Origin of the sequence: Caulobacter sp. Root343, from assembly GCF_001425745.1 — a bacterium.
GTDB lineage: Bacteria > Pseudomonadota > Alphaproteobacteria > Caulobacterales > Caulobacteraceae > Caulobacter.
In genome coordinates this window covers 1-108,692 of record NZ_LMDF01000009.1, presented here as the reverse complement: position 1 = coordinate 108,692, position 108,692 = coordinate 1, and the positions used below count along the sequence as shown (strand labels likewise).

The following is a 108,692-nucleotide window of genomic DNA, read 5'->3' as shown; positions in this document are numbered from 1 at the left end:
ACGCACTATTTCGCGGTGCTGGTCGGCGTCGGCGCCACGGCGGTCAACGCCTACCTGGCCCAGGAAAGCTTCCAGGACCGCCTGGAGCGCGGCCTGGTCGGCGAGAAGTCGCTGCGCGACGTCTGCATCAACTTCAAGACGGCCATCGAGGGCGGCCTGCTGAAGATCATCTCCAAGATGGGCATCAGCGTCATCTCCTCGTACCGCGGCGGCTACAACTTCGAAGCCGTCGGCCTGTCGCGCGCCCTGGCCGCCGAGTTCTTCCCCGGCATGCCCTCGCGCATCTCGGGCATCGGCCTCGCCGGCATCGAGAGCAAGACGGTCGAGCTGCACCGCAAGGCCTGGGGCCCGGCCGCCGTCACCCTGCCGGTCGGCGGCCTGTACAAGGCCCGCCGATCGGGCGAGGCCCACGCCTTCGAGGCGCGGCTGATGCACACCCTGCAGACGGCCTGCGACACCGGCGACTACGAGCTGTATCGCCGCTGGTCCAACGGCCTGCGCACCCAGAAGCCGATCCAGCTGCGCGACCTGCTGGACTGGCGCTCGGACCGCAACCCGATCTCGACCGACGACGTCGAGAGCGTCAACGAGATCCGCAAGCGCTTCGTCACGCCCGGCATGAGCCTGGGGGCCCTCAGCCCCGAGGCCCACGGCGCGCTGAACATCGCCATGAACCGCATCGGCGCCCGCTCGGTCTCGGGCGAGGGCGGCGAGGACAGCGCGCGCTACAAGCCGCTGCCGAACGGCGACAACCCCAACAGCGCCATCAAGCAGGTGGCCTCGGGCCGGTTCGGCGTCACCGCCGAATATCTGAACCAGTGCGTCGAGCTGGAGATCAAGGTCGCTCAGGGCGCCAAGCCCGGCGAGGGCGGCCAGCTGCCCGGCTTCAAGGTCACCGAGATGATCGCCCGCCTGCGTCACTCGACGCCCGGCGTGATGCTGATCAGCCCGCCGCCGCACCACGACATCTATTCGATCGAGGATCTGGCCCAGCTCATCTACGACCTGAAGCAGATCAATCCGGTCGCCCGGGTCACGGTGAAGCTGGTCGCGGCCACGGGCATCGGCGCGATCGCGGCCGGCGTGGCCAAGGCCAAGGCCGACGTGATCCTGGTCGCCGGCGGCGTCGGCGGCACGGGCGCCTCGCCCCAGACCTCGGTCAAGTACGCCGGCGGTCCGTGGGAGATGGGCCTGTCGGAAGCCAACCAGGTGCTGACCCTGAACAACCTGCGCCACTCCGTGGTCCTGCGGGCCGACGGCGGCATGCGCACGGGTCGCGACATCGTCATCGCCGCCATGATGGGCGCCGAGGAGTTCGGCATCGGCACCGCCTCGCTGGTGGCGATGGGCTGCATCATGGTCCGCCAGTGCCACTCCAACACCTGTCCCGTGGGGGTCTGCACCCAGGACGAGGCCCTGCGCGCCAAGTTCACCGGCACGCCGGACAAGGTCATCAACCTGTTCACCTTCGTGGCCGAGGAAGTCCGCGAGATCCTGGCGGGCCTGGGCTTCAAGAGCCTGCAGGAAATCGTCGGCCGCACCGACCTGCTGGCCCAGGTGTCGCGCGGCGGCGAGCATCTCGACGACCTCGACCTGAACCCGCTGCTGGTCCGCGCCGACCCGGGCGCGAACAAGCCGTACAACACGGTCGTCGGCCGCAACGCGGTGCCGGACACCCTGGACGCCCAGATCGTCCGCGACGCCGCCCCGCTGCTGGAACGCGGCGAGAAGATGCAGCTGACCTACACGGTCCGCAGCACCGCCCGCACCATCGGCACCCGCACGTCCAGCCACATCGTCCGCAAGTTCGGCATGAAGGGCCTGCCCGCCGGCCACCTGACTGTCCAGCTCAAGGGCTCGGCCGGCCAGAGCCTGGGCGCGTTCGCGGTCCAGGGCCTGCGCATCGAGCTGACCGGCGAGGCCAACGACTATGTCGGCAAGGGCCTGTCGGGCGCGACGATCGTGATCAAGCCCGCCCGCGGTCTTGCGGCCCCGGAGACCAACACCCTGATCGGCAACACCGTGCTGTTCGGCGCCACCTCGGGCCGGCTGTTCGCGGCGGGCCAGGCGGGTGAACGCTTCGCGGTCCGCAACTCGGGCGCCACCACGGTGGTCGAGGGCTGCGGCGCCAACGGCTGCGAGTACATGACCGGCGGCCAGGTGGTGATCCTGGGCCCGACGGGCGGCAACTTCGGGGCCGGGATGACCGGCGGCATGGCCTTCGTGCTCGACCAGCACGACCGGTTCCAGGAGAACATCAACCCCGACAGCATCGTCGTGCAGCGCCTGGCCTCGCCCTATTGGGAAGGCGTGCTGCGCTCGTTGATCGCCGAGCACGCCCGCGAGACGGACTCGGTGTTCGCCGAGACCCTGCTGCGCGACTGGGACCGGGTCCGTGACCAGTTCTGGCAGGTCTGCCCGAAGGAAATGATCAACCGCCTGCCCCAGCCGCTCGCGGCCGAGGAAGCGGTGCACGAACGAGCCTGATCATCCGGTTTCCCTCTCCCCTTGCGGGAGAGGGTGGCAGCCGTAGGCGGTCGGGTGAGGGGTTGAAGACAGGATCCGCCGCGACCGGCTTGACCGCTGGTCGCGGCGTTTCTGTTCGTGCGACCCCTCATCCGTCGCCTGACGTCGCCACCTTCTCCCGCAAGGGGAGAAGGAAACTCATGCCGCCGCCTTGGCCTCCAGGACCTTGAACGTCGCTCGCGCCCGGGCCACGGCCACCCCGTCCGCGCGCACCGTCGCCTCGGCGAAGCAGATCGAGCGGCCCAGCTTGACGAAGTCGGTGTCGAACTCGAGCCATTGGCCCAGCTTGGCCGCGCCCAGATAGTCGAGCGTCAGGGACACGGTGACGAGGCCGCCAACCGGCTGGCGCGCGACCGCCAGGTTCACGCCCAGCGACAGGCCCATGGCGTTGTCGGCCAGGGCGGCCAGGAAGCCGCCGTGCGGCATGCCTCGCGAGTTGCAGTGCGCCTCCCGCACCCGCGCGCCCAGCACGAGGCGGTCCGCCGTCGGCTTGGCGTAGAGCGGCTCCCACGGATCGGTCAGCGGGCTCTTGCGGGTGTGCGGGCCGAAGCCCTCGGGGATCTCGTCCATGACCGCCTCGCATCGACTTCAAACAATTGTTTTAATCTAGCATCCTCACCCCTCTTGCGCGAGAGGGTCACGGCGGCTTGGTTAGGACGTCGGTTGAACGAACGGAGGCCGCTCGACATTCCATGTCCATGCGCGCCTTCGCTCACCTGCTGGATCGCCTGTCGCTGACGGCCTCGCGCAACGCCAAGCTGACCCTGATCGAGGACCACCTGCGCCAGACGCCGGACCCCGATCGCGGCTACGCCCTGGCGGCCCTGACCGGCGCCCTGTCGTTCAACGCCGCCAAGCCGGCCTTCATCCGCAAGGCGGTCGAGGCGCGGATGGACGCCCAGCTGTTCGCCTGGTCCTACGACTATGTCGGCGACCTGGCCGAGACCGTCGCCCTGGTCTGGCCCGCCAAGCCCGGGGCCAATCGCCCGCCGGAGCTGTCCGAGGTCGTCGACGCCCTGCACTCGGCTTCGCGGACCGAGGTCCAGCGGCTGATCGAAGGTTGGCTGGACGCCTTGGACCCGGACGGCCGCTGGGCGCTGCTGAAGCTGATGACCGGCGGCCTGCGGGTCGGCGTGTCCTCGCGCCTGGCCAAGCAGGCCTGCGCCAATTTCGGCGGGGTCGAGATCGGCGAGATCGAGGAGGTCTGGCACGCGATGGCGCCACCCTATGGCGACCTGTTCACCTGGCTGGAGGGACGGTCCGAACGCCCCTCGCCCGACGCGCCGGGGCGTTTCAGGCCCGTGATGCTGGCCCAGCCGATCGACGAGGTGGTCGACTTCGCCAAGCTGGATCCCGCCGACTATGTGGCCGAATGGAAGTGGGACGGCATCCGCGTCCAGGCGGTCAGCGAGCGCGGCGAGCGGCGGCTCTACACCCGCACCGGCGACGACATCTCGGCCAGCTTCCCCGACGTGGTCGAGGCGCTGGACTTCGAGGGCGCGATCGACGGCGAGCTGTTGGTCCTGCGCGACGGCGCCCTGGCTCCGTTCGGCGACCTGCAGCAGCGGCTGAACCGCAAGACCGTCGACGCCAAGCAGCTGGCGAGCTTCCCGGCCGGAATCCGCGCCTACGACCTGATGCTGGACGGCGAGGAGGACCTGCGCGGCCTGCCCTTCGTCGAGCGCCGCGCGCGGCTGGAGGCGTTCGTGGCGCGGCTGAAGACCACGCGCATCGACCTGTCGCCGCTGCAGCCCTTCTCAAGCTGGGAAGACCTGGCCGCTCTGCGCCTGGACCCGCCCGAGGGCGATGCGCGCCTCTCCGAAGGCCTGATGCTGAAGCGCCGTGACAGCGTCTACGAGCCGGGGCGGCCGAAGGGTCCGTGGTTCAAGTGGAAGCGCGACCCGCACCTGATCGACGCGGTGCTGATGTACGCCCAGCGCGGTCACGGCAAGCGCTCCAGCTTCTATTCTGACTACACCTTCGGCGTCTGGCGCGAGGACGAGGAGGGCCGACGCGGCCTGACCCCCGTCGGCAAGGCCTATTTCGGCTTCACCGACGAGGAGCTGAAGCTGATCGACAAGTTCGTCCGCGACCACACGATCGAGCGCTTCGGCCCGGTGCGATCGGTGCGGGCCGACCAGGAGTTCGGCCTGGTGTTCGAAGTGGCATTTGAGGGCCTACAGCGCTCGACCCGCCACAAGTCCGGCGTGGCCATGCGCTTTCCGCGCATCAACCGCATCCGCTGGGACAAGCCCTCGCGCGAAGCCGACGAGCTGGCGACGCTGGAGGCGATGCTGGACTAGTGCGCCGCCGCCGGGGCGGGCGAGACCGCACCCGTCTGGAACAGCTTGCCCTTCTCGGTGGCCAGCACCATCAGCAGGCCCGCCAAACCGAAACCGGTGAAGCCCAAGGTCAGCGGCACGGTGGTGCCGTCGAACAGCTGGCCGATGACGAAGCCGCACAGGGCCCCGCCGATCGTGGTGATGAAACCCTGGATCGAGGCGGCCGCGCCCGCGACATGGCCCAGCGGCTCCATGGCGATGGCCCCGAAGTTCGACATGACCAGGCCGAAGCAGAACATCATGGCGGCCTGCATCAGGGCGAAGGTCCACAGGGTCTCGTGACCGGTCATCGCCACCACCGCATGGGCGGCCGCGACGCCGATGAAGCCGATCAGCGCCCAGTGCGAGACCTTGCGCATGCCGAGCCGTTCCACGATCCGCGAGTTCAGCAGCGACGAGACGGCCATGGCGCCGGCGATGCCGGCGAAGATCAGCGGAAAGATGTCGCCCGCGCCCAGCACGTCGACGAACACCTGCTGGGCCGAGTTGAGAAAGCCGAACAAGCCGCTCAGGACCAGGGCCGCGGCCAGGGTGTAGCCCATGGCGATACGGTCGGTGAGCGCGATCTTGAAGGCCGAGGTGACGCCCGCCACCGAGATCGGGATGCGATCCTCCGGGTGCTGGGTCTCGGGCAGCTTGATCGCCGCCCAGGCGATGACGATCAAGCCGAAGATCGACAGCACGCCGAAGATCCACCGCCACGAGGCGAACAGCATGATCGCCTGGCCCAGCGACGGCGCGATCACCGGGGTGGCCAGGAAGACGATGAAGGCCAGCGACATCACCCGCGCCATCTGGCGGCCGGCATAGCAGTCGCGGACGATCGACACCGCCAGCACCCGGGTCGAGGCCGCGCCAAGGCCGGTCAGGAACCGCGCGATCAGCAGCATCTCGAACGAGGTCGAGAAGGCGCAGAGGGCGGCGAACAGGGTGTAGAGCGTCAGCCCGACCATCAGCACCGGCTTGCGGCCATAGCGGTCGGCCAGCGAGCCATAGACCAGCTGGGCGACGCCGAAGCCGAGCAGGTAGGAGGTGATCACCCACTGGCGGGCGTTCGGATCATGGATCCCCAGCGCCTCGCCGATATGCGGCAGGGCCGGCAGCATGGAGTCGATGGCCAGGGCGTTGGTGGCCATCATCGCCGCGATCAGGGCGACGAACTGGCCAAAGCCCATGCCGGGGTGCGGCGAGGGAGCGGTGTCGGACATGGATTTTCTCGCCTGGGCTGACGCCCCAGCCACGAGACGCATACGCGCGGCATATAGGGCCTGGGGCGCGCGACGCCAGACCTAACGGTGCGATCAGCCGTTGTAGGCCCGGATCGCGTCGATGATCTTTGTCTGATCGGCCTCGCCCAGATACGGATGCATCGGCAGGGCCAGCACGGTCCGCGCCTTGGCCTCGGTGACCGGCAGGCCGCCGGCGCCGCGCGGGAAGTGGGCGTACGGCGCCTGCACATGCATGGGCACGGGATAGTAGACGGCAGTCGGGATCCCTTGAGTCTTCAGGTGCGCGGCCAGGCCGTCGCGGTCCGCATGCTCGATCACATATTGCGCCCAGACCGAAACCCCGCCGTCGATCACCGTCGGGGTCGACAGCACCGCGCCCCGCAGGCCCTCGGCGTAGCGGTCGGCCACGACCTGACGCAGCGCGATCTCCTCGGCGAACAGGGCCAGCTTCTCGATCAGGATCGCCGCCTGGATGGTGTCGAGGCGCGAGTTCATGCCGATGCGGGTGTTCAGGTACTTGGGGTCGTGGTCGAAGGTTTTGCCCTCGAGGTCCGGACCGACCGCCTTGCCGTGGACGCGATAGCTGTCCATCAGGTCCCACAGGGTGGTGTCGTTGGTCAGCACCGCGCCGCCGTCGCCGTAGCAGCCCAGCGGCTTGGCCGGGAAGAAGCTGGTCGTGGCGACGTCGGCCCAGTGCAGCGGGTGCTTGCCCTCGAGCGTGCAGCCGAAGCCCTGGGCGCTGTCGGCGATCAGCTTCAGACCTTCGCGGTCGCAGATGGCCTTGATGGCTGGATAGTCGGCCGGCTGGCCGAACAGGTCGACGGCGATCACCACCTTCGGCGTCAGGCGGCCCTCGGCCTTCACCGCGGCGATGGCGGCGTCCAGCCTGGCCGGATCGAGATTGTAGGTGTCGGGCAGCACGTCGACGAACACCGGCGTGGCGTCGACCCACGGCACGACCTCGGGCGTCGCGGCGAAGGTGAAGGACGGGCAGAACACCGCGTCGCCCCGGCCCACGCCCCAGGCCATCAGCGGCAGGGCGATGGCGTCGGTGCCATTGGCGCAGGAGAGGGCCAGCTTGGCCTGGCCGAAGTCCGCCAGCTTGGCCTCGAACTCACGGACCTGCGGACCCATCACATAGGCGCCGCTGTCCAGCACCTTGGCGATGGCGGCGTCGATCTTGTCGCGGATCCTGCGCTGCTGCGCGGCGAGGTCGATGAAGGACATGCTCATGGGCGCTCGCTCTAGTGTCGGTTGATGACGATTTCGAGCCAATTGATGTAACCGACTGTTTCCCGCCTCGAAATGCGCGGAGCGGAACGGTTGGTTCGCCTTGTCGTTGACCGATGGGCGTGGGGGCGCCTATCGAGAACTCCATGCAGACCAAGCCCAGTATCATCCCGGCGGACGCGTCCCTGCCGTCGCTCGCGAACGTGAAGGCCGACGAGACCATGTTCAGTCATTTCCTGGACTGGCTGGGCAGGCTGGCGGTGAACCTGGTGGTCGCCGCCCTGATCCTGGCGGTGACCTTCTGGGTCGCCGGTTGGATGTCCCGCGTGGTGCGCCGGGCCTTGAACAAGGTGCACCGCAACGCGCCCGACGCAACGCTGGAAAGCTTCAGCGCCTCCCTGACCCGCTACGCGATCATCGCCGTGGGCCTGGTGGCCGTGCTGCAGCAGCTGGGCGTGCAGACCACCTCGATCATCGCCGTCCTGGGCGCGGCCTCCCTGGCCATCGGCCTGGCCCTGCAAGGGGCGTTGTCCAACGTGGCGGCCGGGGTGATGATCCTGCTGATCCGCCCCTATAAGGTCGGCGACCTGATCGAGAGCTCCACCCGCCAGGGCACCGTCAAGGCCCTGGACCTGCTGTTCACCGAGATCGCCACGCCGGACAACGTCAAGGTGATGATCCCCAACAGCAAGGTGTTCGGCGACGTGATCCTGAACTATTCGGCCCACCGCAACCGGCGGGTCGACGTGCTGTTCAAGGTGCCGCTGAAGACCGATCTGGTGCCGGTCCTGAAGCGGCTGCGCGAACGGGCCGAAAGCGATCCGCGGATCCGCAAGGACCCCGCGCCGATGATCGAAGTCACCGACCTGTCGGAAGCCTTCGCCCAGGCCGCGATCCGCGTCTGGGTGGCGGCCGCCGATTTCGGACCGGTCAAGACCGACCTGATGCTGGCGGCCCACCTGCTGGCCGACGACCCGGCGCGCGCGGACCTGCCGCCGCCGCGCCCGTCCAAGGCGATCGACCCTTCGCCGGTCATGCCGGGCGAGGGCGAGCACCATCATCTGCTCAGCCTGATAAAGCCGCGTCGAGGTCGGAAATCAGATCCCGGCAAGACTCGATCCCCACAGAAAGCCGGATGAGGCCGTCCGAGATTCCCAGCGCCGCCCGCTGATCGGCGGGTATGGAGGCGTGGGTCATGATCGCCGGATGTTCGATCAGGCTCTCGACCCCGCCCAGGCTTTCGGCGAGCGTGAACAGGCGGGTGCGCTCCAGCATTTTCCGGGCCGGTGCGAGACCGCCCCGCACGTCGGCCGAGATGATCCCGCCGAAACCGCCGGTCATCTGGCGCTTGGCCAGGTCGTGCTGCGGGTGGCTTTCCAGGCCCGGATAGATGACCCGCTCGATCGCCGGGTGCTGCTCGAGCCAGCGGGCGATCTCCAGGGCGCTGTCGCAGGCCCGCTGCATGCGCAAGGCCAGGGTCTTGACCCCACGCAACGCCAGGAAGCTGTCGAACGGCCCCAGCACGGCGCCCACGGCGTTCTGCAGGAACTTCATCTGGTCGGCCAGAGCGGCGTTGTCGCCGACCACCGCCACGCCCGCCACCACGTCGGAGTGGCCGTTCAGGTACTTGGTCGCCGAATGCATGACCACGTCGAAGCCCAGCTCCAGCGGCCGCTGGATGTAGGGGCTGGCGAAGGTGTTATCGGCGACCGTGACCAGGCCGCGCCTTTTCGCAATCACCGCGATCCCGGCGAGGTCGGCCAGGCGCAGCATCGGATTGGTCGGGGTCTCCACCCAGATCATCCGCGTCGCCGGCGTGATCGCCGCCTCGACCGCCGCCAGGTCCCCCATGTCGACGAAGCTGAAGGTCAGGCCCGCCGAGCGCTTGCGCACCTTGTCGAACAGCCGGAACGAGCCGCCGTAGAGGTCGTCGCTGGCGATCACGTGCGCGCCGCTGTCCAGGGTTTCCAGGATCGTCGAGGCCGCCGCCAGGCCGGAGGCGAAGGCGAAGCCGGCGGTCCCGCTCTCCAGGTCGGCGATGCAACGCTCGAAGGCGAACCGGGTCGGGTTGTGGCTGCGGCTGTACTCGAAGCCCTTGTGCTCGCCCGGGCTGGACTGGACATAGGTCGAAGTCGCGTAGATCGGCACCATCACCGCCCCGGTGGTCGGGTCGGGATACTGGCCGCCGTGGATGGTCCGCGTGGCGAAGTCCAGGCGGTTCTTGCCGGGGATGTCGGTCATGAAGGGTCTTTCGCTTCAGCTTCCGCGGTGAGGGAGATTTTTCAGTATGCTTTGGAGATCCCGCGATCCGTGAAGAATGCGCAGGATGACTGGCGGTCTGCGGGCGGCGTCGTAGACCACGATATGAGGAAAGCCAGGCAGAGCCACGAACCTGTAGGGCGGCGAGGCGAGATCAAGACGTTCAATCCCGATGTCCGGAAAATCGCCAATCCGCTGCGCCAACGCCACCACTGTCCGAGGCAAGCGACGCGCGGCGGAGACATTGTCTCGCGCGATGATGCGAGCCGCATTCAGCACATCGCGTCGCGCGCCGGGCGCTAGGATCGCCGCCGGCATCTACTCGGCTGCGGCCGTTTTCTCTGCCTCGACGGCGTCGATGAACGCGTCGAGTTCGGCCATCACCTGCTCCGCGGTGAAATAGCCGTCACGCTCCGCTTCGGCCTCGGCCTCGTGCAGCATCGCCATGAACGCTTCCTTGCGCGCGTCCTGGTCGCGCAGTAGGCGCAGGCCGAAACTGACCGCTTCGCTGGTGTTCGCAAAACGGCCTGCGGCCACGGATTGCTCGACGAACCGCTCAAGGTCCGGCGAGAGCTCGACCTTTAAGGTCATGCGATCCTCGTCTCGGTGCACGAAGGCAAGATGGCGCGAAGAGAACATTTCCGCAACATCTAAGCGCTCATCCGCAAGTGGTTGATCAGGTCGACCCGGGTAATGACGCCCAGGAACTCCTCGCCGTCGACGACCAGGGCGACCTCGTCGCGGTCGAACACCTCGGGCAGGGCGTCGACCGACTGGTGGGCCTGCAGGGTGCGCACCTCACGGGTCATGGCGTCGCCGACCGGCGTCTTGAAGCGCGCGCCGCGATGGTCGTCCGTCCCTTCGACCGCCGCCAGGATGTCGCTCTCGTCGAGGATGCCGACCAGCCGGCCGTGGTCGACGACCGGCAGCTGGCTGATGTCGGACGAGCGCATGCGGTTGTAGGCGGTCATCAAGGTGTCGTCGGGCCCGATGGCGATCACCCCACCCTCGGCGTAGCGCTTGGCGATCAGGTCGCGCAGATCGCCGTGTATCTCGCGCCCGTCAAAGCCGTGAGCGGCCAGCCACAGGTCGTTGAACATCTTGGTCAGGTATTTCGAGCCGGTGTCGCAGACGAGGGTCACCACCCGCTTTGGTTCGGTCTGCTCGCGGCAGTATTTCAGCGCCGCGGCCAGCAGGCAGCCCGAGGACGACCCGGCCAGGATCCCTTCCTTGCGCAGCAGCTCGCGGGCGGTCTCGACGCTCTCGCGGTCGCTGATCGAATAGGCCTTGGACACCAGGTCCATCTGGGCGTTGGCTGGAATGAAGTCCTCGCCGATGCCCTCGACGATCCACGACCCGGCCTCGCCGAACGTCCCGGTCTCGACATAGTCGCGCAGGATCGAGCCGACGGGATCGGCCAGCACCATCTTCGTCTTCGGCGAGTGAGCCTTCATGTAGCGGCCGACGCCGGTCAGGGTGCCGCCCGAGCCGACCCCGACGACGATCGCGTCGATGTCGCCGTCCATCTGGGCCAGAAGTTCCGGGGCGGTCGTCGTTTCGTGAGCGAGCGGGTTGGCCGGGTTCTCGAATTGATTGGCGTACAGGGCGCCGGGGATCGACTGGGCCAGGGTCTGGGCCATGTCCTGGTAGTATTCCGGATGACCCTTGCCGACGTCGCTGCGAGTCAGGCGGACGTCCACGCCCATGGCTCGCAGGTGCAGGATCTTCTCCCGCGCCATCTTGTCGGGGACGATCAGGATCAGCTTGTAACCCTTCAAGGTCGCCACCTGGGCCAGGCCAAGACCGGTGTTGCCGGCGGTGGCTTCGATGATCGTGCCGCCAGGCTTGAGCCGGCCGTCGGTCTCGGCCGCCTCGATCATCGAGCGGGCGACCCGGTCCTTGATCGAGCCGCCGGGGTTCTGGTTTTCGAGCTTGAGGAAGAGACGGCAAAGGCCGGTGTCGAGATGCTTGACCTCGACCATCGGCGTGCGGCCGATCAAGTCCAGGGCAGAGCCGGCGATCGAAAGATAACCGGATTTGGGGTCGTTCATGGCGCAGCTCCGCTGCAGGGTGAAACGATTTCCCCTAGCTAGGCGCGGTTCTTGGAATAAGGGAAGCCCCCAGGAGTATGACCTCGGACATACTCCAAGCCTGGGACGCTGGAGCGCGTCGGCGCGCTCTAGGCCGCCCCAGCGGTTCCGCGCTGGTTGAGCCACTCGCTGGCGAACTTGCGGCTGAGGCCGATGTCCTCGAACACGACCTTGCGCAGCTGGCCCAGCAGCTCGGGCGTGTCGTGGACGATCACGAACGGAAAGCCGTTGGACGACAGGAATCCATGGAGGAATCGCGAGAAGCGATCGGCTTCTTCGGGACCGGTCAAACGGACTTCGGTCTCTGCGGGAGTCGGAACCATAAGTGTGGCCCTCTGTGAACGGACCACCTTTAACGCGCCAGAACGCATTTGCGAACCAGCTTCGCCATTGCGAAATAAACTGTGATCACTTGATCGCCTCCCGGGCGAGCGAAAACCCGCCCGGGAACGCGCAACCCCTTACATGACCGCCAAGTTACAGGATGGATTGGCCGGTCGAGGCCCAGTCCTTCAGGAACTGCTCCAGGCCTTTGTCGGTCAGCGGATGCTTGTAGAGTTCGGCGAACACGGCCGGCGGGATGGTGACGACGTCGGCGCCGATGATCGCCGCTTCCTTGACGTGGGCGGCGTGGCGCACCGAGGCGGCCAGGATCTCGGTCTCGTAGCCGTAGTTGTCGTAGATCGCGCGGATGTCGCGGATCAGGTCCATGCCGTCAAAGCCGTAGTCGTCCAGGCGGCCGATGAACGGCGAGATGTAGGTCGCGCCGACCTTGGCGGCCAGCAGGGCCTGGGTCGCCGAGAAGCACAGGGTGACGTTGGTCTTGATCTCTTCGTCGGCGAAGGCGGCGCAGGCGATCAGGCCGTCACGGGTCAGCGGGATCTTGACGACCACGTTGGGGGCGATGGCGGCCAGCTTCTTGCCTTCGGCGATCATAGCGTCGGCCGTGGTGGCGGCCACCTCGGCGCTGATCGGGCCGGGGACGAGGTCGCAGATCTCGGCGATCACTTCCAGCATCGGGCGGCCCGACTTGGCGATCAGGGTCGGGTTGGTGGTCACGCCGTCGACCAGGCCGGTCGAGGCCAGATCGGCGATGACCTTGGTGTCGGTGCTGTCGAGGAAGATCTGCATGGGTCTCTTGCGCTGTTTTTTCTGGAAAAGTTGGCCCCGGTTTATCGCGAGCGCGCCAGCGGCGCCAGCGCCTAGGCCGGGAAACCGGCCGCGATCAGGCGATCGGCGATGCGTTCGACGGCCGTCCGCCAGGGCTCCGGCGCGAAACCGAACACGCTTTGAAGCTTGCCGGTATCGAGTGGCGACCGTGGCGGGCGCGGGGCCGGCTCGGCGAAGGCGGCCTGGGTGGTCGGCTCCAGGCGCGCCTTGCTCAGCGGATCGCGATCGATCGCGGCCTTGGCGAAGTCGAAGCGGCTGGTCTCGCCGGCGTTGGCGAAATGGAACAGGCCGAACGCTGGATCGGCGGCCGGCGCGGCAGCCCAGCGCGGCGCGCTGGCGATCAGGAAGTCGGCCAAGGCCTCGCCGTCGGTCGGCGTGCCGAGCTGGTCGGCCACCACCTTCAGCACCTCCCGCTCGCGGGCCAGGCGCAGCATGAAGCTGACATAACTTCGACCATACCTCGAAAACACCCAGGAGATCCGCAGCACCACCGCCTTGGGATGGGCCAGCACCGCCTGTTCGCCGGCCAACTTCGAGCGGCCGTAGACATTGATGGGTCGGGCTTCGTCGGTCTCGACATAGGCGCGGTCGGTCAGGCCGTCGAACACCGCGTCGGTGGAGAGATGCACGAACGGCAGGCCCCGCTCGGCGCAGGCGGCGGCCATGGCCCCCGGCGCCGTCGCATTGACCGCGAAGGCCTCGTCGGGCCGGACCTCGGCCGGATCCACGTGGGTGAAGGCTGCGGTGTTGAGGACGAGGTCGCAATCGGCGCCCAGCACCGCCGCACGCACCGCCTCCGGGTTTTCCAGGTCGCAGTCGGCGCGGGACAGGGCGACGATCTCGGCCTTGCCTAGCGCTGCGGCCTGGACGGCGGTGGCGACCTGGCCGGTCTTGCCGAACTGCAGGATCCTCATGTCAGCCCGTCTCACTTGAGCATCGGGACCCGGTCGCCGAGCACCTCGCCGACGAAGGTCCTGAGGTTTCCGCCCTTGAACAGGTAGCCAGCCATGCCCGCCCGATTGCCGGCCTCCACGTCGATGTGGCGATCGCCGATGATCACCGCCTCGTCCGGCGTCAGCCCCCAGTCGGCCAGGCCGCGCAGGATCATGCCCGGGTTCGGCTTGCGGTCGGGATGATCGGCGACCCGATAGGCCTCTATGACCGCCGTTTCGTGAAAGGGAGAGTGATAGAAGGCGTCGATCCGCCCGCCCAGTTCGGCCAGTTGGTCCTGCATGGCCGCATGGAAGCGGTTCATCGCCGCCTCGTCGAAATAGCCTCTGCCAATGCCCGACTGGTTGGTGACGACCAGCACCTTCAGTCCCGCCGCGGTCATCGCCGCCACCGCCTCGCGGGCGCCGTCGATCCAGTCCAGCCTGGCCGGATCGAAGACATAGCCGTGGTCGATGTTCAGCACGCCGTCCCGATCCAGGAACACGGCCTTCAGCGGCGGAGGAGCAAGGACGCTGGTCATGACCCGAGCACTACCCCGACCGGCGCCAAATCGCCAAGCCGCCGTCTTGGCCTGGACACGCGATGCGCTCTAGAAAGGCTCACCTCTGGGAGCCCTCGATGACCAACGCCTTCGCCGACGCCAGCCGCCTGCGCGACCGCCTCAAGACCTGGGCCGTCGAGGCGGCCTATCCGCTGTGGTGGAAGACGGGGGCCGATCCGGCCGGCGGCTTCTTCGAGAAGCTCGGCCAGGATGGCAAACCGGTCCAGGGACCGCGTCGCGGCCGCGTCCTGCCGCGCCAGATCTATTCGTATTCGGTGGCCAGCGACCTCGGCTGGACCGGTGCTTGGCGCGAAGCCGTCGAGCATGGCCTGTCCTTCTATCTGGAGGCCTATCGCCGGCCCGACGGCCTGTTCCGCGCCCTGGTCGGACCTGACGGCGCCAGCCTGGACGACACCGCGGCCCTCTACGACCAGGCCTTCTCGATGTTCGCCGCCGCCGCCGTGGCCCGGATCGCGCCGGAACGGGCCGACGAGATGCGTCGCCTGGCGACCGAGGTGCGGACCAAGCTGATCGCCACGCGCAAGCATCCGCTAGGCGGCTTCTACCTGACCGATCCGCCCAGCGCCCCGCAGGGCTCCAACGAGCACATGCACCTGCTGGAAGCGTGCCTGGCCTGGTCCGAGATCGACAGCGATCCGGTCTGGCGCGCCCTGGCCGACGAAATCGCCGAGCTGACCCTGTCGCGCTTTATCCAGGCCGAGAGCGGCATGCTGCGCGAGTTCTTCGACCTGGATTGGAACCCGGCCCCAGGGCGCGAGGGCCGCATCTGCGAGCCGGGCCATCAATTCGAATGGGGCTGGCTGCTGCTGCGCTGGGGCAAGCTCACCGGCCGCGCCGACGCGACGGCCGCCGCCTTGCGGATGATCGAGGCCGGCGAGACCCACGGGATCAACGAAGACAACGGCGTGGCGATCAACGCCCTGCTCGACGACTTTTCGATCGACGATCCCAACGCCCGCCTGTGGCCGCAGACCGAGCGGATCAAGGCCGGCGCCCTGGCGGCCGAGATCACCGGCGAGCCGCGCTGGTGGGCCATGGCCGCAGCCGGCGCGGAGGGCCTGATGGCCTATCTGCGCACGCCCGTCCCCGGCCTGTGGCGCGACAAGCTCTCGCCGGGCGGCGACTTCGTCGACGAGCCGGCTCCGGCCAGCTCGTTCTACCACATCCTCTGCGCCATCGTGGAACTGGACAGAGCCGTTAACGCGGCCTCGTGACCAGCAGCGTCGCCGCGCCGATCGCTCGCGCCATGACCTCAACGTCCAGCGGGATGATCGCGCCGGCGGCGTAGACGTCGCCGTCCATCTCCAGCGCGCCTTCCAGCAGCTGCACGGTCGAGACCGGCAGGGCGAAGGCCTCGCCGGCCGGGGCGCGGCGCAGCTCGACGTCGAAGCCGTCGGTGGTGACCAGGGTCTCGATCCCGTTCGGCGCGGCGCTCTTGCGCGAGGCGATCGAGCGGCCCTTGGCCTTCAGGCTGTCGACCAGGGTCTTCACCGCCTGGCTGTCCTTGCGGTGGCAAACCAGGACGGCGTCCGGCTCGACCACCACCACGATGTCGCTGACGCCGATCACGCCGACATAGGGGCCGGTCGTGCGCACCAGGACGTTCGAGGCGCCGTGCAGGTCGACGTCGCCGTCCTGGGCGTTGCCCTCGCCGTCACGGACCGAGGCCTCCCAGATCGCGTCCCAGGCGCCCAGGTCCGACCAGGCGAAGGCGGCCGGCACGACGGCGGCCTTCGTGGTCCGCTCCATCACGGCGTAGTCCAGCGAGATCTTGGCCGCGCCGGCGAAGGCCGCGCGGTCCAGGCGGCCGAGACCGGCCTCAAGTTCCAGGATGGCGATGCAGGCCTTGGCGGCGGCGGCGACCGACGGCTCGAAGGCCTCGAACTCGCCCATCAGGGTCGAGGCCTTGAAGGCGAAGTTGCCGCTGTTCCAGAGATAGCCTTCCAGCAGGTAGCGTTCGGCGGTCTCCTGGTCGGGTTTCTCGACGAAGGCGGCGACCTCGCGCACCGAGCCGTCCAGCAGCGGCGCGCCCGGCCGGATATAGCCGAAGCCGGTGGCCGGCACGGTCGGCTGCACGCCGAAGGTGACGATAAGGTCCTGCTCGGCGGCCTTGGCGGCGGCGACGGCCGCCTCGCCGAAGATTTCGGGCTGGGAAATGTGGTGGTCGGCGGCCAGCATCAGCACGACGCCGTCGGGATCCTGGCGCTCGACATAGGCGGCCGCGGCGGCCACGGCGGGGGCCGAGTCACGCGCCTCGGGTTCGACCAGGATGGTGACCCAGACGCCGATCTCGGCGGTCTGGGCGGCCACGAAGCCGATCATGGCCTCGCCGGTGACGATGACGATCTCGGCGACGCCGGGGATGTCCTTCACCCGCAGCACCGTTTCCTGGAACGAGGAGCGGTCGCCGACCAGCTTCAGGAATTGCTTGGGCTGGTCGCTTCGCGACGCGGGCCAAAGACGCGTGCCCGAGCCGCCGCACAGGATCACCGGATAGATCGCACTCAAGACTTGTCCCCACACACTTCAGTCTTCGGCCCTGATAGGGCGTGATTGCGAAGGGGGTTTAAAGGGGAAGTCCCAAGGAACGAAGAATTTTCGTCAGCTTGGCGTCCCCGCGTGCAGTTCGGCCAGCCAGGCGTCGGCGGTCGCGTCGGACGGCATGCGCCAGTCGCCGCGCGGAGACAGGGCCCCGCCCGACGAGATCTTGGGTCCGTTGGGTACGGCCGAGCGCTTGAACTGGTTGGCGAAGAACCGCTTCAAGAACAGCTCCAGCCACTTCTTGATCTCGGCCAGGTCATAGGCGCGGCGGGCGTTGTCAGGCAGGCCGACCGGCCAGGCGCCCTTGTCCGCGTCGCGCCAGGCGCTCCAGGCCAGGAAGGCGATCTTGGACGGGGCCATGCCGTAGCGGGTCATATAGTAGAGGTTGAAGTCCTGCAGGGCGTAAGGACCGACGAAGCTCTCGGTGGCCTGGACCTCTTCGCCCGGGATCAGCTCCGGCGAGATCTCGGTGGCCAGGATGTCCTCCAGCAAGGCCGTGGTCGCCGCGTCGACGTCGCCCGAATGGGCCACGAAGCGGATCAGGTGCTGGATCAGCGTCTTGGGCACCCCGCCATTGGGGTTGTAGTGGCTCATGTGGTCGCCGACGCCGTAGGTGCACCAGCCCAGGGCCAGCTCCGACAGGTCACCAGTCCCGACCACCATGCCCTTGTGGTGATTGGCCAGCCGGAACAGGTAGTCGGTGCGCAGGCCCGCCTGGACGTTCTCGAAGGTCACGTCGTAGACCGGCTCGCCCTTGGCGAACGGATGGCCCAGGCCCGCCAGCATCTGCTGGGCGGCCGGGCGGATGTCGATCTCCTCGGCGGTTACGCCCATGGCGTTCATCAGCGCCCAGGCGTTCGACTTGGTCCGGTCCGAGGTGGCGAAGCCCGGCAGGGTGTAGCCGCGGATGTCCGAGCGCGGCCGGCCCAGCTGGTCCATGGCCTTGGCGGCGACAATCAGGGCGTGGGTCGAGTCCAGACCGCCCGAAATGCCGATCACCAGACTCTTGGACCCCGTCGCCTCTACCCGCCGAGCCAGGCCCTGGACCTGGATGTTGTAGGCCTCGTAGCAGTTCTCGCGCAGCTTGGCGGGATCCGACGGGGTGAACGGGAAGCGCTCTATCGCGCGGGCCAGCGGCAGGTCGCCGGCGGGCGGCTCGAACGTGAACGGGATCACCCGGAACGGAACCTTCGGCGGCGCCAGGGCCATCGAGTCGCCGAAACTGCCAACCCGCATGCGCTCCTGGCGGATCCGGTCGACGTCGACGTCGGCATAGGTCCAGGCGGGGCCGGTCGAGAAGCGCGCGGTCTCCGCCAGCAGGTGGCCCATCTCGTGGATGTCGACATGGCCGTCCCAGGCCAGGTCGGTTGAACTCTCGCCGGCCCCGGCCGCGGAATAGACATAGGCGGCGATCGCCCGTTCCGACTGGCTGGCGCACAGCAGGCGGCGGGTCTCGGACTTGCCGATGGTGATGTTGCTGGCCGACAGGTTCAGCAGGATCTCGGCCCCCGCCAGCGCCTGGGCGGTGCTGGGCGGGTTGGGCGTCCAGACGTCCTCGCAGATCTCGATGCCGACCGTGAAGGGAGTCGGGCCGCCGGCCCGAAGCAGGACATCAGTCCCGAACGACACGGCCTGGCCGGCCAGGGTCAGGGTCTTGCCCGCCACCCCCGCGCCCGGCGTGAACCAGCGACGCTCGTAGAATTCGCGATAGTTGGGCAGGAAGCTCTTGGGGACGACGCCCAGTACCTGGCCGCCCTGGATCGCCACGGCGGTGTTGTAGAGCCGGCCGGCGTCGCGCAGCGGCGCGCCGACCACGATCAGCGGCGCCAGGTCGCGGCTCTCTTCGGCGAGCGTCGCGATCGCCGCCTCGACCGCGTCCAACAGCACGTTCTGGTGCAGCAGGTCATCGACCGTGTAGCCGGTCAGGCCCAGCTCCGGGAACACGATCACGGCCACGCCGGCCGCGTGCGCCTCGCGGGCCAAGGCCAGGACGCTCCGAGCGTTCACGGCCGGGTCGGCGAGCTTCACCTTGGGCACGGCGGTCGCCACGCGGACGAAGCCATGACGATAGGGCGAGAAGAACGAGGGACTACCCAAGCGATCGGCCTTTCCCAACGGGCTGACGAGTTATGCTAAAAGTGAGCATAAGCCATGCTCCAGCTATAGCGCCCTCGGACGATGTTGCATAGCGCCCACGACGGGCGTTCGGCTCCCGGCCTAAGCCTTTGACGCGGGTTGACCCCCACGGGTTCCCATGCGACTGCGCCCCTCGCGCAGCCCTGCAAAACAAAGACAAGACGGAACTTCCATGCCCGTTTCGCCCATCAAGATGGCCGACGCGATCCGCGTCCTTTCCATGGACGCCGTGCACAAGGCCAAGTCCGGACACCAAGGCATGCCGATGGGCATGGCCGACGTGGCGACGGTCCTGTGGGGCAAGTTCCTGAAGTTCGACGCCAGCAAGCCCGACTGGGCCGACCGCGACCGCTTCGTGCTGTCAGCCGGCCACGGCTCGATGCTGCTGTACAGCCTGCTTCACCTGACCGGCTACAAGGCCGTGACGATGAAGGAGATCGAGAACTTCCGTCAGTGGGGCTCGCTGACCCCCGGCCACCCGGAAGTCCACCACACCCCCGGCGTCGAGACCACCACCGGCCCGCTGGGCCAGGGCCTGGCCACGGCCGTCGGCATGGCGATGGCCGAGGCGCATCTGGCCGGCCGTTTCGGCTCTGAGCTAGTCGACCACCGCACCTGGGTGATCGCCGGCGACGGCTGCCTGATGGAAGGCGTCAGCCACGAGGCGATCAGCATCGCCGGCCGCCTGAAGCTGAACAAGCTGACGGTGCTGTTCGACGACAACAACACCACCATCGACGGCGAGGCCACGATCTCGGAGACCGGTGACCAGGTCGCCCGCTTCAAGGCCGCCGGCTGGGCGGTGAAGGCCGTCGACGGTCACGACCACGGCAAGATCGCCGCCGCCATGCGCTGGGCGACCAAGCAGGACCGCCCGACCATGATCGCGTGCAAGACGCTGATCTCGAAGGGGGCCGGTCCCAAGGAAGGCGACCCCCACAGCCACGGCTACACCCTGTTCGACGACCAGATCAAAGCCGCCCGCGAGGCGATGGGCTGGGACGCCGCGCCGTTCACCGTGCCGGGCGACATCGCGGCGGCCTGGAAGAGCGTCGGCCGTCGCGGCGCCAAGGTCCGCAAGACCTGGGAAGCCAAGCTGGCCGCCTCGACCCACGCGTCGGACTTCACCCGCGCCATGAAGGGCGAGCTGCCCGCCAGCGCCTTCGAGGCGCTCGACGCCCACATCGCCAAGGCGCTGGAGACCAAGCCGGTCAACGCCACCCGCGTCCACTCCGGCGCGGCCCTGGACCAGCTGATCCCGGCGATCCCCGAGATGATCGGCGGCTCGGCCGACCTGACCGGCTCGAACAACACCCTGGTCAAGGGCATGGGCGCGTTCGACGCGCCCGCCTATACCGGCCGCTACGTCCACTACGGCGTGCGCGAGTTCGGCATGGCCGCGGCGATGAACGGCATGGCCCTGCACGGCGGAATCATCCCGTATTCGGGCACCTTCCTGGCCTTCGCCGACTACAGCCGCGCGGCGATCCGTCTGGGCGCCCTGATGGAAGCCCGCGTCATCCACGTGATGACCCACGACTCCATCGGCCTGGGCGAGGACGGCCCGACCCACCAGCCGGTCGAGCAGGTGGCGTCCTTGCGCGCCATCCCCAACCTGCTGGTCTTCCGTCCGGCCGACGCGGTGGAAGCCGCCGAGTGCTGGAAGGTCGCCCTGCAAAGCCAGCGCACCCCGTCGGTCATGACCCTATCGCGCCAGAAGACCGCCCACGTGCGGACCTCGGGCGGCGACCTGTCGGCCAAGGGCGCCTACGAGCTGCTGGCGGCTGAAGGCGGCGAGGCCCAGGTCACGATCTTCGCCTCGGGCACCGAGGTCGGCGTGGCCGTGGCCGCGCGCGACATCCTGCAGGCCAAGGGCAAGCCGACCCGCGTCGTCTCGACCCCCTGCTGGGAGCTGTTCGACAAGCAGGACGCCGCCTACCGGGCCGCGGTCATCGGCAAGGCGCCGGTGCGCGTCGCCGTCGAGGCCGGCATCCGCATGGGCTGGGAACGCTTCATCGGCGAGAACGGCAAGTTCGTCGGCATGAAGAGCTTCGGCGCCTCGGCCCCGTTCGAGCGCCTCTACAAGGAATTCGGCATCACCGCCGAGGCCGTCGCCGAAGCGGCTCAGTAAAGGTTGTCATCCCGGACCGCGCTTGCGCGGTCCGGGATGACAGTTTCCATCGACTAGAATTCCACCGAGAACCGGACCGTCGCCACCAGGGCGTGGCCGACGTCGCTGTCGGCGCCCGGGTTCTTCACATACTGCACGTCGGGCTGGATCGTGATCCGGCCGATCTTGTCGGCATAGGTCAGCTCGATGGCGCTTTCCGCGCGCTCGAGCCGCTGGCCCGCGTCGAAGGCGTTGTCGCGATATTTTCCCGACAGGAACGCCTGGTTGACGCCGATCGAGAAAGCACTGTCGGGGCGGCTCTCGAACACGTGCTCGACCAGCACGCCGGCCTGCCAACCGCCCTTGAAGGCGGTCGTGTCGCCATCCGAGACGCCCAGGCGCGCGAAGGCCGTGGTCTTGCGGACCGTGTCCTCGCCGGCGCCGCTCAGGTGACGCTCCAGCAGCACATAAGCGCCCTTGGCGGTAGTGCGGACCGGACCGCCCGCCGGGGCCAACACGCGGATGTCGTCCTGCTTGTCGGTGTAGCGCCAGGTCCCGAAGGCCACCTTGCCCCGGCCCTGCCAGCCGGCCTCGGCGATCATCAGGACGCCGTTGTCGAACGAGGTCTTGATCCCGCCCGGATCGCCCAGCACCCCGGCATTGGCGTTGAGCGCGGCGACCTCGGCGTAGACGGCCTCGGTCGGCGTCCAGCGGGCGCGCACGGCCAGGGCGGTGGATGGGAAGATCGAGGGGCCGTTGGGTCCGGTGGCCGCCAGCTCCGACCCGATGCCGAACGCCGGGGCGATAAGCAGGCCGGCGCTGTCGTTGGCATAGAACTCGCTGTTGAGGTCGTAGAGGCCCGCGCGGACCGAACCCTTGTCGCCGAAGCCCTGCTCGACCCAGGCCTCGAACAGGCGCAGGCGCTGGCGAGTCACCTCGATATTGTCGACGCCCTGCAAGGTGCCGGCGTCGTCGTTAGGCATGGCCCCGCTGTTGTTGAGCACCTCGAAATGGCCGGTCGCGCCTTTCCAGCCGACAGCCTTGTCCAGATCGAGGTCGCCGAACAGCTGCAGGTCATCCAGCACCCGGCCGCGCTTGGCCAAGCCCCCGCTTACCGTCCCGACGACATCGGCCGTATAGCCGCCGCTGAGCTTGAAAGCCCCGTCCTCGGCGCTGGCTCTGTCGGCGGCCAGGCACCCGGTGGCGATCAGGAATGAAGCGGCCGCCATCCTATGGACGGCCTGATTGGTCTTGGTCTGGCGCATTCTGGCCCCGCTGCCCCGATGTTCGATCGGACGTCGGGGCGAACCTGCCGCGCGGCGCGGCGCCATTCGGTAAATCGCGGCTGTGGCGCGTGGTCGCAGTCGAGCCCCGCGCCAGGGATTCCGGGCCTGCGGCGAGATGACGCTGACGTGCGCGGCAAGGGCATGAACGTGCACGGCCAAGCTTAAAAAGCCCGGCGCGTTCAATCGTCTCTGTCGGAAAGGTCCTTGGTGGAGCCGAGGGGAATCGAACCCCTGACCTCCTCATTGCGAACGAGGCGCTCTACCATCTGAGCTACGGCCCCAAGGAGCGGCGGAGATACGGCGACAGAGCGCGCGCGTCAAGCGGGGTTCTCACCGCGCCTTGCCAGCAACCTCCAGGCGCGGCAAGAAGCTTCGGCGTCCGGACGGAAACCCATGGCTCCCATCATCAATCTCGTCTTCTTCATCCTCAACGCCCTGCTGGACCTGCTGTGGTGGGCCATCGTCATCTCGGCGATCCTCAGCTGGCTGTTCGCGTTCGACGTGATCAATCGCCGAAACCAGTTCGTCTACAATGTCGCCACCTTCCTGGACCGGGTCACCGACCCGATTCTGCGGCCCTTCCGTCGGATCATCCCCACGATCGGCGGCGTCGACATCAGCCCGATCATCGTTCTGCTGCTGCTGCGCGGCGTGCAGTTGTTCATTCTTCCGGCCCTGCAGAACACGCTCCTGAACCTGCTTGGCTGAGATCCTGGCCGTCCGCCTGACGCCGCGCGGCGGCCGTGACGCCGTCGACGGCTGGGCGCTGGACGCCGACGGGCGGCCTTATCTTAAGGTGCGGGTGGCCAGTCCGCCCGTCGACGGCGCGGCCAACGCCGCCCTGTTGGCCTTTCTGGCCAAGACCCTGAAGGTCCCGCGTTCGGCCGTGCGGCTGGCCGCCGGTGACACCGCGCGACTCAAACGGCTTGAGCTGGACGGCGTCACGGCCGCGGACCTGGCGCGGGCGTTCGGCCCTCGCCCCTAGCGGCGGCCGAGGGGCAAATCCTTCCCCTTCAAAGCTAGAAACGCCGCCATCGCGCACGATCCTGCCTGAACCCTATTTCGGGCCAACCTATTGACGTGACGGCGTTCTTTCACTTCCTTTTAGCCCCTCGCGACTAGCCTGGTCGCGAGAAGGGCCTGGGGGGCCCTCGGGGGTACGGGCGTCCATGATCGGGACCGCAGTGCACAGGGACGTGGCTCGCGCCGCCGCCTCGCGGCGCGCGAACACGTATCTGCGTATCGGCGCGTCGCTATCCATCGCCACGCTTCTGCAGGTCTATGTCCACGAACCGTGGTGCTGGCTCTGGGCAGGCCTCTACACCCTGGCCCATGTCTTCGAGCTTTGGGTGAGCCATCCCCTGGTCATCCATCCGAACGCCCCGATCGCCGCCTGGCGACGGCTGCTCGCGTTCGTCTCGCCCTTCGTCACCTCGACGGCGTTCGGCGCGGTGTCGATACCCCTGTTCGCCTCGCATATCCGTTTCGCCCCGACCCTCGCCGGGATGCTGCTGGCCGGCGCCCTGCTGAACGTGGTCGTCGTCAACGCCCGCAGCCGCTCGGCCACCGTGATGGCCGCCGCGCCGCACGCCCTCTACCTCCTGTTCGCGCCCTTCGTGGCCAAGACGGCCAATCCCGGGACCAACCTCGCCGACGCCCTGTGGTTCGGGGCGCTGCTGCTCATTGTCGCCGTCACCCTCGCCAGCCGCACCCTGCACGCGGCCCTGAAGGCCGAGGCGGACGCCAAGGCCGAGGCCGAGCGCCGGCGCCATGAGGCCGAGGAGGCCGTGGCCGCCAAGTCCGCCTTCGTCGCCATGATCAGCCACGAGCTGCGCACCCCGATCAGCGCCATCCTGGCCGGCGCCGCCCGCCTGCACAGCGAGGTCCCGGAGGCCAGCTCCAAGATCCACGCCCAGCTGATCGCCGACGCCGGCGGTCTGATGCGCACCCTGCTCAACGACCTCCTGGACTTCTCGCGCCTGGAGGCCGGCCGGATGTCGGTCGAGAAGACCCCCTTCAACCTGCGCCAGACGCTGTCGGACACCTTGCGCCTGTGGCGGCCCGAGATCGCCCGCAAGGGCCTGAAACTGCGGGTGAAGGGCGCCGCGACCCTGCCGCGCTGGGTCGCCGGCGACGCCATGCGCCTGAAGCAGGTGCTGAACAACCTGCTCAGCAACGCCATCAAGTTCACCGACCGCGGCGAGATCACGGTGGTCCTGCACGCCCAGCCGGCGCTGCTGTCGATCGAGGTGATCGATACCGGCCCGGGTATTCCCGAGACGGCCCTGCCGCGTCTGTTCACCCCGTTCGACCAGTTGAACGCCGCCGTGGTGCGTCAGCATGGCGGCTCGGGCTTGGGGCTGGCGATCAGCCGCGAGCTTGCCCGACGCATGGGCGGCGACCTGATCGCGACCAGCGCGCGCGGCCACGGCGCCCACTTCACCCTCACCATGGCCCTGGAAGCGGCGGAAGCGCCGCGCGCCGAGGCTCTAAGTCGTTCGATCACCGGCCTGCGGGTGCTGGTGGTCGACGACCACGTCGTCAACCGCCGGGCCATCGAGCTCGTTCTGCAGCCGTTCGGCGTCGACGCCACCTTGGCCGAGTCGGCGGAGGAGGGTTTGGAGCTACTCCGTTCGGAGGTGTTCGACGCCGTGCTGATGGACGTCTACATGCCCGGCATGGACGGCCGCCAGGCCACCCGCATCCTGCGCGCCGCCGCCGGACCCAATCGCGACACGCCGGTGATCGCCGTCACCGCCTCGTCCACGCCCAAGGACTGGGAGGCCTGCGCCGCCGCCGGCATGAACGCCCACGTCGCCAAGCCGATCGATCCGGCCGAGCTGTTCGGAGCCTTGGCTCAGGTGCTGGCGGGCGAGAAAGCCTTGGCCGCTCCCGACGACGCCGCGGCCTGATCCAGCACCGCCTCCAGGCGGGCCGTCAGCGCCGCCTCGTCCTTGAAGTCGCACTCCCAGATCACCTCGACCCGCCAGCCGGCCGCCGTCAGCGCCTCGATCGACCGCTGGTCGCGGGCGACGTTGCGCGCCACCTTGGCCAGCCAGTAGTCGCGATTGGCCTTGGGCACCCGCGAGCCGCGCGCGCAGTCATGGCCGTGCCAGAAGCAGCCATGGACGAAGAAGGCCAGCCGCCGGCCCGGCATCACCAGGTCGGGATTGCCGGGCAGGTCCTTGCGGTGCAGGCGATATCGGGCGCCCAGGCCGGTCAGCAGGCGGCGCAACGCCTTTTCGGGCGTGGTGTCTTTGCTCTTGACCCGCGCCATGACGGCCGAGCGCTTGGCCTGATCATAGACATCGGTCAAGGCGCTCGACTCGTCGTGCTCAGAGGCCCTCGAACAGGGCCGTGGACAGGTAGCGCTCGGCGAAGCTGGGGATGATCGTGACGATCGTCTTGCCCTTGTACTCGTCGCGCAGAGCCAGGTCGAAGGCGGCGGTCAGGGCCGCGCCCGAGCTGATGCCGACGGGCAGGCCCTCGGTGGCCGCCGCGCGGCGGGCCATGGCGAAGGAATCGTCGTTGCTGACCTGGACGATCTCGTCGATCACGCCGCGGTCCAGCACGCCCGGCACGAAGCCGGCGCCGATGCCCTGGATCTTGTGCGGACCGGGCGCGCCGCCCGACAGCACCGCCGAGGCCTCGGGCTCGACGGCGACCATCTTCAGCGACGGCTTGCGGGCCTTCAGCACCTGGCCGACGCCGGTGATCGTGCCGCCGGTGCCGACACCCGAGACCACGGCGTCCACCGCCCCGGCGGTGTCGTTCCAGATCTCCTCGGCGGTCGAGACGCGGTGGATCAGCGGGTTGGCGGTGTTCTCGAACTGTTGCGGCATCACCGAACCCGGCGTGGCCTCGATCAGCTCCTGAGCGCGGGCAACGGCGCCGCGCATGCCCTTTTCAGCCGGGGTCAGTTCCAGCTTGGCGCCCAGCAGCAGCAGCATCTTGCGGCGCTCGATCGACATGCTCTCGGGCATGACCAGGATCAGCTTGTAGCCCTTGGCGGCGGCCACGAAGGCCAGGGCGATGCCGGTATTGCCCGAGGTGGGCTCGATGATGGTCGCGCCGGGCTTCAGGACGCCCTGCGCCTCCAGGGATTCGACCATCGAAACGCCGATGCGGTCCTTGACCGAGGCGATCGGATTGAAGAATTCCAGCTTGGCCAGGACCTCGCCCTTGGGCTTCAGCTCGGCCGACAGGCGCGGCAGGCGGATCAGCGGGGTGTCGCCGATCGTGTCGATGATCGAGTCGTAGATCTTGCCGCGACCGGCGCGCTTGAAGCGGGCGGCGTCATAGAGGGAGGAAGCGTCGTCCATCGGAGGCACCTGAGCCTTTTAGATTGCGGAAAGCGGGCAACCCTAGACCGGCAAACCCCAGCTGTCAGGGGGTCATTCGGCGGCGAGGCTTGCAGTTTTGCTATCGAGCAAGGGCTCCAGCAGGCTTTCCGCCAACCAGCGCACCACCGGGACCGCCACCCCGTCGCCGATCACCTGCAGACCGGCCGTTTGCGCGCGAGGCAGCCGGTAGCCGTCGGGCAGGCCCATCAGCCGCGCGCCCTCGCGCGGGGTGACCAGGCGCGAGCGCACCTCGCCGTTCTCGATGACCAGCAGGGTCTGGCGCGAGGAGCCGCCGCGAGGTGTGCGCAGGCATCCCGCCAGGCCGTCAAACCGCACCTCGGCCCGTTGCTGGCCGCCACGCATGCGCCGGAACACGGCCCCAACGGCGCGGCCGCCAGCCTTGACGCGATCCTCGACCGCCTGGCGGTGGGCCGGCGCCATCAGGGCCAGCAGCGCCTCTGTGCGCTCCGGCGGGTTCCAGCTCACATCGGCGTCGGGCTCGAGCACGACGGCCAGGTCGGTGTTGCGGGCCGGCGGCGAGGGAACGCTCCACCAGATCCAGCTGGCCTGAAGATCCTCCGGCAGGCGGGCGGCCGCCTCGCGCACGGCGCGGGTGTGGAAGGCGCTACTGCCTTCCAGGCCTCCCGTCGGCAGGCGCGTGGCGACCACGAAGACCCGCGGCCGTGACTGCGGCACGAAGGCGCCGGCGTCGATTTCCAACGCCCCGAAACGATAGCCCTCCTCACCGAGCACGCCACACAGCGCCGTGAAGTCGTCGCCGTGATGCGAGGTCAGCAGGCCGACCACGTTCTCGATGACGATCACCGGTGGGGCGCGGCCTTGCGCCGACAAGGCCTTCATCAGGGTCCAGAAACCGAAGAAGGCCGACGACTTGCCGCCCGCCAGGCCCGCTCGCGCCCCGGCCAGGCTGAAGTCCTGGCAGGGACTGGAGGCCCAGGCGAGATCAGCCGTCGGCAGGGCCTCGGGCGTCAGGGCGAAGACGTCGCCTTCATGGAAGTGTCCCTCGCCGTCGGCGAAGTTGGCGCGATAGGTCGCCGCCTTCACCGCATCGAAGTCGTTGGCGAAGGCGCAGGTCCAGCGCTCACCCAGGCCGACCCGGGCCATGCCGCCGCCGGCGAAGAATTCCAGGAAAGTGGGGCCGACGTTCCGATTCATCGCCGGGGAGTCTAGCCTCACCATGCCTGGAGGGGATAGCCAAAGACATGCGCACCATCGTCCTGATCGCCGTCGCCCTGTTGATAACCGCGTGCGGGCAGTCGCCCATGGGCTCGACCGAGGAGGCGCCGCCGCCAGCCGACGCGCCGATCGTGGTCGGCCCCGACTACTCCGGCGACTTCGACGCGGTTGGGACCGAGCCGTTCTGGAACGTCAAGGTGCGGGCCGCCGGCATGACCTTGAGCCGTCCCGACCATCCGGACGTCACGACCGGCAATTCCGGCGTACGGATAGACGGCGAGCAGGGCGTGTTCGACGCCATGGCGGGCGAACAGCGCCTCGTCCTGCGGCTGACGCCCGGCGACTGCTCGGACGGCATGTCCGACCGCCACTACGGCTATCTGGCCGAGGTCTGGATCGACGGGGAGACCTTGAAGGGTTGCGCCTCGAAGACCCAGGACCTGGCCGCCCAGCCGAAGCCGTAATCCGTCAGTCGCCCTTGGGCCCTAGATAGTTCGGCCCGTACACCGCCGCGCGCAGGTCGTGGTGCAGCGTGCCGTCGAACGGGTAGGTCTGGACGAAAAAGACAGCCGTCAGCCTGTTGGCGGGATCCACCCAGAACAGGGTGCTGTCGCGGCCGTCCCAGAAAAATTCCCCGACCGCGCCCCTGTTCTCCTCAGCCGTCCGCGGCTGCTGCTTGCGGACGGCGAAGTCGAGGCCGAAGCCGACCGAGCCTTTGCCCGGCAGCCACCAGCGGTCGTTGACGCGGGGGTCGAGATGATCGGTGGCCATCAGGCGCACGGTCGACGGCTTGAGAATCTGGACCCCGTCCAGCGTCCCGCCGGCCAGCAGCATGCGCGAGAAGCGGGCGTAGTCGTCGATCGAGGCGACCAGGCCGGCCCCGCCCATGGTCATGCGGCGGGCGGGATCGAAGTTCAGCTTCCGCGTCTCGGCGCTGTCCTCGCGAGCCAATTTGCCGTCAGGCCCCTTGTTGTAGGTCGCCGCCAAGCGGGCGAAGGCGGTTTCGGGCTGGGTCCAGGCGGTATCCTTCATGGCCAGCGGCTCGAGGATGTGAGCCTTCACATAGGCTTCGAACGGCTGGCCGCTCAGCACCTCGACCAGTCGCGCCTGGACGTCGACGGCGGCGCTGTAGCTCCAACGCTCGCCCGGGTCATACATCAGCGGCACGGTGGCCAGGCGGCGGCTGAACTCGGCCAGGTCGTTCTTCAGGTTCAGCGGGTCGGCGGCCTTGAAGGCGGCGTCGGCGGCGGTGTCGCGCATGCCATAGGAGAAGCCGGCCGTGTGGCGGAGGATGTCGCGGATCACGATCGGCCGCGCCGCCGGACGCACGCCGCCCTGGCCATCGATCACCTTCATGTCGGCGAACTCGGGCAGGTAGCGCGACAGCGGATCGTCGAGGCCGAACTTGCCCTGCTCCCACAGCTGCATCAGGGCCACGCCCGTGACCGGCTTGGTCATCGAGAAGATCTGCACCAGGGTGTCGCGGCGCATCGGCTTGCCGGCCTCGCGGTCGGCCATGCCCGCCACGCCAAAATAGCGCTCCTGGCCGTCCTGCCAGACCAGGGCCGAGACCCCGACCGCCCGGCCGCTGTCCACCATCGTCTTCAGCGCCGCGTCGATGCGGGCCCTGTCGATCTTGACCGAGGCCGTCTCCGCGGCCGGAGGCGGGGCGGGACGCGCCAGGACGGGCGCGGCGTGGACCGACAGCGCCGCCGCCGCAACGGCGGCGAGGATCATCTTCTTGGACACGCGGCCTCCCAACGCTTCTTGTGACTGCGTTGGACTGTCGCTTACGGTCCGGCGCTTTTCCAGCGCGCGATGGTCGTAGATCAAGCTCGGGGGATCAGGCCTGATGATCGCCCTGAGAAGCGATCATCTTCAGATAGGCCCCATAGGGCGACTTGGCCAAGTCGTGCGCCAGGCCCAGCAGCTGTTCGGTCGAGATCCACCCGTTCTGGTGGGCGACTTCCTCGACGCAGCCGATCTTCAAGCCTTGGCGGTGCTCCAGCGTGCGCACGAACTCCGAGGCCTCCAGCAGGCTGTCGTGGGTGCCGGTGTCCAGCCAGGCGAAGCCTCTGCCCATGCGCTCGACCGACAGGTCCCCGGCCTCGAGATAAAGCCGGTTGATGTCGGTGATCTCCAGCTCGCCGCGCGCCGAAGGCTGCAGGTCGCGGGCGAAGTCGACGACCCGCTTGTCGTACATGTAGAGGCCCGTCACCGCCCAGTTCGAGCGCGGCTTTTCAGGCTTTTCCTCGATCGAGACGGCCTTGCCGGTGGCGTCGAACTCGACCACGCCGTAGCGCTGCGGGTCGTTGACGAAATAGGCGAAGACGCTGGCGCCGGTCTTGGAGCGCTCCTTGGCGCCCTGCAGGATGCGGCCAAGGCCCGCGCCGTAGAACAGGTTGTCGCCCAGCACGAGGATGCTGGGTTCGGCGCCGACGAAATCGGCCCCGATGCGGTAGGCCTCGGCCAGGCCGTTCGGATTGGCCTGCTCGGCGTAGGTGATGTCGATCCCCCACCGCGCGCCGTCGCCCAGCAGCCCCTGGAACAGCGGGATGTCGCGCGGGGTCGAGATGATCATCACCTCGCGCACCCCAGCCATCATCAGCACCGACAGCGGATAGTAGATCATGGGTTTGTCGAAGACCGGCAGCAGTTGCTTGCTGATCGCCATGGTCACGGGATGGAGGCGCGTGCCCGACCCGCCCGCGAGGATGATACCCTTCATTACGTCTTCTTCTTCAGTCCTGACGGCCGGAACCTAGAGCGGAATTCACCAGAGCGTGAGCCCTTTCGCTCCGAGGCCGGCGTTTCAACACGATGATTTCGCGGAAATTTTGGCGTTATCGGCCTTGGGTGTGGCCCTTGGCCGCCAGGTAGCGATCCAGGGCGTCGGTCCAATGCGGCATCGCGCGGCCGATCGCCGCCTCGAGCTTGGCGTTCGACAAGGCGCTGTAGGGCGGCCGCCGGGCGGGGGTCGGAAACTGGCTAGTCGGGATCGGAACCACCTCGGCGGCCACGCCCGCCTTGACGATGATGTCCCGGGCGAAGTCGCGCCAGCTGGCCACGCCCGCATTGACCACGTGATAGACGCCCGCCGGGACTTCGGCGGCGATCAGGTCGAGAAGGGCCTCGCCGGCGTCCCACGAAGCGGTCGGCGACATGACCTGGTCGTCGACCACGGTCAGACGACCGTGCTGCTTGCCCAACCGGATCATGGTTTCGACGAAGTTGCCGCCCTTGCCGCTGGCCCCGGCCACCCCGAACAGCGAAGCGACGCGGGCGACGATGACGTCGTCATGCTCCAGCCGAGCCAGGTCCTCGCCGAGCGCCTTGGTCGCGCCGTAGACATTGACCGGCGCGCGGCCGACGCCCTCGGTCAGCGCCACCCGCTCGACCTGGCCGCCATAGACATAGTCGGTCGAGACCTGGACCAGCCGCGCGCCCTTGGCGGCGCAGGCCTTGGCCAGGCGGCCGGCGAAGTGGGCGTTGATCGCCACGGCCGGAGCGGGGTCCTTTTCGCAGTCGTCGACCCGCGTGGCGGCCACGCAGTTGATGGCGACGTCGAAGGCCAGGGCGTCGAAACTCGCCGAAGGATCCGTCGCGTCCAGCTGAGCTCGGGTCACCGGCGTGAGATCGAGGCCACGCCGAGCGGCGAGCGCGACGAGGTCCGATCCCAGCTGGCCGTTGGCGCCGAAGAGGGCGATACGCATCAGGCCGTCTTCAGCCCCAGGCGTTGGCCCGCATAGCGCTCGCGCAGCGGCCGCCACCAGGCCTCGTTGTCGAGGTACCACTGGATGGTCTTGCGCAGGCCGGTCTCGAAGGTCTCCTGCGCCCGCCAGCCCAGTTCGGTCTCCAGCTTGGTCGCGTCGATGGCGTAGCGGGCGTCGTGGCCGGGACGGTCGGCGACGAAGGTGATCAGGTCGCGGCGGCTCTGGCCCGGGATCGGGCGCAGCTGGTCGAGCACGTCGCAGATCGCCTCGACCACCTGAAGATTGGTGCGCTCGTTGCGGCCGCCGACATTGTAGCTCTCGCCGGGGACGCCCCTGGAGGCGATCAGGTGCAGGGCGCGGGCGTGATCCTCGACGTGCAGCCAGTCGCGGACATTGTCGCCCTTGCCGTAGACCGGCAGCGGCTTGCCCTCGAGCGCGTTCAGCGTGACCAGCGGGATCAGCTTCTCGGGGAAATGATAGGGCCCGTAGTTGTTGGAGCAGTTGGAGACCACCACCGGCAGGCCGTAGGTGTGATGCCAGGCGCGGGCCAGATGGTCGGACGAGGCCTTCGACGCCGAATAGGGCGAGCGTGGATCGTACGGCGTGGTCTCGCTGAACAGGCCCCCGGCCCCCAGGCTGCCGAACACCTCGTCGGTCGAGATGTGGTGGAAGCGGAAGCTGTCCTTCTCCAGGCCCTCCAGGCTCAGCCAGTGCTCCAGCGCCGCCTGCAGCATCACATATGTGCCGACGATATTGGTCTGGACGAAGTCGCCGGGACCGGTGATCGAGCGGTCGACGTGACTCTCGGCGGCCAGGTGCATGATCACATTGGGCCGGAACGCCTTGATCGTCCGGGCGACGGTTTCCGCGTCGGCGATGTCGCCCTGAACGAACTGGTAGTCGGCCTTGCCCTCCAGCATGGCCAGGCTGGCCGGCGAGGCGGCGTAGGTCAGCTTGTCGTAGTTGAGGATCGCGACGTCGTTCTGGCCGGCCAGGTGGCGACACACGGCCGAGCCGATGAAGCCCGACCCGCCGGTCACCATCACGCGGAGATTCTGCTGCGACATTCGCTGGAAAGTCCTGGCCGTCGAAGAGCCTGCCCGTATCCAGTTTTTAGTGTACGCGCAACTCTCACCGCTTAGTCGGTGAACACCACCGTCTTGCGGCCGTTCAACAGCACCCGGTCCTCCAGGCGATAGCGCAAGGCCCGGGCCAGCACACGGCGCTCGATGTCGCGGCCCTTGCGGATCAGGTCCTCGGGCGTGTCCCGATGACTGATGCGCTCGACGTCCTGCTCGATGATCGGGCCTTCGTCGAGGTCGCCGGTCACGTAGTGGGCCGAGGCGCCGATCAGCTTCACGCCGCGCGCGTGGGCCTGGTGATAGGGCTTGGCGCCCTTGAAGCCCGGTAGGAACGAGTGGTGGATGTTGATGCAGCGACCCTGCAGCTTGGCCGACAGGCCGTCGGACAGCACCTGCATGTAGCGGGCGAGCACGACGATGTCGGTCCTGGTTTCCTGGATCAGCTTCCAGAGGTCGGCTTCCTGCTCGAACTTGGTCTCCTTGGTCACCGGCATGTGGTGGAAGGGCAGGCCCGTCAGGTCGATGTGCTCGTAGGTCTCGGCCGGGTGGTTGGAGACGACGCCGGCGATGTCCATCGGCAGCTCGCCGATCCGCCAGCGATAGACCAGGTCGGCCAGGCAGTGGTCGAACTTGCTGGCCAGCAGCAGCACGCGATAGCGCTCGGCGCGGTCGCGCAGGGTCCACTTCATCTTCAGCGGCGCGGCCAGGTCGCCGAACGCGCCGCGCAGCGCTTCACGATCCGCGCCATCGGCGTCGAACACCACGCGCATGAAGAACTGACCGGTCTCCTGGTCGTCGAACTGCTGGGCGTCGAGGATGTTGCAGCCGCGCTCGAACAGGAAGGCGGAGACCTTGGCGACGATGCCGCGCTGGTCGGGGCAGGAGAGGGTCAGGATCATGGTCCGCTCCCTCTAGAGAACCCCGGCGGCGAAGAAAAGCGCCTGAGCGCGTGGGGCGAGGCCGATTTTCGCGCGGCGGCCGGAGTTTTCCTAAACCTTCGGCACGGCCATGCCCTGCTGGACGGCCGGACGGGCCTCCATGGCCATCAGCCAGTTCTCGACCGCTGGCACACCCGCGTCGCGGTCCGGCTCGGCCCTGCCCATGGCGGCGAGCACGGCCTTGGTCCAGCTATACGAGGCGATGTCGGCGATCGAATAGTGCTCGCCGGCGATCCACGGATGGTCGTTAAGCCGCCGGTCCAGCACGCCCAGCAGCCGCGCGACCTCGCCGCCGAAGCGCTGGATCGCGGCCGGGATCTTCTCCTCGGCGCGCATGGCGAAATAGCCGTATTGGCCGGCCATCGGACCAAGGCCACCGACTTGCCAGAAGGTCCATTCCAGAGCCGCCCAGCGCTCGGAGCCTTCCGGCGCCAGGAACCGGCCGGTCTTTTCGGCCAGATAGACCAGGATCGCGCCGCTCTCGAAGATGGCTTGCGGCCCACCCGGCGCGTCGTGATCGACAATGGCCGGGATCTTGTTGTTGGGCGAGATGGCCAGGAAGTTCGGCTCGAACTGCTGGTCCTTGGACAGGTCCACCGGATGGACCCGATACGGCAGGCCGACCTCCTCCAGCATGATCGAGGCCTTGCGGCCGTTCGGCGTGGTCCAGGTGTAGAGATCGATCACCGGGCGTCTCCCAGGAAAACTTCGGCGCTTTTCGTGATCAACAACGCTTAGGACCGCGATCTTGCTGCGCCCGGGTAGGCGGCGCGGCGAGAACGGGTCCGAAGCGTGGCAGCCGAAAGTGTGAGCGGTTTCGGCGCCCGCCACGCTTCGAATGTAAGAATTAGAGCCTGTTTATCCGCTTTGGATTTCATCCAAAGCGGACAGGCTCTAGGTTCGGGCCATGGTTTCCTCATCCGAAGTCCTGTCCGACCGCGCCGTCGACCTGCTGGCGACACTGGTGGCGTTCGACACCACCTCCCGCCGTTCGAACCTCGCGCTGATCGAATGGGTCGAGGCCTATCTGGCCCATCTCGACATCCCCTCGCGCCGCGTGCCGAACGCCGACGGGACCAAATCCAATCTGATGGCCACGATCGGCCCGGCGGTCGAGGGCGGCGTCGTGCTGTCCGGCCATACCGACGTGGTGCCGGTCGATGGCCAGCCGTGGTCCAGCGATCCGTGGACCCTGACCGAGCGCGATGGCCGGCTCTATGGCCGCGGAACCTGCGACATGAAGGGGTTTCTCGCGCTGGCCCTGGCCGCCGCGCCGGACCTGGCCCGGGCGACCCTTTCCAGGCCGGTGCACCTGGCCTTCTCCTATGACGAGGAGGTCGGCTGCCTGGGCGCGCCGGACATGATCGAGATCATCGCAAACGACCTGCCCCGGCCCGCCTTGGTGGTGGTCGGCGAGCCCACCGACATGGTCGCCGTGCGCGGCCACAAGGGCATCGCCAGCTTCATCGTCACCGTAACCGGCCGCGAGGCCCATTCCAGCCTGACCCACCTGGGCGTCTCGGCCAACATGGCGGCGATCAGGCTGATGGCGATGCTGGTCGAGCTCTCGGAAAAGCTGGAACGCGAAGCCGATCCCGCGTCGCTATTCATTCCCAAGGGCGCGACCTTGACCGTCGGCCAGGTCAACGGCGGCACGGCCGTCAACATCCTGGCCCGCGAGTGCGTATTCGTCTTCGACCTGCGCACCCCGGCCAACCTGAACCCGATGGCGCTGCTCGCCGATTTCTTCGCGGCGGCCGAGGCGATGGACGCCCAGATCAAGGCCAAGGCCCCGGAAGGCGGCGTCAAGGTCGAGCGCCGCTCGCTGACCCCCGCCTTCGCGCCCGAGGAGAACGGCGTCGCCGAGGCCTTCGCCCGCAAGCTGACCGGCGACAATGGCCCGCCTCGCGTCGTGCCCTACGCGGCTGAGGCGGGCCAGTTCCAGGGCGCGGGCTTCTCGACGGTGATCTGCGGCCCCGGCTCGATCGACCAGGCCCACCAGCCCGACGAGTACGTGGAAATCAGCCAGATGCAGCGCGGCGCGGCCTTCATGCGCCGGCTGATCGAGGACCTCTCCATTTCCTGATCACGAACCGCCTGCCGATGAACGCGGCCGGGTCGATCGACATCACCCGCAGGATCGCGCCGGGCGAGGCCTTGCGTTTCGCCTGGATCGTCCGACGGTCGGCCAGCACCTGGTCGAGATCCTCGCGCTTCAGCGCCGCCTTGATCCCCCGGATCGCCGGCGCGACGTCGCCGCGTCGCCAGTGCAGCAGCAACAGGCCCGCCGTCACCGCCACGTGCAGCGGGAGGGTCACCGGAAACAGCCAGCCGGGCGTGTTCTTGACGAAGGTCCAGACGCGGTTGCGCGAGCCGTGGAAGATCGAGAAGTCCGACCGCACGCCCGTGCTGGCCGAACCGACATGGGCGACCTTGGCCTTGGGCAGCAGCAGAGTCGGCTGGTCGTAGAGGCGCAGGCGATAGCCCAGGTCGACGTCCTCGCAGTAGCAGAAATACCGCTCGTCGAAGCCGCCGACCGCGAGGAACAGGTCGCGATCGATCAGCATGGCCGCGCCGCAGGCCGAGAACACCTCGCCTTCGGGTAGGACCGCCGGTTGCTTGCGGCCATACCCGCCCCGGAACGGTATGCCCGCGCTGGTGACGTTGTCGCCGGCCCCGTCCAGCAGCCCCGGCCGATCGGCCGACAGCTGCAGCGAGGCGAAACTCTTCACGGCCGGGTGGCGCGCGACGCCCGCCATCAGTTCTTCCAGCCAATCCGGCTCGGCATAGGCGTCGGGATTGAGCAGGACCAGCCAGCGCCCCCTGGCGCGGCGGGCGGCCAGGTTGTTGCCGGCCGCGAAGCCCAGATTGGCCCCCGCCTCGACGAAATCGACCCACGGATGGGCCTTGGCGGCCGCCTGCGGCGCGCCGTCGGTCGAGGCGTTGTCGATCAGGATGGTCTCGAAGTCGCGGAAGGTCTGGGCTTCCAATCGGGCGAGGCATGGCTCGAGGGTCGGGCCGCTCTGGTAGGAGACGATCACCACGGTCATGGCCGGACCGCTCTTGTTTTCCTCTGTCTCAGGCGGCATCGGTGGCCAACTCATTCCTCGAACTCAAGTACGCGTCATGAAGATCACGCCGCTGGCGATCCCCGAAGTGCTGCTTATCACGCCCGCGCGCCATGGCGATGAGCGCGGCTGGTTTTCCGAGACCTTCCGGCAATCGGCGCTGGAGGAGGCTGGATTTAAGGCCGCCTTCGTCCAGGACAACCATGTCCGGTCGACCACGCGCGGCATCCAGCGCGGCCTGCATTACCAGCGTCCGCCGCATGCCCAGGACAAGCTGCTGCGCTGCGTGGTCGGGTCGATCTTCGACGTGGCGGTCGACATCCGGAAGGGCTCGCCGACCTACGGCCAGTGGGTTGGGGCCGAATTGTCGGCCGAGAACCGCCAGCAGCTGCTGGTTCCCAAGGGCTTCGCCCATGGCTACGTCACCCTGACCGATGCGTGCGAGGTGCTCTACAAGGTCACGGACTACTACGCTCCGGCCGCCGAGGGCGCGGTGCGCTGGAGCGACCCGGCGATCGGCATCGACTGGCCGCTGCCCGTTTCGGAGATCACCGCCAACGACCGTGACAACGCCGCGCCGCTGCTGGCGGAGATCGAGACGCCGTTTACGTATTGAGCAAGCGCGGCCAGCGCCGCGGGCCCCTACCTGACCGCTTCGCGGTCGTCCGCCCCCGGAGGGGCAGAAGGAAACCGCGCTCCTTCTTCCCCTCCGGGGGAGGAGCGCCGCAGGCGCGGAGGGGCAAGTGACGGGAAGAGACGCGCGATGACTGACTTCACCGACTTCTTCTGGACCTCCTACGAAGGCCTGCCGCTGCACGCTCGTGACTACGCGGCCGTGGGAGAAACCGAGAAGCTGCCGGTGATCTGCCTCCACGGCCTGACCCGCAACGCTCGCGATTTCGAGGACCTGGCGCCGCGTATCGCCGCCACGGGCCGTCGCGTCCTCGCCGCCGATGTGCGGGGCCGAGGCCTGTCGGCCCGCGACCCGAACCCGATGAACTACCATCCCGGGACCTACGCCGCCGACGTGATCTCGCTGCTCGCCGCGGCCGGGATCGAGCGCGCGGTGTTCGTCGGGACCAGCATGGGCGGGCTGGTCACCATGGTCCTGACCTCGATCAAGCCCGAGGCGATCGCGGCGGCCGTGCTGAACGACGTCGGCCCCGAGCTGTCGCCCGTCGGCCTGGGACGCATCGCGGGCTACGCGGGCGGCGCCAGCCGCTTCGAGACCTGGGAGGCGGCGGTCGCCTACGCCAAGGCCATCAACGCCGCGGCCTTTCCAAACTACGGCGCCGAGGACTGGGACATCTTCGCCCGCCGCCTGTTCGACGAGGCGGATGGCGGCTTCGTCCTGGCCTACGATCCGGACATCTCGGCCCCGATCAAGGCGGCGGCGGAAGCGGCGGCCAAAGCCCAGGCCGAAGGCGGCCCAAATGGAGGGCAGGCCTTGGCCCCGCCCGACATGTACCCGCTGTTCCGGGCGCTGGCCAAGGACCGGCCGCTGCTGCTGGTGCGTGGCGGGATCTCGGACCTGGTCGACGCGGGCATCGCCGAGCGCATGCGCGCCGCCGCGCCATCGATGGCCTATGCCGAGGTCCCCGGCGTCGGCCACGCGCCGATGCTGACCGAGCCGCAAGCGTGGGCGGCGATAGAAAACCTGCTGGCGGAAGCGCCCTAAGGGGCGCGCCCAAGGGGTGTTTTGGCGGCTTGGCCGTGTTAGAGGCCCCGCCACGGCCATTCTTCGCCGCGACAGAGTGCTGATCCGATGACCCTCGACCTCGCCGCCATCCAAGCCGCCGCCGGCCGCCTGAAGGGTCAGATCGAGCGCACCCCGTGCCGTCACTCGCGCACCCTGTCGAAAATCACCGGCGCCGAGGTGTGGGTGAAGTTCGAGAACCTGCAGTTCACCGCCGCCTACAAGGAGCGTGGCGCGCTGAACAAGCTGATGCTGCTGTCGGAAGCCGAGAAGCAGCAGGGCGTCATCGCCGCCAGCGCCGGCAACCATGCCCAGGGCCTGGCCTATCATGGCGCCCGTCTGGGCGTGCCGGTCACCATCGTCATGCCCCGCACGACGCCGTTCGTGAAGGTCCAGCACACCCGCGATTTCGGCGCGACCGTGATCATCGAGGGCGAGACCTATGACGACGCCAACGCCCACGCCCGCAAACTGCGCGACGAGCAGGGCCTGACCTTCGTCCACCCGTTCGACGATTACGACATCATGGCCGGCCAGGGCACGATCGCCCTGGAGATGCTGGAAGACGCCCCGGATCTCGAGATCCTGCCGGTGCCGATCGGCGGCGGCGGCCTGATCAGCGGCGTGGCCACGGCGGCCAAGGCGCTGAAGCCCGACATCCGCATCATCGGCTGCGAGCCGGCCATGTATCCGTCCTTCACCGCCAAGATGCGCGGCGTCGCGGCCCACTGCGGCGGCCAGACCATCGCCGAGGGCGTGGCGGTCAAGCAGGTTGGCGACCTGACCTATGGCGTCACCCGCCCGCTGATCGACGACGTGCTGCTGCTGGAAGAACCGCACATCGAGCAGGCGGTGGCCCTCTATTGCAATGTCGAGAAGACGATCGCCGAGGGCGCGGGCGCGGCCTCGCTGGCGGCGCTGCTGGCCTATCCGGAGCGTTTCCGCGGCAAGAAGTGCGGTCTGATCCTGTGCGGCGGCAACATCGACACCCGCCTGCTGGCCTCGGTCCTGACCCGCGAACTGGTCCGCGCTCAGCGCCTGGCCAGCTTGCGGATCATCGGCGACGACCGTCCGGGCCTGCTGTCGACCGTGGCCCACGTGATCGGGGCCATGGGCGCCAACATCATCGAGGTCAACCACAACCGCCTGGCCCTCGACGTTCCGGCCAAGGGCGCGGAGTTCGATATCACCATCGAAACCCGCGACGCCCAGCACACCCAGGAAGTGATGGATGCGCTGCGCGAGAGCGGCTACCCGCCGCGGGTGGTGTAGAACGGCCTCAGCTCCCCCAGCCGGGGGAGCAGATTCCCCTATTCCTTCGGCTTGCCCGGACCCAGCCGGTTCACGTCCAGCAGCTCGATGCGGAAGATCATCACGCTGTTGGCCGGGATCGGTCCCTTGTCCTCGGCGCCGTAGCCCAAGGCCGGCGGCACGTAGAGGATCCACTCGTCGCCGGCCTTCATGCGCTGCAAGGCGATGATCCAGGCCGGCACCAGGCCGTCCAGCGGGAACACGGCCGGCACGCCGCGCTCGTAGCTCGAGTCGAACACCGTGCCGTCCAGCAGCTTGCCCTCGTAGTGAACCTTGACCTCGTCGGCCTGCGTCGGGTGTTGACCGCCCTGCGGTCCCTCGCGCACCACCTTGTACTGCAGGCCCTGGGGCAGGGTGACGACGCCGGGCTCCTTGGCGTTCTTGGCCATGAAGGCGTCGGCGACGGAGAGGTTTTCCTGCGCCTTCTTGTCGGGACCGCAGGCGGCCAGGGTCAGGCCGGCGGCGGCGAGGGTGAGAAGCAGGGCGCGGCGGTGCATGAAGACCTCGGACGGAAACTGGCCGTCCAGCTAGCACGGACCGCGCGGGATTCCATCTCCGAACGAACACAGCCGCGTACAGTGGAATTTTCACGGAACAATGGTGGCTTTCGGTGAAAAGCCCTCCTAGAAACGGCGTCCCGAATACTCGAGCGAGATGTCCATGAAACCCGTCCGCAAAGCCGTTCTTCCCGTCGCTGGCCTCGGCACCCGCGTTCTGCCGGGCACCAAGACCACGCCGAAGGAGCTGCTGAACGTCGTCGATCGGCCGATCCTGTCGTACATCGTCGAGGAAGGCCGCAAGGCGGGCATCGAGCACTTCGTCTTCGTCACGGGCCGCTCCAAGGGCGCGATCGAGGACTATTTCGACCATCAAATCGAGCTGGAGGCCCAGCTGGAGGCCAAGGGCAAGCTCGACATCCTCAAGCAGCTGCGCGACGAGCTGCCCCGGCCGGGCGAGATGAGCTTCGTGCGCCAGATGGCCCCGCTGGGCCTGGGCCACGCCGTCTGGTGCGCCCGCGACATCATCGGCGACGAGCCGTTCGCGGTCATGCTTCCCGACGTCATCGTCGACGCCGACCCCTCGGCTCTCGGTCAGCTGATCGAGGTCTATGACAAGGTCGGCGGCGGCAACGTCATCGGCGTCGAGGAAGTCCCCGCCAGCGAGACCCACAAGTACGGCATCGTCGCTCCTGGCGAAGTGAACGGCCGCCTGGCCACCATGACCGGCATGGTCGAAAAGCCGGCCCAGGGCACAGCGCCCTCGAACTGGTCGATCGCCGGCCGCTACATCCTGCAGCCCGAGATCTTCGAACTGCTGGCCAGCCAGGAGAAGGGCGCCGGCAACGAGATCCAGCTGACGGACTCGATGGCCAAGCTGATGACGCAGCAATCGTTCCACGCCTATGTCTACGAAGGCGTCACCCACGACTGCGGCGACAAGATCGGCCTGCTGAAGGCCAATGTGGCCCTGGCCCTGAAGCGTCCGGACCTCGGCGTGGCGGCGCGGGCGGCGGTCGAGGCGGCGCTGAAGGTTTAACTTCCCCCACCTGATCGCTTTGCGATCGTCCGCCCCCAAAGGCGGGCGGAAGGAACGCGCGGCCTTCTTCCCCCTCCGGGGGAGGAGGGCCGTCAGGCCCGGAGGGAGCAGGTCAAGCGCCCCACTCCGCCAATACCTCCGGATCGTCCTCGGCGCCTTTCAGCGCCAACGCACTATCCCCGGCCAGCCGCCGCGCGGCCCACACGGCGGCGGCCCGCACCACTGGCGCCGGGTCACTTAGCAGCGGCTCCACCACCGCCATCAGCCCCGCATCCCCGCTGTTGCCGATCGCGTAGAGCACGTTGCGCACGAAGCGGTTCCTGCCGATCCGCTTGATCGGGTTTTTCGAGAACAGCGCCCGGAACGCGGTGTCGTCCAACACCGCCAACTCGGCCAAGGACGGCTGCCGCAGCTGCTCCCGCGCCCGCAGCTTGGCCTCGCTGGAAAGGCTGGCGAACTTGTTCCACGGGCAGACCGCCAGGCAGTCGTCACAGCCATAGATCCGATTGCCCAAGGCCGGTCGGAACTCGGCCGGAATCGGGCCCGCCAGCTCGATCGTCAGGTACGAAATGCAGCGACGCGCATCCAGCTGTCGGGGCGCGGGGAAGGCGTTGGTCGGGCAAATGTCCAGGCAGGCGCTGCATCGGCCGCAATGGTCGACCTCCGGCGTATCCGGCGGCAGGTCCAGCGTCGTCAGCACGCTGCCCAGGAACAGCCATGAGCCGAACTGGCGCGAGACCAGGTTGGTGTGCTTGCCCTGCCAGCCCAGGCCGGCGCGCTGGGCCAGCGGCTTTTCCATCAAGGGCGCGGTGTCGACGAAGACCTTCACGTCCTGGCCGAACCGGCGATGCATCCAGCCGGCCAGCAGCTTCAGCCGCTTCTTGATCACCTCGTGATAGTCGTCGCCCTGGGCGTAGACCGAGATGGCGGCGTGATCCGCGCGCGCCAGCTGCTCCAGCGGGTCGATGTCCGGGCCATAGTTGACGCCCAGCACCACCGCCGACTTCGCCTGCGTCCACATGGTGGTGGGATGCGAGCGCCGCTCCAGCGTCTCCTCCATCCAGCCCATGTCCCCGTGTCGCTCGGCGACGACGAACTCGCGCAGCCATTCGCCGTTGGGCCAGGCCGCCGCCGCGTCGGCGAAGCCGCAGGTCGAGAACCCCAGGCTCAAGGCCTCGGCGCGGATCTCGTCCTTGATGGTTTGCAAGTCGGGGTCAGAAATCGAGGTCGTCATAGTGCGCGGCCGGCGCGAGGCCGGGCCAGCGGTCGGCCAGGATCGGCCGGAAGCACGGCCTCGACTTCAGCTTCATGTACCAGGTCTTGGCGGTCGGGAAGTCCTTCCACGGGACGTCGCCGAAATAGTCGATCACCGACAGGTGCGCGGCGGCCGCGAAGTCGGCCAGGCTCATGCGCCGTCCGGCCAGCCAGTCGCGGGTCTGTAGCAGGCCATCGACATAGCCCAGGTGAGCCCGCAGCGCCTCGCGGCCCTGGCGCAGGGCGGCCAGGTCCGGCGCGCCCATGCGCAGCAGGCGCTTCTCCATCTTCTCGTGCAGCAGGAAGCCGTTGACCTCGTTGTCGAACTTGCGGTCGAACCACTGCAGCAGGCGGCGGGCCTCAGCCCGCTCGGCCGGGTCGCGGCCCAGCAGCGGCGGCTCCGGCTCGGTCTCTTCGACGTGTTCGAGGATGGCCCGGGTCTCGCAGACCACCAGGTTGCGCTGGTTGCGGGTCTCGACCAGCACCGGGGTCAGGCCCGACGGGTTCAGGCTCGCGAAATCGGGCGGCGCCTCCCAGTAGCGGACCTGCACCTCGACGAACGGCAGCCGCTTTTCGCCCAGCGCCAGACGCACCTGCCGCGAGGCGGGGTCGAGGGGGAAATGGTGAAGGGTGCGTTCGACGCTCATGCCCAGGTGCGCTCAGGCTGCATCGAAAGAGCGATGCGCCGCTTTGCTTAACAACAGATTGCTGAACCGCGTTTAGTCAGGAAATCCAGGCTTTTGCGCGGCGGTCCGGCTCAGGATTCCGCGTTCATGCGTCCGATCAGGGCCGTGGTGCTCTGGCCCTGCTTCAGCGCCGCCAGAACGACCTTGCCGCCATAGCCCAGGACCACGTCCGAGCCGACCACCGTCTCGACGGTGTAGTCGGCCCCCTTGACCAGCACGTCAGGCCGGAAAGCCTCGATCAGGGTCAACGGCGTGTCCTCGTCGAACAGCACGACCAGGTCCACCGACGACAGCGAGGCCAGCACCGTGGCCCGCGCCGTCTCCTTCTGCACGGGCCGGCTGGGGCCCTTCAGCTTCGAGACCGAGGCGTCGGTGTTGAGCCCGACGATCAGCCGGTCGCAGGCCGCCTTGGCCTGGGACAACAGCGAGACGTGGCCCGGATGCAGCAGGTCGAAGCAGCCGTTGGTGAAGCCGACCTTCAGACCCCGCGCCCGCCAGCCCTCGACGATCCGCCGGGCGTGGTCGCGGTCGGCGATCTTGATCTCGCCAGGCTCGCCCTCGACCGATCCGGCGCGGGCGGCCAGTTCAGCGGCGGTGACGACATCGGTGCCCAGCTTGGCCACGACCAGGCCGCCGGCCAGGTTGGCCAGGCGCGCCGCGTCCGTCAGGCTGGCGCCAGCCGCCACGGCCAGGGCCAGGGTCGCGGCCACGGTGTCTCCGGCGCCCGAGACGTCGAACACCTCCACCGCCGTCGCTGGCAGATGGACCGGCGCTTGCCCACGCGCCGCCAGGGTCATGCCCGCGCCGCCGCGGGTGATCAGGGCGGCCTCCAGCCCCGGCGCCATGGCCAGGATCGCCCCGCCGGCTTCCTCGGAAGCCTCGTCGCTATTGTCGATGATCCCGGTGGCCTCGGCGGCTTCCTTGCGGTTGGGCTTGATCAGGGTCGCGCCGTCGTAGCGGGCGAGGTCGCGGCTCTTGGGATCGACGATCACCGGCTTGCCGGCCGCGCGGGCGGCGTCGATCGCCCCGCGTACGACCTGCGCGGTCAGGACACCCTTGGCGTAGTCGGACAACACCACGACATCGGCCGCCGCCAGCCGCGCCTTGAACGCGGCCAGCAGCGCCGCGCCGTCGCCGGGCCCGCGATCCTCGCGGTCGACCCGCAGCATCTGGTGCGAACCCGAGATGTAGCGGACCTTCTCGGTCGTCCGACGCCCTGCGTCGATGACCAGGTCGGCCTCCAGGCCGGGCTCGGCGTCGATCATGCTGCGCAGGGCCGCGCCGGCGTCATCCTGGCCTACCAGGCCGATCAGCACCGCCATGGCGCCGAGCGCGGCGACGTTGCGCGCCACGTTGCCGGCTCCGCCCAGCATGGCGGTCTCCTTCTCGACCGCGATCACCGGCACCGGCGCCTCGGGCGAGATGCGGTCAACCGCGCCGTAGATGAAGCGGTCCAGCATCACGTCGCCCAGCACCAGGACGGTCTTGCCGGCGAAGGCGCGGGGCAGGTCGGCGAGCGTGTCGGTCATACGGAGTTCCGTACCCTCACGCCCCGAAAACTCAACCCTCGACGCTCTCGGAGAAGACGCCGCCGTGTTTCTCGGCCAGCCCCCTCGGGTCGGGGTGGATGATGATGTCGGCCGACGGAAAGGCCTCCAGTAGCCGGTTCTCGGCGGCGACGATGATGCTGTGCGCCTCGGCCAGCGAGATGTCGGCGGCAAGGTCGGCGTGCATCTGCATGTGGACATAGGGCCCGGATGCCCGGGTGCGCAGCTGGTGGACGCCCAGCACCCGAGGGTCGGCGACGGCCAGGGCGACGATCCGTTCGCGCTCGATCTCGGGCAATTCGCGATCCATCAGCTGGGCCGAGGCTTCGCGAAACACCCCGACCGCGCCCCAGAGCAGCCACAGCGCCACGACCAGCCCCGCCGCGGCGTCGACCCATGAAAGCCCCAGCCAGGCGGCCGCCGCGACTCCGACCAGGGCCACCGCGTTCGACGCCAGGTCAGCGGCGTAGTGGGCCCGGTCGCCGGCGATGGCGATCGAGCCGCTGGCCTTCAGCACCCGGGTCTGGGCGGTGATCAGGCCCAGGGTCAGCGCGATCGACACGACCATCACGATCACGCCGGCCAAGCCGTGCTCGACCGGGCGCGGATGCAGCAGGGCCGAAATCGCCTCCCGCCCGATCAGGGCTCCCGAGGCGAAGACCAGGCCGCCCTGCATCAGGCTGGAAAAGGCCTCGGCCTTGCCATGACCGAAGCGGTGCTCGGCGTCCGGCGGCTCGGCCGCGTAGCGCACGGCGTAGACGGTGATCAGCGAGGCGATCAGGTCCAGGGCCGAGTCCGACAGCGAGGCCAGGATGGCCACCGATCCGCTGGCCCGCCAGGCGATGGCCTTGACCACGATCAGGATCGCCGCCGTCGCCACCGACAGCAGGGCGACACGGCGGGTGGCGGCGCGGGTCTCGGGCGAGGTGGCGGACAGGGACATGGTCCCTATCTACCGCACCCCGCGCCGAAGGCTAAGCCGCCGCCCGCGCTTCAGGCCCCACATAGACCGACTGCGGCCGGATCAACCTCCCGCCGGCCAACTGCTCGCGGGCGTGGGCCAGCCAGCCCGCGACGCGGCCCATGGCGAACACGCAGGTGAAGCTGGCGGGCGGCAGGCCCAAGGCCTCCAGCAGCAGCGCCGTATAGAACTCGACATTGGTGTCGAGCGCCCGGTCGGGTTTGTGTTCGCGCAAGATCTCCAGGGCCGCCCGTTCGACAGCTTCGGCGAACACCAGGCGTCCGGGCAAGCCGCCCGAAGCCGCCGCCAGCCTGCGCACGGCCGCCTTCAGGGCGTCGGCGCGGGGGTCGCGGACGCGGTAGATCCGGTGGCCGAAGCCCATCAGCCGGTCGCCGCGCGCCAGGGCCTTCTCCAGCCAGGGCCGCGCGTTTTCCGGCGCGCCGATCTCGTCCAGCATCTCGATCACCGGGCCTGGCGCGCCGCCGTGCAGCGGGCCCTTCAGCGCGGATAGTCCCGCGAGCACGGCCGAGGTCAGCCCTGCTCGCGTCGAGGCCACCACGCGGGCGGCGAAGGTCGAGGCGTTAAGGCCGTGGTCGCAGACCGTGACGAGGTAGGCGTCGAGCGCGGCGGCCTCGGCGTCGGTGGCCGGCGTCCCGCGCGTCATCCGCAGGATGTCGGCGGCGTGCGACAGGGCCGGATCGGGGGCGACAGGGCTCTGGCCAGCGGCGACGCGCAGCACGGCGGGGGTGAAGACGGCGGGGGCGGCGATCAGCAGCAGGGCGGTCGGCAGGTCGTCGCCGTCGGGCAGCCGGGCCAGCAGGGCGCGCATGGCCTCGACCGGATCGCGGCGCGCCAGGCCTTCGTCCAGGGCGGCGACCTCGGCGAAGGCGCGGAGCCGGGCCTGGCCCAAGGCCGGCGCGAGGTCGGACGGCGCGTCCTCGAAGAAGCCGTCGAACAGCAGGTGGGCGGCTTCCTCGTAGCGAGTGCGGCCCGACAGATCCTCGACGGCGTAGCCCCGGATCACCAGGCGACCCTTGGCGCCGTCGACATCGGACAGAACGGTGCGGGCGGCGATGACGCCCTCAAGACCATCGGACATGTGCGGTCTCCTTTCGTGGCGTTGAAAAGCGCTCAAGGGCCTTGATCGTCAATCTTGATCAATATAATCAATCTATATGGCGGATTGGCTGGACGCGGATCAGGTTTTGGAGCGGTTGGGGATCCGGCCGCAGACCCTGTACGCCTATGTCAGCCGCGGCCGAATCGAAGCCGCCACCCATCCTCAGGATCCACGCCGCAGTCTCTATCGCGCCTCGGACGTCGCGGCCCTGGCCCAAAGGAAGGCGCGCGGCCGCCGCGCCGCCGACGTCGCCGCCGAGGCCATCGCCTGGGGCGAACCGGTGCTGCCCTCGGCCATCACCACCGTGGCCGGCGGGCGTCTTTGGTATCGCGGCCAGAACGCCGCCGAGCTGGCGAAGGCCGCCAGCCTGGAGGAGGTCGCGCGGCTGCTGCGCGGCGGTCATGGGGCCGCGCTGAAGTCGGTCCGTCGCGCCGAGCCTCCACCCGCCGATAGCGCGCGAGGGCGGCTGTTCCTGACCTTGGCCGGCCGCGCCGGTCGCGAACCGCCTGCTCGCGGCCGCGCGCCCCTGGCCCTGGCCATGGAGGCCGCCGACCTGCTGGAAGCCGTGGTCGACGCCGCCACGGGCCAGACCGGCGAAGGCCTAGCCCATGCCCGCTTCGCCGCCGCCTGGGGACTGGACGCGGCCGGGGCCGACCTCGTCCGTCGCACCCTGGTGCTGCTGGCCGACCATGAGCTGAACGCCTCGACCTTCGCCGCCCGTGTGGCGGCCTCGACCGGGGCGTCGCTGTCGGCCGCCTGCCTGGCGGGGCTCTCGGCCTTGTCAGGACCCTTGCACGGAGGCATGGCCGCCCGGGTCGAGGCTTTCGTTGAGGAGGCCGAGCGTCGCGACCCCAGTCACGCCGTCGCCGCTCGCCTGGCGCGCGGCGCGTCGATGCCGGGCTTCGACCATCCGCTCTATCCAGACGGCGATCCTAGGGCGGCGGCCTTGCTGGGGGCCTTCGAGGCGCCGCCCCTGCTGGCGGATCTGCGGACAGCGACGGAAACGGCGACGAGCCTCTCGCCCAACATCGACTTCGCTCTGGTGAGCCTGGCGCGGACGCTGAAATTGCCGCCCGACGCGCCCTTCATCCTGTTCGCCACGGCGCGCAGCGCGGGCTGGGCGGCGCACGCGATCGAGCAGCTGCAGACGGGGCGTTTGATCCGGCCCCGGGCGCGGTACGTGGGCGAGGCTCCCCCCACCTGACCGCTTCGCGGTCGTCCGCCCCCGAAGGCGGGCGGGAGGAAGCCCTATTCCCCCTCCTCCTCGTCATAGCCCACCAGCCGCAACGCCCGCGCCGGCAGGCCCTCCAGCTCGCACCACCGCTCAAGCGCCTCCTCGCGACCGTGGGTGATCCACACCTCGCCGGGCCGCAGCTCGCTCAAGGTCGCGGTCAGCTCGTCCCAGTCAGCGTGATCGGACAGGATCAGCGGCAGCTCGACGCCCCGCTGCCGCGCCCTGGCCCGCACCCGCATCCAGCCCGAGGCGAAGCAGTCGACCGGGTCCGGGAACCGCCGCGACCAGCGGTCGGCGACAGCGCTGGGCGGGGCGATGATGATCTGACCGGCGAAGGCGTCCTTGGGTCCTGAGGAGGTCGCCGGCGCCAATGGGCCCAGCGCGACCCCGTGGGCCTCGTAGAGTTCGTTCAGCCGCTCCAGCGCCCCGTGGACGAAGATCGGCCTGTCCCAGCCGCCCTCGCGCAGCAGCCGGATCACCCGCTGGGCCTTGCCCAGGGCGTAGGCGCCGACGATGTGGCAGCGCTCGGGGAACTGCTCGACCGAGGCCAGCAGGCCGCGGATCTCGCCGGCGTCGTCGGGATGGCGGAACACCGGCAGGCCGAACGTCGCCTCGGTGATGAACACGTCGCACGGCACGGGCTCGAAACGGGCGCAGGTCGGGTCGCGGCGGCGCTTGTAGTCGCCGGAGACCACCATGGTCAGGCCCTTCCACCGCACCACCGCTTGGGCCGAACCCAGCACGTGGCCGGCCGGGACCAGGGTCACCTCGACCCCATCGCGGACGAAGGCCTCGCCATAGGCGACCGGCTCCCGGCGGCCCGCGAAGTCCTCGCCGTAGCGGACGGCCATGATCGCCAGTGTCTCGGGCGTGGCGACCGCGACGCCATGGCCGGCGCGGGCGTGATCGGCGTGGCCATGGGTGATCACCGCCCGGTCCACGGGTCGGACCGGGTCGATGTAGAAGTCTCCCGGCGGGCAGTAGAGGCCGCCCGGGCGGGGACAGAGAAGGTCTTCGGGCTTGATCACGTCTGGATATGACAACGCGGGAAGCGCTAAGCCTATCCCCGTCAAGGAGCCGGCATGAGCGACAACGAACAGATACGGCTCATCGCCTCGGCGATGAACGAGGGCAGCCCGCAGGCCAAGGCGCTGGGCTTCACCACCCTGGAGATCGGCGACGCGGTCGCGGTGTTGAAAGTCCCCTATCGTCCCGAGATCGTCGGCGACCCGGAAACCGGCGTCATCGCCGGCGGCGTGGTCACCACCCTGCTCGACCACGCCAGCGGCCAGGCCGTGCATGCGTCGATGGACACCTGGACCTCGATCGCGACGCTGGATCTGCGCATCGACTACATGCGGCCCGCCGAACCGGGCCTGGACGTGCTGGCGCGGGCCCATTGCTACAAGCTGACCCGCTCGATCGCCTTCGTTCGCGCCGTGGCCTACGACCGCGATCCCGAGGATCCGGTGGCCACCGCCCAGGCGACCTTCATGCTCGACTCCAGCGCCGGCAAGACGCCGGGCGCCAACCTGAAACCGTCGCGCGAGCCGCGCGCCAAGACCGGGAGCGTGGACCAATGAGCGAGCCCGACACCCGCCTGGTCTCGATGCTGGACTCGATCCCCTATGCCCGCTTCCTGGGGATCCGGGCCGAGCTGGCCGGGGACGAGATGACCGCCGTCCTGCCGTTCGCCCAGCACATCGTCGGCAACCCCATGCTGCCCGCCATCCATGGCGGCGTGCTCGGCGCGTTCATGGAGATGACCGCCCTGGCCCAGCTGTCGGTCGCCGCGCCGATGACGCGCCAGCCGCGCACGATCGACGTCTCGATCGAGTATCTGCGCTCGGGCCGTCCGCTGACCACCTACGCCCGCGCCAGCATCAAGAAGCTGGGCCGGCGGATCGCCAACGTCCATGTCGAAGCCTGGCAGGAGACCCGTTCCGCCCCGATCGCGACGATGCGTGGACTCTTTTTGGTGGCGCCCAGCGAGGACTGACAGCGGCTTGCCGTAGCGATGGTCTCAAAGGATAAAGTTTCCCTAGAAACTAATTTCTGCGGTCACATTACACCTCTGTAATGCGACTTTGCGGCCACAAAGTTTCTTAAATCGGCGTCATGAAGCAAGGGTAACGTGCATTAACCGAGGTGCGGACCTATATCCCTGATCACCGGACGCCAACGGGCGCCGGACAACGAAAACAGGGATCAAGACCATGACCATGAAGACCAACGCCGTCGCCGGCTTCGCCTCGCTCATCCTCGCGGTTCTGCCGCTCGTCGTCATCGCCGGTTCGCTCGTTTCGAGCCTGTAAGTGATCGCCGCTTAGCCTCCGTCGGGCCGCTCGCGAGAGCCGCCCCGACGGAGATGGCGATCGAGCGGTCGCCGAAGAGACCTACGAAGACTTTCCAGAATACAAAGACTTGGCCGTCCGATGCAGGATGGCGTGGCGAGCCGCCAGGCGATCGATATCCGCGTCGTAGCCGCCGCCGATGACCCCGACCACGGGGATGCCAGAAGAAAGACAAGCGCCCAGGACATAGGCCTCCCGTCGTTCCAGACCTTGATCGGTCAGCGACAACCGGCCCAGCTTGTCGTCCGCGTGCGGATCGACTCCCGCATTGAAGAAGACGATGTCCGGCCGGACGCTGGAAAGCAGCGCCGGCAGGATCTCCCCCAGCTTTTCCAGATACGCCGCGTCGCCGGTCCCGTCGGCCAGCTCGACGTCGAGATCGCTGACCGCCTTGCGATGCGGGAAGTTCTTCTCGGCGTGCATCGAGACCGTGAAGACGCTGCGATCGTCCTCGAAGATCCGCGCGGTGCCGTCGCCCTGGTGGACGTCGAGATCGATCACCAGCACCTGGCCGACCCGCCCTTCGGCCTGTAGCCGCCGCGCCGCCACCGCCACGTCGTTGAACACGCAGAACCCCGCCCCGCTCTCGGCCGAGGCGTGATGGCTGCCGCCGGCCGTGTTGCAGGCGATGCCGTGCTCCAGCGCCAGCCGCGCCGCCAGCAGGGTGCCGCCGGTCGCCGCGCGAGCCCGGGTCGCCACGCTGTCGGTGTTGGGCATGCCGATCCGCCGGACCACGTCGGTGGGCAGGGAAAGCTCGATCACGCCCCGGACATAGTCTTCCGTGTGGACCAGACGCAGGGTCTCGGCGTCGACGAACTCAGGCCGCGCGAAACCGTCCGGACCCGCGACGCCCTCGGCTTCCAGCACGCTGGCCAGGCGCGAGAACTTGTCCATCGGGAAGCGGTGCCCGGCCGGCATCTCGGCGCGAAAGGCGGGGTGGTGGACGATCGGCGGCGACTTGGGAGACATCGCCCCACGATGGGGAGACCGCTCGCCTGACGCAAGGTGACGGCTTGCGGCGCCGCCGAAGCCAGCCTATCGCACTGCGCCATGCAGACGACCGAGACCCTCGCCGACATCCTCGACCTCGAGCCGATCGAGGTGAACCTGTTCCGGGGCGTCAGCCCCAATGACGGCTTCCCGCGCATCTTCGGCGGCCTGGTCATCGCCCAGGCGCTGCTGGCCGCCTACAAGACCGTGCCGGACCGGGTCTGCCATTCGCTGCACGCCTATTTCATCCGCCCTGGCGACGTGAATGCGCCGGTGCTCTACGAGGTGGAGCGGGCCCGCGACGGCGGCACCTTCACCACCCGCCGGGTGGCGGCCATCCAGCACGGCGAGCAGATCTTCAACCTGGCCGCCTCGTTCCAGACGCCGGAGCAGGGTTTCGAACACCAATCGGACATGCCCGACGCGCCCGATCCCGAGAGCCTGCCGACCGAGGTCGAGTATCTGAAGAGCCTGGGCGACCAGGTCCATCCCAAGATGCTGGCCATGGCCGGCAAGCCGCGGCCGGTCGACATCCGCTGGGTCGATCCGCAAAACCCGGTCGCGCCGGTCAAGAAATCCGGGACCAAGAACGTCTGGATGCGGGCTAAGGCCCCGCTGGGCGACGACGTGAAGATGCAGCAGGCGGCGCTGGCCTACGCTTCGGACATGGCGTTCATGGAGAGCGCCCTGCGCCCCCACGGCCTGATCTGGACGACGCCGGGCCTGCAGGCCGCCAGCCTGGACCACGCCATGTGGTTCCACCATCCGTTCGACTTCAACGACTGGACCCTGTTCCACCAGGACAGCCCCAGCGCCTCGCAGGGCCGCGGCCTGGTGCGCGGCCAGATGTTCAGCAAGGACGGCAAGCTTCTGGCCTCGGTGGCCCAGGAGTGCCTGATGCGGGTCCGGAAGTAGGCTTAGGCGGGCTCGATCCGGGCCACGCCGGCGGCCGCCAACCCGCGCAGGAGCGAGGCGGCCTGCATGCCCACGGTGATCTCGCCGGCCAGGGTCATGCGCAGCGCCTCGGCGGCCGAGACCCAGAACGACTCGATCCGCTCATGGGGATCGTCCTTGGGTTCGGCCACTCGGACCACGTCGCGGGCCAGGACGATATGGACGCGGTTGCTGTGGGTGCCGGCATTGGGCCGGGTCTCGCCGATCAGGGTCAGGGTCCCGGCGCAGCCCGCCTCCTCCAGCAGCTCCCGCTTCGCGGCCGCCACCGGATCGGTCTCGCCCGGATCCATGCCGCCGGCCGGCAGCTCGATCGAGAAATCACCCAGGCCGTGGCGGTACTGCTTGATGAGCAAGACGTTGCTGTCGGCGTCCAGCGCCACCACCTCGACCCAGTCGCGATATTCCAGGACGTAGTAGGGCGCGACCACCGCGCCCTCGTCGGTGACGCAGTCGTCGGCCCGCAAGCTGATCCACTGGTCCCGGTGCACATGGCGCGAGGCGGTGACCCGCCACTTGCCGTCCGACGTCGATTTTTCCGAGGCCAAGGGCGCTCCTTCGCGGGAAGTCAGTCCCGGTCGCCCAGGTCTTCGTCTTCGGCCACATCGTCCGAGGACGGGCCTTCCGGCTCACCCACCAGGGCGGGCGGGTCGGCCAGGATCACACCGTCGCCGATCTTCACCTCGGGCACAGCCTCGCGGGTGAACGGCAGGTACCAGGTCGGGCCGCCCAGGTCCGGGGTGATCTCGAGAATGTCGCCGGCGCCGAAATTCTGGACGCTTTTCACGCGGCCCAGCAGGACGTCGGTCTTGATATGGCGGACCGGCAGGCCGACCAGGTCGCTCAGATAGAACTCGTCCTCGTCGGGCTCGGGCAGGGCAGAGCGGGGGACGTAGAGGCGCAGGCCGCGCAGGGCGTCAGCCGCGTCCTTGCTGTCGATCCCGACGCAGCGGCAGACGACGCCGTCCTTGGTCGGGCGGGCCGAGGCGATGGTCAGGGCCGGCGAGCCGTCCTGGCGCTTCAGCGCCTTGAAGGCCGCGATGTTCATCGGCTCTTCGGTATAGGTCGAGATCCGCACCTCGCCGCGCACGCCGAAGCCGCCGGCCACGCGGCCGACCAGGATCATCGGGTCGTCAGGAGATACAGCCATCGTCTGGACAGAGTCGCGCCGCCGCCTCGCATGAGACAGCGGCGCTGGAACCCTTAGCCTTCGCTGGTTTCTTCAGCGGCCGGAGCTTCGGCTTCGGCGGCCGGAGCCTCTTCGGCGGCGACTTCAGCGGCCGGGGCTTCTTCAGCCGGAGCTTCTTCCACGGCCGGAGCAGCAGCGGCGGCGGCGGCTTCAGCGGCGGCGGCCTTCTCGGCTTCGGCGGCGGCCTTGGCGTCGATCTCGGCTTGCTTGCGCTCTTCGTCGCGCTGGGCGCGTTCGGCCGAACGTTCCTTGGCCTTCTTGCCCGGCTCGCCCTTTTGCGGGTTGTTGCCGTGGGCCCAGGTGGTCAGGCCTTGGGCGGCCAGGAAGCGGGCGACGCGGTCGCTGGGCTGGGCGCCCTTCTTGAGCCACTCCTGGATCGACTCGACCTTCAGGGTCACGCGAGCCGGGTCATCCTTCTTGAGAAGCGGGTTGTAGGTGCCGACCTTCTCGATGAAGCGGCCATCGCGCGGCGAGTGGCTGTCGGCGATGACGATCGAGTAGTACGGACGCTTCTTGGCGCCGCCACGGGCGAGACGGATCTTCAGCATTTGAGGTAGTCCTTGGTCTAAAGTTCTATTTCTTGAACGGGTTGAAGCCGGGCAGGCCCAGGCCGGAGAGAGGGTTGGGCTTGGCGTCGCCGCCACTCCCGAGGCCCGGCAGACCGGGCAGCCCCGAGAGGCCTTGGCCTCCCGCTGCATTGGGATCGGGCTGGGGCATACGGCCCCCGCCCATGGTCTTGAGACGGGCCATGTCGCCGCCGCCCATCATCTGGGCCATGCGGGCCATGCTCTTGCCGCCGTCCTTGGACATGGCCTTGAACATGTCGGCCATCTGGCGGTGTTGTTTCAGCAGGCGGTTGACCTCGGCGACGTCGACGCCGGCCCCGGCCGCGATACGGCGCTTGCGCGAGGCCGCCAGCACGTCGGGCTTCTTGCGCTCCAGCTTGGTCATCGAGCTGATGATCGCCTGCTGGCGGCGGAAGACGCTGTCGTCGATGCCGCTCTCGGCGATCTGCTTCTTGACCTTCTGGACGCCCGGCAGCAGGCCCATGATGCCTTCCATGCCGCCCAGCTTCTGCATCTGGGCCAGCTGAGCCGACAGGTCATTGAGGTCGAACTGGCCCTTGGCCAGCTTCTTGGCCATGCGCTCGGCTTCGGCATGGTCGAGGTCGGCGGCGGCCTTCTCGACCAGCGCCACGACGTCGCCTTGGCCCAGGATCCGGCCGGCGACGCGGCGGGCGTCGAACACGTCCAGCGCGTCGATCTTCTCGCCGGCGCCGAGGAACTTGATCGGCAGGCCGGTGACGTGGCGCATCGACAGCGCCGCACCGCCTCGGCCGTCGCCGTCGGCGCGGGTCAGGATCAGGCCGGTCAGCGGCAGGCGCTCGTGGAACGCCTTGGCCGTGCGCACGGCGTCCTGGCCCGTGAGGCTGTCGGCCACGAGAAGGGTTTCGGTCGGGGTGGCGATGCGGGCGATCTCGGCCGCCTCGCTCATCATCGCCTCGTCCAGCGTGGTGCGGCCCGCGGTGTCGAGGATCAGGACGTCATAGCCGCCCAGCTTGGCGGCCGTCAGGGCGCGCTTGGCGATGTCGACGGCGCTCTGGCCGGGGACGATCGGCAGGCTCTCGACCTCGACCTGCTTGGCCAACATGGCCAGCTGTTCCATGGCGGCCGGGCGACGGGTGTCGAGCGAGGCGACCAGCACCTTCTTGCGCTCGTGCTTGGACAGGCGCAGGGCCAGCTTGCCGGTGGTGGTGGTCTTGCCCGAGCCTTGCAGGCCGGCCATCAGGATCACCGACGGCGGGTTCAGCGCCAGGGTCAGGCCGGTCGGAACCTCGCCGCCCAGCATGTCGACCAGACCGTCATAGACGATCTTGACCACCTGGTCGGCCGGCTTGACCGAACGGATGACGGCTTCACCGGCGGCCAGTTCCTTGGCCTTGCTGATGAAGTCCTTGACGACCGGCAGGGCGACGTCGGCCTCGAGCAGCGCGATCCGAACCTCGCGCAGCGCCTCATCGATGTCCTTCTCAGACAGCACGCCGCGACCGCCGAGACGTTCGAAGACGCCGGAAAGTCGCTCTGTAAGGCCGTCGAACATGTCGAACCCTGGTTAAATCCCTGAAGCGTGACGCGTCACGCTTCAACGTCTTGTCTTGCTCGGCCTGTTCGAAGAACAGGCCGGGGTCCAAACGCAATCAGCCCCCATGGACGATCACGTCGATGGGGGTCCTCGCCGTCCTCGTCCGGATGGATCCTGCGCTAACAGGCCGGGGTCGTGACGGTGGAGGCGCTGCTGATAAAGCGCCGGAAGCCGGGGCTTATGCACAGAAATGGGCGAGGAGTCAAAGGCGGGCCCTCAGGCCCGCCCTCGGGGTCCGGATCAGGCCGTGCCCAGGAAGTCGCGCTTGCCGACCTCGACGCCGTTGTGGCGCAGGATCGCGTAGGCGGTGGTGATGTGGAAGAAGAAGTTCGGCATCGCCTGGCCTTGCAGATAGTCCAGGCCCTTGAAGGTGTGGGTCTCGCCGCGGCGGACCAGCTGGACCTCGCGCTCGTGGCCGCCCTCGAAGGCGGTCGGATCCAGGCCTTCGACAAAGGCGATGGCGCGATCGACGCGGGCGATCAGGCCCTCGAACGAGGTCTCGGCGTCGTCCCAGGCGGGGATCTCGGCCTGGGCCAGGCGCGCGGCGCCGCCCTTGGCGAAGTCGGTGGCGATCTGCACCTGACGGATCAGCGGGAACATGTCGGGGTACAGGCGCGCCTTCAGCAGGGCGTCGGGATCCCATTTCTTGGCCTCGACCAGGGCGGCGGCCTTGGCCAGCACGCCCTTCAGACCCTTCAGGCCCTGGATGAACACGGGCACGCTGGCCTGATGGATCGAGATCGACATGGGAAACTCCGCGGAGAATTAGGCCCCCAAGGAGTCCCTGGGGATGCGTCTAGATAGGCCGCCAGACCCAAGATCGGAAGCGTCGCCGTGAAGGCTTGGCGATCAGCCGCGAGACCTTAGATATCGTCGATACGCCAGTGGAGATTTTCATGCGCTCGCCCTTCCCGCCGCTCGGCGTCCTCTTGAGCGCGGTCGCGATCACGGCCGCCTCGTCCGTCTTCGCCGCGACGCCCGAGGCGGCGATCAAGGCTTCAGAGGCGGCGCGCTACGCGGCCGACTTCGACGCCGCCGTCGCGCCCTTGAAGGCGGGTCTGGCCGAGCAACCGTCGGACCGGACGCGGCTGAGGCTCCTGCTGCAGCAGATGCGGGTTCACCAGAGCCAGCGGCTGGTCGGCCGCATCAGCCCCGACGAGGCGGCCGTGGCCAACCAGGTCATGGCGTTGAAATCCGGCGCCGACGCGGACCTCAAGCCGCTGATCAGCTTCAGGGAGACGACCTCGGCCTATTTCGTTCGTCTGACGACGGGCGATCTGAAAAGCGCCACCCAGCTGGTCCCGGCCTTCACCGCGGCCGCCGAGGGCCTGACCGAGCCCTGCGACAAGGCTGACGCGCTGTTCTTCGCCGGCCTGATGCCGCAGGTCGCCGGCGAGGTCGCCGCCTCGGCCGCGCCCCTGGCCAAGGCGCGCCAGGTCGCCGAGGCCGGCCGGTGCGATCTGGAGCTTTCCTACGTGCTGCGCCACGAGGCGGCCGTCGCCGAGGAGGCTGGCGACCTGAAGACGGCGCGCGACCTCTACGCCCGCTCGCTGGACCTGCGCCGCGCCGTCGGCTTCCAGGTCTTCCTGCCCTATTCGATGCTGTCCCTGGCCGACGTCCAGGCCCGGCTCGGGGCCAAGGACGACGCCCGGCGTTTGCGCGAGGAAGCCGTGGCGCTCAGCGACCGTCTCGCCCTGCCGAACGCGGCCAAGGCGGCCCGCGACGCGCTGGCCGGCGCCTGATCGGGGAACGACGCCAGCAGCGCGGGGGTTCTGTGGAGGTCCCATTTCCTCCCGAAAGGAGAACTCCGATGAAAGTCAGCGACGCCATGACTAGCCAGGTCTCGATCGCTCGGCCCACCGACAGTATCCGCGACGTCGCCCAGGTGATGGCCCGGGTCGAGAGCGGGGTCGTCCCCGTGGTCGATGACGGCAAGGTGGTGGGCGTGGTCACCGACCGCGACATTGTCCTGCGCGTGGTCGCCGAAGGCCGTAGCTTCGACAGCCCCATCTCGGAAGCCATGTCCGACGGCGAGGTGCTGAGCGTGAGGGAAGACGACATCCTGGCCGACGCCACCGCCAAGATGGCCAGCAACCAGGTCCGCCGCCTGGTGGTGCTGAACGACGCTGGCAAGCTGACCGGCATCCTGTCGCTCGGCGACGTCGCCAAGGACTACGGCGCCAAGCAGGTCGGCAAGACCCTGGAGGAGATCTCCCAGGAAGGCGGCGGCGACACGGCGCACTAGGCGCAAACAAAAAGGGCGGCCCCGCGAGGAGCCGCCCTTCTCGTTTCAGCGAAGCGGCGAAGCCTACTTCAGCGAGCCGTCGATGGCCTTGCAGGCTTCCATCAGGCCCTGAACCGACTCGACCGACTTGGCGAACATCGCCTTTTCGGCGTCGTTGGTTTCGAACTCGACGATCTTTTCGGCGCCGGCGGCGCCGATGACGACCGGCACGCCCACGTACAGGCCCGACAGGCCGTATTGGCCGGTCAGGTAGGTGGCGCACGGCAGGACGCGCTTCTTGTCCTTCAGATACGAGGTGGCCATGGCGATGGCGCTCTCGGCCGGGGCGTAGAAGGCCGAGCCGGTCTTCAGCAGGGCGACGATCTCGCCGCCGCCCTTGCGGGTGCGGTCGACGATGGCGTCCAGCTTTTCCTGGGTCAGCCAGCCTTGCTTGACCAGTTCCGGCAGCGGCAGGCCGCCGACCGTCGAGTGACGGACCATCGGGACCATGTCGTCGCCGTGGCCGCCCAGGGTCCAGGCGTGGATGTCCTCGACCGACACGCCGGTGGCTTCCGACAGGAAATAGGCGAAGCGGGCCGAGTCCAGGACGCCGGCCATGCCGATGACCTTTTCCTTCGGCAGGCCCGAGAACTGCTGCAGCGCCCAGACCATGGCGTCGAGCGGGTTGGTGATGCAGATGACGAAGGCGTTAGGGGCGTGGGCCTTGATGCCTTCGCCGACGGCCTTCATGACCTTCAGGTTGATGCCCAGCAGGTCGTCGCGGCTCATGCCCGGCTTGCGCGGCACGCCGGCCGTCACGATGCAGACGTCGGCGCCGGCGATGTCCTCGTAGGCGTTGGCGCCCTTCAGGGCCACGTCCTTGCCGAACACGGCCGAGGCTTCGGCGATGTCCAGCGCCTTGCCCTGGGGCGTGCCCTCGGCGATGTCGAACAGGATCACGTCGCCCAGCTCTTCCCGAGCGGCGATGTGGGCCAGGGTGCCGCCGATCATGCCGGCGCCGATAAGGGCGATCTTCGCGCGAGCCATGGGGTCTCCATCAAGGCTGTGGACAGTGGAATGTCGCGGCGGGGTCTAGACCCGTCGCGGCCCGGCCTCAAGCCCTCTTTCCCGTTTCGCTGCACTGCGGCAAAGATGCCTGAACAACGATAAGGAGCGCAGGGGATGAGCAAGACCGATCCAGGGCATTTCTTCGAGGACTTCAAGCTGGGCCAGAGACTGGTCCACGCCACGCCTCGAACCGTGACCAGCGGCGATGTCGCGCTCTATACGGCGCTGTACGGGCCGCGCTTTTCGCTGTTCTCGTCCGACGAATTCGCCCGCGCCTGTGGCCTTTCCGCCGCGCCCGCCGACCCGCTGATCGCCTTCCATGTGGTGTTCGGCAAGACCGTGCCGGACGTCAGTCTGAACGCGGTGGCCAATCTCGGCTACGCCGAGGGCCGGTTCCTGGCCTCGGTCTATCCGGGCGACACCCTGAGCGCCGTCTCCGACGTGATCGGGCTGAAGGAGAACTCCAACAAGAAGACGGGCGTCGTCTATGTCCGCACCACCGGCGTCAACCAGCGCGGCGAGGCGGTGCTGAGCTATGTGCGCTGGGTGATGGTCCGCAAGCGCGACGAGGCGGCGACGATCGCCGAGCAAGAGGTTCCGACCCTGTCGGCGGCCGTGGCCCCAGCCGACCTGGCGCCGCCGCCGGGCCTCGACTTTTCCCGCTACGACTGGGCCCTGGCCGGCGGGCCGCACGCCTTCGAGGACTATGCGATCGGCGAGAAGATCGACCATGTCGACGGCATGGCGGTCGAGGAGGCGGAGCACCAGATGGCCACGCGCCTGTGGCAGAACACGGCCAAGGTCCACTTCAACCAGTTCGAGCGGGCCAAGGACCCGTCGGGCAAGCGGCTGATCTACGGCGGCGTGGTGATCTCGACCGCCAAGGCCCTGTCGTTCAACGGACTGCAGAACGCCGGTCTGGTCCTGGCGATCAACGGCGGCCGCCACGTGGCCCCGTTCTTCGCCGGCGGCACGGTGTTCGCCTGGAGCCAGGTTCTGGACAAGGCCGAGATCGAAACCCCCGGGGGTTCGGTCGGCGCCCTGCGGCTGCGGCTGGTGGCGACCAAGGACAAGCCTTGCGACGCGTTTCCGGACAAGGACGCGGAAGGCGTCTACGATTCCGCCGTCATTCTCGACTTCGACTATTGGGCGGCGGTACCGAAACGTGGCTGATTTTGCTCTCGATCAGGCCTTCGTCGCCACGTCGCACAAGGTCGCCGACCTGCCGCTGTGCGAGGTGCGCCTGCAGGACGACGCCCGCTATCCGTGGCTGGTTTTGATCCCCCGGCTGCCGGGCCTCCGCGAGATCGAGGAGCTGGATGTCGCTCACCGCATCCAGCTGATGGAGGAGATCGTCCTGGCCGGAACCGCTGTGCGGGCGGTCGGAGCGTCGCTGGGCCTTTCGGTCGACAAGCTGAACGTCGGGGCCCTGGGCAATGTCACGGCCCAGCTGCATGTCCACGTCGTGGGTCGGCGGCAGGATGATCCGGCCTGGCCCGGCCCGGTCTGGGGCCACAGCCCGGCCACGGCCTATTCCGTCGAAGGGCTGGCGGCCCCGATCGAAGCCGCGCGGCGGGCGCTGAAGGCTTAGGCGGCTTCTCGGCGGAGGGGCCTCAGCGCCGCTTCTTCTTCGTCGACCCCTTCTTGGCCGTCGCCTTGCCCTTGCGGCTGGCGGTCGCCTTGGCCTTGCCGCCCTTGCCCTTCTTGAGCGACGACGCCTTGCCCTTCTTGGCCGCGGCCGCGCACTTGGCCTTGGCCGCCTTCAGGGCCTTGCCCTTCTTGCCCTTGGTCGAGCAAGCGGGCGCCGCGGCGGGGGCCGGACGGCTGACGGCGGCGACGCGCGGCGGCCAGACATAGGGACCGCGGCCTTGGGACTCGTAGCCTAGCGGGGCCTGGGGCAGGACGTGCTCGGCGACGATCGGCTGGCTGGCGCCGTTCTCGGCCAGCTCGCCCGACCAGCGCGTCTCGCCGGCCTGCCGCAGGGTCAGAACCGACGACTGACCGCCCTTGGGGCTGAAGCGGATGACCACTTCGCCGCCGTCGTGGCGCAGGTCCTCGATCAGGCCGGTCGAGCCCACGGTCCCCGGGCGCCGGACGTCCCGCCAGGCGCCTTCCAGCTCGCCGGATCCCCCGGCCTTGTCGACGATCTGCAAGGCATAGATCTGAGCCCCGTCCGGGCCGGTGACCCGCCAGCCGCCGTCCAGCGGGCCCTGCAGGTTCTGGGCGGCGGCGATCGAACCGCGCACCCGCATCTCATAGACCTTCTCGGCGGTGACCGACCCGCCCTGCGGGACCGCGGAATCTTCCGATTCCCGTGGCGGGATGGGCAGGATGGTCGCCCTGTGCTTCGGCGCCGGCTTGTTGGCGGTCTCGGCCTCTTCCTCGTCGGTGGTCTGGTTGCTCTGCGAGATCAGGTCGCCCAGCGGATCGATGGCTTGGGGGATCTGGGCGGAGTCCATGCCGGGCGCGGCGGCCTGGGCGGGCGGGCTCGGCGCCGCCGTGCTGACCGGAGCGTCGGCGCTTGGGACGGGCGCCGACACGGGCGGGGCGGCCACCTGGGGAACAGTCGCGGGGGCTGAAACCTGCTGCGCCAGCGCCGGGCTGGCCACCAGGACGACGGAGAGAACGATAGCCCGCATTCGCAACCTTCAAGCGCCCCTAAAGCTCAGGCCCCGCGCCCCGCGATGGCTTCCGCCACCGCGACAAGACGCTGGGCCTGCGCCAGATGCAAGCGTTCGGCCATCTTGCCGTCCACCCGCAACGCACCTTTGCCAGCATTTTCGGGCGCGTTGAAGGCCGCGATGACCGCCTGGCTCCAGGCGATGTCCTCGGGCGAGGGCGAGAACACCCGGTTACAGATCGCCAGATGCTTCGGATGGATCAGGGTCTTGCCGTCGAAGCCGAAATCGACCCCCTGGACGCAGACCGCCTCCAGGGCCTCGAGGTCCTCGATGTCGTTGTGCACCCCGTCCAGGATCGTCAGGCCATGGGCTCGCGCGGCGGCGACCGACAGGGTCAGCAGCGGCAGGAACGGCGCCCGGTCGGGGGTCTGGCGGGCCCGCATCTCCTTGGCGAAATCGTTGACGCCCATGACCCATGCCGACAGGCGGGTGCCATGCGTCGCGCCAGCGATCTCCCAGAGATGGAAGGCGGCCCTCGCCGTCTCGATCATGGTCCACAGCCGGGTCGCGGGCGGGGCGGCGTTGAGGTGCTGGTCATAGAGGCGGACGTCGTCGGCGTCGTTGACCTTGGGGACCAGAACCGCGTCCGGCCCCGCCTCGGCGGCGGCCCTCAGATCGTCCGCGCCCCAGGGCGTATCGAGACCGTTGACCCGGATCACCACCTCGCGCGCGCCGAAGCCGCCGGCTTTGACCGCCGCCACTGCCGCCTCGCGCGCGGCCAGCTTGGATTCGGGTGCGACGGCGTCCTCCAGGTCGAGAATGATCACATCGGCGTCCAGAGTCCTGGCCTTCTCGACGGCCTTGGCGTTGGAAGCCGGCATGTAGAGGGCGCTGCGGCGCGGGCGATCGGTCATGGCGGTCATGGGGCTCCCCTGCTTTTTGTCGATTGGCGCGACCTTAGCATTGCTGCGCCGCAGCAAAAGCCTTCCCCTAAATCACTTTCTTGGGCGAGAACCGGCTTGGCGCCTGGCCCACGGGGTCTAGGATCACGTCATGAGCACGACGCGGTATGACAAGAGCGCCAAGAACGTCCTGGGCGGCGAGCTGGCTTCCTGCTCGCTGGATCCGGTCACCGGCTTCTACCGCAACGGCTGCTGTGAGACCGGTCCGCACGACCTGGGCCTGCACACGGTGTGCGCGGTGATGACCGACGACTTCCTGGCCTTCTCCAAGGCTCGCGGCAACGACTTGTCGACCCCGCGTCCCGAGCTCGCCTTCCAGGGCCTCAAGGCGGGCGATCGCTGGTGCCTGTGCGCGGGCCGCTGGAAGGAGGCCCTCGACGCCGGCATGGCGCCGCAGGTGGTGCTGGAGGCCACTCACGAGGAAATGCTGGCCGTGGTGCCTCTGGGCGTCCTGAAGGACTACGCGGTGGCGTGACGCCCCGCCCGGTAACGCCGATATGCGAACTTGATACGACCTGTGGCATGTACGATAAATCGATAACGCCGGAAGGTTGTCCAGCCTGGCGCGGGAGGTCGAGGTCATGAAGAAGCGTCTCGTCGCGATCGGTCTGCTCGTGTCCCTGGCGGCTACCGGAGCGGCCGCCGACAACTGGCATCTGGCCACCGCGCCGACGAAGAAGGAAGCCATGCGCCTGGCGACCGCCGACGCGCGCGCCACGGCGCTGCGGACGCACCTATGCTATCGACCCGCGGCCCTGATCGACCAGTGCGTGAAGGTCGAGGGCGGGTTTCGCTGCCGGGCCGACAGCGCTGAAAGGGTCGGCGTCTGCTATCGCCGCGGTTGGGCGAGCAACGCCAAGACTCCGCTTTTGGCCACGGAGGCCTCGTTCGACGGGCACAGGCGCAACTGGATCCACGAGACGGTCCAACCGCCGCCGGCCCCGACGCCTTTCCCGAACCAGAACTGACCCGCGGCGTCGGAAGACCACAGCGCCGGCTCACGCCAACGGATATTCCCGCTCCAGCCGATAGGCCGAGCCCTCGTGGGTTCGCCAGCTGGAATAGAGGCCGAACCGGTCGACCCTGAGGCTGGGCGAATGCAGCAGGTTGTTGGCCTGGATCCAGGCGCCGACCTCCGGGACGGACGGTCGTTTCAAATAGGCCAGGGTGACGTGTGGAGTATAGAGCCGGCTCTCGGGCTTGAGCTCCACCTCGCGGCAGGCGCGCTCGTTGGCCTTCTGCAGCTGGCGCAGCGGCGCGCTGTCTTCCACCCCGGCCCAGACGGCGTGAATCTCGGCGCCCTCGCCGAAATGGCCGACCCCGGCCAGGGCGAGATCGAAGGCCGGAGCGTCGATCTGCGCCAGGGCCTCATCCAGCTCGGCGGCCACCGGCTCCTGCACGTCGCCGATGAAGCGCAGGGTGATGTGGAATGCCTCCAACGGCCGCCAGCGCGCGCCCTCTATGCCGTGCTGGCGCGTCAACAGGCCTTGGCCGATCTCCGGCGGCACGGCGATGGCGGTGAACAGGCGGATCATCGAGACTAAACGCTCTTGGGCAGGGATTAGGGGCAGGGATTGGGCTGGCGGGCGTGGATGGCGTTGACGGCCTTTTCCAGGTCCTCGGTCCAGGTCACATCGAAGGCGTCGATATTGGTCTTCAGCTGGGCCATCGAGGTCGCCCCGATGATCGTGGCGGTGACGAACGGCCGCGTGTCGCAGAACTTCAGCGCCAGTTGGGCTGGTTCGAGTCCGGCCCGGGCCAGGTCCACATAGGCGCGGAACGCCTCCTGGGCGCCGGGGCCCTCATAGCGCTGCATGCGGTTGTAGAGCGCCTTGCGCGAGCCTTCGGGCAGGGCCCCGTCCAGGTACTTGCCGGTCAGCTGACCCTGGGCCAGGGGCGAATAGGCCAACAGGCCGACCTGCTCGCGCATGGCGATCTCGGCCAGGCCGTATTCGAAGGTGCGGTTGGCCAGGTGGTAGGCGTTCTGGATCGAAGCGATGCGCGGCAAGCCCCCACCCCCGTTTCTTGGGGCCTCGCTCTCGGCCAGGAAGCGCATCACACCCCAAGGGAACTCGTTGGAGACGCCGATATGGCGGATCGAGCCCTTCTTCACATGGGCGTCCAGCGCCTCGAGAATGTCGCCGAACGCCTCGAAATCCTGGTCGTAGTCCTTGTAGGTCTGGCCGCCGAACACCCGCACCTGCCGGTCGGGCCAATGCAGCTGGTAGAGGTCGATATAGTCGGTCTTCAGGCGGCGCAGAGAGCCCTCGATGGCCTCGTCGATCTGCGAGCGAGTCTGGCGGGTGACCGATCCGTCCTTGCGCATCCAGGAGAGGCCGCCGAACGCCGCCCCCTGACCAGCCACCTTGGAGGCCAGCACGATCTCTTGGCGCTTGCCGGTCTTTTCGAACCAGGAGCCGATGTATTCCTCGGTCCGGCCCTGAGTTTCGGCGCTGGGCGGGCTGGCGTACATCTCGGCCGTGTCCCAGAAGGTCACCCCGCGGCCCAGCGCGTAGTCCATCTGCTCGTGGGCTTCCGCTTCGCTGTTCTGCGAGCCCCAGGTCATGGTGCCCAGGCAGCAGCGCGACACCGACACGTCCGTGCGACCCAGCTTGGCGTATTCCATATGAAGCCCCTCGCGCCTTTTTCGTCTCGATGACGTTCTTAAGGGGTCGCGCCGGCAATTGAAAAGCGCCGAGCCTTTCGCGAACGCATACCATGAACGCATTCGAGGGGGATTGCGCGACGGGCCAGGACACCCGATATTTCGAAGGCGTCCATCGTGGGCGCTTTAGCTCAAGGGCTTATTCGATGAACGACTTCAACCGCGGCTACGCGCGCTCGATCCCGGCGGATCGCGCCGACATGTCGGTTGACGCCGGCCTGCGTAGTTTCATGCTTGGCGTCTACAACAAGATGGCGCTGGGCCTTCTGCTGTCGGCCGTCCTGGCCTTCGTGACCAGCTACTATCAACCGGTGGCGAGCACGCTCTACGTGCTGACCCCGGACGGCCGCTTGGCCGGCTTCACCCTGCTGGGCACGGTCCTCCGCTTCGCCCCGCTGGCCATGATGCTGTTCGCCATGTTCGGCATGAGGAACCCGACGGCGCGCTCGTCCGGCATCTTCTACTGGGCGCTGGTGAGCACGATCGGCGCGGGCCTTGGCCTGTGGCTGCTGGTCTATAATGTCCAGTCGGTGTTCGCGACCTTCCTGGTCACCGCCATCGCCTTCGGCGGCCTCAGCCTGTTCGGCTACACCACCAAGAAGGACCTGTCGGGCTTCGGCAGCTTCCTGATCATGGGCCTGATCGGCCTGGTGATCGCGTCGCTGGTCCAAGCCTTCCTGCACCTGCCGGGCCTCAGCTTCATCATCAGCCTGCTGGGCGTGTTCATCTTCGCGGGCCTGACCGCCTACGACACCCAGAACCTGAAGATGACCTACTACCAGCTGGGCGGTGAGCAGCAGTCGATGGCCGTGGCCACCAACTACGGCGCGCTGAACCTCTATCTGAACTTCATCAACCTGTTCCAATTCCTGCTCAGCCTGATGGGCGGCCGCCGCTAAGGCCGGAACAGGATCGAAACGACGAAGCCTCGGCGGGAAACCGCCGGGGCTTTTTCTTTGGCCGCATCGCGCCCACATTGGCGCGGGCGCGATGGAGACGACAATGATCCGAACACTCGGCCTGGCCGCCGTCGCTGCCCTGACCATCGCCGCCGGCGCGCGAGCCGAGACGGTCATTCCGCCCTATCCGTCGGCCGGCAGGACGCCCGTCCTGGCGACGCCTCTGAACCTGAAGCCCGCCGGCCCTGTCGAACTCCGCTACGCCCAGGCGCCGACGCCTCTGCCGCGCGGCGTGGCCAGAACCTCGGTGGAACGGCGCGCGGGCGGCCTCACCGGATCGGCCGGCGTGCTCTGCGGCCTGCAGCCCAACATGGACGACAGCGGCGTTGGCACGGCGCGCGGCTATGACAACGAGGGCCGCTTCGTCGGCGGCAAGCTGGCGTTCTCATTCTAGGGCGGACTCAGTCTACCACCGAGAACTTGCCCTTCTCGAACACCCGCAGCACCTGGGTCAGTTCGTGCCCGCGCTTGAGGATCATGCCGCCCTGTCCCAGCACTGCCCAGGCGCCCTGCTTGCGGGCCAGGGCGGGGCGCTTCTCGACGCGATAGAGCGGCGCCTCGGCCGCGTGGCGGAAGATCGAAAAGATGGCGCAGTCCGACAGGCCGGCGATGCCGTAGTCGCGCCACTCGCCCGCGGCCACCATGCGGCCGTAGAGGCGCATCAGCTGGTCCAGCTCGCGTCGTTCGAAAAAGACGACGCCGCCGACGCCGGAGCCAGACGGGCCGGAACCAGATGGGGAAGTGGGCTGGGAGTCCAAGGCCATCGATGGAATCTAGTCCCAAATCCGAGGATTGGAACAGGCCCGACCGCGAAATGAGGCGCCGCCGCGTTCGTCCGTGTCCGGCCGGTCACGCCCGCCCAAAATGACACTCCCCTGTCATGGTGCGCCTCGATATGACCTTATTTCGGTCCTTCGCCCGCCCCCTTGCGGGTCGATAACAACATCGTCGGCTGATCGGACACCCTGTGGTCCAGGATCCTGAACAGCCCCCCCAGCCCCCCAGATCGCGGGCCGGTCGGCCGACAAACCCTATATCCCCTCCCCCAATGAACCCGCGCGGATCCTCCCCCACCGCGCGGGTTTTTTGCATTCGCGGTCCTGAAAAGGTCGGCCGCATCAGGAACACCACCCGCCCTGAAACGACCTTTGTTTGGTCCAGCCCTCGCCTGGATAGGCCGCGATAAGAAGAACGTCGACGAAGAGCGGACCGGGGTCCTGTCCAGCCCCCCCAGCCCACCCGGTCACGAACGCTCGTCGCCGACACGCAAAAGGAACCCGCGTGGCCCGTCCCCTCCGGCCACGCGGGTTTTTTGTTGTCCGTCGCTCAGAGAAGGGTAGCGCTCAGCGCTCGAGGGTCGTGGTCGTCAGGACGCCCAGGATCCGGCCACCCTTGGCGCCCTGCACCAGGATCACCGTCTCCAGGTCGGGATCGGCGCCCACGGCGGTCGGCAGGCGATACAGCTTGGGCCGGCCGGCCCAAGGGCCCAGCTTGACCAGCTCGCGCACCACGTTGCGGTGGACCAGGGTCTGGCCCTTGTTGTCGCCGCGCTTGATCACGATGTCCTGCTCGCGCGGATCATAGCGCACCAGCCACACCTCGCCGCCGCCACGCGGGGCGGGGGCGGAACCGACGGCGACGCGCGCCTTGCCGACGAACTGCATGTCCGGCGGGTTGAGCGGCGCGCGGGCGGCCGCCTTGATCAGATCCTCGACCGCCTCGGCCTTGGCGCCGGAGGCCTGCACCCGACCACCGACCACCATCTGGGGCGTGGGCACGTCGCGCAGGGCGAACTTCTTGGCGTAGGCGCGCTGGCGCTCGGCGAAGATCGGCTTGGCGAAGGTGTCCTTCCAGCCGAGATAGTCCCAGTAGTCGACCGAATAGGTCAGGGCCAGAACGCCGTCGCGCTTGGAGAGGTCGGCCGCCAGCTGGTTGGCCTTGCCGCAGGACGAGCAGCCCTGGGCGGTGAACAGCTCGACGACGACAGGCGTCTTCGACATCGCCGCGGGCGCCCTCGGAGGCTGGGCCCACGCGGCGGACCCCCACGACAAGGAGACGACGCCGGACAGGGCCAGGCAGAGCAGGGAGAGGGCGGCCTTACGCATTGCGGGTCACTTAAGCCAAGAACGCTCGAGATATCCGTTCACGAGGCCGTGAATGGCTATGTCGGGTGGGGAGAAAACGGGGAGACACCGTTGTCAGGGCCTCCCGCAAAGAAAACGGCCGGCCCCGCGAGGAAGCCGGCCGTCTCATTCAGGCGTCGAACCTCGCGGCTCAGCCGGCCGACTTGGCCAGGTTGCGCAGCACGTAGTTCAGCACGCCGCCGTTCTTGAAGTATTCCAGCTCGGTCGGCGTATCGATGCGGCAGCGGACCGGGAAGCGGGCGATGCGGCCGTCGCTCGGGCGATAGAGCTCGACGATCAGCTGCTTGCGCGGCGACAGGTCCTGCAGGCCACGGATCGAGACGATCTCCTCGCCCGTCAGCTCGAGCTTCTGCCAGCCGTCCTGGACGAACTGCAGCGGCAGCACGCCCATACCGACCAGGTTCGAGCGGTGGATGCGCTCGAAGCTCTCGCAGATCACCGCGCGGACGCCCAGCAGCTTGGTGCCCTTGGCGGCCCAGTCACGCGAGCTGCCGGTGCCGTATTCCTTGCCGCCGAACACGACCGCCGGACGGCCCTCGGCCTGGTACTTCATGGCCGCGTCGTAGATCGACATCACTTCGCCGGTCGGGAAGTGCTTGGTCACGCCGCCTTCGATGTCCGGCGTGATCTTGTTGCGGATGCGGATGTTGGCGAACGTGCCGCGCATCATCACCTGGTGGTTGCCGCGGCGGGCGCCGTAGCCGTTGAAGTCCACCGGCTGCACGCCGTTGTCGATCAGGTACTGGCCGGCCGGGCTGGTGGTCTTGATCGAACCGGCCGGGCTGATGTGGTCGGTGGTGATCGAGTCGCCGAACACGGCCAGGACGCGGGCTTCCACGATGTCGGTGACCGGGGTCGGGGTCATCGAGATGTTCGGGAAGTACGGCGGGTTCTGGACGTAGGTCGAGTCGCCTTCCCAGGCGTAGGTCTGGCCGCCGGTCACCTTGATGCCCTGCCAGTTCTTGTCGCCCTTGAAGACGTCGGCATAGCGAGTGGCGAACATCTTGTCGGTGACGGCCTTGCGCTGCAGGGCCGCGATGTCCTCGTTCGAAGGCCAGATGTCCTTCAGGAAGACGTCGTTACCCTTCTTGTCCTGGCCGATCGGCTGGGTGACCAGGTCGATCTTCATCGTGCCGGCCAGGGCGTAGGCCACCACCAGCGGCGGCGAGGCCAGGTAGTTGGCGCGGACGTCCGGGTTCACGCGGCCTTCGAAGTTGCGGTTGCCCGACAGCACCGAGCAGGCGACCAGATCGTTGTCGTTGATCGTCTTGCTGATGGCTTCCGGCAGCGGGCCCGAATTGCCGATGCAGGTGGTGCAGCCGTAGCCGACCAGGTTGAAGCCCAGGGCGTCCAGCGACTTGGTCAGGCCGGCCTTGGCCAGGTAGTCGGTGACCACCTGCGAGCCGGGGGCCAGCGAGGTCTTCACCCACGGCTTGACCTTCAGGCCCTTGGCGACCGCGTTCTTGGCCAGCAGGCCGGCGGCGATCAGCACCGAGGGGTTGGAGGTGTTGGTGCACGAAGTGATGGCCGCGATGACCACGTCGCCGTGGCCGACGTCGAAGTTCTCGCCGTCCACCGGGGCGCGCAGGTCGGGCTGCTCGGCCTTGCCGAACTCACCGGCCAGCGACTCGGCGAACTTGTACGAGGCTTCCGACAGCAGCACGCGGTCCTGCGGGCGCTTGGGGCCGGCCAGCGACGGCAGCACCGTCGACAGGTCGAGCTCCAGGGTGTCGGTGAAGGTCGGCTCGGGCACGCCCGGCTCCCACCACAGGCCCTGTTCCTTGGCGTAGGCTTCCACCAGGGCGACGCGTTCCGGCGTGCGGCCGGTGCCCTTCAGATAGGCCACGGTCGAGGCGCTGATCGGGAAGAAGCCGCAGGTGGCGCCGTATTCCGGGGCCATGTTGGCGATGGTCGCCTGGTCTTCCAGGGTCAGGTTGGCCAGGGCGTCGCCGTAGAATTCGACGAACTTGCCGACCACGCCCTTCTTGCGCAGCATCTGGGTGACGGTGAGCACCAGGTCGGTGGCCGTCGCGCCTTCCGGCATGGCGCCGGTCAGCTTGAAGCCGATGACTTCCGGGATCAGCATCGGGATCGGCTGGCCCAGCATGGCCGCCTCGGCCTCGATGCCGCCCACGCCCCAGCCCAGAACGGCCAGGCCGTTGACCATGGTCGTGTGGCTGTCGGTGCCGACGACGGTGTCGGGATAGGCGACGTCCTCGCCGTCGACCGTGTTGGTCCAGACGGTCTGAGCCAGGTATTCGAGGTTCACCTGGTGGCAGATGCCGGTGCCGGGGGGCACGACGCGGAAGTTGTTGAACGCCGACGAACCCCAACGCAGGAAGCGGTAGCGCTCCAGGTTGCGCTCGTACTCGCGCTTGACGTTGTTCTCGAACGCCTTCGGGTCGCCGAAGTTGTCGACCATCACCGAGTGGTCGATGACCAGGTCGACGGGGTTCAGCGGGTTGATCTTGGCCGGGTTGGCGCCCAAGGCGACCATGGCGTCGCGCATGGCGGCCAGGTCGACGACGGCGGGCACGCCCGTGAAGTCCTGCATCAGCACGCGGGCCGGGCGGAAGCTGATCTCGTGCTCGACCGCGCCCTTGTTGGCCAGCCAGGCGGCGACGGCCTTCAGGTCGTCTTCGTTGACCGAGACGCCGTCTTCGTTGCGCAGCAGGTTTTCCAGAAGCACCTTCATCGAGACCGGCAGGGACGAAGTTCCGGTCAGACCGGCTTCCTCGGCGGCGCGAAGGCTGTAATAGACGTAAGACTTGCCGCCGACGGTAAGCTCGCGACGGGCTTTCAGGCTGTCCATAGACGCCATTCTCAAGGATCCTTCTCTGTCCACGGCCGCCCGAAAACCGCTCCCGGGATCACGCGCTAATCGGAAGGGACACACAGGTTCCGCCTCCGCGCCGCGTACCACCCATAACGACTGGAGGGGGACGACCGCGCGCTTCTTAGCGCCGCCGTCGCTCAACGTCCATGTCGCGCGCGGGGTCTTGGCGTGTTGAGAGTTGTTCTCATTCAGGATCTGGCGATCACGCGCGGCGAGCGCCGGCTGTTTTCGCACCTGGATCTGACGCTACGGGCTGGCGAGGCGGCGGCGCTGGTCGGGCGCAACGGGGCGGGCAAGACCAGCCTGCTGCGCGCCGTCGCCGGCCTGTTGCGACCGGCCGAGGGGACGGTGAGTTTCGAGGGCGAAACCGGCCCGATCGAGGCCGAAACGGCGCGGGCCGAGCACCTGCACCTGCTGGGTCATCAGGACGGGCTGAAGTCCAGCCGCACGGCTTGGGAGGAACTGCGCTTCCAGGCGCTGTGGACTGGCGGAAGCGAGGCCTCGGCCCAGGCGGCGGCCAAGCGGTTCGACCTCACTCGCCTGCTGGACCTGGAGGTCCGCCGCCTGTCGGCCGGCCAGCGCCGGCGGCTGGCCCTGGCCCGGCTGGCGGCCAGCCCGCGGTCCCTGTGGCTGCTGGACGAGCCGATGGCCCCGCTGGACGCCGGTCAACGCGCGGCGTTCGGCGCGGTCATGGCCGAGCACCTGGCGGCCGGCGGCATGATCCTGGCCTCGGTGCACGACCCGCTGCCGATCCCCGCGCGGTCGGTCGAGGTCGGCGCATGAAGGCGTTCGGCGTCCTCCTGCGGCGAGAGCTGGCCCTGGCCTGGGGCCGCGGCGGCGGTCCGCTGCTGGCCCTGACCTTCTACGCCTGCGTCGTCGTGCTGCTGCCGATGGCCTCGGGCCGCGCGCCAGAGCGCCTGGCCGCCATCGCCCCGGGGATCGCCTGGCTGGCCTTGGCGCTAGCCGCCCTGCTGTCGCTGGAGCGCCTGTTCGAGCGCGACTACGAGGACGGGACCCTGGACCTGCTGGCCCTCGGCCCCGCGCCGCTGGAGGCCGTGGCGGTGGCCAAGTGCCTGGCCCAGTGGCTGGCCACCGGCGCGCCCCTGGCCCTGGCCGCCCCCGTCGCGGCCCTGATGCTGGGCGCGGACCTCAAGGTCATGCCGCTGCTTGTGCTGTGCGCCCTGGCCGGCGGCCTGGCCTTCGCCTTCCTGGGCGGACTGGGCGCCGCCTTGGCGCTGGGCGGCAAGCGCGGCGGCCTGCTGGTGGCGGTGATCGTCCTGCCGCTGTTCGCCCCACCGGTGATCTTCGGGGCCGGGGCGCTGGACGGCTTCTCGGCCGGGCTGCCGTGGACCGGCGGCCTGATGCTGCTGCTGGCCTATTGCGCCGGCGCGGTCGCCCTGTCGCCGCTGGCCATGGGCGCGGCGTGTCGGAATGCGTTGGACTAGGGCGCCAAACCTACGGCGTCGGCGCCACGGTCGCCTGAACCTCGCCCAACGCCGCCTTCCTCTCCCCCAGCACCACCGCGAAGCTGCCGCCGATGATCAGCAGGCCGCCGGCGAACAGGGCCGCCGTCAAGTGGTCGCCGAACAACAGCACGCCGCAGGCCGCGCCGATCAGCGGCTCGATATTGATGAACACCCCGGCGCTGGCGGCCCCGACCTTGGACGCCCCGAACTGCCAGGCGGCGGTGGCCAGCAGGGTCGCCAGCACGCCCTGGGCGAGGACCGCGATCCAGACCGGCGCGCTGAGATCCAGCTTCGGCGCCCCGTGCATGACGAAGGCGATCGGCAGGATGGTGAAGGCCGCCACGATGATCGACACGGCCGGAATGGCCATGGCGTTCGGGGCCGGCGGCGCGCGGCGCAGGGTCAGCAGCCAGGCGAGGAAGATGAACAGCGCGCCGATCGACAGGGCCACGCCATATGGCGAGCTGGCCCCGTCCGGCTTGCCGGCGATCAGGGCCGCGCCCAGGGTCGCCGCCGCGACACCGGCCCACGAGGCCTTGGAGACCTTTTCGCCCAGCACCTTGGCGCTGACCGCGATCAGGGCCGGCATGGCCCCGACCAGCAGGGCCGCGACTGTGACGCTGACATGGGCCAGCCCCTCGAACTGGACCAGGAAGGCCACGCCGTACAGCACGCCCGACAGCAGCACGATCGGCGAGCGGAACAGCGCCCGCACCTCTGGGCGGCGCAAGGCGAACGGCGCCGCGGCCACGGCGGCCACGGCGAACCGCAGCAGCACCATGTGGGCCGCGTCGGTCTCGCTCAGGATCAGCTTGCCGGTCGGAAAGCCCAGGCCCCAGCAGATCCCCGCGAGGGCCAGGGCGACGAAAGCGATCGACTTCATGCGAACTCCGCGCCGTGAAAAAGGTCGGACGGATCGCCTCGCGCGACGCGGCCGCGCGTGCTTTAGACCATCGTGTGTCCCGGAACTGGCAGCTGACATAGCGACGGGGCGCGCCAGCGCAAGCCGGCCCTGTCTAAGGCTGTGTCTCCGGCGCCCGCCAAACATGTAACATTGTTCATCAAGTCGGACATTTTCGCGCCATATCCCGATGGCCAAGCTCCCGTCATCATTACGACAGGGAGCTCACAACCATGCGTAAAACGCTTACCCGCCTGGCGCTCGCCGGCGCCGCCGTCACCGTCCTGGCCGCCGGGACTGCCATGGCCCAGGTTCCTCCGGCGCCGCCGCCTCCGCCCGCCCCGCCCGCACCGCCGATGCCCCCGATGGAGGCCTTGATGGCGATGGGCCCCGGCATGGGCGACATGATGTTCATGCACCACGGCCTCCGCGCCGATCCGGAAAAGCGCGCCCAGCGCCTGCGCGACGTCCTGCAGCTGCGCCCCGATCAGGACCCCGCGCTGAAGGCCTATGTCGAGGCCACCGCGCCGAAGATGATGATCCACAAGGAACAGATCTCGAAGGACAAGGCCGATAAGCCCGGCTTCGACAACAAGGACGGCGACAAGATGGAGTGGGGCGAGGCCAAGCCGCCGACCACGCTGGAGCGTCTCGACCGCATGACCAAGGCCGCCGACGCCATGAAGGCCCGCGCCGAAGCCACCCGCGCCTTCTACACGGCCCTGACCCCCAGCCAGCAGAAGACCTTCGACGTGCTGGGCATGGGCGAAGGTGGCGGCATGGACGGCGATGACCACGTCTTCATCCGCCGCTTCGACACCCGCGCCCCGATCGCCAAGGACGGCGAGCGCAAGGTCATTATCCAGCGCAAGGTCGGCTGACCCCGACCGGCGTATAGAGGCGGCGCGCCTGCACGCGCCGCCTCTTCCCCCTCTTCCTGGCTTCCGTAGAGATACGGCCATTGCCCGCGCCGACGCGCCGCTCTAGAGCGTGATCATGGACGCGCGCCACCCGTTCGATTTCCTGACCAATCCCGAGCGGTTCATGGCCTTCTCGCGATGGGCCGCGCCGTTGCTGGGCGCCCTGTCCGTCGCCGCCGGGATCGCCGGCCTGGTCATGACCTTCCTGGTCCCCGAGGACTATCAGCAGGGCGACACGGTGCGGATGATGTTCATCCACATCCCGGCCGCCTCGATCTCGCTGTTCATCTATGTCTGCCTGGGCGTCGCCAGCTTCCTGGCCCTGGTGTTCCGCCAGGCCCTGGCCGACCTTGCCGCCCAGGCCTGCGCGCCGTTGGGCGCCGCCTACACCGCCCTGGCCCTGATCACCGGCTCGCTGTGGGGCAAGCCGATGTGGGGAACCTGGTGGGTGTGGGACGCTCGCCTGACCTCGGTGCTGGTGCTGCTGCTGTTCTATCTTGGCTACATGGCCCTGCGCGGGGCGCTCGAGGACGAACAGAAGGCCGCGCGCGCCGCGGCGATCCTGGCCCTGGTCGGGCTGATCAACCTGCCGATCGTCAAGTTCTCGGTCGAGTGGTGGAACACCCTGCACCAGGGCTCCTCGACCTTCATGGCCAAACGCGGCGACGGCCTGCCGGCCATCTATGCCTGGCCCTGGGCGCTGATGACCCTGGCCTATCTGGGCGGATTCGGATCGCTGTGGCTGGTGCGCATCCGCGCCCTGGTCTGGCGGCGCAGAGCGCGCAGCCTGGCCATGAAACTGGCGGAGGGCGGCCGATGAGCTTCGACTTCGACGCCGGCAAGTACGCCGTCTATCTGTGGCCGGCCTTCGCGATCTCGGCGCTGGCCTTCGCCTGGATGATCGCCGACAGCCTGCTGACCGCCCGCCGCTGGCGCCGCGAGTTCGAACGCCTCCAAGCAGAGCTGGACGCGGAGAAGGCCGCGTGAAGCGCTGGCTCGCCTTCGCGCCGCTGCTGATCCTGATCGCCCTGGCGGCCCTGTTCGCGGGCTACGCCCTGAAGCGCGACCCGCACGTCCAGCCGCACGCCCTGGTCGGCAAGCCCATGCCGGCCTTGACCTTGCCGGAACTGGACAGCGGCCGGCCAGCGCCGATCCGCGCCGCGACCGAGGGTCCGATCCTGGTCAACTTCTTCGCCTCGTGGTGCGCGCCGTGCGAGGTCGAGCACCCGCAGTTGATGGCCCTGAAGGCGCAGGGCGTGAAGGTGGTCGGCGTCGCCTACAAGGACGCCCCGGCCAATACCCAGGCCTTCCTGACCCGGCGGGGCGACCCTTTCGCCGTGCGCCTGGTCGACCGCGACGGCCGCGCGGGCCTGGAGTTCGGCGTCACCGGCGTGCCGGAGACCTATCTCGTGGGTTCCGACGGCGTGATCCTGGCCAAGCACACCGGCGTGCTGACCCCCGACGCGACGGAAGAACTGCTGAACAAGGCCCGCTAGGCTTCTATTTCACGCACGTCTTGGACGACGCGGCCTGGCGCTCCATGCCCGCGAGCAGGACTTGAGCTTCGGCCTTCGAGACCGGACGCAGCGCGCCCCGCCCATCGGCCACCTGATAGTCGCAGTCGGCAAGCTTGTCCTCGGTCGTGTGACGCTCGACCAGCATCTGGCCGGCGGAGGTCCAGACCGACGTCACGTCCGTCACCAGCACCTGGCGATCCGGCGACCGCATCCAGGTCTCGCCCTTGCCGCCGACCGACATCTGGTAGCCGTTCGGCAGAACCTGCTTGCTCGGCATCATCGAGCCGACCATCGACACGATGAACAGCCCGGCCGCGCCCAGCACGATCAGGAAGATAATCTTCTGCCGGTTCACGGAGTCTCCAGACGCTAGTTTCGCGCAAGGGTGCGCTCTCTGGTCGCGGAGCTATCGCGTTAACGCGGCGTTGACCATACTCGCCGACCTTCCGTTAACCATGATAGACTTCGAGTCATGAGCACCGTCCGTCCCGCCGGTTGGCCGTCCGCACCGTCCAAGCCCGCCTCGACCCCCGCCACGGGTCCGGGCGCCCAGACGCGCGCGGCCTTCTTCCAGGCGGCCCTGACCGACACGGCCCCGGCCCGCCCGGCCGCCGCGCCGTCGACCGTGCAGATGCAGACCCTGGCCCAGCCCCAGCAGCGCCCGGCCCCGCAGAAGCCGTTCGTGCAGCCCGACACCCAGCCGCAGAAGATCCTGCGCCCGGGCTCGCTGCTGAACATCGTGGTCTGAGGCTCCGCCCCAAAAACAACCATGGATTGCTTTCGGCGAAGGTTCTAGGATCTGACGGCCTGGACTGGAGGGACCGTCATGACCAACACCGACCGTTTCTATCAGCAATACACCCGCCACTACGTTCTGACCCGCCGCCCCCTCGCGCCACCGGGGCAGATGGTTCCCACCGCCTTCGGGAACAATTCCACGACCCTGGGGCTGATGCACAACGCGGCGACCGAGATGGGCACGATCACCTATTTTGTCGGCAATGCGGGCAGCTTCTACATTCCGCCGCCAGCGACCGACGCGCCCTATCTCTACCAGCCCATCACCCCTGGCGGCGCCTTGCCTCGCATTCTGATCATCACCGACTTCCACAGCCACTACGAGAACACCGCCAGAGGCATAGGCTCGGCCATGCTGCGCGAAGTGCTGCGGATCGCCGAAACGGCCGATTGCCACTATGTCGGCGTGCAATCGGGCATCAACCACGAGGCCTATAGCGGCCTGGGTTTCGATCTCATCCATCCGGTCGCGGAGACCTGGTGCATTTCGGTGGCGCGACTGCGCTCGCGGCTCTCGCCCCTGCGGCGGTTCCGCGAAGCGCCCTGAGCCTCGGGGATCAGGCCGCCTTCTTGGCGGCCTTGTCCTTCTTGGGCTTCTTTTCCTTCTTCACCTTCTCGGCCTTCGGCGCCTTGGCCTTCTTCGGCTTGGACTCGGCCTCGGCCGGGTGCAGCTCGGCGCCGGCCATGTCGGAGAGCAGGTCGAGGAAGCCCTCGCGCTTACCAGGCTTGAGCAGGGCCAGGATGCGGGCGTCGGCCATCGACACCATCGGACGGATGGCCTCCAGCGCCTCGCGGCCGGCGTCGGTCAGGCGGACGCTGTTGGCGCGGGCGTCCTCGCTGGAACGCTGGCGCTCCAGGTGGCCCTTGGTGATCATCCGGGCGACCATGTCGGCCAGGGTCGAACGGTCGATACCGGTGGCCCGGACCAGGGCCGTCTGGGTGACGCCTTCGTTCTCGGCCACGGCGGCCAGCACGGCGAACTGGCGCTGGGTGACCCCCGCCTCGCCGCACTCTTCGGCATAGATGTCGAGGGCCAGTTGCAGGACCCGATGAAGGAGATGGCTGGGCGAACGCTCCAGCAAGCCCCCGACCGCCTTGTCGCCCTTGCTCTTGGCCATGCTCGCCCCCTGTCCGCGCGGCCGTCGCTCGGCCGACGGACAAAGGCTAGCACCGGAACACGTCGGTTTGACGACAACGGTCCGTGGACGGTGGAAACTAGAAGCCGGCGTCCGGAGGCTCCACGGCGGCGGGCTCGTCGCCCTTGGCCATGTGCTTGATCATGAACGGCAGCTGGGTGGCGACAAAGACCAGCGCCAGAGGCAGCAGGCCGAGGCGGAACTTCACCCAGGTGTCGGTGCCTTGTGTGTTGCGGACGATCTCGTTCAGCACCGCGACCACGCCGAAATAGCCGCCATAGCGCAGGGTCAGGGTCCGCCAGGCGGCGTCGGGCAGGTGCAGGGCCTCGCCCATGATCAGCTTCAGCGGCTGGCGTCCGGTCAGCACGCCGCCGAACAGGAAGCCGGCCAGGGCCAGGTTGATCACCGTGACCTTGATCTTCACGAACACGTCGGAGTGGAACACCAGGCCCAGGGTCCCGAAGATCAGGGCCATGCCGCCGAAGAACAGAGGCAGCAGGGCCAGGCGGCGCTCGACCGCGAAGCCGATCGCCAGGGCCGCGGCCGAGGCGGCCACCAGCACCCAGGTCGCCTTCTGGAAGTCCTTGGTGATGAAATAGGCCGCGCCGAACGCGATCGCCGCGCCGTAGTCGACGACCGTCCGCACCCAGCCGTTGTTCTTCTTCGGAGCCTCGACCAGTTCGTTCACGGATCAGTCCTTCAGGCCGACGAGGGAGCGCGAGAAGGCGCGGGCGTCGAACGGTTGCAGGTCCTCGACCCCCTCGCCCACCCCGATCAGCTTGATCGGACTGTCGGAGGCGCGGGCCACCGGCACCAGCACCCCGCCGCGCGCGGTGCCGTCCAACTTGGTCATGACAATTCCGGAGACGCCGACCTGGTTGCCGAAGATCTTCTCCTGGGCCAGGGCGTTGCGGCCGACGGTAGCGTCCAGCACGAGGAGGGTCTCGTGCGGATAGTCGGGATCGACCTTCTTCACCACGCGGATGACCTTGAGCAGCTCGTCCATCAGGCCCTGCTTGTTCTGCAGACGGCCGGCGGTGTCGATCAGCACGACGTCGTAGTGCTCGGCCTTGGCGCGCTCGACGGCCTCGTAGGCCAGGGCGGCGGCGTCCGAGCCCGTGGGCTTGGCCATGAAGTCGGCCCCGGCCCGGTCGGCCCAGACCTTCAGCTGCTCGACGGCGGCGGCGCGGAAGGTGTCGCCGGCGGCGATCAGCACGCGGGCGCCCTTCTCGGTCAGGTCAGCGGCGATCTTGCCCAGGGTGGTGGTCTTGCCCGAGCCGTTGACGCCGATGAACAGCACCACATAGGGGCGCGGGCCGGCCAGCGGGTCGAAGCTGCCCTGGCGGTCGGCCAGCTCGGCGGCGATCAGCTCGGCCAGGGCCTCTTTGACCTCGTCGTCGCTGGACGACTTGCCGAAGCGCGCCTTGCCGAAGGCTTCGGTGATGCGGGCGGCGATCTGCGGGCCGAGGTCGGCCTCGATCAGCATCTCTTCCAGCGCGTCCAGCTGCTCCTGGTCCAGGGGCCTCTTGGTGAAGACCCCCGTGACCTGCTCGGTCATCTGCTGGGAGGACCGGGTCAGGCCGGACGTCAGGCGCTGGAACCAGCCTTTTTTCTGCTCGGGCTTGTCGCTCATCCGCGCCCCTTTAGTCGAACGGGCGAAAGTGTAAATCGGATATTACCGCGCCATGGTTCACGGACGCGGGGCTGTCATGGCATGTACGGGCATGGACGTGCACCTGGACCCCCTCGGAACCGCGCTTTTCTGGCTCGACTACGCCGCCGCGGCGGTTTTCGGGGCAACGGGCGCCCTCGCGGCGGCTCGGCGCAAGCACGACATCATCACCTTCGGATTCTTCGCGGCGATCACCGGGGTGGGCGGCGGGACCCTGCGCGACCTGCTGATCGGCGCGCCGGTGTTCTGGGTGCAGCGGCCCGGCTACATCCTGGCCTGCCTGGCCGCCGCCACGGTGGTCTGGCTGCTGGGCAAGCGCGGCTGGCGGTTCCGGGCCTTGCTGTGGCTGGACGCCCTGGGCATGGCCGCCTACGCCGTGGTCGGCACGGCCAAGGCGCTCAGCCTGGGCGTCCATCCGTTCAGCGCGGTGGTGATGGGTGTCCTGACCACCGCGTTCGGCGGCGTGATCCGCGACGTGCTGGCCGAGGAGCCGAACCTGCTGCTGCGCCGCGAGATCTACATCACCGCGGCCCTGCTGGGCGCGGGGGTGTTCGCGGTGCTGCAGCTGCTGGGCGCGCCGTTCTGGCCGGCGGGGATCGCGGGGTTCGTGGCGGCCTTCGGGTTGCGGGCGTGCGCGTTGAAACTGGGGTGGAGCTTGCCGGGGTTCGCTGGGGGAGACGAGACCAGCGCCGAATAGCGATCACTTGCCCCCTCCGCGCCTTCGGCGCTCCTCCCCCGGAGGGGGAAGAAGGACCAACCTTCCGCCCGCCTTTGGGGGCGGACGACCTGCGAAGCAGGTCAGGTGGGGGGAGTATCGAAATCCGGATGCTGCCGCGACACCACCGCCCCACTCGGCCCCAGCGCCGGGCGCACCGGCATCTCCGCGAGGTGATCCATCCACGCCGGTCGGCTGTCCGGCTCCAATTGCACCGCCGGCTCCACCGCCGACGGATCATCGAACGCGAACACCGCCAGGTCGATGCGATCGTCGCTCCACTCATAGGTCAGCGGCGTGCCGCAGGCGGCGCAGAAGCCGCGCTGGATCTTGTCCGAGCTCTGGAAGGTCGAGCGCTGGCCCCGCGTCCAGGTCAGCTGGTCGACATTGACGGTCACCAGCGCCCCGAACGGCCCCGCGAAGGCCTTCTGGCACATTCGGCACCAGCAGATCGAAGCCCGCTGAGGTTCGCCCTCGACCCGGAACCGCACCGCGCCGCACTGGCAGCCGCCACTCAATCCATTCCGATCCTGGCCCATCGCCCTACTCCCTGGGTGTCAGCCTGAAGGTCACCTTGTAGCCGTCGTGGTCCGACAGCACCGGCTCGCCCGCGCCATCGAACGTGGCCTCGACCGCGACCGGGATCACCTCGACCGCGTCGCCGCTGAGGAAGCCAATCAGGTCCTGGGTGTCCAGCCAAGGGGCGTCGCCGTCGTACGAGATCTGGGTGTCGCAGGTCTTGGGCCGCTCGTGGCACCAGCGGCTGACCACCTCGAACGGATAGTCGCTCATCACGTGGTCGAAGCGGTCGGCCGAGTGCATGATGTTGAAGTCACCGCCGACGATCAGCGGCGCGCCCGGCGTGCGGTCCGCCTGCATGAAGCGCTTCAGCTCGTCGGCCTGCAGGTGGTGGGCGGCCGTCGCCCGGCTGCGCGGCACGCCCGAGGCGCCCTTGGAATTGAGGTGGGTGTCGGCGATCTCGACCGGGACCGGCAGGCCGGGAACCTGGATCGCCGCCAGCATCACGCCCTTGTTGGCCAGGCAGTCGAGCCCGGCGCAGTAGCGATAGGCGTGCGACTTGACCCATTCGATCGGATGATCGGACAGCACCCACAGGCCGCTGGAACCCCACTTGCCCAAGCCCTCGCCCTTGCGGCGGTACTTCACGCGCCGGAAGTCCGGACGCTCACCTTTGGTGAAATAGTTCGGATCGCGCTGGCCCTTGCGCGGTCCCCGGGCGACGAACGGATAGCCGCTCTCGTCGATCAGGTCCCAGACCTCGTCGCGGAAGCCTTCCTGGATCAGCACGACGTCGGGCGCCTGGCCCTTGGCGCGCATGGCGGCCAGCTCGTGGCCGATCTGTTTCAGCGCTGTCCCGCGACCGCTGCGGACCGGCCACGGCAGGCCCTCGACATTGTAGGTCATCACGCTGAGCGTCACGGATTTGGGCGAAGCCGCGACGTCGTCAGCGTGCGCCGGCACGCCGGCCACCAAGGCCAGCGCCACAAGCGCGGAGGCGAAAGCCTGCCGGCTCAGGCGGCTCGCTCCGCCAGGACGTGCGCGCCATCGTGGCCCGTCACAGTGAAGGCGACGATCTGGCCCAAGGGCGCCTCGCCCTCGAAACGGATTTCGGTGAAGTCGTCGGCCCGCGCCACGCCCTCGCGTTCGACCAGGCCTGACAGGGTGCGGCCGACCTGGCGCTGCAGGTGGCGCTCCAGGCCGCGCTGGCCGGCTTCGCGCAGGCGGCGGGCGCGGTCCTTGATCAGCGGTCCCTTGACCGGCGGCATCCGCGCGGCGGGCGTTCCGGGCCGGGCGCTGTAGGGGAAGACGTGCAGGAAGGCGAGACCCGCCTCCTCGACCAGCTTCAGGGTGTTCTCGAACGCCTCCTCGGTCTCGGTCGGGAAGCCGGCGATCAGGTCGGCGCCGAAGGCGGTGTCGGGGCGCACGCGGCGCACCTCGGACACCAGCTTCAGGGCGTCCTCGCGGCTATGGCGGCGCTTCATGCGCTTGAGGATCATGTTGTCGCCGGCCTGCAAGGACAGGTGCAGGTAGGGCATCAGGCGCGGCTCGGTCTCGAGCAGCCTGAATAGGTCGGGATCGATCTCGGCCGCGTCGATCGACGACAGGCGCAGGCGCGGCAGGTCCGGGACCATGCGCAGGATCCGTCCGACCAGTTGGCCCAGCGTGGGTTGCCCCGGCAGGTCGGCGCCCCACGAGGTGACGTCGACGCCGGTCAGCACCACTTCGCGATAGCCCTCGGCGGCCAGCTTGCGGACCTGCTCGACGACTTCGCCGGCCGGGGCCGAGCGCGAGTTTCCGCGGCCATAGGGGATGATGCAGAAGGTGCAGCGGTGGTCGCAGCCGTTCTGGACCTCGACATAGGCACGCGCCCGGTCCTTGAGGCCGTCGATCAGGTGACCGGCGGTCTCCTTGATCGACATGATGTCGTTGACCCGCACGCGGGTGGAGGTGTCGAGCAGGGCTCCGGGCGCGGCCTTCTCGGCATTGCCCAGCACGAGGTCGACCTCGGGCATGGCGGCGAAGGCGGCCGGGTCGATCTGGGCGGCGCAGCCGGTGACGATCAGCCGGGCGTCCGGCCGCTCGCGGCGGGCCTTGCGGATCGCCTGGCGCGCCTGGCGCACGGCCTCGTTGGTCACGGCGCAGGTGTTGAACACTACCGCGTCGGCCAGGCCGTCGGCCGCGGCGCGCGCGCGGATGGCCTCGCTCTCATAGGCGTTCAGCCGGCAGCCGAAGGTGACGACGTCGACGCCGTCCGGGCCGGAGGAAACGACGGCCGGACCGCCCTCCTCCCCAATCTCGGGCTTGGGCTTCGGCGTCGCCGCGATGACGGTGTAGGTCCCCATGGCCTTAAGCGGCGACCAGCTCCGGCAGCTTGCCGGCGTATTCCATGGTGATCGGGCCCGTCATGATCACGTGACCGTCGCTCTCGCGCCATTCGATCACGAGCGAGCCGCTCTCGAACTCGACCCGAGCCTTGCGGTCGGTCAGGCCGCGACGGACGGCGGCGACCTGGGCGGCGCAGGCGCCGGTGCCGCAGGCCAGGGTCAGGCCCGCGCCGCGCTCCCAGACCTTCAGTTGGATGTGGTCACGGGCGGCGATGTGGGCGAAGCCGACGTTGACGCCTTCCGGGAACAGCGGGTGGTGCTCGACCAGGCTGCCCGTGCCGGTGGCGAAGGCGTCGCTGACCGGGGCGTCGACGAAGAACACCACGTGCGGATTGCCCATCGAGACGCAGACCGGCGTGTGGACCAGTGGCGCGTCGATCGGACCGACCTGCAGCTCGACCCGCTCGGTGTTCATTTCCTCGGCCAGCGGGATCTGGGTCCAGTCGAGGCCGGGCTGGCCCATGTCGACCGTGACCAGCTTGTCGCCTGCCGTCACGCCCGAAAGCCGGCCGGCGACGGTGTCGAAGGCCACGGCGTCCTTGCCGGAGGACTGCATCAGCAGCCACGCCACGCAGCGGGTGCCATTGCCGCAAGCGCCCGTCTCTTCGCCGTCCGAATTCCAGAACCGCACATAGGCCGCCGCGCCCTCGGCCCGGGGCGGGTCGATGGCGATCACCTGGTCGCAGCCGATCCCGCCCTCTCCCCGTTTGGCGATCGCGCGGATCTCCTCTGGGGTCGGATCAAAGGTCTGCGTAGCGGTCTCGATGACGACGAAGTCGTTGCCGAGCCCGTTCATCTTCAGGAAGGTGCGGCTCATGACGTGGCTATATAGTGGAAAAGCCGCGCCAAGTCAGGGGACGCGGCGACGCGGGCATGAAGGCCCGCCATCGGGCTTTTTCGGGGCGAAGCGTCCCGCGAATTGAGGTGGCGCGCGGACAATTGTTCGATACCGTCCCGGCCATGCTCACGCTCCGCCGTCAGGCCGCCGCCTGTCGCCCGCGCCGATGGATCCCTAGATGCGTAAGTTCCTGACCGCCCTCCTCGCCTCCACGAGTCTGATGACCTTTACTCCCGCGATCGCCGCCGAAGCCGACAAGCCCGCCGCTGAAGTCCGCACCCCGCTGTCCGAACTGGGCAAGGACGACCCGTACATCTGGATGGAGGAGATCGAGGGGACCCGCGCCATGGACTGGGCCAAGGCCCAGAACGCCCGGTCGCTGCCGGTGCTGCAGGGCGATCCGCGCTACGCCGACCTCGAGGCCAAGGCTTTGGCCATCCTGAACGCCAAGGACCGGGTGCCGGGCGTCTCGTTCGCCGGCGACGGAAGCTTGCGCAACTTCTGGCAGGACCAGGATCACGTGCGCGGGATCTGGCGAAAGACGACGCTGGACAGCTATCGCGCGGCCGAGCCGGCCTGGGAGACGATCCTCGACATCGACGCCCTGTCCAAGGCCGAGAACGCCAACTGGGTGTTCAAGGGCGCCAGCTGTCTGCCGCCCGAGGACACGCGCTGCCTGGTCACCCTGTCGAACGGCGGCAAGGACGCCGTGACCGTCCGCGAATTCGACACCACGACCAAAAGCTTCGTGGAGGGTGGCTTCGTCCTGCCCGAGGGCAAGCAGAACTACGCCTGGCTGGACAAGGACACCCTGCTGGTCGGCCGCGAGTGGAAGCCGGGCGAGCTGACCAAGTCGGGCTACGCCTATGTGCTGAAGGCCTTGAAGCGAGGCCAGACCCTGGACCAGGCGACGGAACTCTTCCGGGGGACCGAGACCGATGTCGCGGTCAGCCCGTTCGTGCTGCGCGACGCCGACGGCAAGGTCGTGGCGGTGATGGCCAATCGGGGGGTCACCTTCTTCGAAAGCGAGACCTACCTGTTGGAGGGCGCCAAGCCCGTGAAGCTCGATTTGCCGCTGAAGAGCTCGATCCAGGGCTATGTCGTCGGCCAGATGGTCGTGCTGATGGAGCAGGACTGGAAGGGCTTCAAGACCGGCGACCTGATCAGCTACGACCTGGCCAAGCTGAAGGCCGCGCCGGACAAGGCCGTGGCGACGCTCGTTCTTCGGCCGACCGCGAGACAGTCCGTCGAACAGGTCACGACCACCCGCACCAAGCTGGTCATCGGCATGCTGGACAACGTCAAGGGCGCGGCCAAGGTCTTCAGCCACGGGCCGAAGGGCTGGACAGCCCAGGCCCTGGACCTGCCGGCCAACAGCGCCATCGGCCTGGGCTCGAGCGCCGAGACGGACGAGCGCCTGTTCGTCACCGTGACTGGCTACCTGGCCCCGACCACCTACTGGCTGGCCGACGCCGGCTCGCTGAAACTGGAACAGGTCAAGGCCTCGCCGGCCCGGTTCGACGCCTCGACCCACGTGGTCGAGCAGTTCGAGGCGACCTCGACCGACGGCGTGAAGATCCCCTACTTCGTCGTGCGGCCCAAGGGCGTGAAATACGACGGCTCGGCCCCGACCCTGCTCTACGCTTATGGCGGCTTCCAGGTGTCGATGACCCCCGGCTATTCCGGCGTGATGGGCAAGCTGTGGCTGGAGCGCGGCGGGACCTATGTCGTCGCCAACATCCGCGGCGGCGGCGAGTTCGGCCCGGCCTGGCACGAGGCGGCGCTGAAGGCCAACCGCCAGAAGGCCTATGACGACTTCTTCGCCGTCTCCCAGGACCTGATCGCCCGCAAGATCACCTCGCCGCGGCGCCTGGGGATCATGGGCGGCAGCAACGGCGGCCTGCTGATGGGCGTGGCCCTGACCCAGCGGCCCGAGCTCTACAACGCCATCGTCGTGCAGGTGCCGCTGTTCGACATGATCCGCTACAGCCAGATCGGGGCCGGCGCCTCATGGGTCGGCGAGTATGGCGACCCGGCCATACCGTCGGAGCGGGCGGTCATCGCCAAGTACGACCCCTATTCCAACCTCAAGGCCGGCCGGAAATATCCCGAGGTGTTCATCGAGACCTCGACCAAGGACGACCGCGTCCACCCGGCCCACGCCCGCAAGGCCGCCGCGCGGCTGGAGGAGCTAGGCTATCCGGTGCTCTATTACGAGAACATCGACGGCGGCCACGCGGCCAGCGCCAACCTGGCCGAAACCGCCCGCCGCCAGGCGCTGGAATATACCTACCTGACGCGCAAGCTCATGGATTGAGCGGTCGGGCGACGACGTTGAGATAACAGCGTCTCGTCAACCCTAAGGAAAGTTATCGGCGTCACGATGCCGCGACTCACCCCGTCGGAACACCGTTTTGCCCATCGAAGTCGTCAAAGCCTTGGACCTTACGCCCGCCGACATCGCGCGATGGGCTGAGCTTCAGCATGGCCAGACCCGGCTGGATTCCCCGTTCCTGTCGCCGCAATGGACCCTGGCCGTGGCCAAGGCCCAGGGCGAGAAGGGCCAGGACATCAAGGTCGCGATCCAGCGCGGTCCGGAAGGCGAGGCCCTGGCCTTCCTTCCGGCCCGAGTCCGCCAGGACGTGGCCATGCCGGTCGGCGCCCCGATGTGCGACTACCAGGCCCTGATCTCGGCGCCGGGCGTGGCGATGAACCCGCGCGACCTGCTGGCCGCCCTGGGCGTCGATCGCATCGACTTCTGCCACATGATGGCCGACGACGAGACCCTGGGCCGCCATGCGCGCGGCCAGGTCGACAGCTGGGTCGTGGAGACTCCCGACGGCTACGAGGCCTACGCCGCCGAGCGTAAGGACGCCGGCGTCGGGGTGCTGAAGGACATCGACAAGAAGCGCCGCAAGGCCGAGCGCGAGGTCGGCCCCTGCCGCTTCACCGCCATGTCGGAAAGCCGCGCGGCCTTCGACCAGCTGATCGCCTGGAAGCGCGTGCAGCTGCTGCTGACCCACCAGACCGACCTGTTCAAGGCGCCCTGGGTCAACAAGTTGCTGAACGACGTCTTCGCCCGGCGCGATCCGGACTTCGGCGGCGGGCTCTACACCCTGCACCTGGGCGAGCGCCTGGCGGCCGTGCACCTGCACCTGCGCGGCGAGCACACGATCCACGGCTGGCTGATCGCCCACAATCCGGACCTGGAGCGCTATTCGCCCGGCCTGATGCTGTTCCAGGACATCCTCAAGAGCATGGACGGCACGCCGTACATGCGGCTGGACCTCGGCACCGGCGACTACCGCTTCAAGCGCGAGCTCTCCAACGCCCGCCAGACCGTGGTGTTCGGCTTCCTGGGCTCGGCGTCGATGCCCAGCCTGGTGCGACATGCCGCCTATGGCGTGCGCAGCGTGGCCGAGGCCCTGCCGCTGGGCCGGATCTCGGAAATCCCCGGCAAGGCCATGCGGCGCATGGACCTGCTGCGCGGGCTGCACTAGCGAGCTCTTCGATTGACACGGCCGCCGACCCGGATATTCGCCGGAGTCACGCACTTGCCGTGAGGGAACCATGGAACGCTACGACGCAACGGCGGCCGGCCGCCGGCCGGATCGCAGGTCGCTGCTGGCCGGACTGAGCGCCGCCGCCCTGGGCCTGGCGGGCGGGCCCGCCTTCGCCCAGGCGTTCTATCCCACCTATCCGAAGCCGGGCACGCCGAAGCTGGAGGGCGCGGACAACAGCCGCCGGGTCATCCCGCCGCCCGCCAAGGACTACTGGCCCTTCGCCGGGGTCAGCGGCGCGGGCCGGCCGGTCACCAAGGCCACCCAGGACGGAGGCTGGCGCTCGGGCCTCTCCGAAGTGAGCTACAAGGGTCCCGAGCCGCGCCGCTATCCCACCGCGCCGTGGGGTGCGGGCGACTCGGCCACGGCCGTGGAGAGCGGCAAGCTTCCCGCCATCCGTCCGATCTGGGACGTGCATATCCGCGACACGATCGTCTGCCTGGGCGGCGACGGCTTCTACTATATGACCGGCACCACCGGCGATAACTGCTGGGCCTTCAACGACGGCGTCGAGCTCTGGCGTTCGCGGGACCTGAAAACCTGGGGTTATCTGGGCCTGGTCTGGAGCATCGATCGCGACGGGACCTGGGAGAAGAACTGGACCGCCCGGGCCGGCGTGCCGTTCCGCGCGCTGTGGGCGCCAGAGATCCATTTCATCGGCGGAAACTACTATATCTGCCACTGCATCAGCGGCGTCGGCATCGGCGTCCTGCGCAGCACGACCCAGCGGCCCGAAGGGCCCTACGCCCACGTCCTGTCGGACCAGCCGATCAAGGGCGGGATCGACTCCACCCTGTTCGAGGACGACGACGGCAAGGTCTATCTGTCGTGGGGCGCCGGCCAGCGGATCCGCGAGATCAAGCCCGATTTCAGCGACTTCGCCGGCGACTGGCAGGACCTGGCGTTCGACGACTCCGGCATCGATCCCAAGGCGAAGAAGAACGGCCAGCCCTTGCGCCGGGTCGGCTTCGAGGGCGCGACCTTCTTCAAGGCCAACGGCAAGTACTATGCCGGCGCCTGCAACAAGGACGAAGGCCGCTATTCGTTCTGGTTCGCCTCGTCCGACAAACTGCTGGGACCCTATGCCGGACGCCATGAAGGCCCGCCGGGCGGCGGCGGCGGCAACCTGTTCCGCGACAAGGCGGGCCGGTGGTGGCAGACCTTCTTCGGCAACGACGACCAGATGCCGTTCCGGGAGAAACCGGGCCTGATCGCCGTGGAGTTCGACGCGGCCGGACACGTCGTCGCTTCCGCCGACCAGCCGTTCAAGCCCTTCGCCTAGGCCCTTCAGTGGACCGCGTTGATCCGGATCGCGCTCGGATCAACCCCGCCGGCCAGCCATGCGCGGGTCCAGCCGTAGCGCAGCTCGCCCTCGCGGAAGGCGAAGCGGTCCAGGTGCTTGGCCACGACGTCCTCCAGTCGGGCCAGGTCTTCCAGGTCGGCGGCCTCGATCGAGATGTCCAGGCCGTCCGGATGGGCCGTCATCCGGCAGGTTCCCAGCGGCAGCGGAAACAAGGCCGAGGTCTCGTCGTAACGGACCTCGAACTTGTGGCTCCAGTGCTTGGCCAGCTGGATCATGTAGCGGGCCGCCCTTTCGGTGGCGACGCGAGCGTGGCTTTCCATGGCTGTCCCTCTCGTCGCCGACGTCAGATCGTCTCGATGACGGTGGCGGCGTCGTCCAGCGCCTTGGCGATGGCGCTGATCTGCTCGGCCGTCAGCTGGCCGCCGTGCAGCTTCAGCCGCAGCGCCGTCTTCAGGTTCTCGCGAGCCCGCAGGATCTGCGGCGAGAAGGCCGCGCTGGCCGAGGCGGCTTCGGCCATCCGCTCGAACAACGAGCGGATCGGCTGCTCGTTGCTGGCCAGGAAGGTCTCGCCCTCGGGGGTGATCGTGTAGAGCTTCTTGCCGCCGCCGGCGTCGCTGGCGGTGACGTAGCCCAGCTCTTCCAGCAGGGTCAGGGTCGGATAGACCACGCCCGGGCTGGGGCTGTAGGCGCCGCCGGCCGCCGTCTCGATGGCCTTGATCAGCTCGTAGCCATGGCTGGGCTTCTCGGCGATCAGCTTGAGCACCACGAAGCGCAGGTCGCCGTGGTCGAAGAACCGGCCCATGCGGCCGCCGCGACCGCGCGGACCCCCATGATGCGGACCGCCGTGGAAGCCGAACGGATGACGGCCATGATGCTCGTCGCCGTGACCGCGCCAGTGGCCGCGGTGGTGATGTTGATGTCGTCCAAACATGTGTGTTTTAGATCCTGTTTCGTTATATCGGAATGATAGATATATCGGATTGGGGATCCGTCAAGAGCCATTTCCGATATATCTGATCGTATCGGATATCGGGGGATGACTCCGAGCGCCCTGGTGTCGCGGAACGAATCACCGCCTTGCAGCCGACCCCTCAGGACGAGCGTCTTCCGTGCAACACGCGACGAGCGTCACCGGAAATAGTTCGTTTCAATCTTGATACGGAAGGCGGCGTGAATACATGGCGCCTGTGAGAAGCAGGAGCATGAGCTTGCGCGACCAGGATCAAAGCCCGGGCCAGATGGCCGCCGGACGGCGTTTCGCCGCCGCCGGAATGGCCGTGGCCGCCGGCTTGCTGGCGCTCGCGCCCGCCGCCCATGCCGAGGATCAGGTCCCGACGGTCCCCGCGCCGGCCGCGTCTGGCGACGCGTCCGTCCAGCCCGCCAACGACCCGCTGGAGGGCCTGAACCGCGCTTCGTTCAAGCTGAACATGGGCCTCGACCACGTGGTGCTGTCGCCGGTCACCCACGGCTATCTCGCCGTCACGCCCAAGGTGATCCGCAATCGCGTCAGCTCGGCCGTCTATAATCTGGGCGAGCCGAACACGGTCATGAATCACGTGCTGCAGGGCAAGCCCAAGCGGGCCATGCGCTCGACCGCCCGCTTCGTCGTCAATTCGACGGTCGGCGTGCTGGGCCTGTTCGACGTCGCCGCCAAGATGCACCTGCCCCCGCGCGGCGCCGACTTCGGCCAGACCTTCGGCGTCTGGGGCGCGGGCCCCGGCGCCTATCTCTACGTGCCGGCCATGGGTCCGCTGAATGTCCGCGACGGCGTCGGCCGGGCGCTGGACATCGCCACCGACCCCGTCTCGATGTTCGTCGGCGGTTTCAGCACCGATTTCGGCAAGGCGCGCACCGGCGTCACCATCATAGACCTGCGCGCCCAAACCGATCCGGCCTTCCATGCGCTGAAGGACGCCGCCGATCCCTACGTCACCACCCGCTCGGCCTACAGCCAGTACCGCGAGGCCTTCATTCGCGAGGCGACCGGCGAGGCCCAAGAGCTGCCCGATTTCGACACGCCGCCCGCTGCCCCGACTCCCGCCAAGGCGGCGGCCCGCAAACCATGACCTCCCCCGGTAAGACCATGAAAAACACCCCCTTCACCCGGCGCGGCGCCAACGCCGCGCTTTTGACGTTCTTCGGGGCCGCGGCCCTCGCCGTCACCAGCCCCGCCCTCGCCGCGGCCCAGGCTCGCGATCCGGGCGCCGAAGCCTTCGTCCAGACCAAGGCCCAGCGCGTTGTCACCATCCTGGCCAACAAGGGCATGAGCGACGCGCAGAAGAAGCAGGTCTTCCACCAGGCGGTGGACGAGCTGGCCGACGTGCCGCGCGTCACCAACTTCGTGCTGGGCAAGTACGCCCGCACCATCACCCCGGATCAGAAGGCCCGCTTCGCGACGGTCTTCCGCACCTATGCCGAAAACGTCTATCAGAGCCGCATCGACGACTATCGCGGCGAGCAGCTGAAGGTGACCGGTTCGGTCGTCCGCAAGCCGGGCGACGTGATCGTCAACACCGTCATCTCCGGCGGCCAGATCACCCAGCCCCTGCCGGTCTCCTGGCGCGTGCTGGGCGGCGGCCAAAACTGGAAGGTGGTCGACGTGCAGTTCAAGGGCATCTGGCTGGCCATCACCCAGCAGCAGGACTTCGTCTCGACGATCGACAACGCCGGCGGCAACATCGACGTGCTGATCAATCAGCTCCAGAAGAACGGTTCGGGATCTTCGGGTCGCCGCTAGGCGATCCGGGGCTCTAGACTCAAAGGGGATATGACCTTGCGCGAACAATGGGCCGAGACGGCCATGGGCGTCGTCGTCCTCGCCCTGGCGGCGGGGTTCCTGACCTATTCGCTGAGCGTGGGCGGCGTGGCCATGAAGCGCGGCGACTACGAGATCAGCGCCAAGTTCGGCGAGGCCGGCTCGCTGGCCCCCGGGGCCGCGGTCACCGTGGCCGGCGTCAAGGTCGGCGCCGTCTCGCAGGTTACCCTGGAGCCCAAGACCTATCTGGCCGTGGCCAAGCTGAGCATCGACCCGACCGTCAAACTGCCGGCCGATTCCACCGCCAAGATCACCAGCGACGGCCTGCTGGGCGGCGCCCACATCGCCATCGCCCCGGGCGCTTCGCTGGACGACCTCAAGCCGGGCGGCGAGATCGAGAACACCCAAGGCGCGGTCGACATCTTCGGCCTGATCGGCTCGGTGATCCGTCCCCAAGGCGGCGGTTCGAGCGATGCGGCTGCCTCCTCGCCCCCCGCGCCGGCCAATCCGGCCACGCAGCCGGCCGAGAGCTACTGACATGGCCGAGGCCGAGGCGGCCCGGCGGGTCGCCAACCCTCTTCAGGTCCTGGGTCGCTCGACCCTGGCCGCCGTCCGCATGGTTGGGTCGGTGGGCGTGTTCGCCGTGCGCGGCGTCGTCGCCGCCCTGACCCCGCCCTGGTTCCTGAGCCAGCTGTGGCGCCAGATCGTGGCCATCGGCTTCTTCTCGCTGCCGGTGGTGGGCCTGACCGCCATCTTCACCGGCGCGGCTCTGGCCCTGAACATCTTCACTGGCGGCGGGCGCTTCAACGCCGAGCAGGTGATGCCGCAGATCGTGGCCCTGGGCATCACCCGCGAGCTGGGGCCGGTGCTGGCCGCCCTGATGCTGGCCGGACGGGTCTCGGCCGCCATCGCCGCCGAGATCGGGGCCATGCGCGCCACCGAGCAGATCGACGCCATGCGCACCCTGTCGACGGACCCGTTCCGTTACCTCGTGGGCCCGCGCTTGCTGGCCGGCGTGCTGATGCTGCCGCTGCTGACCGCCGTCGCCGACACCATCGGCGTGGCCGGCGGCTGGCTGGTGGCCACGCGGGTGCTGGAGTTCAACCCGACCGTCTATGTCCGCAACACCCTCGACTTCCTGCAGGCCTGGGACGTCGTCTCCGGCCTAATCAAGGCGGCGGTGTTCGGCTTCATCGTGGCCTTGATGGGCTGCTACCATGGCTACAACGCCTCGGGCGGCGCGCGCGGCGTCGGCCGGGCCACCACGCACGCGGTGGTCTCGTCGGCGATCCTGATCTTCGCCTCCGACTATCTCCTGACCACCTTCTTCACCCACGCGGCCCAATGACCGACGCCGTTCCCAAACTCGCTTGGAAGGGCGTCACCAAGCGCTTCGACGGCCGCGCGGTCCTGGACGGGCTCGACCTGTCGGTCGCGCCGGGCAAGTCGCTGGTGATCATCGGCGGCTCGGGCCAGGGCAAGTCGGTGACCATCAAGACCGCCCTGGGCCTGATGCGCCCCGAGGCCGGCAAGATCGAGCTGGACGGCAAGAATGTCGTCGGCCTGTCGGAAGGCGCGCGCCGCAAGCTGTTCTCGCGGATCGGCGTGCTGTTCCAGGGCGCGGCCCTGTTCGACAGCCTGACGGTTTGGGAAAACGTCGCCTTCCGCCTGATCAACGCCGACGGCGTGCCACGCAAGGAAGCTCGCGAGCGGGCGATCGAGGCTCTGGACCAGGTGCGCCTGGCGCCGGCCGTGGCCGACCGCTTCCCCTCGGAGCTGTCGGGCGGCATGCAGAAGCGCGCCGGCCTGGCCCGCGCCGTCGTCGCCCGTCCGGAGATCCTGTTCTTCGACGAGCCGACCACGGGCCTGGACCCGATCACGGCCGCGGCGATCAACCAGCTGATCTCCGACCAGGTGCGTCGCCTGGGCTCGACCGCCGTGTCGATCACCCACGACCTGGCCTCGGCCCAGACGATCGGCGACGAGATCGCCATGCTGCACGACGGCAAGATCATCTGGCGCGGCCCGGCCGCCGAGCTGCGCACGACCGACAATCCCTATGTCCGCCAGTTCGTGGAGGGCCGCGCCGAGGGGCCGATCTCTCATGCGGTCTAGGATCGCGGCGGCCGCGCTGCTGGCGGCGAGCCTTTTCGTGGCGGAAAGCGCCCAGGCCCAGTCCTATGTCCGCGCCGACTGCCAGAGCCTGGTGGGCGTTGCGCCCAACCGCTACGACACGCCCGAGCACGAGCGCTGGTACCGGCGGTTCTGGACCGGGACCTGCGATCACCTGCCCCTGTGCATCCCCGGCTCGCCGAACTGGAACGACGTCGTCGGCAAGCTCGAGGTCAAGGGCGGCGCGGCCGAGCGCGCCGCCGTCCTGCCCAAGGCCTGCCGCCTGGGCCAGCTGATCGGCCTGGAATGGTCGCGCGAGAAGGCCATCCGCAAGATCGACACCACCGACCTGCGGACCTTCAACCGGATGCTGGAATCGGCGAACGACACCCTGAAGGGCCTCGACAAGGTCGAGATCGCCGCGCGGACCAAGCTGGGGCGGTAGCGGATCTGCGGACAGCCCCAAGCCGTATTCCAAAACTCCGCCTTCCTAGGCCTCGTGCCTAGGACCCATGGATCGGCTGGACGCGACTTGTCGGAAGAACCGCCGCCAGCGTGGGCGAGCGCCCGTCCAACGTTTCCGCGGCTGCACGATGGGTCCTAGGCGCAAGGCCTAGGAAGGCGAGCTTTTTTGGGCCCTTGAGTTGAAGCCCAAAACCCTAAGCCGCCTCTCTCAGCGTTTCCGCCAGCAGCTTGCCCTCGACGCCGCGACTGGACCCCGCGCGCCAGGCCACGACGATCTCACGGCTGGGATGCTCGGCGGCCAGCGGCCGGATGGTGATCGCGGTCTTGTCGGTCAGCCCCGCCTCGATCGCCATGGCCGGCAGGAACGAGACGCCCAGGCCCGAGCCGATCATCTGCACCAGGGTCGGCAGGGACGTGGCCGCGAAGCTCTCCTCCTCGCCGACGCCCTTGGGCGGCTCCAGCCCGCAGGCGGCCAGGGCGTGGTCGCGCAGGCAATGGCCGTCCTCCAGCAGGATCAGGTCCTCGCCACGCAGGCTATCGGGATCCACCCGCGTCGAGGCCGCCATCGGGTGATTGGCCGGGGCGGCGGCCAGCAGTTCGTCATCCTCGACATGGGCCCAGTCCAGACCGCTCATGTCGTAGGGCAGGGCGATCAGGGCCGCATCCAGGGCGCCGCTCTTCAAGGCCGCGATCAGGCGCTGGGTCAGGTCCTCGCGCAGGAACAGCTTCAGCTTCGGAAAGCGGTCGCGCAGCACGGGCAGGGCGCGCGGCAGCAGATAGGGGGCCACCGTCGGGATCACGCCCAGGCGGAAACGGCCGGCCAGCGGCTGGCCCGCGCCCCGCGCGGCCTGCACCAGATCCTCGGTCCGGGTCAGGATGTCCTCGGCCCGCCGCACCGCCTCCTGGCCGGCGGCGGTCAGGATCACGCCCGAACGGGCCCGATCGACAACCGGCGCGCCCAGGATCTTCTCCAGCTCCTGGATGCCGGCCGACAGGGTCGGCTGGGTGACGAAGGCGCTGTCGGCGGCGCGGCTGAACGAGCCGTGCTCGGACAGGAGCTTCAGGTACTGCAGCTGGCGGAGGGTCGGGAGGATCATGGCCGCTATATAGGGCCGATCTATCGAGAAGCAAAAAACTATCGATTGGATCGCTGGGGCGGCGAAGCGTACTCAAATCGCACGGTGATGTTCCGGCGTTCTCCCCCACCGCCGCCGGACGTCCAGCCCAGTCCCGGTCCGCCCGCGTCTCCCCCTCCCCACGGCGCGGACCGGGACGAACGCGCCTCCCGATGCTAAGCCGCAGGTCCACGGACGGAGCCTTTCCATGCCGATCGCGGCCCTGCGCGCCCAGCTGCCCGCCTACGCCAAGGACATCGGGACCAATCTTTCGGTCCTGGCCGAAGAGACGCTGCTGTCGGACCAGGCCAAGTGGGGCTGCTTCGTCGCCAGCGCCTGCGCGGTCGGCGAACCGGAAACTTTGGCGGCGATCAATGTCGCGGCTCGCGAGGCCGGCCTGTCCTCCGAGGCCTTCGACGCGGCCAAGACGGCGGCCGCGATCATGGCCATGAACAACGTCTATTTCCGCGCCCTGCACCTGATGGAAGCCCCGGAATACAAGGCCTTGCCGTCACGCCTGCGCATGAACCGGCTGGCGCATCATCCTCGTGTCGACACGGTCGACTACGAGCTCTGGTGTGTGGCGGTGTCGGCGATCAACGGGTGCGGCGCGTGTCTGGACGACCACGAGGCGGCGTTGCGCGCACGGGGCGTTCAACCGGTCCAGGTGCAGGCCGCCCTCCGTATCGCGGCGGTCGTGAACGCCGTCGCCCGGGTGCTGGCGATCGAAAGCTTGGATCGTCCCCAGTTTTCGGGCGTTTGAGACCAGTCCGCGACGTCCGGTCACGGCGTGCGCCCCTCGACATTCATCTTGTCCGTAAACTAAGTTGTTAACCTCTGGGTAAGAGATTCGCGGTTTCCGCAAGGCGTTCTTGAGGACGCGGCGGGCTCGCATGGGGCGAAGGTGGGCTAGATGAGACTGCTGTCGAAGAATTCTCGCGAGAACAAGAACGGCAAGCCGACCGTTCTGGGTGAGGAAACCCGGATCGAGACCGTGCAACACCAGATCGAGTCCACCCAGGCGATCGGCCAGCGCTACGAGACCATCCACGGCGGTCTCGACAGCATCGGCCGGGTCATGGAGCACCTGAAGGCCATCGAGCCGCTGATCGCCGAGATCCGCGGCCCGGTCGCCCAGGAGTTCGAGGCCCGCCGCAGCGAGCACTCCGAACTGATCGCCCTGCGCGCCAATTTCGACCAGGCTCAACGGGTCATCGCCCAGATCCAGGCCGAGGAGCGCGAAGTGTCCGCGCGCCTGGCCGCCGCCGAAACCGCCCTCGGCGAATCCGACGCCCGTCGCCAGACCCAGGACGCCGCGCTCGAAGACAACGCCCTCGAAATCGACCGCCTGCGCAACGCCCTGCTGCAGTCGGATCTGAAGGTCTCCAGCCTCGACGCCTCGCTGCGCGACGCCACCGCCCGCATCGAGCACCTGGTTCAGGACGTCGAGAGCCTGCGCGTTCAAGCGCAAGACATCGACAGCCGTCGCGGCGACGCCGAGGCGGCGCTGGCCCGCGCCAACCAGGACAACGCCCTGCTGGGTGAAGAAACCGCGACCCTGAAGAAGCGCGTCGACCAGGCCGGCCTGGACGTTGCCCGCCTGTCGCGCATCGAGACCGATCTCGAAGCCCAGTTGGCCGGCGAACGCGCCCGCGTCCAGGCGATCGAGAATGCCCTCGCGGCCCACCAGACCGACAGCGGTCGCGTCATCCGCGGCCTGGAAAGCCAGGTCGAGGCCGCCCGCGCCGAGATCTCGGCCCTGCAGACCCGCCTGGAGACCGCCACCGGCCGTGCCGACAAGCTGGAAGAGATGAACGGCCAGATCTCGGCCCGTCTGGCCGAGTCCAGCGCCCACCAGAAGGCCGTCGAACGCCGCGCCGGCGACCTCAATGTCGCCCTGGAACGCGCCCTCGACCGGATCCGCACGCTGGAGGAAGACTCGGACGGCCTGCGTCAACGCCACGCCGGCGTCGACACCGCCCGCGCCACCGCCATCGAACGCGCCGACCAACTGGCCAAGAACGCCGTGGCCCAGGAAAAGGCCATGAAGCGCGCCGAGGAACGGGCCCAGCAGCTGCGCACCCGTCTCGACGCCATGCAGGAAGCCCAGGATCAGCTGCGCCGCGAACACGAGGACAAGGTCGCCGAGCTGCAGGCCACGATCGAACGCCTCACCTCGGAGGCCGCCCTGGCCGAAGGCGCCCTGGAAGCGGCCCGCCGCGACCGCTCGCGCCTGCAGATGGCCTTGCTGGGCGCCTCGGACGAGGGCCTGGCCGAAGCGGGGTGAAAATAACGACATCCCGCGGAAGCCGGGACCTAGCCGCAAGAGCGCCCGCGACGCCGAAAGGTTCGCGGGCGTTTTCGCATCTTACTGTCATCCCGGCCGTAGCGAAGCGGAGAGCCGGGACCGCGACAAGCTCGGCGCTTCCGGCGATCCCGGCTCGGCGCGCTAAGGCGCTTGGCCGGGATGACAGTCTATTTCGTAGCCCCCTCAACCGCCGCCTTCAGCCCGGCGACCTGCTGGCCAATCACCCCGTCCACGGCCCCCGCGATCTTGTCCAGGCCGCCCTTGAAATAGCCGCCGACGTCGTAGGTGACGGTCACCGTCGTACGGCCGTCCTTCTCGGCGAGCAGGACGGTGAGGGCGCCGCTCGCGCCCGAGGTCTGCAAAGGACCCAGCGCCCCCGACAGCACCAGCCTCGCGCCCGGCGCGGCGTAGACAGTGGTCATATGCAACACCGAGCCGCCATTGGGCAGCCGCTCGCAGAAACAGCCGCCCGAGGCCGCGCCCAGCGACAGGTTGGCGGCGGAGCCCGACCAGGTGTGGGCCGGCGTCCACCATTTCGACGGCTGCACCAGGGTCGCCCAGATGGCGCTGGCCGGGGCGGTCACCACCACCTCATGCCTGACCTCGAAGCCGTTGGCCTGGGCGTCGATCACCTCGGCGCGCGCCCCGCCAGCCGCCAGCAGCGCCACGGCGGCCACCGCGATCCCCACGGCGCTCATCGTCTTCATGGTCATCTCCCTCCCGAACCTGGCGCCGACGCTGAGGGCAGGGGAGGAGGCCGTCAAGAACCGGGCCCTATTCGATCGGCGAGCTCACCGTCGCGCCGCCGGCCTTCAGTCGATCCAGCACGCCGTTGGCCGGCAGCAGGAAGCCCAGGTCGACCACCGCCACGGTGACGCCGGGCCGCTTCAGGGCCTCGGTCATGGCGTCGGTCGTCTGGCCGATCCCTTTCTCCAGCAGGGCCGGGCCGCCGGGGGCGCGCAGCAGGCAGCGCTGGGCGCCGCTGGCCCGGTAGCGGGCGCGGACCGAGCCCAAGTCGCCCTCGGCCCAGTCGCGGCCGATCGTGGTCGAGTGCGCGCCGTCATAGGCGATCTCGTCCAGCGCCACGCGCAGGCAGTAGAGCTGGTCCTCCTCCGAGAGCTTGGAGGCGATCGTGGTCACCGCGCTCATCCGGTATTGGCCCACGGCCTTGACCTTCAGCTTGCGAGCCTTGGCCATCCGCTCGATCGTGCTGACCGGCTTGGCTTCGGAAAGGCCGGCCGCCTGCCGGAAGTCCGACAGCAGCAGGAACCCCGCCACGGCCGGTTTCCAGTTCTTGTACTCGCCGGCGCCTTTGCGGGCCTGGGTGCGCGACTCGACGAACCGCGCCTTCAGGTCGGGCGGCAGCTGGTCTTCCAGGTTCTTGCCCACCGGCTGGCGCAGGCCGCCGCCGAACTTGAAGATGAAGCCGGCGATCTGGGTGACGCCGACCGAGGCCTGGGGTGGGACCAGCACCAGGCTGGCCCTGTCCAGCGCCTTGTTCAGCCGAGGGCTTTCCCACTTCAGCTGGTGGGGCAGGGGCGGGGCCGAGCCGAGGATGTAGAGCTTGGCACCGTCCTTCTCGACCAGCCAGACGGCGGGGCCGGGCGGCTTGGCGACGATGGTCAGCTCGGCGACCACCGCGCTCTCGTCCTGGGCCGGAGCCTGGCCGAGGTTCACCACCGGCGGCGGGGGCGGAGTCGTTTGGGCGAGAGCAGGGGCCGCAAGGACCAGTGAAAGGGCCAGAGGAACGAGCTTCGACGCGACCATGGATACTCCTTCAGCCCCTGAGCCCATTTAGCCCTTCTCCCCTTGCGGGAGAAGGTGTCGCCGCTAGGCGACGGATGAGGGGTCGCACAATGAAATCCGCCGCGACGGCGGTCAGGCTGTCGCGGCGGATCCTGTCTTCAACCCCTCACCCGGCCTTCGGCCACCCTCTCCCGCAAGGGGAGAGGGGAAGCAGATCAAGCCCCCGGCGGGACCGGGAAGCCCCGATGCCGCATCAGGGCGCCGATCTTCACGTCGCGGCCGCGGAAGGCGCGGAACTGGTCGACGGGATCGACCGCGTTGCCCTTGGACATGATGGTCTCATACAGCCGCTTGGCGGTCGGCTTGTCGTAGAAGCCGCCCGGCGCCTCCTGGAAGGCCTCGGCGACGTCGGCGGTCAGGGTGTCGGCCCACAGATAGCTGTAGTAGCCGGCCGAATAGCCGTCGCCCGAGAACACGTGACCGAACTGCGGCGTGCGGTGCCGCATGACGATCTCCTTGGGCATGTTCAGCTTGGCCAACTCCTCGCGCTCGAACTTGTCGGGGTCGATGTCGACGTCGCCGGCCAGGTGCAGCTTCATGTCGATCAGGGCGCTGGCCAGATATTCGGTCGTGCCGAAGCCTTGGCCGAACTTGCCGGCCGCCTCGATCTTGTCGACCAGGGCCTGCGGGATCGGCTTGCCGGTCTGGTAGTGCAGGGCGAACTGATTCAGCACCTCCTTCGTCGGCAGCCAGTGCTCGTTCAGCTGGCTGGGGAACTCGACATAATCGCGGGCCACGTTGGTGCCCGACACCGTCGGATAGGTGGCGTTGGCGTTCAGGCCGTGCAGGGCGTGGCCGAACTCGTGGAACAGGGTGGTCCCGTCGTCCCACGAGATCAGCAGCGGCTCGCCGGGCTTGCCCTTGATGAAGTTGGAATTGTTAGACACCAGCGTGGTGACCTCGCCCTTGAACCGCTCCTGAGTGCGGTAGGCGTTCATCCAAGCGCCCGAGCGCTTGCCGGGGCGGGCATAGGGGTCGAAGTACCACAGGCCCACGTGCTTGCCGGCCCGCGTCACCTCATAGACGGTGATGTCCTCGTGATAGACGGGGATGCCCGACAGCTTCTTGAACTCGAAACCGTACAGCTGGCCGGCGGCCCAGAACATGCCCTCGCGCAGCTTGTCCAGCTGCAGGTAGGGCTTCACCTCGTTCATATCGAGGTCGTACTTCGCCTTGCGGACCTTCTCGGCGTAGTACCGGTAGTCCCAGGGCTCCAGCTTGAAGCCGCCCCCCTCCTTGTCGATGATCGCCTGCATGTCGGCGACGTCGATGGCGACCTGGGCGATGGCCGGCTTCCAGACCGCCTCCATCAAGCCCATGGCGTTCTCGGGCGTCTTGGCCATGGAATTCTCGAGACGCCAGTGGGCGTGGGTCTTGTAGCCCAGCAGCTTGGCCCGCTCGACGCGCAGCTTCAGGATCTTGGCGATGATCGCGTTGTTGTCGGTCGCCCCGCCGTTGTCGCCGCGGTTGACGAAGGCGCGCCAGACCTTCTCGCGGGCGGCGCGGACCGGGGACTCGGTCAGGAAGGGATCGACGCTGGAGCGGGTGTTGACCACCACGAACTTGCCCGGAAGGTTGCGCGCCGCGGCGTTGGAGGCGGCGGCGGCCTTCAGGCCGTCGGGCAGGCCGGCCAGGTCGGCGTCCGACAGCTCGATCCAGGTGTTCTCGTCGGCCAGCAGGTTCTGGCTGAACTTGGTGAACAGGCCGGCCAGCTCGGTGTTGATCGCCCCGACCCGGGCCTTGGCGGCCGGGTCCAGCTTGGCGCCGGCCCGCACGAAGTTGGTGTAGTAGATCCACAGCACTCGCTGCTGCTCGGGCGTCAGCTTGGCCTTGTCCGGCGAAGTGTAGACCTTCTCGATACGGGCGAAGAGGGCGGCGTTCTGGGTGATCTTGTCGTTGTGGGCCGAGAGCTTGGGGTCCATCTCGGCCTCGACCGCCTGGAACTCCGGCGAGCTCATATTGCCGCTCCAGATGTTGTAGTAGGTCTGGACGTCACCCAGCGTGCGGCCGGAATCTTCCAGCGCCGCGATGGTGTTGTCGAAGGTCGGCGCGGCCTTGTTGCCGGTGATCGCGTCGATCTCGGCCAGGTTCTTGGCCATGGCCGCCTCGAGCGCCGGCTTGAAGTCGGCGACCTTGACCTTGTCGAAGGCGGGCAGGCCGCCATAGGGGCCGGTCCACTTCTGGGTCAGGGGATTATTGCCTTGGGCCATGGACAAGCTCGGATTGAGGGCGACGACGGCGCCGGTGGCGGCGGCCGAAGCTAGGAACGTACGACGTTGCACGGAGTGTCTCCGGTGAAGATTTGCAGGGACCCTAGGGCATGGTTCCGGGGCCGTCACATGACAGGACCGTAACCTTTGGTCCCGCGTGGACGACGCAAGATTTGGCGGCTACAGCTGACGGCATGATCGGCGTCTTCGACTCCGGCGTCGGCGGCCTCACGGTCCACCGCGCCCTCGTGCAGCGTCTGCCGCAGGCGGACTTCACCTATCTGGCCGACCAGGCCAACGCACCGTACGGCGTGCGGACCGGCGAGGACATCGTCGACCTGACCAAGGCCGGCTGCGAGCGCCTGTTCGCGCGCGGCGCCAGCCTGGTGGTCCTGGCCTGCAACACCGCCTCGGCCATCGCCCTGCGCCGCTTGCAGCAGACCTGGCTGCCCGGCTATCGCAAACAGCTGGGCCGGCCGGTCAACATCCTGGGCATCATCGTGCCGACCATCGAGAAGGCCACCGGCCTGCCATGGGAGCACGAGGCCGAGCGGCGCGGCGAGAAGGTCGAGCAGCTGGACGTGCTGGGCGTGTTCGCCACCCCGGCCACGGTGCGCTCGCGCGTCTACGAAATCGAGATCGACAAGCGCAAGCAGGACCTGGCGGTGTTCTCCGAGCCCTGTCCGGAGCTGGTGCCGCTGATCGAGCAGGACGCCAGCGTCGTCGAGCTGGCCAAGGCGGTCGAAAGCCATGTCCTGGCCCTGAAGACCCGCATCGGCCGCTTCCCCGACCGCGTGGTGCTGGGCTGCACCCACTACGAGATCATCGCCGACATCTTCCGCGCCGCCCTACCGGCCGGCACCCCGCTGATCCAGCAGCCGGCCTCGACCGCCGACGCGCTGGAGCTCTATCTGGAGCGCCATCCGGAATACGACGCCGGGACGGGCGGCGAGCGCGTGTTCCTGACCACCGGCACGCCGGGTCCGCAGAACGGCCTGGTGCAAGGATTCTGGGGCGGCCCGGTGGCGTTCGACGCGGCTTAGGCCACCACCTCGACCGATTGTTGACCAAGTAATTTTGCCTTCCTCGCCCTTGTGGCGAGGACCCATGGTCCGGCCAGGCTCGGTGACAATTAGGTGTTCCCGTCGGCGTGGACGCGCGATGACCCCACACGAAGCGGGCTGAACGCTGGGCCCTAGGCACAAGGCCTAGGGAGGCGGGATTTGGGTTTGGCGGGATTTTGAGAAAAACCCGCGACGTTGTGAATCATTTCCTGACGAACGCCGTAAACGCCTCTTAACGCTCTTCGGGCACAACATCGCGGTTCGACCCATTCTGGCGGGTCGCGAGACGAGTTGAGTTCGGAGACTTTCATGGCGCGAGCCGCGCGGCGATCCACGACGGAGCTCCTCTGGGACGCGTTCCGTTATGGCTGGGTCCAGCCCTGGACGGCCCGGTTCCGGGGCGGGATCGTCACCGTCGTCGGGGCCATCCTGCTGTTGGCCATCGCCACCTACAACGCCACCGACCCCAGCCTGAACGCCGCCACCGGCGAGCCGGCCCGCAACGCCCTGGGCGGCCCGGGCGCGGCGGTCGCCGACCTGCTCATGCAGTCCGTCGGCCTGGCGGCCTGGGGGATTGCATTGCTGATGCTGGTGTTCGGCGTCACCCGCGTGGCCCAGGCCGACCCGGACGCCGAGCGCAAGGACCTGCGCCAGCGGGCCGTCGTCGGGGCCCTGGGCCTGCTGGCCCTGTCCGCCACCCTGGCCGCGCCGCCGCCGCCGGCCATCTGGCAGCTGGAAAAGGGCCTGGGCGGTTTCTGGGGCGACGCCCTGCTGCACATGGTCGCCGGCGTCCTGCGCTACGCCCACATTCCCGGCGCGACCGTGATCGCCGCCGTCTTGTTCGGCATCGCCGCCATCGTCGCCCTCGGCTTCGCGATTGGCGTGCGCCAGGTCGACCCCGACGCTCTCCACGCCGCCGTCAGCAACGCCCTGCAGCCGCGCGCCCGTCCGGAGCCCGAGCCCGTCGCCGCGGTCAAGCCGGTCCGCGCCAAGAAGGACAAGGCCGAAGCCCCCGCCAAGCGCCCCGGCCGCCTGCCGCCGCTGGAAGCCGAGGACGACGCGGTCGTCGCCGCTCCCACCCCGATCTCCAACGAACGGGCCTATACCCCGCCGCCGACGGTCCAGGACGAGGAAGACGCGTTCGAGGATTCGCTGGACGCCCGCCCGATGGCGATCGCCAAGCCCAAGACCGTGCCCAAGGAATCCGGCCGCGAGCAGCGGGAGCAGCAGAAGGCCTTCGACTTCGACGACCAGGGCGGCTTCCAGCTGCCCGAGCTGGCCATGCTGGCCAAGTCCAAGCCGCGCTCGTCGGAAGTCGACGCCGGCGCCCTGCGCCAGAACGCTCGCCTGCTGGAAAGCGTGCTGGCCGAGTTCGGGGTCAAGGGCCAGATCGACCAGATCCGCCCCGGCCCGGTGGTCACCATGTACGAGCTAGTGCCGGCCCCGGGCGTCAAGACCGCCCGGGTCGTGGCCCTGGCCGACGACATCGCCCGCTCGATGAGCGTGATCTCGTGCCGCGTCGCCGTGGCTCAGGGCCGCAACGCCATCGGCATCGAAATGCCCAATTCGCGCCGCGAGACCGTCTATCTGCGCGACCTGCTGTCCAGCTCGGACTACGAGAAGGCCAGCCAGATCCTGCCCATGGCCTTGGGCGAGACCATCGGCGGCGAGCCTTATATCGCCGACCTGGCCAAGATGCCCCACCTGCTGATCGCCGGCACCACCGGCTCGGGCAAGTCGGTCGGCGTCAACGCCATGATCCTGTCGATCCTGTACAAGCTGCCGCCCGAGAAGTGCCGCTTCATCATGATCGACCCGAAGATGCTGGAACTGTCGGTCTATGACGGCATCCCGCACCTGCTGGCCCCCGTCGTGACCGATCCGAAGAAGGCCGTCGTGGCCCTGAAGTGGACCGTCCGCGAGATGGAGGACCGCTATCGCCGGATGTCCAAGATCGGCGTGCGCAACATCGGCGGCTACAACGAGAAGGCCAACGAGGCGCTGGAGAAGGGCGAGCACTTCGAGCGCACCGTACAGACCGGCTTCGACGACGCCGGCCGCCCGATCTACGAGACCGAGCAGATCCGCCCCGAGGCCATGCCCTATCTGGTCGTGGTCATCGACGAGGTCGCCGACCTGATGATGGTGGCCGGCAAGGACATCGAAGGCGCCGTGCAGCGTCTGGCCCAGATGGCCCGCGCCGCCGGCATCCACCTGATCATGGCCACCCAGCGCCCGTCGGTCGACGTGATCACCGGCACCATCAAGGCCAACTTCCCGACCCGGATCAGCTTCCAGGTCACCAGCAAGATCGACGCCCGCACCATCCTGGGCGAGCAGGGCGCCGAGCAGCTGCTGGGCCAGGGCGACATGCTGTACATGGCCGGCGGCGGCCGCATCACCCGCCTGCATGGTCCGTTCGTCTCCGACGGCGAGGTCGAGCAGGTCGCCAAGTTCCTGCGCGACCAGGGCATCCCCCAGTACCTGGAGGAGGTCACGGCCGGCGGCGACGAGGAGCAGGAAGAGGCCATCGAGGGCGCCTTCGCCGGCGAGGGCGGGTCCAACGACCTCTACGACCACGCCGTGGCCGTGGTCACCCGCGACCGCAAGGCCTCGACCAGCTACATCCAGCGTCGCCTGCAGATCGGCTACAACCGCGCCGCCTCGCTGATGGAGCGGATGGAGAAGGAAGGCGTCGTCGGCGCCGCCAACCACGCCGGCAAGCGCGAGATCCTGGCCCCGCCACCGCCGGCGCTGTAGGGCAACCTTGACCTAGCTTCGGCGTTCCTGACGCTCCAACCTGAACGGCGCTTCATCGGAGCGCCGGAAAATGGCCGCGCGGCGGCCTTCGCGCGGGCGAAGGTTGGCGCTAAGGAGTCCGTATGAGCAAGACCACACGCCGTATCCTGCTGGCGGCCGGCCTGGCCGCCGCCATCGCTTCGCCGGTGCTGGCCCAGACCGCGCCGGTCCCGGCCAAGCTGACCGCCGAGCAGCAAGTCCTGCTGGACAAGGCCACCGCCTATATCCAGGGCCTGTCCTCGGCCAAGGGCCGCTTCGTGCAGACCGACGCGCGCGGGACCCAGACGCAGGGGACCTTCTACCTGCAGCGGCCGGGCAAGGCGCGGTTCGCCTACGACCCGCCGGCCGGCCTGCTGGTCGTGAGCAACGGCAACAATGTCAACATCTTCGACAGCCGGCTGAAGACCTATGAGAGCTATCCGCTCAGCAAGACGCCGCTGAACCTGCTGCTGGCCCGCGAGGTCCGCCTGGACCGCGGCGTGGTCATCACCGACATCCGCCCGCTGGCCGACGGCTTCACGATCGTGGCCCAGGACGCCAAGCGCCAGGCGCTGGGGCGGATCTCGCTGGACTTCTCCAACGCCCCAGTCGCCCTGATGGGCTGGACCGTCACCGACATCAAGGGCGGCCAGATCCGCGTGCGGCTCAGCGATTTCGCCGAGACCTCGGGCCTGGATCCGAAGCTGTTCGTGCTGACCGACCCGCGCCGCAAGGTCGGCAAGCCCTAGCGCTTAACGATTGTGACATTACCACAACAGGCAAGAATCAACCGACTTCGGGGTTGACTTAAAGTTTTGACGTGGCATATTTAACACGCATGGCGATGAGCGACCGACCCGCTCTTCGCGAACCGTGCCGGATCCTATCCCCTCCCGGTGGCGGCATGAGAGACTAGACTTTCGCCCAGGCGCAACGATGCGCCTGGGCGTTTTTCTTGGTCGCCAACCCTACGGGTCGGCTCGGGGCGCAACGATGCGCTCGGGCGTTTTTCTTGGTCGCTCCAGTTTTCCAGGCTAGAGCCAAGCCATGCGCCTCCGTATCGCCACCTGGAACGTCAATTCCGTCCGCCTCCGCGCCGAGCAGGCCGCCCGTTTCGTCGACGAGCAGGCCCCGGACGTCCTGTGCCTGCAGGAAATCAAGTGCCAGGAGGGCGAGTTCCCGCGCGAGGCGTTCGAGGCCATGGGCCTGCCGCACGTCAAGATCGCCGGTCAGAAGGGCTGGCACGGGGTGGCCATCGCCTCGCGCCTGCCGTTCGAGGACGTCCCGACCCTGATGAATTGCCGCGAGGGCCATGCCCGCTGCGTCGCGGTCAAGGTGGCCGGGGTCGACATCCAGAACTTCTACATCCCGGCCGGCGGCGACGTGCCCGACCGGGCGACCAATCCGAAGTTCGACCACAAGCTGGACTTCTACGAGACCCTGACCGCCGCGCTGAAGAAGCGTGATCCCAAGGCCCCGCTGATCGTCACCGGCGACCTGAACGTCGCGCCGGGCGAGAACGACGTCTGGAGCCACCGCCAGATGTCGAAGATCGTCAGCCACACGCCCATTGAACTTGAGGCCTTTGCAGGCCTGGTGGGTTCGATGAACTTCCTCGACCTGCCCCGCCTGGCTACGCCCGAGCCGGAAAAGCTGTTCTCGTGGTGGAGCTACCGCGCCGCCGACTTCCGCAAGTCCAATCGCGGCCTGCGGCTGGACCACATCCTGGCCAGCCCCGGCCTGCGCGAGGCGGCGATCCTGGACGGCAAGGTCAGCTCACGGGTCCACGACGACGTCCGCGAGTGGGAACGGCCCAGCGACCATGCCCCGGTGACGGCGGATCTGAAGATCTAGGCCGGCGCCTTGACCCGTCCCCTGGGGCCGGCCCCATAGAGGTGTCGGTCAGCAACAGCGGGGTGAGTCATGCGTGCGTCCGTCGATGTTCTCAGCCCGTCCGAAGCCGCTCGCCACCTCGGCATTTCCACCAAGGCGCTTCGCCTCTACGAGGACCGCGGTCTCCTCCGGCCGACGAGAACCGCCACGGGGTGGCGCGCCTACGGACCGGACGACGTCCGACGCGCCGCCGAGATCGTCGCCCTGCGGTCGCTGGGCTTCAGCCTCAAACAGGTGGAACGCGTCGTGAGCGGCGACGCCGCTGGTCTGGAACCCGCGCTGGGCGGCCTGCAAGCCCGGCTGGAACTGGAGTTCGGTCAGCTCAGCCAACGTTTGGAGCGAATCAACGCCCTGAGGCGCGCTCTGGCGCGGGGCGAGATGCCCGCCGTGCTGGACCTTGCTGACCTGGCGGTTGCTCCCGCCGCCGCCGTCGCGGGCTTCAATCTCCCGTGGCCTTGGGGCGGAGAATGGTTCGAGGTGCGCGGCGTCCGCGCGCTCAACTACATCGTCGGACCGCTCGGCAGCGGCAAGACGCGGTTGGCCCGGATGCTGGCTCAGCATCTGCCCGGCGGCGTCTTCCTGGGACTCGATCGTCTCGAGCGCCGCGAGGACGCGGAGCACGCCGTGCGGGCCGATTCCGAATTGCGCGAACGCGTCGAGGCGTCGCTTGCATGGCTTGTCGAGGACGGCGCGACCGAATCCGGCGCCCTATTGGCGCTCGTGGTCGGCCTGGAACAGGGCCGGTCGAACAGCCTGGTCATCGACATGATTGAACAGGGGCTCGACGAGCTTACACAGCAGGCGGTGATCTCGAATCTGCGCCGGCGCGGCCACGAGCGCCCGCCGCTGTTCATGCTGACCCGCTCCTCCGCCATCCTCGATCCGGCGGAGGCCACCCCCGACGAGGCCGTGATCTTCTGCCCGGCCAACCACGCACCGCCCTTCACGGTTCGGATCGCTCCGGGCGCGCCAGGTTACGACGCGATGGTCAGCTGCCTCGGGCCGCCAGAAGTCCGGGCCAGGACCGAGGGGATGATCGCGCTGATGCCTCGCCAGGGGAGGGCCGAGAGATGAAAGGCGGCCCCTTTTCCGGTGAGAAGGACTTTCCAAGATCCGCACCCCTCTCCCCTTGCGGGAGAGGGTGGCCCGCGAAGCGGGTCGGGTGAGGGGTTGATGGACGGAGACGCTGCTGAAGCGGTGGATGCTGGGCGCCAGGCCGACAGGACTATCG

112 protein-coding genes and 1 tRNA gene (1 of these 113 running past the window's edge) are annotated in these 108,692 nt (G+C 68.5%); 52 read left to right on the top strand and 61 right to left on the bottom strand.

Annotated features, from left to right (window positions below):
- Positions 1-2,487, top strand: partial view of a glutamate synthase large subunit gene (gene gltB / locus ASC70_RS20555; RefSeq protein ID WP_047403900.1) — the 3' portion only. The gene continues 2,037 nt to the left of window position 1, outside the view; the window shows 2,487 of its 4,524 coding nt (coding positions 2,038-4,524); its start codon lies off the left edge, out of view; its stop codon occupies positions 2,485-2,487.
- A gap of 177 nt (positions 2,488-2,664) precedes the next feature.
- Here gltB and ASC70_RS20550 read toward each other — a convergent pair whose 3' ends face one another.
- Entirely contained in the window at positions 2,665-3,096 is a 432-nt protein-coding gene (locus tag ASC70_RS20550) for a PaaI family thioesterase (RefSeq protein WP_056053968.1), read from the bottom strand.
- Positions 3,097-3,218: 122 nt separating this feature from the next.
- Here ASC70_RS20550 and ASC70_RS20545 point away from each other — a divergent pair, with 122 nt between their 5' ends.
- Positions 3,219-4,829, top strand: coding sequence for a cisplatin damage response ATP-dependent DNA ligase (locus ASC70_RS20545; protein WP_056053964.1), 1,611 nt, complete (start codon positions 3,219-3,221; stop codon positions 4,827-4,829).
- Here the strand turns inward: ASC70_RS20545 and ASC70_RS20540 are convergent.
- The gene (locus ASC70_RS20540) at positions 4,826-6,076 is read right to left on the bottom strand and encodes a multidrug effflux MFS transporter (protein ID WP_235519469.1); all 1,251 of its coding nucleotides are present in this window, start codon (positions 6,074-6,076) and stop codon (positions 4,826-4,828) included. The genes ASC70_RS20545 and ASC70_RS20540 overlap by 4 nt on opposite strands.
- 93 nt (positions 6,077-6,169) lie before the next feature.
- Positions 6,170-7,330 (bottom strand): DegT/DnrJ/EryC1/StrS aminotransferase family protein, encoded by a 1,161-nt coding sequence (locus tag ASC70_RS20535; RefSeq protein ID WP_056053963.1) that lies wholly within the window; start codon positions 7,328-7,330, stop codon positions 6,170-6,172.
- Positions 7,331-7,473: 143 nt separating this feature from the next.
- Between ASC70_RS20535 and ASC70_RS20530 the strand changes: the two genes are divergently transcribed.
- Positions 7,474-8,466 carry a mechanosensitive ion channel family protein gene (locus ASC70_RS20530; RefSeq protein WP_056053961.1) on the top strand — a complete coding sequence of 331 codons (993 nt, stop codon included), beginning with the start codon at positions 7,474-7,476 and terminating at the stop codon, positions 8,464-8,466.
- Here ASC70_RS20530 and ASC70_RS20525 read toward each other — a convergent pair.
- From ASC70_RS20525 to ASC70_RS20495, 8 genes are all read right to left on the bottom strand, one after another.
- The gene (locus ASC70_RS20525) at positions 8,393-9,568 is read right to left on the bottom strand and encodes a PLP-dependent aspartate aminotransferase family protein (protein ID WP_056053957.1); all 1,176 of its coding nucleotides are present in this window, start codon (positions 9,566-9,568) and stop codon (positions 8,393-8,395) included. The two genes, ASC70_RS20530 and ASC70_RS20525, sit on opposite strands and share 74 nt — an antisense overlap.
- A 15-nt stretch (positions 9,569-9,583) precedes the next feature.
- A complete protein-coding gene (locus ASC70_RS24630; RefSeq protein WP_082539525.1) occupies positions 9,584-9,904 on the bottom strand; it encodes a type II toxin-antitoxin system RelE/ParE family toxin in 321 nt (106 codons plus the stop codon).
- Entirely contained in the window at positions 9,905-10,177 is a 273-nt protein-coding gene (locus ASC70_RS20520) for a type II toxin-antitoxin system ParD family antitoxin (RefSeq protein WP_056054099.1), read from the bottom strand.
- Between the two features lie 59 nt (positions 10,178-10,236).
- The gene (locus ASC70_RS20515) at positions 10,237-11,637 is read right to left on the bottom strand and encodes a cystathionine beta-synthase (protein ID WP_056053954.1); all 1,401 of its coding nucleotides are present in this window, start codon (positions 11,635-11,637) and stop codon (positions 10,237-10,239) included.
- Positions 11,638-11,765: 128 nt separating this feature from the next.
- On the bottom strand, positions 11,766-11,999 hold the full coding sequence (locus tag ASC70_RS20510) for a hypothetical protein (RefSeq protein WP_162247252.1): 234 nt from the start codon (positions 11,997-11,999) through the stop codon (positions 11,766-11,768).
- A 154-nt stretch (positions 12,000-12,153) separates the two neighbouring features.
- Positions 12,154-12,807: a fructose-6-phosphate aldolase gene (gene fsa / locus ASC70_RS20505; RefSeq protein ID WP_047403914.1), complete on the bottom strand. Its 654-nt coding sequence runs from the start codon at positions 12,805-12,807 to the stop codon at positions 12,154-12,156.
- Positions 12,808-12,878: 71 nt separating this feature from the next.
- Entirely contained in the window at positions 12,879-13,760 is an 882-nt protein-coding gene (gene rfbD, locus ASC70_RS20500; RefSeq protein ID WP_056053949.1) for a dTDP-4-dehydrorhamnose reductase, read from the bottom strand.
- An 11-nt stretch (positions 13,761-13,771) separates the two neighbouring features.
- On the bottom strand, positions 13,772-14,317 hold the full coding sequence (locus ASC70_RS20495) for an HAD-IIIA family hydrolase (RefSeq protein ID WP_056053946.1): 546 nt from the start codon (positions 14,315-14,317) through the stop codon (positions 13,772-13,774).
- A 98-nt stretch (positions 14,318-14,415) separates the two neighbouring features.
- Between ASC70_RS20495 and ASC70_RS20490 the strand changes: the two genes are divergently transcribed.
- Positions 14,416-15,573, top strand: a complete 1,158-nt coding sequence (locus ASC70_RS20490) for an AGE family epimerase/isomerase (RefSeq protein WP_056053944.1) — start codon at positions 14,416-14,418, stop codon at positions 15,571-15,573.
- On the opposite strand, the gene ASC70_RS20485 is transcribed toward ASC70_RS20490, so the two are convergent.
- Both ASC70_RS20485 and ASC70_RS20480 read right to left on the bottom strand, forming a co-directional pair.
- Positions 15,557-16,867 (bottom strand): mannose-1-phosphate guanylyltransferase, encoded by a 1,311-nt coding sequence (locus ASC70_RS20485; protein ID WP_056053942.1) that lies wholly within the window; start codon positions 16,865-16,867, stop codon positions 15,557-15,559. The genes ASC70_RS20490 and ASC70_RS20485 overlap by 17 nt on opposite strands.
- 93 nt (positions 16,868-16,960) lie before the next feature.
- Positions 16,961-18,997 (bottom strand): NAD(+) synthase, encoded by a 2,037-nt coding sequence (locus ASC70_RS20480; protein ID WP_056053939.1) that lies wholly within the window; start codon positions 18,995-18,997, stop codon positions 16,961-16,963.
- A gap of 211 nt (positions 18,998-19,208) precedes the next feature.
- Here ASC70_RS20480 and tkt point away from each other — a divergent pair, with 211 nt between their 5' ends.
- Entirely contained in the window at positions 19,209-21,167 is a 1,959-nt protein-coding gene (gene tkt / locus ASC70_RS20475; RefSeq protein WP_056053937.1) for a transketolase, read from the top strand.
- A 53-nt stretch (positions 21,168-21,220) separates the two neighbouring features.
- Here tkt and ASC70_RS20470 read toward each other — a convergent pair whose 3' ends face one another.
- Together ASC70_RS20470 and ASC70_RS20465 are read right to left on the bottom strand one after the other, a co-directional pair.
- Positions 21,221-22,411, bottom strand: a complete 1,191-nt coding sequence (locus tag ASC70_RS20470; RefSeq protein ID WP_082539526.1) for a carbohydrate porin — start codon at positions 22,409-22,411, stop codon at positions 21,221-21,223.
- Between the two features lie 226 nt (positions 22,412-22,637).
- Positions 22,638-22,713: transfer RNA gene (locus tag ASC70_RS20465), tRNA-Ala, on the bottom strand.
- 112 nt (positions 22,714-22,825) lie between these two features.
- On the opposite strand from ASC70_RS20465, the gene ASC70_RS20460 reads away from it, so the two are divergent.
- The 3 genes from ASC70_RS20460 (at position 22,826) to ASC70_RS20450 (ending at position 25,344) form a co-directional block, all read left to right on the top strand.
- Complete coding sequence (locus tag ASC70_RS20460; protein ID WP_047403928.1) at positions 22,826-23,140, top strand: YggT family protein; 315 nt, start codon at positions 22,826-22,828, stop codon at positions 23,138-23,140.
- Positions 23,133-23,417 (top strand): DUF167 family protein, encoded by a 285-nt coding sequence (locus ASC70_RS20455; RefSeq protein WP_056053934.1) that lies wholly within the window; start codon positions 23,133-23,135, stop codon positions 23,415-23,417. The genes ASC70_RS20460 and ASC70_RS20455 overlap by 8 nt, the downstream gene beginning before the upstream one ends.
- A 184-nt stretch (positions 23,418-23,601) precedes the next feature.
- The gene (locus ASC70_RS20450) at positions 23,602-25,344 is read left to right on the top strand and encodes an ATP-binding protein (protein ID WP_056053931.1); all 1,743 of its coding nucleotides are present in this window, start codon (positions 23,602-23,604) and stop codon (positions 25,342-25,344) included.
- Here ASC70_RS20450 and ASC70_RS20445 read toward each other — a convergent pair.
- The 3 genes from ASC70_RS20445 to ASC70_RS20435 all read right to left on the bottom strand — a co-directional run bounded on the left by ASC70_RS20445 (position 25,290) and on the right by ASC70_RS20435 (position 27,951).
- Complete coding sequence (locus tag ASC70_RS20445) at positions 25,290-25,748, bottom strand: very short patch repair endonuclease (RefSeq protein WP_056053928.1); 459 nt, start codon at positions 25,746-25,748, stop codon at positions 25,290-25,292. The genes ASC70_RS20450 and ASC70_RS20445 overlap by 55 nt on opposite strands.
- Before the next feature lie 19 nt (positions 25,749-25,767).
- Positions 25,768-26,754, bottom strand: coding sequence for a cysteine synthase A (cysK, locus tag ASC70_RS20440; protein ID WP_047403934.1), 987 nt, complete (start codon positions 26,752-26,754; stop codon positions 25,768-25,770).
- A 72-nt stretch (positions 26,755-26,826) separates the two neighbouring features.
- Positions 26,827-27,951, bottom strand: a complete 1,125-nt coding sequence (locus ASC70_RS20435) for a DNA cytosine methyltransferase (RefSeq protein ID WP_056053925.1) — start codon at positions 27,949-27,951, stop codon at positions 26,827-26,829.
- Between the two features lie 47 nt (positions 27,952-27,998).
- Between ASC70_RS20435 and ASC70_RS20430 the strand changes: the two genes are divergently transcribed.
- Positions 27,999-28,436 carry a COG3650 family protein gene (locus ASC70_RS20430; protein WP_047403937.1) on the top strand — a complete coding sequence of 146 codons (438 nt, stop codon included), beginning with the start codon at positions 27,999-28,001 and terminating at the stop codon, positions 28,434-28,436.
- A 4-nt stretch (positions 28,437-28,440) separates the two neighbouring features.
- On the opposite strand, the gene ASC70_RS20425 is transcribed toward ASC70_RS20430, so the two are convergent.
- The 6 genes from ASC70_RS20425 to ASC70_RS20400 all read right to left on the bottom strand — a co-directional run bounded on the left by ASC70_RS20425 (position 28,441) and on the right by ASC70_RS20400 (position 34,392).
- Positions 28,441-29,721, bottom strand: coding sequence for a serine hydrolase (locus ASC70_RS20425; RefSeq protein WP_056054094.1), 1,281 nt, complete (start codon positions 29,719-29,721; stop codon positions 28,441-28,443).
- Between the two features lie 94 nt (positions 29,722-29,815).
- Positions 29,816-30,700, bottom strand: coding sequence for a glucose-1-phosphate thymidylyltransferase RfbA (gene rfbA / locus ASC70_RS20420; RefSeq protein WP_047403941.1), 885 nt, complete (start codon positions 30,698-30,700; stop codon positions 29,816-29,818).
- A gap of 115 nt (positions 30,701-30,815) precedes the next feature.
- The gene (gene rfbD, locus ASC70_RS20415; protein WP_056053920.1) at positions 30,816-31,685 is read right to left on the bottom strand and encodes a dTDP-4-dehydrorhamnose reductase; all 870 of its coding nucleotides are present in this window, start codon (positions 31,683-31,685) and stop codon (positions 30,816-30,818) included.
- Positions 31,685-32,752 (bottom strand): dTDP-glucose 4,6-dehydratase, encoded by a 1,068-nt coding sequence (rfbB, locus tag ASC70_RS20410; RefSeq protein ID WP_056053917.1) that lies wholly within the window; start codon positions 32,750-32,752, stop codon positions 31,685-31,687. Before rfbB ends, rfbD (ASC70_RS20415) begins: the two co-directional genes overlap by 1 nt.
- A gap of 71 nt (positions 32,753-32,823) precedes the next feature.
- The gene (purU, locus tag ASC70_RS20405) at positions 32,824-33,666 is read right to left on the bottom strand and encodes a formyltetrahydrofolate deformylase (RefSeq protein WP_056053915.1); all 843 of its coding nucleotides are present in this window, start codon (positions 33,664-33,666) and stop codon (positions 32,824-32,826) included.
- 90 nt (positions 33,667-33,756) lie between these two features.
- Positions 33,757-34,392, bottom strand: coding sequence for a glutathione S-transferase N-terminal domain-containing protein (locus ASC70_RS20400; RefSeq protein ID WP_056053912.1), 636 nt, complete (start codon positions 34,390-34,392; stop codon positions 33,757-33,759).
- Between the two features lie 220 nt (positions 34,393-34,612).
- On the opposite strand from ASC70_RS20400, the gene argE reads away from it, so the two are divergent.
- Positions 34,613-35,791 carry an acetylornithine deacetylase gene (gene argE, locus ASC70_RS20395; protein ID WP_056053909.1) on the top strand — a complete coding sequence of 393 codons (1,179 nt, stop codon included), beginning with the start codon at positions 34,613-34,615 and terminating at the stop codon, positions 35,789-35,791.
- Here argE and ASC70_RS20390 read toward each other — a convergent pair.
- Positions 35,754-36,794, bottom strand: a complete 1,041-nt coding sequence (locus ASC70_RS20390; protein ID WP_056053907.1) for a glycosyltransferase family 2 protein — start codon at positions 36,792-36,794, stop codon at positions 35,754-35,756. The two genes, argE and ASC70_RS20390, sit on opposite strands and share 38 nt — an antisense overlap.
- A 37-nt stretch (positions 36,795-36,831) precedes the next feature.
- On the opposite strand from ASC70_RS20390, the gene rfbC reads away from it, so the two are divergent.
- The 3 genes from rfbC to ASC70_RS20375 all read left to right on the top strand — a co-directional run bounded on the left by rfbC (position 36,832) and on the right by ASC70_RS20375 (position 39,741).
- A complete protein-coding gene (rfbC, locus tag ASC70_RS20385; protein ID WP_047403952.1) occupies positions 36,832-37,389 on the top strand; it encodes a dTDP-4-dehydrorhamnose 3,5-epimerase in 558 nt (185 codons plus the stop codon).
- Between the two features lie 147 nt (positions 37,390-37,536).
- Positions 37,537-38,451 carry an alpha/beta fold hydrolase gene (locus ASC70_RS20380; protein WP_056053905.1) on the top strand — a complete coding sequence of 305 codons (915 nt, stop codon included), beginning with the start codon at positions 37,537-37,539 and terminating at the stop codon, positions 38,449-38,451.
- 87 nt (positions 38,452-38,538) lie between these two features.
- Complete coding sequence (locus ASC70_RS20375; protein ID WP_056053902.1) at positions 38,539-39,741, top strand: threonine ammonia-lyase; 1,203 nt, start codon at positions 38,539-38,541, stop codon at positions 39,739-39,741.
- A 38-nt stretch (positions 39,742-39,779) separates the two neighbouring features.
- Here the strand turns inward: ASC70_RS20375 and ASC70_RS20370 are convergent, their stop codons facing one another.
- On the bottom strand, positions 39,780-40,277 hold the full coding sequence (locus ASC70_RS20370) for an FKBP-type peptidyl-prolyl cis-trans isomerase (RefSeq protein ID WP_047403958.1): 498 nt from the start codon (positions 40,275-40,277) through the stop codon (positions 39,780-39,782).
- A gap of 157 nt (positions 40,278-40,434) precedes the next feature.
- Here ASC70_RS20370 and ASC70_RS20365 point away from each other — a divergent pair, with 157 nt between their 5' ends.
- Entirely contained in the window at positions 40,435-41,316 is an 882-nt protein-coding gene (locus tag ASC70_RS20365) for a UTP--glucose-1-phosphate uridylyltransferase (protein WP_200939192.1), read from the top strand.
- Positions 41,317-41,428: 112 nt separating this feature from the next.
- Here the strand turns inward: ASC70_RS20365 and queG are convergent, their stop codons facing one another.
- From queG to ASC70_RS20340, 5 genes are all read right to left on the bottom strand, one after another.
- A complete protein-coding gene (gene queG / locus ASC70_RS20360; protein ID WP_056053898.1) occupies positions 41,429-42,550 on the bottom strand; it encodes a tRNA epoxyqueuosine(34) reductase QueG in 1,122 nt (373 codons plus the stop codon).
- Positions 42,531-43,217, bottom strand: coding sequence for a glutathione S-transferase family protein (locus ASC70_RS20355; protein ID WP_047403964.1), 687 nt, complete (start codon positions 43,215-43,217; stop codon positions 42,531-42,533). The genes queG and ASC70_RS20355 overlap by 20 nt, the downstream gene beginning before the upstream one ends.
- A gap of 110 nt (positions 43,218-43,327) precedes the next feature.
- Positions 43,328-44,785, bottom strand: a complete 1,458-nt coding sequence (gene rfaE1, locus ASC70_RS20350) for a D-glycero-beta-D-manno-heptose-7-phosphate kinase (protein ID WP_056053895.1) — start codon at positions 44,783-44,785, stop codon at positions 43,328-43,330.
- Positions 44,786-44,816: 31 nt separating this feature from the next.
- Entirely contained in the window at positions 44,817-45,746 is a 930-nt protein-coding gene (locus tag ASC70_RS20345) for a cation diffusion facilitator family transporter (RefSeq protein ID WP_056053893.1), read from the bottom strand.
- A gap of 31 nt (positions 45,747-45,777) precedes the next feature.
- The gene (locus tag ASC70_RS20340) at positions 45,778-46,863 is read right to left on the bottom strand and encodes a citrate synthase/methylcitrate synthase (protein ID WP_056053890.1); all 1,086 of its coding nucleotides are present in this window, start codon (positions 46,861-46,863) and stop codon (positions 45,778-45,780) included.
- Positions 46,864-46,939: 76 nt separating this feature from the next.
- Between ASC70_RS20340 and ASC70_RS20335 the strand changes: the two genes are divergently transcribed.
- Positions 46,940-48,088: a citrate synthase family protein gene (locus ASC70_RS20335; protein ID WP_056053888.1), complete on the top strand. Its 1,149-nt coding sequence runs from the start codon at positions 46,940-46,942 to the stop codon at positions 48,086-48,088.
- 44 nt (positions 48,089-48,132) lie between these two features.
- Here ASC70_RS20335 and ASC70_RS20330 read toward each other — a convergent pair whose 3' ends face one another.
- On the bottom strand, positions 48,133-49,161 hold the full coding sequence (locus tag ASC70_RS20330) for a ligase-associated DNA damage response exonuclease (RefSeq protein ID WP_082539527.1): 1,029 nt from the start codon (positions 49,159-49,161) through the stop codon (positions 48,133-48,135).
- Between the two features lie 39 nt (positions 49,162-49,200).
- Here ASC70_RS20330 and ASC70_RS20325 point away from each other — a divergent pair, with 39 nt between their 5' ends.
- From ASC70_RS20325 to ASC70_RS24625, 3 genes are all read left to right on the top strand, one after another.
- A complete protein-coding gene (locus ASC70_RS20325) occupies positions 49,201-49,701 on the top strand; it encodes a PaaI family thioesterase (RefSeq protein WP_056053882.1) in 501 nt (166 codons plus the stop codon).
- A complete protein-coding gene (locus ASC70_RS20320) occupies positions 49,698-50,117 on the top strand; it encodes a PaaI family thioesterase (protein WP_056053878.1) in 420 nt (139 codons plus the stop codon). The genes ASC70_RS20325 and ASC70_RS20320 overlap by 4 nt, the downstream gene beginning before the upstream one ends.
- A 217-nt stretch (positions 50,118-50,334) precedes the next feature.
- Positions 50,335-50,433: a hypothetical protein gene (locus ASC70_RS24625; protein ID WP_082009067.1), complete on the top strand. Its 99-nt coding sequence runs from the start codon at positions 50,335-50,337 to the stop codon at positions 50,431-50,433.
- A gap of 81 nt (positions 50,434-50,514) precedes the next feature.
- Here the strand turns inward: ASC70_RS24625 and ASC70_RS20315 are convergent, their stop codons facing one another.
- Positions 50,515-51,441 (bottom strand): histone deacetylase, encoded by a 927-nt coding sequence (locus ASC70_RS20315; protein WP_056053875.1) that lies wholly within the window; start codon positions 51,439-51,441, stop codon positions 50,515-50,517.
- A gap of 81 nt (positions 51,442-51,522) precedes the next feature.
- Between ASC70_RS20315 and ASC70_RS20310 the strand changes: the two genes are divergently transcribed.
- Entirely contained in the window at positions 51,523-52,377 is an 855-nt protein-coding gene (locus ASC70_RS20310; protein WP_056053874.1) for an acyl-CoA thioesterase II, read from the top strand.
- Between the two features lie 2 nt (positions 52,378-52,379).
- Here ASC70_RS20310 and ASC70_RS20305 read toward each other — a convergent pair whose 3' ends face one another.
- The 5 genes from ASC70_RS20305 to ASC70_RS20285 all read right to left on the bottom strand — a co-directional run bounded on the left by ASC70_RS20305 (position 52,380) and on the right by ASC70_RS20285 (position 56,491).
- A complete protein-coding gene (locus ASC70_RS20305) occupies positions 52,380-52,961 on the bottom strand; it encodes an NUDIX hydrolase (RefSeq protein ID WP_056053872.1) in 582 nt (193 codons plus the stop codon).
- 20 nt (positions 52,962-52,981) lie between these two features.
- The gene (rimM, locus tag ASC70_RS20300) at positions 52,982-53,563 is read right to left on the bottom strand and encodes a ribosome maturation factor RimM (protein ID WP_056053869.1); all 582 of its coding nucleotides are present in this window, start codon (positions 53,561-53,563) and stop codon (positions 52,982-52,984) included.
- 53 nt (positions 53,564-53,616) lie between these two features.
- Positions 53,617-54,150, bottom strand: coding sequence for a 30S ribosomal protein S16 (rpsP, locus tag ASC70_RS20295; RefSeq protein WP_056053867.1), 534 nt, complete (start codon positions 54,148-54,150; stop codon positions 53,617-53,619).
- Positions 54,151-54,175: 25 nt separating this feature from the next.
- Positions 54,176-55,702 (bottom strand): signal recognition particle protein, encoded by a 1,527-nt coding sequence (gene ffh / locus ASC70_RS20290; RefSeq protein ID WP_056053865.1) that lies wholly within the window; start codon positions 55,700-55,702, stop codon positions 54,176-54,178.
- A gap of 282 nt (positions 55,703-55,984) precedes the next feature.
- A complete protein-coding gene (locus ASC70_RS20285; protein ID WP_056053863.1) occupies positions 55,985-56,491 on the bottom strand; it encodes a DUF1993 family protein in 507 nt (168 codons plus the stop codon).
- A gap of 149 nt (positions 56,492-56,640) precedes the next feature.
- Here ASC70_RS20285 and ASC70_RS20280 point away from each other — a divergent pair, with 149 nt between their 5' ends.
- Both ASC70_RS20280 and ASC70_RS20275 read left to right on the top strand, forming a co-directional pair.
- Entirely contained in the window at positions 56,641-57,486 is an 846-nt protein-coding gene (locus ASC70_RS20280; RefSeq protein WP_056053861.1) for a hypothetical protein, read from the top strand.
- A 68-nt stretch (positions 57,487-57,554) separates the two neighbouring features.
- Positions 57,555-57,989, top strand: a complete 435-nt coding sequence (locus ASC70_RS20275) for a CBS domain-containing protein (RefSeq protein ID WP_056053860.1) — start codon at positions 57,555-57,557, stop codon at positions 57,987-57,989.
- 63 nt (positions 57,990-58,052) lie between these two features.
- Here the strand turns inward: ASC70_RS20275 and mdh are convergent, their stop codons facing one another.
- Positions 58,053-59,015, bottom strand: coding sequence for a malate dehydrogenase (gene mdh, locus ASC70_RS20270; RefSeq protein WP_047403993.1), 963 nt, complete (start codon positions 59,013-59,015; stop codon positions 58,053-58,055).
- Between the two features lie 135 nt (positions 59,016-59,150).
- Between mdh and ASC70_RS20265 the strand changes: the two genes are divergently transcribed.
- Positions 59,151-60,209 carry a MaoC family dehydratase gene (locus ASC70_RS20265; protein WP_056053858.1) on the top strand — a complete coding sequence of 353 codons (1,059 nt, stop codon included), beginning with the start codon at positions 59,151-59,153 and terminating at the stop codon, positions 60,207-60,209.
- Positions 60,202-60,627 (top strand): HIT domain-containing protein, encoded by a 426-nt coding sequence (locus tag ASC70_RS20260; protein WP_056053854.1) that lies wholly within the window; start codon positions 60,202-60,204, stop codon positions 60,625-60,627. The genes ASC70_RS20265 and ASC70_RS20260 overlap by 8 nt, the downstream gene beginning before the upstream one ends.
- Positions 60,628-60,649: 22 nt before the next feature.
- Here the strand turns inward: ASC70_RS20260 and ASC70_RS20255 are convergent, their stop codons facing one another.
- Positions 60,650-61,675, bottom strand: coding sequence for a hypothetical protein (locus ASC70_RS20255; RefSeq protein ID WP_056053852.1), 1,026 nt, complete (start codon positions 61,673-61,675; stop codon positions 60,650-60,652).
- A gap of 26 nt (positions 61,676-61,701) precedes the next feature.
- On the bottom strand, positions 61,702-62,580 hold the full coding sequence (locus ASC70_RS20250) for a CoA ester lyase (RefSeq protein ID WP_056053850.1): 879 nt from the start codon (positions 62,578-62,580) through the stop codon (positions 61,702-61,704).
- Positions 62,581-62,710: 130 nt separating this feature from the next.
- Between ASC70_RS20250 and ASC70_RS20245 the strand changes: the two genes are divergently transcribed.
- Together ASC70_RS20245 and ASC70_RS20240 are read left to right on the top strand one after the other, a co-directional pair.
- A complete protein-coding gene (locus ASC70_RS20245) occupies positions 62,711-63,094 on the top strand; it encodes a DUF2237 family protein (RefSeq protein ID WP_047404004.1) in 384 nt (127 codons plus the stop codon).
- Positions 63,095-63,200: 106 nt separating this feature from the next.
- A complete protein-coding gene (locus ASC70_RS20240) occupies positions 63,201-63,587 on the top strand; it encodes a hypothetical protein (protein WP_156396271.1) in 387 nt (128 codons plus the stop codon).
- 30 nt (positions 63,588-63,617) lie between these two features.
- Here the strand turns inward: ASC70_RS20240 and thpR are convergent, their stop codons facing one another.
- Positions 63,618-64,154, bottom strand: a complete 537-nt coding sequence (gene thpR / locus ASC70_RS20235) for an RNA 2',3'-cyclic phosphodiesterase (RefSeq protein ID WP_056053845.1) — start codon at positions 64,152-64,154, stop codon at positions 63,618-63,620.
- A 26-nt stretch (positions 64,155-64,180) separates the two neighbouring features.
- Entirely contained in the window at positions 64,181-65,245 is a 1,065-nt protein-coding gene (locus tag ASC70_RS20230) for an aldo/keto reductase (RefSeq protein WP_056053842.1), read from the bottom strand.
- 185 nt (positions 65,246-65,430) lie between these two features.
- Here ASC70_RS20230 and ASC70_RS20225 point away from each other — a divergent pair, with 185 nt between their 5' ends.
- Both ASC70_RS20225 and ASC70_RS20220 read left to right on the top strand, forming a co-directional pair.
- Positions 65,431-66,183 carry a Bax inhibitor-1/YccA family protein gene (locus ASC70_RS20225; RefSeq protein ID WP_056053840.1) on the top strand — a complete coding sequence of 251 codons (753 nt, stop codon included), beginning with the start codon at positions 65,431-65,433 and terminating at the stop codon, positions 66,181-66,183.
- Between the two features lie 103 nt (positions 66,184-66,286).
- Positions 66,287-66,637, top strand: a complete 351-nt coding sequence (locus tag ASC70_RS20220; RefSeq protein WP_235519467.1) for a hypothetical protein — start codon at positions 66,287-66,289, stop codon at positions 66,635-66,637.
- Positions 66,638-66,644: 7 nt separating this feature from the next.
- Here ASC70_RS20220 and ASC70_RS20215 read toward each other — a convergent pair whose 3' ends face one another.
- The 3 genes from ASC70_RS20215 to acnA form a co-directional block, all read right to left on the bottom strand.
- Positions 66,645-67,007 (bottom strand): DUF2794 domain-containing protein, encoded by a 363-nt coding sequence (locus ASC70_RS20215; RefSeq protein ID WP_056053833.1) that lies wholly within the window; start codon positions 67,005-67,007, stop codon positions 66,645-66,647.
- Positions 67,008-67,586: 579 nt separating this feature from the next.
- Positions 67,587-68,348 carry a thioredoxin family protein gene (locus ASC70_RS20210; protein ID WP_056053830.1) on the bottom strand — a complete coding sequence of 254 codons (762 nt, stop codon included), beginning with the start codon at positions 68,346-68,348 and terminating at the stop codon, positions 67,587-67,589.
- Between the two features lie 169 nt (positions 68,349-68,517).
- A complete protein-coding gene (gene acnA, locus ASC70_RS20205; protein WP_056053827.1) occupies positions 68,518-71,208 on the bottom strand; it encodes an aconitate hydratase AcnA in 2,691 nt (896 codons plus the stop codon).
- Between the two features lie 183 nt (positions 71,209-71,391).
- On the opposite strand from acnA, the gene ccmA reads away from it, so the two are divergent.
- Entirely contained in the window at positions 71,392-72,006 is a 615-nt protein-coding gene (gene ccmA / locus ASC70_RS20200; protein ID WP_056053825.1) for a heme ABC exporter ATP-binding protein CcmA, read from the top strand.
- Complete coding sequence (gene ccmB / locus ASC70_RS20195) at positions 72,003-72,668, top strand: heme exporter protein CcmB (RefSeq protein ID WP_056053821.1); 666 nt, start codon at positions 72,003-72,005, stop codon at positions 72,666-72,668. The genes ccmA and ccmB overlap by 4 nt, the downstream gene beginning before the upstream one ends.
- 10 nt (positions 72,669-72,678) lie before the next feature.
- Here the strand turns inward: ccmB and ASC70_RS20190 are convergent, their stop codons facing one another.
- Positions 72,679-73,572: a DMT family transporter gene (locus ASC70_RS20190; protein WP_056053816.1), complete on the bottom strand. Its 894-nt coding sequence runs from the start codon at positions 73,570-73,572 to the stop codon at positions 72,679-72,681.
- A 251-nt stretch (positions 73,573-73,823) separates the two neighbouring features.
- Here ASC70_RS20190 and ASC70_RS20185 point away from each other — a divergent pair, with 251 nt between their 5' ends.
- The 4 genes from ASC70_RS20185 to ASC70_RS20170 all read left to right on the top strand — a co-directional run bounded on the left by ASC70_RS20185 (position 73,824) and on the right by ASC70_RS20170 (position 76,006).
- Complete coding sequence (locus ASC70_RS20185) at positions 73,824-74,471, top strand: Spy/CpxP family protein refolding chaperone (protein ID WP_056053813.1); 648 nt, start codon at positions 73,824-73,826, stop codon at positions 74,469-74,471.
- Positions 74,472-74,586: 115 nt separating this feature from the next.
- The gene (gene ccmC / locus ASC70_RS20180) at positions 74,587-75,330 is read left to right on the top strand and encodes a heme ABC transporter permease CcmC (RefSeq protein WP_056053811.1); all 744 of its coding nucleotides are present in this window, start codon (positions 74,587-74,589) and stop codon (positions 75,328-75,330) included.
- On the top strand, positions 75,327-75,497 hold the full coding sequence (gene ccmD, locus ASC70_RS20175) for a heme exporter protein CcmD (RefSeq protein ID WP_056053808.1): 171 nt from the start codon (positions 75,327-75,329) through the stop codon (positions 75,495-75,497). The genes ccmC and ccmD overlap by 4 nt, the downstream gene beginning before the upstream one ends.
- Positions 75,494-76,006, top strand: coding sequence for a DsbE family thiol:disulfide interchange protein (locus ASC70_RS20170; protein WP_056053807.1), 513 nt, complete (start codon positions 75,494-75,496; stop codon positions 76,004-76,006). Before ccmD ends, ASC70_RS20170 begins: the two co-directional genes overlap by 4 nt.
- A gap of 4 nt (positions 76,007-76,010) precedes the next feature.
- On the opposite strand, the gene ASC70_RS20165 is transcribed toward ASC70_RS20170, so the two are convergent.
- A complete protein-coding gene (locus tag ASC70_RS20165) occupies positions 76,011-76,382 on the bottom strand; it encodes a hypothetical protein (RefSeq protein ID WP_056053804.1) in 372 nt (123 codons plus the stop codon).
- 117 nt (positions 76,383-76,499) lie between these two features.
- On the opposite strand from ASC70_RS20165, the gene ASC70_RS20160 reads away from it, so the two are divergent.
- Together ASC70_RS20160 and ASC70_RS20155 are read left to right on the top strand one after the other, a co-directional pair.
- Entirely contained in the window at positions 76,500-76,775 is a 276-nt protein-coding gene (locus tag ASC70_RS20160) for a hypothetical protein (RefSeq protein WP_047404033.1), read from the top strand.
- 78 nt (positions 76,776-76,853) lie between these two features.
- Positions 76,854-77,372: a hypothetical protein gene (locus ASC70_RS20155; RefSeq protein ID WP_056053801.1), complete on the top strand. Its 519-nt coding sequence runs from the start codon at positions 76,854-76,856 to the stop codon at positions 77,370-77,372.
- A gap of 10 nt (positions 77,373-77,382) precedes the next feature.
- Here the strand turns inward: ASC70_RS20155 and ASC70_RS20150 are convergent, their stop codons facing one another.
- The 3 genes from ASC70_RS20150 to ftsY all read right to left on the bottom strand — a co-directional run bounded on the left by ASC70_RS20150 (position 77,383) and on the right by ftsY (position 79,594).
- Positions 77,383-77,943: a MarR family winged helix-turn-helix transcriptional regulator gene (locus ASC70_RS20150; protein WP_056053799.1), complete on the bottom strand. Its 561-nt coding sequence runs from the start codon at positions 77,941-77,943 to the stop codon at positions 77,383-77,385.
- A 97-nt stretch (positions 77,944-78,040) separates the two neighbouring features.
- Positions 78,041-78,649, bottom strand: a complete 609-nt coding sequence (locus tag ASC70_RS20145; protein ID WP_056053796.1) for an inner membrane-spanning protein YciB — start codon at positions 78,647-78,649, stop codon at positions 78,041-78,043.
- A 3-nt stretch (positions 78,650-78,652) separates the two neighbouring features.
- Positions 78,653-79,594 (bottom strand): signal recognition particle-docking protein FtsY, encoded by a 942-nt coding sequence (gene ftsY, locus ASC70_RS20140; protein WP_047404039.1) that lies wholly within the window; start codon positions 79,592-79,594, stop codon positions 78,653-78,655.
- Positions 79,595-79,685: 91 nt separating this feature from the next.
- On the opposite strand from ftsY, the gene ASC70_RS20135 reads away from it, so the two are divergent.
- Positions 79,686-80,330, top strand: a complete 645-nt coding sequence (locus tag ASC70_RS20135; protein WP_082539528.1) for a trimeric intracellular cation channel family protein — start codon at positions 79,686-79,688, stop codon at positions 80,328-80,330.
- 101 nt (positions 80,331-80,431) lie between these two features.
- Here the strand turns inward: ASC70_RS20135 and ASC70_RS20130 are convergent, their stop codons facing one another.
- From ASC70_RS20130 to dapF, 4 genes are read right to left on the bottom strand one after another with little or no spacing between them, the layout of a single operon-like run.
- The gene (locus ASC70_RS20130; protein WP_056053790.1) at positions 80,432-80,887 is read right to left on the bottom strand and encodes a GFA family protein; all 456 of its coding nucleotides are present in this window, start codon (positions 80,885-80,887) and stop codon (positions 80,432-80,434) included.
- Between the two features lie 4 nt (positions 80,888-80,891).
- Positions 80,892-81,830 carry an endonuclease/exonuclease/phosphatase family protein gene (locus ASC70_RS20125; RefSeq protein WP_235519465.1) on the bottom strand — a complete coding sequence of 313 codons (939 nt, stop codon included), beginning with the start codon at positions 81,828-81,830 and terminating at the stop codon, positions 80,892-80,894.
- A gap of 50 nt (positions 81,831-81,880) precedes the next feature.
- Complete coding sequence (mtaB, locus tag ASC70_RS20120) at positions 81,881-83,212, bottom strand: tRNA (N(6)-L-threonylcarbamoyladenosine(37)-C(2))-methylthiotransferase MtaB (RefSeq protein WP_056053784.1); 1,332 nt, start codon at positions 83,210-83,212, stop codon at positions 81,881-81,883.
- Positions 83,213-83,216: 4 nt separating this feature from the next.
- The gene (gene dapF, locus ASC70_RS20115; RefSeq protein WP_047404046.1) at positions 83,217-84,071 is read right to left on the bottom strand and encodes a diaminopimelate epimerase; all 855 of its coding nucleotides are present in this window, start codon (positions 84,069-84,071) and stop codon (positions 83,217-83,219) included.
- A gap of 199 nt (positions 84,072-84,270) precedes the next feature.
- Between dapF and ASC70_RS20110 the strand changes: the two genes are divergently transcribed.
- The 3 genes from ASC70_RS20110 to ASC70_RS20100 all read left to right on the top strand — a co-directional run bounded on the left by ASC70_RS20110 (position 84,271) and on the right by ASC70_RS20100 (position 88,934).
- Positions 84,271-86,409 carry a prolyl oligopeptidase family protein gene (locus ASC70_RS20110; RefSeq protein ID WP_056053780.1) on the top strand — a complete coding sequence of 713 codons (2,139 nt, stop codon included), beginning with the start codon at positions 84,271-84,273 and terminating at the stop codon, positions 86,407-86,409.
- Between the two features lie 97 nt (positions 86,410-86,506).
- Entirely contained in the window at positions 86,507-87,592 is a 1,086-nt protein-coding gene (locus ASC70_RS20105) for a GNAT family N-acetyltransferase (protein ID WP_056053777.1), read from the top strand.
- A 70-nt stretch (positions 87,593-87,662) separates the two neighbouring features.
- A complete protein-coding gene (locus tag ASC70_RS20100) occupies positions 87,663-88,934 on the top strand; it encodes a family 43 glycosylhydrolase (RefSeq protein ID WP_200939193.1) in 1,272 nt (423 codons plus the stop codon).
- Positions 88,935-88,939: 5 nt separating this feature from the next.
- Here the strand turns inward: ASC70_RS20100 and ASC70_RS20095 are convergent, their stop codons facing one another.
- Together ASC70_RS20095 and ASC70_RS20090 are read right to left on the bottom strand one after the other, a co-directional pair.
- Positions 88,940-89,275: a DUF2218 domain-containing protein gene (locus tag ASC70_RS20095; RefSeq protein ID WP_056053773.1), complete on the bottom strand. Its 336-nt coding sequence runs from the start codon at positions 89,273-89,275 to the stop codon at positions 88,940-88,942.
- Between the two features lie 23 nt (positions 89,276-89,298).
- The gene (locus tag ASC70_RS20090; protein WP_162247251.1) at positions 89,299-89,886 is read right to left on the bottom strand and encodes a PadR family transcriptional regulator; all 588 of its coding nucleotides are present in this window, start codon (positions 89,884-89,886) and stop codon (positions 89,299-89,301) included.
- 247 nt (positions 89,887-90,133) lie between these two features.
- Here ASC70_RS20090 and ASC70_RS20085 point away from each other — a divergent pair, with 247 nt between their 5' ends.
- From ASC70_RS20085 to ASC70_RS20060, 6 genes are read left to right on the top strand one after another with little or no spacing between them, the layout of a single operon-like run.
- Positions 90,134-91,021 carry a VacJ family lipoprotein gene (locus ASC70_RS20085; RefSeq protein ID WP_056053767.1) on the top strand — a complete coding sequence of 296 codons (888 nt, stop codon included), beginning with the start codon at positions 90,134-90,136 and terminating at the stop codon, positions 91,019-91,021.
- The gene (locus tag ASC70_RS20080; RefSeq protein WP_056053764.1) at positions 91,018-91,692 is read left to right on the top strand and encodes a phospholipid-binding protein MlaC; all 675 of its coding nucleotides are present in this window, start codon (positions 91,018-91,020) and stop codon (positions 91,690-91,692) included. The genes ASC70_RS20085 and ASC70_RS20080 overlap by 4 nt, the downstream gene beginning before the upstream one ends.
- A gap of 30 nt (positions 91,693-91,722) precedes the next feature.
- On the top strand, positions 91,723-92,247 hold the full coding sequence (gene mlaD / locus ASC70_RS20075; protein WP_056053762.1) for an outer membrane lipid asymmetry maintenance protein MlaD: 525 nt from the start codon (positions 91,723-91,725) through the stop codon (positions 92,245-92,247).
- A gap of 1 nt (position 92,248) precedes the next feature.
- Complete coding sequence (locus tag ASC70_RS20070; protein WP_056053759.1) at positions 92,249-93,058, top strand: ABC transporter permease; 810 nt, start codon at positions 92,249-92,251, stop codon at positions 93,056-93,058.
- Positions 93,055-93,825, top strand: coding sequence for an ABC transporter ATP-binding protein (locus tag ASC70_RS20065; RefSeq protein ID WP_056053755.1), 771 nt, complete (start codon positions 93,055-93,057; stop codon positions 93,823-93,825). Before ASC70_RS20070 ends, ASC70_RS20065 begins: the two co-directional genes overlap by 4 nt.
- On the top strand, positions 93,815-94,267 hold the full coding sequence (locus ASC70_RS20060; RefSeq protein ID WP_056053753.1) for a hypothetical protein: 453 nt from the start codon (positions 93,815-93,817) through the stop codon (positions 94,265-94,267). The genes ASC70_RS20065 and ASC70_RS20060 overlap by 11 nt, the downstream gene beginning before the upstream one ends.
- A gap of 214 nt (positions 94,268-94,481) precedes the next feature.
- Here the strand turns inward: ASC70_RS20060 and ASC70_RS20055 are convergent, their stop codons facing one another.
- Positions 94,482-95,384 carry a hydrogen peroxide-inducible genes activator gene (locus ASC70_RS20055; RefSeq protein WP_047404069.1) on the bottom strand — a complete coding sequence of 301 codons (903 nt, stop codon included), beginning with the start codon at positions 95,382-95,384 and terminating at the stop codon, positions 94,482-94,484.
- Between the two features lie 226 nt (positions 95,385-95,610).
- On the opposite strand from ASC70_RS20055, the gene ASC70_RS20050 reads away from it, so the two are divergent.
- Together ASC70_RS20050 and creS are read left to right on the top strand one after the other, a co-directional pair.
- The gene (locus ASC70_RS20050; protein WP_056053751.1) at positions 95,611-96,165 is read left to right on the top strand and encodes a carboxymuconolactone decarboxylase family protein; all 555 of its coding nucleotides are present in this window, start codon (positions 95,611-95,613) and stop codon (positions 96,163-96,165) included.
- A gap of 150 nt (positions 96,166-96,315) precedes the next feature.
- Positions 96,316-97,689 (top strand): crescentin, encoded by a 1,374-nt coding sequence (gene creS / locus ASC70_RS20045; RefSeq protein ID WP_047404074.1) that lies wholly within the window; start codon positions 96,316-96,318, stop codon positions 97,687-97,689.
- Between the two features lie 188 nt (positions 97,690-97,877).
- Here creS and ASC70_RS20040 read toward each other — a convergent pair whose 3' ends face one another.
- The 3 genes from ASC70_RS20040 to ASC70_RS20030 form a co-directional block, all read right to left on the bottom strand.
- Positions 97,878-98,417, bottom strand: a complete 540-nt coding sequence (locus ASC70_RS20040) for an SRPBCC domain-containing protein (RefSeq protein WP_056054089.1) — start codon at positions 98,415-98,417, stop codon at positions 97,878-97,880.
- Positions 98,418-98,484: 67 nt separating this feature from the next.
- Positions 98,485-99,477 carry a TraB/GumN family protein gene (locus ASC70_RS20035; protein WP_056053748.1) on the bottom strand — a complete coding sequence of 331 codons (993 nt, stop codon included), beginning with the start codon at positions 99,475-99,477 and terminating at the stop codon, positions 98,485-98,487.
- Positions 99,478-99,671: 194 nt separating this feature from the next.
- Positions 99,672-101,798: a M3 family metallopeptidase gene (locus ASC70_RS20030; protein ID WP_056053746.1), complete on the bottom strand. Its 2,127-nt coding sequence runs from the start codon at positions 101,796-101,798 to the stop codon at positions 99,672-99,674.
- Between the two features lie 122 nt (positions 101,799-101,920).
- Here ASC70_RS20030 and ASC70_RS20025 point away from each other — a divergent pair, with 122 nt between their 5' ends.
- From ASC70_RS20025 to ASC70_RS20005, 5 genes are all read left to right on the top strand, one after another.
- The gene (locus ASC70_RS20025) at positions 101,921-102,769 is read left to right on the top strand and encodes a glutamate racemase (protein WP_056053745.1); all 849 of its coding nucleotides are present in this window, start codon (positions 101,921-101,923) and stop codon (positions 102,767-102,769) included.
- A 312-nt stretch (positions 102,770-103,081) separates the two neighbouring features.
- Positions 103,082-105,550 (top strand): DNA translocase FtsK, encoded by a 2,469-nt coding sequence (locus tag ASC70_RS20020; protein ID WP_162247250.1) that lies wholly within the window; start codon positions 103,082-103,084, stop codon positions 105,548-105,550.
- 122 nt (positions 105,551-105,672) lie between these two features.
- Positions 105,673-106,317: an outer-membrane lipoprotein carrier protein LolA gene (locus tag ASC70_RS20015; RefSeq protein WP_056053739.1), complete on the top strand. Its 645-nt coding sequence runs from the start codon at positions 105,673-105,675 to the stop codon at positions 106,315-106,317.
- 298 nt (positions 106,318-106,615) lie between these two features.
- Positions 106,616-107,422, top strand: coding sequence for an exodeoxyribonuclease III (gene xth, locus ASC70_RS20010; protein ID WP_056053736.1), 807 nt, complete (start codon positions 106,616-106,618; stop codon positions 107,420-107,422).
- Positions 107,423-107,491: 69 nt separating this feature from the next.
- Complete coding sequence (locus ASC70_RS20005) at positions 107,492-108,535, top strand: MerR family transcriptional regulator (protein ID WP_056053733.1); 1,044 nt, start codon at positions 107,492-107,494, stop codon at positions 108,533-108,535.
- Positions 108,536-108,692 lie beyond the last annotated feature (157 nt).

What these genes read in the sequence shown, in the direction of transcription:
- ASC70_RS20550 (WP_056053968.1), bottom strand. Translation starts at nt 3,096, where the DNA reads ATGGACGAGATCCCCGAGGGCTTCGGCCCGCACACCCGCAAGAGCCCG.
- ASC70_RS20545 (WP_056053964.1), top strand. Translation starts at nt 3,219, where the DNA reads ATGTCCATGCGCGCCTTCGCTCACCTGCTGGATCGCCTGTCGCTGACG.
- ASC70_RS20540 (WP_235519469.1), bottom strand. Translation starts at nt 6,076, where the DNA reads ATGTCCGACACCGCTCCCTCGCCGCACCCCGGCATGGGCTTTGGCCAG.
- ASC70_RS20535 (WP_056053963.1), bottom strand. Translation starts at nt 7,330, where the DNA reads ATGAGCATGTCCTTCATCGACCTCGCCGCGCAGCAGCGCAGGATCCGC.
- ASC70_RS20530 (WP_056053961.1), top strand. Translation starts at nt 7,474, where the DNA reads ATGCAGACCAAGCCCAGTATCATCCCGGCGGACGCGTCCCTGCCGTCG.
- ASC70_RS20525 (WP_056053957.1), bottom strand. Translation starts at nt 9,568, where the DNA reads ATGACCGACATCCCCGGCAAGAACCGCCTGGACTTCGCCACGCGGACC.
- ASC70_RS24630 (WP_082539525.1), bottom strand. Translation starts at nt 9,904, where the DNA reads ATGCCGGCGGCGATCCTAGCGCCCGGCGCGCGACGCGATGTGCTGAAT.
- ASC70_RS20520 (WP_056054099.1), bottom strand. Translation starts at nt 10,177, where the DNA reads ATGACCTTAAAGGTCGAGCTCTCGCCGGACCTTGAGCGGTTCGTCGAG.
- ASC70_RS20515 (WP_056053954.1), bottom strand. Translation starts at nt 11,637, where the DNA reads ATGAACGACCCCAAATCCGGTTATCTTTCGATCGCCGGCTCTGCCCTG.
- ASC70_RS20510 (WP_162247252.1), bottom strand. Translation starts at nt 11,999, where the DNA reads ATGGTTCCGACTCCCGCAGAGACCGAAGTCCGTTTGACCGGTCCCGAA.
- fsa (WP_047403914.1), bottom strand. Translation starts at nt 12,807, where the DNA reads ATGCAGATCTTCCTCGACAGCACCGACACCAAGGTCATCGCCGATCTG.
- rfbD (WP_056053949.1), bottom strand. Translation starts at nt 13,760, where the DNA reads ATGAGGATCCTGCAGTTCGGCAAGACCGGCCAGGTCGCCACCGCCGTC.
- ASC70_RS20495 (WP_056053946.1), bottom strand. Translation starts at nt 14,317, where the DNA reads ATGACCAGCGTCCTTGCTCCTCCGCCGCTGAAGGCCGTGTTCCTGGAT.
- ASC70_RS20490 (WP_056053944.1), top strand. Translation starts at nt 14,416, where the DNA reads ATGACCAACGCCTTCGCCGACGCCAGCCGCCTGCGCGACCGCCTCAAG.
- tkt (WP_056053937.1), top strand. Translation starts at nt 19,209, where the DNA reads ATGCCCGTTTCGCCCATCAAGATGGCCGACGCGATCCGCGTCCTTTCC.
- ASC70_RS20470 (WP_082539526.1), bottom strand. Translation starts at nt 22,411, where the DNA reads ATGCGCCAGACCAAGACCAATCAGGCCGTCCATAGGATGGCGGCCGCT.
- ASC70_RS20460 (WP_047403928.1), top strand. Translation starts at nt 22,826, where the DNA reads ATGGCTCCCATCATCAATCTCGTCTTCTTCATCCTCAACGCCCTGCTG.
- ASC70_RS20450 (WP_056053931.1), top strand. Translation starts at nt 23,602, where the DNA reads ATGATCGGGACCGCAGTGCACAGGGACGTGGCTCGCGCCGCCGCCTCG.
- cysK (WP_047403934.1), bottom strand. Translation starts at nt 26,754, where the DNA reads ATGGACGACGCTTCCTCCCTCTATGACGCCGCCCGCTTCAAGCGCGCC.
- ASC70_RS20435 (WP_056053925.1), bottom strand. Translation starts at nt 27,951, where the DNA reads ATGAATCGGAACGTCGGCCCCACTTTCCTGGAATTCTTCGCCGGCGGC.
- ASC70_RS20430 (WP_047403937.1), top strand. Translation starts at nt 27,999, where the DNA reads ATGCGCACCATCGTCCTGATCGCCGTCGCCCTGTTGATAACCGCGTGC.
- rfbA (WP_047403941.1), bottom strand. Translation starts at nt 30,700, where the DNA reads ATGAAGGGTATCATCCTCGCGGGCGGGTCGGGCACGCGCCTCCATCCC.
- rfbD (WP_056053920.1), bottom strand. Translation starts at nt 31,685, where the DNA reads ATGCGTATCGCCCTCTTCGGCGCCAACGGCCAGCTGGGATCGGACCTC.
- rfbB (WP_056053917.1), bottom strand. Translation starts at nt 32,752, where the DNA reads ATGTCGCAGCAGAATCTCCGCGTGATGGTGACCGGCGGGTCGGGCTTC.
- purU (WP_056053915.1), bottom strand. Translation starts at nt 33,666, where the DNA reads ATGATCCTGACCCTCTCCTGCCCCGACCAGCGCGGCATCGTCGCCAAG.
- argE (WP_056053909.1), top strand. Translation starts at nt 34,613, where the DNA reads ATGGTTTCCTCATCCGAAGTCCTGTCCGACCGCGCCGTCGACCTGCTG.
- ASC70_RS20390 (WP_056053907.1), bottom strand. Translation starts at nt 36,794, where the DNA reads ATGCCGCCTGAGACAGAGGAAAACAAGAGCGGTCCGGCCATGACCGTG.
- rfbC (WP_047403952.1), top strand. Translation starts at nt 36,832, where the DNA reads ATGAAGATCACGCCGCTGGCGATCCCCGAAGTGCTGCTTATCACGCCC.
- ASC70_RS20380 (WP_056053905.1), top strand. Translation starts at nt 37,537, where the DNA reads ATGACTGACTTCACCGACTTCTTCTGGACCTCCTACGAAGGCCTGCCG.
- ASC70_RS20375 (WP_056053902.1), top strand. Translation starts at nt 38,539, where the DNA reads ATGACCCTCGACCTCGCCGCCATCCAAGCCGCCGCCGGCCGCCTGAAG.
- ASC70_RS20370 (WP_047403958.1), bottom strand. Translation starts at nt 40,277, where the DNA reads ATGCACCGCCGCGCCCTGCTTCTCACCCTCGCCGCCGCCGGCCTGACC.
- ASC70_RS20365 (WP_200939192.1), top strand. Translation starts at nt 40,435, where the DNA reads ATGTCCATGAAACCCGTCCGCAAAGCCGTTCTTCCCGTCGCTGGCCTC.
- queG (WP_056053898.1), bottom strand. Translation starts at nt 42,550, where the DNA reads ATGACGACCTCGATTTCTGACCCCGACTTGCAAACCATCAAGGACGAG.
- ASC70_RS20355 (WP_047403964.1), bottom strand. Translation starts at nt 43,217, where the DNA reads ATGAGCGTCGAACGCACCCTTCACCATTTCCCCCTCGACCCCGCCTCG.
- rfaE1 (WP_056053895.1), bottom strand. Translation starts at nt 44,785, where the DNA reads ATGACCGACACGCTCGCCGACCTGCCCCGCGCCTTCGCCGGCAAGACC.
- ASC70_RS20345 (WP_056053893.1), bottom strand. Translation starts at nt 45,746, where the DNA reads ATGTCCCTGTCCGCCACCTCGCCCGAGACCCGCGCCGCCACCCGCCGT.
- ASC70_RS20340 (WP_056053890.1), bottom strand. Translation starts at nt 46,863, where the DNA reads ATGTCCGATGGTCTTGAGGGCGTCATCGCCGCCCGCACCGTTCTGTCC.
- ASC70_RS20335 (WP_056053888.1), top strand. Translation starts at nt 46,940, where the DNA reads ATGGCGGATTGGCTGGACGCGGATCAGGTTTTGGAGCGGTTGGGGATC.
- ASC70_RS20325 (WP_056053882.1), top strand. Translation starts at nt 49,201, where the DNA reads ATGAGCGACAACGAACAGATACGGCTCATCGCCTCGGCGATGAACGAG.
- ASC70_RS20320 (WP_056053878.1), top strand. Translation starts at nt 49,698, where the DNA reads ATGAGCGAGCCCGACACCCGCCTGGTCTCGATGCTGGACTCGATCCCC.
- ASC70_RS24625 (WP_082009067.1), top strand. Translation starts at nt 50,335, where the DNA reads ATGACCATGAAGACCAACGCCGTCGCCGGCTTCGCCTCGCTCATCCTC.
- ASC70_RS20315 (WP_056053875.1), bottom strand. Translation starts at nt 51,441, where the DNA reads ATGTCTCCCAAGTCGCCGCCGATCGTCCACCACCCCGCCTTTCGCGCC.
- ASC70_RS20310 (WP_056053874.1), top strand. Translation starts at nt 51,523, where the DNA reads ATGCAGACGACCGAGACCCTCGCCGACATCCTCGACCTCGAGCCGATC.
- rimM (WP_056053869.1), bottom strand. Translation starts at nt 53,563, where the DNA reads ATGGCTGTATCTCCTGACGACCCGATGATCCTGGTCGGCCGCGTGGCC.
- rpsP (WP_056053867.1), bottom strand. Translation starts at nt 54,150, where the DNA reads ATGCTGAAGATCCGTCTCGCCCGTGGCGGCGCCAAGAAGCGTCCGTAC.
- ffh (WP_056053865.1), bottom strand. Translation starts at nt 55,702, where the DNA reads ATGTTCGACGGCCTTACAGAGCGACTTTCCGGCGTCTTCGAACGTCTC.
- ASC70_RS20285 (WP_056053863.1), bottom strand. Translation starts at nt 56,491, where the DNA reads ATGTCGATCTCGATCCATCAGGCCAGCGTGCCCGTGTTCATCCAGGGC.
- ASC70_RS20280 (WP_056053861.1), top strand. Translation starts at nt 56,641, where the DNA reads ATGCGCTCGCCCTTCCCGCCGCTCGGCGTCCTCTTGAGCGCGGTCGCG.
- ASC70_RS20275 (WP_056053860.1), top strand. Translation starts at nt 57,555, where the DNA reads ATGAAAGTCAGCGACGCCATGACTAGCCAGGTCTCGATCGCTCGGCCC.
- mdh (WP_047403993.1), bottom strand. Translation starts at nt 59,015, where the DNA reads ATGGCTCGCGCGAAGATCGCCCTTATCGGCGCCGGCATGATCGGCGGC.
- ASC70_RS20265 (WP_056053858.1), top strand. Translation starts at nt 59,151, where the DNA reads ATGAGCAAGACCGATCCAGGGCATTTCTTCGAGGACTTCAAGCTGGGC.
- ASC70_RS20255 (WP_056053852.1), bottom strand. Translation starts at nt 61,675, where the DNA reads ATGCGGGCTATCGTTCTCTCCGTCGTCCTGGTGGCCAGCCCGGCGCTG.
- ASC70_RS20250 (WP_056053850.1), bottom strand. Translation starts at nt 62,580, where the DNA reads ATGACCGCCATGACCGATCGCCCGCGCCGCAGCGCCCTCTACATGCCG.
- ASC70_RS20245 (WP_047404004.1), top strand. Translation starts at nt 62,711, where the DNA reads ATGAGCACGACGCGGTATGACAAGAGCGCCAAGAACGTCCTGGGCGGC.
- ASC70_RS20240 (WP_156396271.1), top strand. Translation starts at nt 63,201, where the DNA reads ATGAAGAAGCGTCTCGTCGCGATCGGTCTGCTCGTGTCCCTGGCGGCT.
- thpR (WP_056053845.1), bottom strand. Translation starts at nt 64,154, where the DNA reads ATGATCCGCCTGTTCACCGCCATCGCCGTGCCGCCGGAGATCGGCCAA.
- ASC70_RS20230 (WP_056053842.1), bottom strand. Translation starts at nt 65,245, where the DNA reads ATGGAATACGCCAAGCTGGGTCGCACGGACGTGTCGGTGTCGCGCTGC.
- ASC70_RS20225 (WP_056053840.1), top strand. Translation starts at nt 65,431, where the DNA reads ATGAACGACTTCAACCGCGGCTACGCGCGCTCGATCCCGGCGGATCGC.
- ASC70_RS20220 (WP_235519467.1), top strand. Translation starts at nt 66,287, where the DNA reads ATGATCCGAACACTCGGCCTGGCCGCCGTCGCTGCCCTGACCATCGCC.
- ASC70_RS20215 (WP_056053833.1), bottom strand. Translation starts at nt 67,007, where the DNA reads ATGGCCTTGGACTCCCAGCCCACTTCCCCATCTGGTTCCGGCCCGTCT.
- ASC70_RS20210 (WP_056053830.1), bottom strand. Translation starts at nt 68,348, where the DNA reads ATGCGTAAGGCCGCCCTCTCCCTGCTCTGCCTGGCCCTGTCCGGCGTC.
- acnA (WP_056053827.1), bottom strand. Translation starts at nt 71,208, where the DNA reads ATGGCGTCTATGGACAGCCTGAAAGCCCGTCGCGAGCTTACCGTCGGC.
- ccmB (WP_056053821.1), top strand. Translation starts at nt 72,003, where the DNA reads ATGAAGGCGTTCGGCGTCCTCCTGCGGCGAGAGCTGGCCCTGGCCTGG.
- ASC70_RS20190 (WP_056053816.1), bottom strand. Translation starts at nt 73,572, where the DNA reads ATGAAGTCGATCGCTTTCGTCGCCCTGGCCCTCGCGGGGATCTGCTGG.
- ASC70_RS20185 (WP_056053813.1), top strand. Translation starts at nt 73,824, where the DNA reads ATGCGTAAAACGCTTACCCGCCTGGCGCTCGCCGGCGCCGCCGTCACC.
- ccmC (WP_056053811.1), top strand. Translation starts at nt 74,587, where the DNA reads ATGGACGCGCGCCACCCGTTCGATTTCCTGACCAATCCCGAGCGGTTC.
- ccmD (WP_056053808.1), top strand. Translation starts at nt 75,327, where the DNA reads ATGAGCTTCGACTTCGACGCCGGCAAGTACGCCGTCTATCTGTGGCCG.
- ASC70_RS20160 (WP_047404033.1), top strand. Translation starts at nt 76,500, where the DNA reads ATGAGCACCGTCCGTCCCGCCGGTTGGCCGTCCGCACCGTCCAAGCCC.
- ASC70_RS20155 (WP_056053801.1), top strand. Translation starts at nt 76,854, where the DNA reads ATGACCAACACCGACCGTTTCTATCAGCAATACACCCGCCACTACGTT.
- ASC70_RS20150 (WP_056053799.1), bottom strand. Translation starts at nt 77,943, where the DNA reads ATGGCCAAGAGCAAGGGCGACAAGGCGGTCGGGGGCTTGCTGGAGCGT.
- ftsY (WP_047404039.1), bottom strand. Translation starts at nt 79,594, where the DNA reads ATGAGCGACAAGCCCGAGCAGAAAAAAGGCTGGTTCCAGCGCCTGACG.
- ASC70_RS20135 (WP_082539528.1), top strand. Translation starts at nt 79,686, where the DNA reads ATGGACGTGCACCTGGACCCCCTCGGAACCGCGCTTTTCTGGCTCGAC.
- ASC70_RS20130 (WP_056053790.1), bottom strand. Translation starts at nt 80,887, where the DNA reads ATGGGCCAGGATCGGAATGGATTGAGTGGCGGCTGCCAGTGCGGCGCG.
- mtaB (WP_056053784.1), bottom strand. Translation starts at nt 83,212, where the DNA reads ATGGGGACCTACACCGTCATCGCGGCGACGCCGAAGCCCAAGCCCGAG.
- dapF (WP_047404046.1), bottom strand. Translation starts at nt 84,071, where the DNA reads ATGAGCCGCACCTTCCTGAAGATGAACGGGCTCGGCAACGACTTCGTC.
- ASC70_RS20110 (WP_056053780.1), top strand. Translation starts at nt 84,271, where the DNA reads ATGCGTAAGTTCCTGACCGCCCTCCTCGCCTCCACGAGTCTGATGACC.
- ASC70_RS20100 (WP_200939193.1), top strand. Translation starts at nt 87,663, where the DNA reads ATGGAACGCTACGACGCAACGGCGGCCGGCCGCCGGCCGGATCGCAGG.
- ASC70_RS20095 (WP_056053773.1), bottom strand. Translation starts at nt 89,275, where the DNA reads ATGGAAAGCCACGCTCGCGTCGCCACCGAAAGGGCGGCCCGCTACATG.
- ASC70_RS20090 (WP_162247251.1), bottom strand. Translation starts at nt 89,886, where the DNA reads ATGTTTGGACGACATCAACATCACCACCGCGGCCACTGGCGCGGTCAC.
- ASC70_RS20085 (WP_056053767.1), top strand. Translation starts at nt 90,134, where the DNA reads ATGGCGCCTGTGAGAAGCAGGAGCATGAGCTTGCGCGACCAGGATCAA.
- ASC70_RS20080 (WP_056053764.1), top strand. Translation starts at nt 91,018, where the DNA reads ATGACCTCCCCCGGTAAGACCATGAAAAACACCCCCTTCACCCGGCGC.
- mlaD (WP_056053762.1), top strand. Translation starts at nt 91,723, where the DNA reads ATGACCTTGCGCGAACAATGGGCCGAGACGGCCATGGGCGTCGTCGTC.
- ASC70_RS20070 (WP_056053759.1), top strand. Translation starts at nt 92,249, where the DNA reads ATGGCCGAGGCCGAGGCGGCCCGGCGGGTCGCCAACCCTCTTCAGGTC.
- ASC70_RS20065 (WP_056053755.1), top strand. Translation starts at nt 93,055, where the DNA reads ATGACCGACGCCGTTCCCAAACTCGCTTGGAAGGGCGTCACCAAGCGC.
- ASC70_RS20060 (WP_056053753.1), top strand. Translation starts at nt 93,815, where the DNA reads ATGCGGTCTAGGATCGCGGCGGCCGCGCTGCTGGCGGCGAGCCTTTTC.
- ASC70_RS20055 (WP_047404069.1), bottom strand. Translation starts at nt 95,384, where the DNA reads ATGATCCTCCCGACCCTCCGCCAGCTGCAGTACCTGAAGCTCCTGTCC.
- ASC70_RS20050 (WP_056053751.1), top strand. Translation starts at nt 95,611, where the DNA reads ATGCCGATCGCGGCCCTGCGCGCCCAGCTGCCCGCCTACGCCAAGGAC.
- creS (WP_047404074.1), top strand. Translation starts at nt 96,316, where the DNA reads ATGAGACTGCTGTCGAAGAATTCTCGCGAGAACAAGAACGGCAAGCCG.
- ASC70_RS20040 (WP_056054089.1), bottom strand. Translation starts at nt 98,417, where the DNA reads ATGAAGACGATGAGCGCCGTGGGGATCGCGGTGGCCGCCGTGGCGCTG.
- ASC70_RS20035 (WP_056053748.1), bottom strand. Translation starts at nt 99,477, where the DNA reads ATGGTCGCGTCGAAGCTCGTTCCTCTGGCCCTTTCACTGGTCCTTGCG.
- ASC70_RS20025 (WP_056053745.1), top strand. Translation starts at nt 101,921, where the DNA reads ATGATCGGCGTCTTCGACTCCGGCGTCGGCGGCCTCACGGTCCACCGC.
- ASC70_RS20015 (WP_056053739.1), top strand. Translation starts at nt 105,673, where the DNA reads ATGAGCAAGACCACACGCCGTATCCTGCTGGCGGCCGGCCTGGCCGCC.
- xth (WP_056053736.1), top strand. Translation starts at nt 106,616, where the DNA reads ATGCGCCTCCGTATCGCCACCTGGAACGTCAATTCCGTCCGCCTCCGC.
- ASC70_RS20005 (WP_056053733.1), top strand. Translation starts at nt 107,492, where the DNA reads ATGCGTGCGTCCGTCGATGTTCTCAGCCCGTCCGAAGCCGCTCGCCAC.